Genomic DNA, 111,164 nt, shown 5'->3' with positions numbered 1-111,164 from the left:
CCGCGTGGGCAGCACGCTGGCGCGGCTGTACTCGATCGCCACCGCGCCGCACGCGCGCGGGCGCGGCATCGGCGCACGCCTGCTGGCCGCCGCCGAAGAGGTCGCCCGTGCGAGGGGGTGCCGCGCGGTACGGCTGGAAGTTCGGGTGGACAACACATCCGCCATGGCGCTGTACGAGCGCGTCGGCTATCGGCGGATCGGGCGTTATGCGGCTTACTACGAGGATGGCGCCGACGCCTGGCGCTACGAGAAGAGCGTCGCGATTTCCTGAGCGCTGCTCGTCGTTGCGCGACTCCTCGGCTTCGGCGCTTTGCGCCTACGCTCGGGCCGCATGATCTGGAACGATACCGTCCATGCGGGGCGCAGGCCGGACCACCTCAGAGCGGATGTGCGATCCGATCGGCCGTTTCGTCGTCCGGCCGCGCCACCAGTGCGCCGGTACGCATCAGGCTCACCGTGTAGTGGCCGCCGTCGACCAGCGGCAGGTAGGCGCCGCTGCCGTACACGGTGTCGACCATCGGCAGCCAGTCGGGATGGGCGCGGGCCAGGGTGACCAGGTCGCCATCGCCCGCGTCGCGGAAGTCGACCACCGTGCGCATCTCGCTCATCTCTTCCGCCGGATCGTCATAGCGGCCGGAGAGGCGATCCAGGCGGTACAGCGGCGGCACTCCGGCAAGCACGGCCGGCAATTTCCATTTGAGCACCAGCGCCTCGATCCGCCAGGCATCGCCGGCCAGGGCCACGTCGCGGCGCTGTCCATCGGGCCAGGTCAGCGTGAGCGCCCAGCGTTGCGGCGAGAGGATGCGTGCGTCGACCGTCACCACCGGCGCTTCCTCGCCGAGCAGTCGGTAGCCGCGCAGGCTCCAGCCGGCGCCGGCCAGCAGCAGCGCCAGGCCCAGACCCACCAGCAGGAACAGCGTGCGCAGGATCGCTGCGAACGGACGGCGCGCGCGCAGCCGGCGGCCCAGCGCCGCCAGTTGCACCAGCGCGAACAGCAGCGCCAGCGCGGCGAGGATCCACAGCAAGGTACTTGGCAGCTGCAACAGCGTGGCCCAATCCATCGAAGGCAATCCGCGACGTTATGATGCGCGCATCATAGCCGCCGCCCCGTCGAGGAAGCCCGATGCGCCGATTCATCCTCTGCACCGCCCTGTTGTTCGCCGGGGGCCTGCTCGCCGGTTGCGGCAACAAGGGCCCGCTGGTGCTGCCGCCGGGACAATCCGGCAGCACGGTGGCGCCGAACGCCTCGGTGCCGGCCCCGGCCACGAGCGCACCGCTGCCCGACGGACAGTGATGCGCTTTTCCAAGATGCACGGCATCGGCAACGACTTCGTCGTGGTCGATGCGCGCGATGTCCCGCTCGCGCTCGCACCGGCGCAGATCCGCGCGCTGGCCGATCGCCATACCGGCATCGGCTGCGACCAGTTGCTCAGCGTGGAAGCTGCCCGCGATCCGTCCTGCGCGTTCTACTACGGCATCTGGAACGCCGATGGCAGCCCCTCGGGCCAGTGCGGCAACGGCGTGCGCTGCGTGGCGGCGTGGCTGCATCGCGCCGGTGCGCTGGCGCTGGACACGCCCGTGCGCATCGAGAGCCCCTCCGGTCCGGTTGGCGTGCGCGTGCTGGATGCGCACCGCGTGACGGTGGACATGGGCGAACCGGTGTTCGAGCCCTCGCGCATCCCGTTTGCGGCGGAAGGGTCGGCCGAGTTCTATCCGCTCTCGCTGGGCGAGGACTCCGTGCAGGCTGGTGCCGTATCGATGGGCAATCCGCACGTGGTGGTCGCCGTCGAGGACCTGGCCGATCCCGCGCTCGCGCGGCTGGGTCCGCAGCTCACCGGCCACCCGCGCTTTCCCGCGGGCGCCAACGCCGGCTTCGTGCAGATCCTGGGTCGCGGCCACCTGCGCCTGCGCGTGCACGAGCGCGGCAGCGGCTGGACGCAGGCCTGCGGCACCGGTGCGTGCGCCGCCATGGCGGTGCTGCGGCGGCGTGGGCACGTGGACGAAAGCGTCCAGGTCGACCTGCCCGGCGGACGCCTGCAGATCGACTGGGCCGGTCCCGGCCACACGCTGTGGATGACCGGGCCCGCGGCATTCGCCTTCGAGGGCGAGTGGTCGCCCGGCGCTGCGTAGGCTGGGCTTCAGCCCTCCCCAAGGTGCAGCAACGGCGGGCTGAAGCCCGCCCTGCGCGCAGACGTCCGGCCAAACCTGCATTGACGATTGATGCGCAGGCGCGCGCGTCGCACACTCGGGCCAGGCCGATCCGCTGCCTGACGTTCCCTTAGGTCGTTCCATGCCCGACACCCTGCTCGACGAGATCCCCGGTGCCACTGCGGTCGCCGCGTACCTCAAGCGCCATCCGCACTTCCTGGCCGATTACCCGGACCTTGCCGCGCAGCTGACGCTGCCGCGCAGCGAGGGTCCGGTCGCGTCGCTGGCGATGTACCAGCTGCAGCAGTTGCGCGAGAAGAACGCCGAGCTCGAGCGCCGCCTGGCCGAACTGATCACGATCGCCGCGGAAAACGAGCGGCTGATGCAACGCGTGCACGAGCTCAACGTGACCATGCTGCGCGCGGCCACGCCCTCGCTGGCGGCACGCAGCGTGATCAGCGGGCTGGCCAGCGACTTCCGCATCGAGCAGGTGCGGCTGCTGCTGTTCGGGCAGTCCTATGGCTTGCCGCAGGCCGAATGGCTGGTGGTCGAGCCGGGCGGACGCGCCGCGCTGACCGAGTTCGCCGGCTTCCAGGGCAACCACGAACCGCTGGTCGGCCGACTCTCGGCCGAGCGGCTGTATCGCTTGTTCGGCGACCACGCGCCCGAGGTGCAGTCGGCCGCGGTGATGCCGCTGGGCGAGTTGGGGCTACTGGCCCTGGGCAGCGCCGATCCGAACCATTTCCAGCCGGGCATGGGCACGCTGTTCCTGAAGATGCTCGCCGCCACGGTCAGTGCCGCGCTGGCGCGTTCGCAGGAGCTGGCCTGAGCACCACGCCACGCGCGCAGGTCGAGGCCTGGCTGGGCCGGCTCGCCGGCGAGCGCCAGGCTTCCGCGCACACGGTCGCGGCCTACCGGCGCGACCTGGACAAGCTGCTGGGCTGGATGGACGCGCAAGGCATCGGCGGCTTCGCCGACCTGGGCGCGCACCGCATGCGTGCGTTCGTGGCCACCCAGCACCGCGCCGGCCTGTCGCCGAAGAGCCTGCAGCGCCTGCTCTCCTCCTGTCGCAGCCTGTTCCGCCAGCTGACCCGCGAGGGCCTGCTGGCGCATGACCCGGCCGCCGGCGTGCGTGGTCCGAAAGTGCATCGCAAGCTGCCGCAGGTGCTGGACGTGGACGAAGCCGGCGCGCTGGTGGAGAACCCCGGCGAAGGCGCGCTGGCGCTGCGCGACCGCGCCATGCTGGAGCTGTTCTATTCCTCCGGCCTGCGCCTGTCGGAACTGTGTGGCCTGCGTTGGGGCGACCTCAGCCTGGAGGAAGGCGAAGTGCGCGTGCTCGGCAAGGGCGCCAAGACCCGCATCGTGCCGGTCGGCAGCCATGCCGTGGCCGCGCTGCGCGCGCTGGGTCTCGCCGAGGGCATGCCACCGGGCGCGCCGGTGTTCCGCGGCCGCGCGGGCGCGTCGATCAGCCCGCGCACGGTGCAGTCACGGCTCAAGACGCTGGCATTGGCCCAGGGTTTCGCCAAGCACGTGCATCCGCACCTGCTCAGGCACACCTTCGCCAGCCACATGCTCGAATCCTCCGGCGACCTGCGCGCCGTGCAGGAACTGCTCGGCCACGCCGACATCGCCACCACCCAGATCTACACGCACCTGGATTTCCAGCACCTGGCCAAGGTCTACGACGCGGCCCATCCGCGGGCGCGGCGCAAGGGTTGAGGCGATCTGCTCCTTCTGCCCGGGCACCGCCCTGGAATTGCCGAAGGACGGGTGCCGGGCGAGGCTCGCGAAACGTTTCGATCCTGCGGCCTTCGCCGTGCGCAGGCGGAGGGCACCGGACCTGTTCGGCGACACCGCGGCCATGTTGAAGGCGATTCCAGCGACCCCATGTATGCACGCTCAAGCATTCGCGGAGCCCAGCATGGAATCGTTCCACGCCACCACCATCCTCTCGGTCCGCCGCGGCGGGCGCGTCGTGCTGGGCGGCGACGGCCAGGTCACCCTGGGCAACACGGTGATGAAGTCGAACGCCCGCAAGATCCGCCGCCTCGGCAAGGGCGACGTGCTGGCGGGTTTCGCCGGCGCCACCGCCGACGCCTTCACGCTGTTCGAGCTGTTCGAGCAGAAGCTGGACAAGCACGGCAACAACCTCACCCGCGCGGCGGTAGAGATGGCCAAGGAATGGCGCACCGACCGCCGCTTCGGCAAGCTCGAGGCGATGCTCGCGGTGGCCGACAAGGATGCCTCGCTGCTGATCTCCGGCAACGGCGACGTGCTGGAGCCTGAAAACGGCCTGATCGCGATCGGCTCCGGCGGCCCCTACGCCCAGGCGGCAGCGCTGTCTTTGCTGGAGAACACCGATATGGACGCGCGCCAGATCGTGGAGAAGGCGCTGAAGATCGCCGGCGACATCTGCATCTACACCAACCACAGCACGACCATCGAGGAGCTGGAGGCGGCGAACGGCGGCGCGGAACAGGGGACGTGAGCCTGCCCGTTCACATCACGCCCGACGTTTTCCCTTCCCCATCCCCCGCTCTGCATCCGGCCCGCCCCATGTCTGAACTCACTCCCCGCGAAATCGTCAACGAACTCGACCGTTTCATCATCGGCCAGAACGACGCCAAGCGCGCCGTCGCCATCGCGCTGCGCAACCGCTGGCGCCGCATGCAGCTGGACCCTGAGATGCGCAACGAGGTCACGCCCAAGAACATCCTGATGATCGGCCCCACCGGCGTGGGCAAGACCGAGATCGCGCGCCGCCTGGCCACGCTGGCCAACGCGCCGTTCGTGAAGGTCGAGGCGACCAAATTCACCGAGGTGGGCTACGTCGGCAAGGACGTCGAGTCGATCATCCGCGACCTGGCCGACGTGGCCTACAAGCTCACCCGCGAGCAGGCGACCAAGCGCGTGCGCTCGCACGCCGAGGACCGCGCCGAGGACCGCATCCTCGATGCGCTGCTGCCGCGCCGACAGACCGCCGCCGACTGGTCGCACGACCTCACCGTGTCTTCCGCCGACAGCGACACCCGGCAGAAGCTGCGCAAGCAGCTGCGCGAGGGCGCGCTGGACGACCGCGAGATCGAGCTGGACTTCGCCATGAACGTGGGCGTGGAAATCATGTCCCCGCCGGGCATGGAGGAGATGGGCCAGCAGCTGCGCCAGATGTTCCAGAACCTCGGCGGCGCACGCACGCAGTCGCGCAAGCTGCCGATCAGGGCGGCCCGCCCGCTGCTGGTGGAGGAAGAGGCCGGCAAGCTGGTCAACGAGGAAGAGATCCGCGCGGAGGCGGTCGAGGCCGCCGAGCAGAACGGCATCGTCTTCATCGACGAGATCGACAAGGTTGCGCAGCGCTCCGAGTGGGGCGGCGCAGGCGTCTCGCGCGAGGGCGTGCAGCGCGACCTCTTGCCGCTGGTGGAGGGCTCGACCGTGTCGACCAAATACGGGCCGATCAAGACCGACCACATGCTGTTCATCGCCTCGGGCGCGTTCTCGCTGTCCAAGCCGTCGGACCTGATTCCGGAGCTGCAGGGGCGTCTGCCGATCCGCGTCGAGCTTTCGGCGCTGTCGATCGACGACTTCAAGCGCATCCTTCGCGAGCCGCATAACGCACTCACCAAGCAGTACGTGGCGCTGCTGAGGACCGAAGGCGTGGCGATCGAGTTCACCGAGTCGGGGATCGACCGCCTGGCCGAGGTCGCCTGCCAGGTGAACGAGCGTACCGAGAACATTGGCGCCCGCCGCCTGCACACCGTCATGGAACGCCTGCTGGAGAAAATTTCGTTCGAGGCCGCGGACAAGTCCGGCGAAAAGTACCTGATCGACGCCGAACAGGTGGACAAGAACCTGGGATCTCTCGTGAAGGACCAGGACCTGAGCCGTTACATCCTCTAAACAAGCTGCAGAGACCCGTCTGGTAAAATTCCTGTCATGGGCAAGGTCATTGAACTCAAAACCACCGGCCAGCGCGCGCAACTGCGCGAGGCGCAGCAGAACCAGCACCTGGTCCGGCTGTGGCGTGCCGAACTGGAGCACGGCAGCTTCTGCGGCTACGTGGGCGGCGTCGGCCGCGAGTTCCTGCTGCTGTGGGTGGTCGGCGACGGCATCACCTACGACGGCATGTACGTGATGCGCCATCGCGACATCTCCGAGCTGGAGGCGCCGGACAAGCACCACGACTTCATGGAGAAGGCGCTCAGGCTCAAGCAGCTGCTGCCGCGCACGCCGCGCGGCTTCCCGCTGGACTCGATCCGCGAGGTGGTCCAGGCCGCCGGTCGCGTGGCGCCGGTGATCGGCGTACACGTAGACAGCGAGGACGAGGCCGAGGTTTGCTACATCGGCCGGCTGGTCGGCGTGGAAGAGGACGGCTTCACCCTGCAGGAGATCAGCCCCGACGCCGAGTGGTTGCGCGAGGCCTCGTTCTTCGCCTGGGACGAGGTGTCCACGATCAGCATGGAAGACGGTTACGCGCAATCGCTGCTCGCCGTGGCCGGCACGCCGCCGCCGCTGGAGCAGGGCGACTCGGGCATCGGCCACGCGCACTGATCCGCTCACCCTTCCGTCATCACCGCCGGTGAGCTGAAGCCCACCTCGCGCCGGCTACGCCTGCGCCTGGCGATGTTCACCGCGAGCCGCCTCCCACACTTCGCGCGCGGCGTTCGCGTTCATCGCGGCAATCCCAAGCCCGACGACGACATCCGGCCACACCGAGCCGGTCCACGCCGTCACCCCGCCGGCCAGCACGATCGCCACGTTGGCGAACGCGTCGTTGCGTGCCGACAGGAACGCCGCCCGGGTGAGGCTGCCGGCGTGGTGGCGAAAGCGCGCCAGCAGCAACGCGCAGGCCAGGTTCACGGCCAGTGCGCCCAGGCCCGTGACCGACAGCGGCAGGGGCGCGGGCGGCACCGGCAACTGCAGCTTGCGCCACAGCGCCCACAGCAACGCCAGCGCCGGCACCAGCAGGATCGTCGCCAGCGCCATGCCCACGCGCGCCCGGGCCATGGGCGACCAGCCCAGCGCCAGGAAGATCAGCAGATTGACCGACGCGTCCTCGAGGAAGTCGATGCTGTCGGCGAACAGCGAGACCGAACCGATCGCAAGCGCGACCGCGAACTCGACGCCGAAGTAGGCGAGGTTGAACAGGGCGACCAGTCGGACGACCCGATGCAGCGAGGTGCGTGAGTCCGTGAGCGGTGGCTGCGAGTGATCTGGCAAGGTCATGGAGGCATGCTCGCATGCCGGCGCAGGAGCGGCCGTCAACAGGTGTCGACCTGACCAGCTACGACGGCCGGTCCCAGCCTGGCACCCCGAGACGATGCCGGCGCTATCAGGCGCGCATCGGCCGCTATGCTTCGGACATTGTCCCGGAAGGAAACCGCATGACCCGCCGCATCGTCGTCATCGGCAGCATCAACATGGACCTGGTGACCCAGGCACCGCGGTTCCCGCAACCGGGCGAGACGCTGCTCGGCACGGGCTTCGTGACCGTGCCCGGAGGCAAGGGCGCCAACCAGGCGGTGGCGGCGGCGCGGCTCGGGGCCGCGGTGGCGCTGGTCGGCGCGCTGGGCCGCGACGCCTTCGGCGATCAGCTGCACGCCGGCCTGCGCCAGGAAGGCGTCGACCTTGCGCACGTGCACCGGCTGGCCGATGAGGCCAGCGGCACCGCTTCGATCACGATCGCCGGCGGCGAGAACCAGATCGTGGTGGTGCCGGCGGCCAATGCCGGTGTCACGCCGGCGCACGTCGAGGCCGCGCGCGAAGTCGTCGCACACGCGGACGTCGTGCTGGTGCAGATGGAGATCCCGCTGGATGCCATCGAAGCGACCCTGCGCCTGGGGCACCGGCTGGGCGTGCCCGTGATCCTCAACCCGGCGCCGGCCCGACCGCTGCCGAGCGAGTGGCTTGCCATGGCGCGTTACGTCACGCCCAACCAGCACGAGCTTGCGGTGTTGCTCGGTGCCGATCCGGCGGAAGATTTCCACGCGTTGATGAGCCGTGCGCCATGCCCGGTAGTGCTTACCCGCGGCAGCGAAGGCGCGTGGTACCGCGAGCAGGGCGAGCCGGCCCATCAATCCAGTTTCGAGGTCGAGGTGGTCGACAGCACCGGGGCCGGCGACACCTTCAACGCCGCGTTGGCGGTCTTCCTGCACGAAGGCCTGCCACAGGCCGTGCGCAAGGCCTGTGCCGCAGCCGCCTTGGCGGTGACGCGGCTGGGCGCGCAGCAAGGCATGCCGCGCGGGCGGGAGCTGGACGCCTTCCTCGGTCGATAGCGAACCGTGCGCTCCGGCGCGGCGCGGCGGTCCGGGCTGCCGGCGATGTTCACCGCTGGTGCCGCGCTACTTGCCGATGCAGAAGCTGCCGAAGATCGCGCCGAGGAGATCGTCGCTGGTGTAGCTGCCGGTGATCTCGCCCAGCGCGTGCTGGGCATGGCGCAGGTCCTCGGCGGCGAGTTCGCCGGCGCGATTGGCGGCCAGTGCCGCCGCGGCGTGGTCGAGATGGCCCTGGACGCTTTCGAGCGCCGCCACGTGCCGACGGCGGGCGCTGAAGGCGCCTTCGCCGCCGCCCAGGCCGGCGCGGGTCTTCAGTTCCGCGCGCAGCAGGTCGAGGCCTTCGCCGGTCCGGGCCGAGATCCATAGATGCAACAGACCGGCGCGCGTTTCCGCGCGCGGCGGCAGTGCATCGAGGTCGATCTTGTTGACGACGACCAGGCGCGCGACGGCCGCTGGCAATTCGTCGAGCAGGCCAAGGTCGGCGCTGGCATGCGCCGTGTCGGTGACCAGCAGCACGAGGTCGGCACGGACCAGTTCCGCGCGGGCGCGGCGTACGCCTTCGCGTTCGACCTCGTCCTCGGTGTGGCGCAGGCCGGCCGTGTCGGCCAGTTCCAGCACTGCGCCATCCAGGCTCACGGTCTCGCGCAGCACGTCCCGGGTGGTGCCGGCGATGGGCGTGACAATGGCGCGCTCGCTCTGCGCCAGCGCATTGAGCAAGCTGGACTTGCCCGCGTTGGGCCGGCCGACGATCGCGACGTTGAGACCGTCGGCCAGGCGCACGCCTCGTCGGGTCTCGACCAGCAGTTCAGCCAGCTGTGCGCGCAGCGCTTCGAGCTGGGATGTGATGGCCGGGTCGGCAAGGAAATCGATCTCCTCTTCCGGAAAATCGATCGCGGCCTCCACATGCACGCGCAACGCGACCAGCGCATCGAGCGACGCGTGCACGCGTCGCGAGAACGCGCCATCCAGCGAATGCAAGGCGGCACGCGCGCCGGCTTCGGATCGCGCAGCAATGAGGTCGGCCACCGCCTCGGCCTGGGCGAGATCCAGCTTGCCGTTGAGAAACGCCCGCTCGGTGAACTCACCCGGTCGCGCCAGCCGCGCGCCAAGCGCGCACAGGCGTTTCAGCAACAGATCCAGCAGCACGACACTGCCGTGGCCCTGCAGTTCGAGCACGTGCTCGCCGGTGTAGGAATGCGGCGCCGGGAAGTGCAGCAGCAGGCCCCGGTCGATCAGTGTGCCGTCACCCTCGTGGAACGCGGCCAGGTGCGCGTGGCGCGGGTCGGGAGCACGGCCAAGCAGCGCCTGCGCGATGGCCGGCACGCGCGGGCCCGACACGCGCACCACGCCGATGCCGGCCGCGCCGGGGGCGCTGGCGATCGCGGCGATGGTGTCGGTGTCGGTCATGGCGGGAACCGTAGGGTGGGCTTGAGCTCACCGCAAGCCGCGGGAAGGTGCGAGAGCAAGGCGGGCCGAAGCCCACCATGCATCCAGACCCTGACTCAGGCCTTCGCCTTGACCTCGGCGTTCTCCACCTTGTGCGTGATGTACCACTGCTGGCCCAGGCTGACCATGCCGTTGACCACGTAGTACAGGCACAGGCCGGCGGGGAAGAAGGCGAACAGCACCGCGAAGATCAGCGGCATGAACTTCATCATCTTCGCCTGCGTCGGGTCCATGCCCGTGGCCGGCATCAGGTACTGCTGGCCCAGCATCACCAGCGTGTAGACCGCCGGCAGCACGAAGAACGGATCGGGCGCGGACAGGTCGTGGATCCAGCCGACGAACGGCGCCTGGCGCAGCTCCACGCTCTCGCGCAGCACTTCGTACAGGCCATAGAAGATCGGGATGGTGATCAGCACCGGAAGGCAGCCGGTCATCGGATTGACCTTCTCCTTCTTGTACAGCTCCATCATCGCCATCTGCATCTTCTGCTTGTCGTCGCCGTAGCGCTCCTTCAGCGCGCTTACGCGCGGCTGCAACTTGCGCATCTTGGCGCTGGAGCGGTACTGCGCGGCGGTGAGCTTCCAGGTCAGGCCCTTGATGATCAGCACCAGCAGGATGATCGCCACGCCCCAGTTGCCGCTGACCTTCTCCAGCCACGACAGCAGCGCGTGCATCGGTTGGGCGATCACGGTGAACACGCCGTAGTTGGTGGCCAGCGCCAGGCCCGGGGCCACCGAATCGAGCGTGCCGACCAGCTTCGGACCGATGTACAGGCGCGCGCCGGTGGTCTGGTTCTGGCCCGGCGCCACGGTCAGCGCGGGGCTGACGGCGCGGATCAGGTAAGTCGGATGGTCGCCGCCAGCATTGACCACGTCGGTGCTGTAGGTGGCCTTCTGTTGCGCGGGCGGAATCCACGCAGCGAAGAAATAGTGCTGAAGCATCGCGGCCCAGCCGCCGGCGAAGGACTGCTGCAGCGCGTCTTCCTGGAACTTCTCGAACTTCAGCGACTGGAAGTGATCCTCGGGGCTGTACCAGCCAGCGCCGAAGAAGCTGGCGGCCGAGGGATCGGTCATGTTCTGCAGCCAGCTGGTGTGCTCCTGGCGCGGCGCACGCTGCAGCTGCTCGTAGGCGCTGCCCTGCCAGGGCGTGCTGCCGGTGTTGTCGATGCGCTGGTCGAGTTCGACCACGTACTGGCCACGCTTGAGCGTGTAGGTCTTGGTGACCTTGATGCCATCCTGTTGCCAGGTCAGGTCGACCTTGACCTGCGGCATGCCGTTGGCCAGTTCGGAGTGCGCTTGCGCCGACTGGAACAGCGCACGGTGGTCCGGCGCCGGACCGGTGGCGCTGACCAGGCCGCTCTGGGCGACGAAGTACTTGTCCGGCGTGTCGGCCAGCAGGCGCACCGGCGGCTGCTCGGGATGCTTGCGGGTGACCGGCTCGGCCGGGTAGGCGAGCAGGTCGGCACGTACCACGCTGCCGCCGCGGGTATCGATGGTCAGGCGCAGCACGTCATTGCTGATGGTGATCAGCTGGCCGGCGGCGACGCTGGTCGGGGCGCCGCTGGCGATCGCCGGGGTGGCGGCGCCGGCGCCAGGCACGGTGTTGTCCGCCGGCAGGTTCGTGCTGGCCGCGGCCACTGGGGCGGTCGGCGCCGGGGCCGGTGCGTAGTCCTTCTCCCAGGCCATCCACAAGAGATAGGCCACGGCCATCAGGGCAAACAGGAGAAACGTACGCGTCTGGTTCATCGCGGGGCAATTCCGGTGGCACCGCGAGCTTGAGCCGCGGAGGGACAGGAGAAAAAGGAGGTCAACACGCGATTGTGCCGGTGCCTTCGATGGGCTTCAACGGCGGCAGCCGGCGCCACAGGGCGTCGAGTTCGACCAGCAGTTCGGCGCCGGGCACGGCGGCAGCCGCTTCGCGTGCCATCACGACCAGGTCGATCGGCGGCAGTTCGAGGCGGGCGCGGCGGAACGATTCGCGCACCAGGCGTTTGATCCGGTTGCGCTCGACCGCGCGCTTGGACACACGCTTGGATATGGCCAGGCCGAGTCGGGCGTGGTCGAGCCCGTTCGGACGCCAGCGCACAGAAAAACAGCGGCCGCCGAGGCGGCCGCTGGCTTGACGCAAGGCGGCGAAGTCGCCGGCACGGCGAACCCGCGCGTCGCGCGGCAGGCCGGCGGCAGGCATGACGGTGACGCCGCTTACGGGATCAGGCGCTTGCGACCCTTGGCACGACGGGCGTTGAGGATCTTGCGGCCGTCGGCGGTCGCCATGCGGGCACGGAAGCCGTGGGTGCGGGCGCGCTTGAGCTTGCTCGGCTGGAAGGTCCGCTTCATGGCTTTAGCTCCAGAAGATAAGTCGACAAAAAGGTTGGAAATTATGGAGCCTGTGTGGAGGCGCTGTCAAACCGCCCTGATGCGGCCTGTGGACATCGCTGGGGATATGCTGGGGGTTGGCTGCTAGACTTGCCGGTCCACCCTGCGCTTCCGGGCGCCCCTTCGTCGGTCAAGAATTATCCCAATGAGTGATTTGTGGCGGCGCTGCCTTGAGCGTCTGGAAAGCGAGCTGAGCGCCGAGGAGCTGCATACCTGGCTCATGCCGCTGCAGGCTCGCGAGGATGACGCCGGCGTGCAGCTGTTCGCGCCCAACCCGTACACGCTGGAAACGGTGCGCGAGCGATTCCTTGCGCGGATCGAGACGGTGCTGGGGCAGTTGGCCGGGCGCGATTGCCCGGTGCGCATCGAGGTTGGCTCCAGCTCGCCGCGCCCCGCGCGGCCCGCCGCCGCACCCAAGGTCGCCGCCGTGGAAGCGGCTGCGCCCGCGCCGGTTTTTCCGCACAACCTGGATCCCCACTACACCTTCGAGACCTTCGTCGAGGGCAAGTCGAACCAGCTGGGCAAGGCCGCCGCCATGCAGGTGGCGATGAACCCAGGCCGCGCCTACAACCCGCTGCTGCTCTACGGCGGCACCGGTCTGGGCAAGACCCACCTGATGCATGCGGCAGGCAACCTGATGCGCGAGCGCAACGCCAGCTGCAAGGTGCTGTACCTGCGCTCGGAACAGTTCGTCGGCGCCATGATCGAGGCGCTGCGCACCAAGAACATGGACCAGTTCAAACAGCGCTTCCGTTCGGTCGACGCCTTGCTGATCGATGACATCCAGTTCTTCGCCGGCAAGGACACCACGCAGGAGGAGTTTTTCCATACCTTCAACGCGTTGTTCGAATCCAAGCAGCAGATCATCCTGACCTGCGACCGTTACCCGAAGGAAGTGGACAAGCTCGAGCCGCGACTGAAGTCGCGCCTGGGCTGGGGTCTGTCGGTGGCGATCGAGCCGCCGGACTTCGAGACGCGCGCGGCGATCCTGCTGTCCAAGGCACAGGACAAGGGCGTGGCGGTGAGCGAGAACGTGGCGATGCTGCTGGCCAAGCGCATCCGCTCCAACGTGCGCGACCTGGAAGGCGCACTCAACACGCTCGCCGCGCGCGCGAACTTCTACGGCAAGCCCATCACCACCGATTTTGCCGAGGAAACCCTGCGCGACCTGCTGGCCACCCACGCCCAGGCGGTGACGGTGCCCAACATCCAGAAGATCACCGCCGAGTATTTCAACGTGCGCCTGCAGGATCTGTTGTCCAAGCGACGCGTGCGTTCGCTGGCGCGGCCGCGGCAGATCGCGATGGCGCTGTCCAAGGAGCTCACCGAGCACAGCCTGCCGGAGATCGGCGAGGCGTTCGGCGGGCGCGACCACACCACCGTCCTGCACGCCTGCCGCACCATAAGGAAGCTGTGCGAGACCGACGCACGCATGCGGCAGGACTGGGAGCAGCTCATCCGCGTGCTGACCGGCTAAGCGCTTGAAAACCCATGGGTCAAGCTGTGGATAATAGGTGGATGACTCGGCGCCTGAATTTATCCACAATCGACCCACAACCGGCCAGCACGGTTGGGCACAGGCAAAAAAACGTGCAATCCCTTGAATCATAAGGGAAAGACGGTAAATAAAAGATATCCACCGCGCCAACTACTACTACCGTACTTCTTTTAAAAAAACAGAACAGCAGTTAGGGGAAGCCCACTCATGCAATTCAGCATCCAACGAGAAGCGTTGCTCAAGCCGCTGCAGCAGGTGGTGGGCGTGGTCGAACGGCGGCAGACCTTGCCGGTTCTGGCCAACCTGCTCGTGAAGGTCGGCGATGGTCGCGTGTCGCTGACGGGCACGGACCTCGAAGTAGAGATGGTCGCTACCACGGCCGCGGAACAGCTGGGCGATGGCGAGGTCACCATCCCCGCCCGCAAGCTGTTCGACATCGTGCGCGCATTGCCCGATGGCGTGCGGATCGACCTCAAGCTCAACGGCGACCGCGTCGCCATGACCGCCGGGCGCAGCCGTTTCACCCTGGCCACGCTGCCGGCCAGCGAGTTTCCGACCATCGACGAGATCGAGCTGGTCGAACGCGTCAGCCTGCCCGAAGAGGTGCTGCGCGACCTGATGGAGCGCACGGCCTTCGCAATGGCCAACCAGGACGTTCGCTATTACTTGAACGGCATGCTGTTGGACCTGCAGGAGCACACGCTTCGATGCGTGGCCACCGATGGCCATCGCCTGGCGCTCAAGGAGACCAAGCTCGAGAGCAAGGTCGCAGCGCGGCGTCAGATCATCATTCCGCGCAAGGGCGTGAACGAACTGGTCGGTTTGTTCGAAACCGGCGACGGGCAGGTGGAACTGGAGTTCGGCCGCAATCATCTGCGCGTGCGCCGCGGCGATGTGGTGTTCACGTCCAAGCTGATCGATGGGCGGTTCCCGGATTACGAGGCGGTGATCCCGCTGGGAGCCGACAAGCGCGCGACGCTGGATCGGGAGGTGCTGCGCGGTGCGCTGCAGCGTGCGGCCATCTTGTCAAACGAGAAATACCGCGGCGTGAAGCTCGAGCTTTCCCCTGGCAAGCTGCGGATCGTGGCGCATAACCCGGAGCAGGAAGAAGCGGTCGAGGAAGTCGAAGCCGATACGATGGTTTCGGATCTCGCCGTGGGCTTCAACGTGGGCTACCTGCTCGATGCACTGGCTGCGCTGAAGGGCGAGCGCGCTCGCCTGAATTTGCGTGACGCCCAATCCAGCTGTCTGGTGCAGGAGGACGACAACGACCTTTCGCGCCACGTGATCATGCCTTTGCGGCTCTGACCGCATGACGGTCGGACGACGCAAGGTCGCCCTGCAACGCCGGAGCCGCCGCGAGACGCTCCGGCGTTGTTCGTTGTGGGGTGCCATGTGAAGTTCGAGCGTCTGCGCATCCAGGGCCTGCGCTGCCTGACCGACGTCTCGGTGGAGTTGGGCGAGGGCATCCACCTCTTCGTCGGAGCCAACGGTGCCGGGAAAACCAGCGTGCTCGAGGCGGCCTATCTTTTGTCACATGGTCGCTCGTTCCGTAGCGGCGCCCGCGAGGCGCTGACGCAGCGCGGTTCCTCGTCGCTCGCCGTTTTCGCGGAAGCGCTTGGGTGCGGCGACATCCGGCGGCGCCTGGGGCTGGGGCGGGAAGGCGCACGCTGGGAGGCCCGGCTGGATGGGGAAAGCGTGCCGCTGGGTTTGCTTGTGCAGGCGTGCGCAGTGGTGTGCTTCGAGCCCGGATCCCACGCGCTCATTGCTGGCGCGGCCGAAGAGCGCAGACGCTTCCTCGATTGGGGCGTGTTCCACGTGGAACATGGCTTCCTCGGCGCATGGCGTCGATATCAGCGCGCCCTGAAACAACGCAACGCCCTGCTGCGCGCGGGAGCCTCCGGCCCGGACGAACTCTACGTACCGTGGGAGCGCGAATTGGGCGAAATGGCGGCCGCCATCGATGACTATCGCCAAACGTATTTCGGGCGCTTGTTGCCGATACTTAGAATCAGTGCGGCCTCGCTGCTGCCCGAACTCGGGCCCGTCGATCTGCGGTACCGCAGAGGCTGGACCGAGGACATGGGGCTCGCCGACGTGCTGGCCGAACAGCGGGGAAGGGATCTTGCGCGAGGTCATACGACCGCAGGTGTCCATCGCGCTGACTGGTCGCTCGCGTTCGAACAGGCGCCACTGCGTGAGCACCTCTCACGAGGTCAGGAAAAGCTGACGGCACTCACCTGCCTGTTGGCCCAGGCCGAGCTTCATGCCGAATGCCGCGGCGAATGGCCGGTCGTCTGTCTGGACGACCTTGCCTCGGAACTCGATCTGGCACACCAGGCTGCGGTCGTCGAGCGCCTGGCTGCCGTTGGCGCCCAGGTCCTGGTCACGGGGACCGAATGCCCCGTCTCCCTCCAGTCTCGTTCGCACCGCATGTTCCACGTGGAACAGGGTCAAATCCGCCCTCTGCTATAATTGTTGGATGGCTTTTCCCGCGCCGACGCTCGTCGGATGGCCGGGCAGCGCAGCAACGGGCAGGGCATGAACGCATCCTACGATTCGAGCAACATCAAGGTTCTTAAAGGCCTGGAAGCGGTGCGCAAGCGCCCGGGCATGTACATCGGCGATACGGATGACGGTACCGGCCTGCACCATATGGTGTTCGAGGTGGTCGATAACGCGATCGACGAAGCCCTCGCCGGTTACTGCGACCACGTTATCGTCACCATCCTCGATGACGGCTCGGTCAGCGTCAGCGACAACGGCCGCGGCATCCCGGTGGATATCCACCCGGAGGAGGGTCGCTCCACCGCCGAAGTGGTGATGACCGTGCTGCATGCCGGCGGCAAGTTCGACGCCAACTCGTACAAGGTGTCCGGCGGCCTGCATGGCGTGGGCGTCTCGGTGGTCAATGCGTTGTCCTCGCACCTGTGGCTGACCATCCACCGCGATGGCAAGGAATATCAGCAGGAATACTCGCTGGGCGAACCGCTGTACCCGTTGAAGGAAGTGGGTGACTCCACTCGCCGCGGCACCATCGTGCGCTTCCTGCCCAGCACGGAGACGTTCTCCAACATCGAGTTCCATTACGACGTGCTGGCCAAGCGCCTGCGCGAGCTGGCGTTTCTGAACTCGGGCGTCACCATCGACCTGAAGGACGAGCGAGGCGAAGGTCGCCACGATACCTACGCCTACGAGGGCGGCATCCGCTCCTTCGTGCAGCATCTGGCGCAGTTGAAGACCGCGTTGCATCCGAACGTGATCAGCCTGTCCGCCGAGCAGGACGGGATTACGATCGAACTGGCGATGCAGTGGACCGACTCCTACCAGGAGACGATGTTCTGCTTCACCAACAACATCCCGCAGCGCGACGGTGGCACCCACCTGACCGGCTTCCGCGCGGCGCTGACCCGCTCGCTGCAGAACTACATCGAGAAAGAAGGGCTGGCCAAGAACGCCAAGGTCACGCTGTCAGGCGACGACATGCGCGAGGGCCTGATCGCGGTGTTGTCGGTAAAGGTGCCCGACCCGAAGTTCTCCTCGCAGACCAAGGACAAGCTGGTTTCCTCCGAGGTCAAGACGGCGGTCGAGCAGGCGGTCAACGAGAAGCTGGGCGAATTCCTGCTGGAGCACCCGAACGAAGCCAAGTCGATCGCCTCGAAGGTGGTCGACGCGGCGCGCGCCCGCGAGGCCGCCCGCAAGGCGCGCGAGATGACGCGCCGCAAGGGTGCGCTGGACATCGCCGGCCTGCCCGGAAAGCTGGCCGATTGCCAGGAAAAGGACCCGGCGCTGTGCGAGCTGTTCCTGGTCGAGGGTGACTCGGCCGGTGGCTCGGCCAAGCAGGGCCGCAACCGCAAGACCCAGGCGGTGCTGCCGCTGAAGGGCAAGATCCTCAACGTCGAGAAGGCGCGTTTCGACAAGATGCTGTCCTCGGCCGAGGTCGGCACCCTGATCACCGCGCTGGGCACCGGCATCGGCAAGGAGGAGTACAACCCGGACAAGTTGCGCTACCACCACATCATCATCATGACCGATGCGGACGTGGACGGCTCGCACATCCGCACGCTGCTCCTGACCTTTTTCTACCGCCAGATGCCCGAGCTGATCGAGCGCGGCCACGTCTACATCGGCCTGCCGCCGCTGTACAAGCTCAAGCAGGGCAAGCAGGAGCTTTACCTGAAGGACGATGCGGCGCTCAACGCCTACCTGATTTCCAGCGCCGTGGACGGTGCCGAATTGGTGGCCGATCCGCATGCGCCGGCCATCAACGGCGAGCGGCTGGAAAAGCTGCTGCGCGACTATCAGGCGGCGCTCGACCAGATCCAGCGGCTGGGTCATCGCTTCGACGCGAACGTGCTGTCGGCCATGCTCGAGCATCCGCCGCTCGGCCCGGCATTGTGGACGGACGAGCTGGCGATGCAGGGCTGGCTGGAGGTACTGTCCGGGCGCCTGGCAGCCAGTGGCCTGGGCAAGCCGCGCTACCGGCTGGCCCTGCGCCCGGCGCACGAACAGCAGCCGGCCGCGATCGAGGTGGTGCGCGAGCAGCACGGCCTGTCGCACACGTGGCTGTTGCCGCAACCGTTCTTCGCCAGCGCGGAGTTCCGTCCCATCCTGACCGTCAGCCAGCAGCTGGCCGGCCTGATCCAGCCCGAGGCGGTGGCGCGGCGGGGCAATGCCTCGCGCGGCGTCCTTTCCTTCGCCGAAGCCCGCGCCTGGTTGCTGGACGAGGCCAAAAAGGGCCGCAGCATCCAGCGCTTCAAGGGTCTGGGCGAAATGAATCCGGAACAGCTGTGGGAGACCACCGTCAATCCGGAAACCCGGCGCATGCTGCAGGTAGGCGTCGAGGATGCGATCGCCGCCGACCAGATGTTCTCGATGCTGATGGGGGAGGCGGTCGAACCGCGCCGCGACTTCATCGAGGCGAACGCGCTCAAGGTCGCCAACCTGGACATCTGACCCCGACGCTGCCGCGTTCCGCGCGGCGGCGTTTTCTTCGGCCGCGTCAATTAGCGTGATAATGCGTTGGAACACGCGGGGGGACGCGGGCGCGCTTCGATCGGTAGCGCCGACCCTTTCCCCGTCATGACATGAATTTGCCGGAAATTTTTCATCCGGCATGGCAAGGTAGCCGCAAGCTATTGATTTGCCTAGGGCTTCCATGCGGCAGTGCGACTTGTTATCGCCTGCCTGCTCGCGGTACGCTCAACGATCCCCCGCACTGCTTGTGCGAAAAACCTTACATGAGGACTGCCATGAAGCATGTTCCCTTCCTCAAGCTGTTGAGCGGCACCGCGCTCGCGTTCGCGCTGATCAGCAGCCCGGCGATCGCTCGTGACCGTCATGGCGACCAGGCTTCAAAGGACACCAAGCAGGCGCTCTATCCGAATGCCACCCGCGAGGAGCCCAAGCTCGACCTCAAGAGCGAGAAAGAGCAGAAGACGCTCAACGACGGTCTCGAAGCGGTCAACGCCGGCGACAAGGCCAAGGCGATGCAGTTGCTGCAGCCGCTTGCCCAGGACGCCGACAGCAAGTACGCCAAGTCGCTCGCGCTGCAGGGCATCGCCAACCTCAAGTACAACGACGGCGACCTGAAGGGCGCCATCACCTCGCTCAAGCAGGCGCTGGACATCGGCGTGCTGCCGAACGACACCTTCTTCCAGCTCGAGTACGAACTGGCCCAGTTCTACCTCGCCGACGAGCAGTACCAGCAGTCGATCGACACCGTCGAGAAGTGGCGCACCGAGGGCAGGCGTGAGACCGCCGAGTCCTACGCCCTCGAAGGCAACGCTTACTACCGTCTGGAGAAGTATCCCGAGGCGGTCACCGCGATGAAGAAGGCGATGTCGATGACCGACAAGCCGGAGAGTTCGTGGAACCAGATCCTGATGGCGGCCTACTCCGAGTCGGGCCAGGCCGACCAGGCCGCGCAGCTCGCCCAGCAGCAGCTGGCGGCAAACCCGAACGACGCAACCGCCATGAACAATGCGGTGGCCGTGCTGATGCAGGCGCAGAAATATCCGGAAGCCATCGACCTGATGGAGAAGGTGCGCGCCAGCGGCAACCTGAAGGACGAAAAGCAGTACGTGAACCTGGCCAAGCTCTATTTGATCACCGGCCAGAACAGCGAGGACCCCAAGCCGAGCGCGAAAAAGGCCGAGGCTGCGCTCGAAGACGGCATGGCCAAGGGCGTGGTGTCCTCCAGCTACGACAACCAGAAGTTGCTTGGCGATGCCGCCTATATCGCCGGTGACGAGTCCAAGGCGATCGCCGCATACAAGAAGGCGATCCCGATGGCCAATGACGGCGAGGCTGCGCTGCGCGCCGGCCAGCTGTTGCTGGGCCAGCAGAAATACAGCGACGCCAGGACCCTGATCAAGCAGGCCATCGACAAGGGCGTGCAGCACAAGGGCACGGCCTACATGATGCTGGCCGAGGCCGAGCGCGGGCTCAAGAACAAGCCGGGCGCCATCACCGCCATGAAGCAGGCGGCGCAGGACCCGGAGACCGCCGCCAAGGCAAAGGCCTGGCTGAAGCAGGCAGGAGCCGGCAAGTAAGGGCTCGGGCGAGCGCACCCGCGAGGCCGGATGGACGTCCATTTGGCGGCCTCACGGGTGCTATACAAACGCCATGGCCTGTTGTACCGTTGAGAACCCTTTTCCCGCGCAATGTCCAGTGGCAGATGTCACCCTGTTGGGTCGAGATTTGCCGTTCGGTGCTGCGACCCCGCCTTTCCCGATTGACTAGCTCCAGAAAGTGACAGATGGCCTCGAGTAACGAAGAAACCGGCCGCGCGCCGTTCAGTTGGAGGCGCACCTGGGCGTTGGCTGTTGCCATCGCGCTGCATTCGTTTGCATTCCTGCTGCTGATCGCGCCGCCGGCGCCTCCGAAGCAGGATCAGGCGAAGAAAGAGCGCATCGTCCAGGTGAACTTCATCGAGCCGCCGCCGCCGCCGCCCCCGCCGCCGCCGCCGCCGCCGGAACCGCCGAAGCAGCCGCCGCCGAAAATCATCCAGCAGGTGACGCCGCCGCCGACCCCGCCGCCGCCGGCTCCGCCGCCGGCCGTGGAAGAAGCGACGACCAATCCGATCCCGGCCCCGCCGCCGGCGCCGCCGGCTCCCCCGGCGCCGCCTTCGGATATCACGGCCAGCCAGGACATCAGCTACAACAACCGCATTCAGCCCCGCTATCCGCCGCAGGCGATCCGCCAGCGTCACGAGGGCACGACTACGCTGTTGATCCTGGTGGGCACGGACGGTAGCCCCAAGGACATCAAGGTCGAGACCTCCAGTGGCTATCGCGAGCTGGATCGCGCGGCGATTGAAGCGGCCAGGAAATGGCGCTTCAATCCGGCCATCAAGAATGGTCAGAAGACCGAAGGCTACGTTCGCGTTCCCGTCGCCTGGAATCTCAACCAGCTGTAACCGAAGGTTACAGTCCACCAGTTCACGCCTGACATCTCTAAAGGTAGCGTCATGATGTTCCTACAAACTGCACCGACCCAAGGCGGCACCTCGAACGCCGAAGCCATGAAGCACATGGGCTTCGGGGACCTGATCCACAACTTCGATCCGCTCGGCTGGATCGTGTTCATCACGCTCGTGGTGATGTCCTTCGCATCGTGGTACTTCATCATCGCCAACGCGATCCGCAACGCGATGGTCCGCTCGCGCGCCGAGAAGGTGATCTCCAATTTCTGGAACACCGCCTCGACGCAGGAAGCGATCCGTGAGCTGGAAGCCCAGCCCAAGGGCGAACCCTTCTCGAAGATCGCGCTGGACGCCGCCTCGGCGGTCGCCCATCACCAGCAGGCCACCGCGGCTGCCGTCGGTGGTGGTCGCCTGGCCGAGTCGCTGAGCCGCTCGGAGTTCATCGACCGCGCCCTGCGCCAGGCCGTCGCCCGCGAGAGCCTGCGCCTGGAAGGTGGCATGACGCTGCTCGCGACCGTCGGTTCGTCCGCACCGTTCATCGGTCTGCTCGGTACCGTGTGGGGCATCTACCACGCGCTGATCAAGATCTCCGCGTCGGGCAACGCCTCGATGGAAGCGGTGGCCGGTCCGGTGGGTGAGGCGCTGATCATGACCGCGTTCGGTCTGTTCACCGCGATCCCGGCCGTGCTCGCGTACAACTTCTTCAACCGCTCGAACCGCATGACCTACGCGCAGTTCGACGAGTTTGCGCACGACCTGCACGACTTCTTCGCCACCGGTTCGCGTGTCGAAGGCGTGGCGCCGACCCAGAAGTGAGGCTTGACCCATGGCAATGAGTACCGGAGGCAATTCCGGCGGCCCGATGTCGGAAATCAACGTCACGCCGCTGGTCGACGTGATGCTGGTGCTGCTGATCATCTTCATGATCACCGCGCCGCTGATGTCGCACCGGATCATCGTGCCGTTGCCGAACGCCAATCCCAAGGCGCCCGATACCGGTTACGTTGAACCCATGGATGTGGCCCTGAAGCAGGATGGATCGATGTACCTCAACGACGCCGAGGTGACCGAGGCGGAGTTGAAGGCACAGTTCGCGGTGGCGGCGTCCAAGACGCCGCAGCCGGAAATCCAGCTTCGCGCGGACAAGGACACGGAGTACAAGTACGTCCGCAAGATCCTTACCGACGCGAAGGCAGCAGGCATGGTCCATGTCGGTTTCATGACGACCGGCAAGGAGTAGGACGATGGCTTTCAGTTCCGGAAACACCAGCGGCCCGATGGCCGACATCAACGTCACGCCGCTGGTCGACGTGATGCTGGTGCTCTTGATCATCTTCATGATCACGGCGCCGATGCTCACCCACAAGGTGAAGATCGATCTGCCGCAGCCGAACCCCAACATCGTCCAGCCGGAAAATCCGCTTGAGCCGATCCGGCTCAAGATCGATCGCGCCGGCGCGTTGTACTGGAACGACACGCCGGTCGACGAGCTGGGCCTGAAGGCACAGATGGCGGTCATCGCCCAGCAGACCAACCAGCCGGAAATCCAGATCAATGCGGATGACGGCGTGGCTTACGAGTCGGTCGCCCGGGTGCTGGCCGACGCCAAGAGCTACGGTTTGACCAAGATCGGCTTCACCGAAGGGCAATGATCTCAGGCGGATCAACGCTACCGGCAGACCCCCGCGCAAGCGGGGGTTTTGCTTTTGGAAAAGCGCATGCCCGGCGTGGAGCTGCCGCGAGGACGTAGAGCGGCTGCAGCCATCGCACGCTAACGAATACCGACGGTAGGGCCGAAGCGCGCCCGACGGAAAGCCACGAGCGCTCAGCGCAGGATTTGAAGATACCGTCGCACCGTCGGCGCCAGCCCGTCGTACAACGCCTCGCCGATCAGGGCATGCCCGATCGATACTTCGGCCAGGCCCGGAATGGCTGCCTTGAAGCCGCCCAGATTGGCCTGGTTGAGATCGTGTCCGGCGTTGACCGCCAACCCCGCCTGCTGCGCCCGCCGCGCGGTGTCCGCGCAGGCGGCCAGGGCATTCCGGGCGTCGCCTTCGGCGAACGCTTCGGCATAAGGGCCGGTGTAGATCTCGATGCGCTCGACACCGAGCGCCACCGCCTTTTCGAAGCCTCGAGTTCCCGCGTCCACGAACAGGCTCACCCGGCAACCGATCTCGCGCAGCTCCGCCACCAGTGGCCGCAGCCGTTCGCAGTCGGCGGCGAGGTCGAAACCATGGTCGGAGGTGATCTGGCCGTCGCTGTCGGGCACCAGCGTGACCTGCGCTGGGCGTACCTCGCGGGCCAGCGCGACCAGTCCCGGATACGGGCCCCGGGCGGGCGCGAACGGATTGCCTTCGATGTTGTACTCGACCTTGCCGCGCAGCATCGTGGCCAGTGCGCGCACGTCGTCGGGGCGCACGTGGCGCAGGTCGGGCCGCGGGTGCACGGTGATGCCGCCGCAGCCTGCTTCGATGCAGGTATGCGCGGCGCGCAGGATGTCCGGTTCGGTGCCGCCGCGGGAGTTGCGCAACACGGCGATCTTGTTGAGGTTGACGCTGAGCAGGGTCATGGACGCCGTTAAGGGAACCAGGGACCGGAAACACTGCGCCGATCAACCGGCGTCGGCAAGTACCCATTGCCGGATGCCGCGGGGCGGACCTCGCCACGCGATGGCCGCCCGGTATCCGGGACCTGCGTCCAGCGAATGCAATTGCCAGGCGTCGGCGTCCTCGTCCGCCAGCTGCAGCAGTTCCGGACTGCCGGCGTCCAGGCCGATTCCCAGCCGGTGCAGGCCGAACGCCAGGCCACGTCCGAGCGCCTTCAGCACGGCTTCCTTGGCCGTCCACAGTGCGAGAAATGCTTCATCGCGCTGGTCGACCGGTAGCGCGGCCAGCCACGCAGCCTCGGCCGGTTGGAAATAGCGTCTCGCGAGTTCCAGTGCACGGGGTCGCGGGCGCAGGCGCTCCACGTCGACCCCGGGCGCGACGCGCCGCGCGAGGGCCACCAGGGCGCAGTCGCCGCTATGCGACCAGTTGAAATCCAGCGCGCCCGCCTGCGCGGGCGCGAGGTGCGGTCGCCCGTGGGGTCCTTCGACCAGCTGGACGGCATCGGGGGGCACGCCGAGATAGCTGCCGAGCAGCGCCACCAGGGGCGCGCGGCGGTGGCCGGCATCGTAGGACAGCCGCCACACATGCAGCGAGTCGTCATCCAGCTGGGCCGCAACGGCGGGGACGTCGGTAGGCGGAATCGGCATCCACGGACGGTAGCATCAGCCGGCGGCGCGACGAAGCCACCGACCTATTCAAAAGCCTGGGCGCGACCATGCTCCCGGCGGTCGCGCCAAGGCGCTCCTGCGAACAGCTACCTGACCAACCGCTCGTCCACGAGCTTCTGCACCACGCTCGGGTCGGCCAGGGTGGAAATATCGCCCAGCTGCTCGGGCTGGTTCTCGCCGATCTTGCGCAGGATGCGCCGCATGATCTTGCCCGAGCGCGTCTTGGGCAGCGACGGCGCCCATTGCAGGTGATCGGGCGTTGCGATCGGACCGATCTCCTTGCGCACCCAGGCCACCAGCTCCTTGCGCAGCTCCTCACTGCCCTCCTCGCCGGCGACCAGGGTGACGTAGGCGTAGATGCCCTGGCCCTTGATCTCGTGCGGGCATCCGACGACCGCCGCCTCCGCCACCTTCGGATGCGCCACCAGCGCGCTCTCGACCTCGGCGGTGCCGATGCGGTGGCCCGAGACGTTGATCACGTCGTCCACGCGTCCGGTGATCCAGTAATAGCCATCCGCGTCGCGACGCGCGCCATCGCCGGTGAAGTAGTTCCCCGGGTAGGCGCTGAAGTAGGTGTCGATGAACCGCTGGTGGTCGCCGTAGACCGTGCGCATCTGGCCCGGCCAGGAATCGGTGATCAACAGGTTGCCTTCGGCCGCACCTTCCAGCACCTGTCCGCCGGCATCGACGATCGCTGGTTTGATGCCGAAGAACGGCCGCGTGGCCGAGCCGGGCTTGGCGTCGGTCGCACCCGGCAGCGGGGTGATCAGGATGCCGCCGGTCTCGGTCTGCCACCAAGTGTCCACCACCGGGCAGCGTTCATCGCCGACCACGCGCCAGTACCACTCCCAGGCCTCTGGATTGATCGGTTCGCCGACCGTGCCGAGCAGGCGCAGGCTGGCGCGCGAGGTCGTCTTCACCGGCGCCTCGCCCTCGCGCATCAGCGCCCGGATCGCGGTGGGCGCGGTGTAGAACAACGTCACTTTGTGCTTGTCGATCACCTGCCAGAAGCGGCTGCAATCGGGATAGTTCGGCACGCCGTCGAACATCACGGTGGTCGCGCCATTGGCGAGCGGGCCATACACCACGTAGCTGTGGCCGGTGACCCAGCCCACGTCTGCCGTGCACCAGTAGACGTCGTCCTCGCGCAGGTCGAAGACGCATTCGTGGGTGTAGCTGACGAACACCAGGTATCCGCCGCAGGTATGCAGCACGCCCTTGGGCTTGCCGGTGGAACCGGAGGTGTAGAGGATGAACAGCGGGTGTTCGGCTTCCACCGGTTCGGCCGGACAGTCGGCGCTCTGGCCATCCATCAGCACGTGCCAGTAGCGGTCGCGCGGCGACTGCATCGCCACCGCGGCGCCGGTGCGGCGCACCACCACCACCGTCTCCACGCTGCTGGTGCCGGGGCGCTCCAGCGCCTCGTCGACGTTCGCCTTCAGCGGGATCTTCTTGCCGCCGCGCACGCCTTCGTCGGCCGTCACCACCAGCCGGCACTGCGAGTCGGCGATGCGCCCGGCCAGCGAATCGGGCGAGAAGCCGCCGAACACCACCGAGTGGATCGCGCCGATGCGGGCGCAGGCCAGCATCGCGATGGCCGCCTCCGGGACCATCGGCAGGTAGATCGCAACGCGATCGCCCTTGGCCACGCCCAGGTGCTTCAACGTGTTGGCGAACTTGCACACTTCCGCGTGCAGCTCGCGGTAGCTGATCCGGCGCGATTCGTTCGGATCGTCGCCCTCGAAGATGATCGCGGTCTTGTCGCCGCGCTCGGCCAGGTGACGGTCCAGGCAGTTGGCTGCCACGTTGAGCGTGCCGTCGCCGTACCAGCGGATGTGCAGGTCGGCCGGATCGAAGGACACGTCCTTCACCTGCGTGGGCGCCTTCGCCCAGTCCAGCCGCTGGCCCACCTTCGCCCAGAAGCCCTCGGGGTCGCGCACCGACTCGGCGTACAACCGTTCGTAGTCGGCCTTGCCGATGCGCGCCTTGTCGGCGAAGGCAGCCTGGACCGGATGGAGCGTGGACATGGGAAATCTCCCTGGTGGACGCAAGGTTTGGACGTCCGAGTGTAGCTTCGCCCGCGCACGGCTGCGTGGGGGTCGCGTCGCCTGAGACGCCGGCGCGCTAGATTGGACCGATGTCCGAATTACCGCCGCACGCCATCAAGGGCCGGGGCGCCGCTTCCAATCCGGAAGGGCGGTTCGAGAGCGTACGCCATCATGCCGAGGACGATGGCTGGCAAAGCCTGCTGCTGGATGTCGACGCGCCGCGCCCCCGCACCGAGGTCACCGAGGAACGCGCTCGCAGCGTGATCAGTCGCAACGATTCGCCGGACATCGGTTTCGACCAGGCCATCAACCCCTATCGCGGATGCGAGCACGGCTGCATCTACTGCTACGCGCGGCCCTCGCACAGCTACCTCAATCTTTCGCCCGGTCTCGACTTCGAGACGCGGCTGCGTGCCAAGGGCAACCTCGCCGAAGTGCTGCGCGCGGAGCTGGGCAAACGTGGCTACGTGCCCAGCCCGATCAACATCGGCAGCAACACCGACCCCTACCAGCCGGTGGAAAAGCGCTGGCGGCTGACCCGCGCCGCGCTGGAGCTGCTGGCCGAGTGCCGCCACCCTTGCACCATCGTCACCAAGAACGCATTGATCGAGCGCGACCTGGACGTGCTGGCCGCCATGGCGCGCGACCGGTTGGTACAGGTGTTCATCTCGGTCAATTCGCTGGACAACCACCTGGCCGCCAAGCTGGAGCCTCGCGCCAGCGCGCCGCACCGGCGCATCCAGGCGATCGCGGCGCTGGCCGGCGCCGGCGTGCCGGTCGGCGTGCTGGTCGCGCCGATCATCCCCGCGCTCAACGACCGCGACATGGAAGCGGTGCTGGAACAGGCGCATGCGGCGGGGGCACGCTGTGCCGGCTACACCGTGGTGCGGCTGCCTTACGAGCTGAAGACGCTGTTCCGCGAGTGGCTTGCGCTGCACGCGCCGCAGCGCGCCGAGCACGTGATGAGTCTGGTCCAGCAGATGAATGGCGGGCGCGACTACGACAGCGACTTCCGCACGCGGATGCGCGGGCAAGGCGTGTTCGCACAGCTGCTCAAGCGGCGTTTCGAGGTAGCTTGCCGCCGGCACGGTTTCGGTCGCGCGCGCGAACTCGAGCTGGATAGCTCGCGCTTCGAACCGCCGCGCATGGCCTCGCCGCAGGGCTCGTTGTTTTGACGAGCCCCTCCTGCGCGGGATCCCGCTAGTCCGGCGGCCGGTTGGCGGCCCGCTCCACCTTGCCGTCGCGGCGCAGCGCGCTGATCACCAGGCTCAGCCCCAGCACCGTCGCCACCGCGATGAACAGCACCGCCAGGATCGGTAGCCCGAACAGCATCGGGCCGCTGTGCATGCGCGAGGTCAGCGCGCCGCCGATCACCAGGGCCGCGACGATCACTCCGGTGCTGATCCGGTTGGCGATCTTCTGCAGGCTTTCCATCATGTGCGACTCTTCCAGCCCGTCCACCCGCACGCGCAGGCGATTTTGCGCCAGCGTGCGCAGGATCGCGGCCACATGCTGCGGGGTGTGCCGCGCCAGCTCCTGCAGGTCCAGCCACTCGGTCGCCAGGTTGGCCGGGGACAGCGTCCCCAGCGCCTGTCGCCTGAGCACCTGCTGCAGGTGCTGCTCGACGACGCGACGGGTGTCGATGGTCGGATCGAGCGCGCTGGTGACCGCCTCGAGGTTGAGCAGGGTCTTGCCCAGGATGGAGAGTTCCGCCGGCGGGCGCAGGCCGCAGGAAGCGCCCACGCGGGCCAGCTCCAGCACCAGCCGGCCCTCGGAAAACTGCCGGCTCGAGTTGTGCAGGCCCACGTAGCTGGCGATCAGCTGCTCGACCTGGCGCCGGTAGAGATTGCGGCGGAAGTCCTCCAGCGCGGTGCCCATCGTTTCGCTGATGTCGCCGACCTGATCGCCGTTGCCGGAAATGGCGCCCAGCATCAGCTTGAGCAGCAACTGGCGCGTGCGCGGCACCAGCCGTACCACCATCCCCAGGTCGAACAGCGCCAGGCGCTGGTCCTCCATCAGCAACACGTTGCCCGGATGCGGGTCCGCATGGACCAGGCCGTGCAGGAACACCTGGTCGAGGTAGGCGCGCAGCAGTTCGCGCGCCTGCTCGTGCAGCGGATGCTCGATGCGCCGCAAGGCGGGAATGTGGGTGACCTTGATGCCGCGCACGCGCTGCATGGTCAGGACGCGCGTGGTGGTGAAGTCGGCCAGCGGCAAGGGCACGTAGAGCGTGTCGTAGCCGCGCAGGTTCTCGGCGAAGCGGCGCAGGTTCTCCGCCTCCAGCTCGAAGTTGATCTCGTTGGCCAGGCTGTGGCGCAGTTCGTTGACCAGGCCGACAAACCCATAACGCCGGCCGACGTCGGTCATGCGGTCGGCCGCGCCGGCGAGCTTCTCCAGGATCGCCAGGTCCTCGCGCAGGGTCTGCGCGATGTTCGGACGCTGGACCTTGAGCACCACTTCGCGGCCGTCGCGCAGCGTGGCCGCGTGCACCTGGGCGACCGAGCCGGCGGCCAGCGGCCGGTCGTCGAAGCGGGCGAACAACGTGCCGATGCGCGCGCCCAGTTCGGCCTCGACGATCTTGCGGATCTCGTCCACCGGCACCGGCATGACGTCGTCCTGCATCCGTTCCAGTTCGGCGATGTAAGGCGCGGGCACCATGTCCGGACGCGTGGACAGCGCCTGGCCCACCTTGATGAAGGTCGGCCCTAGCGCTTCCAGGTCGTCGACGAACTGCTTGGGCTGGCCCGGCCTGAACGCATCTTCCTCGTCCGCCAGCGCCGCCTCCTGGATGTCCAGTTCCAGCCCGCTGAACAGGCCGGCCTTGCGATAGCGCAGCAGGAACGCGCCGATGCGGGCGTAGCGGGACAGACGGGTGGTTTCGTTCACGCCTTCGGGCTCCGTTGCTTCCATGCAGCGTGGAGCGGACGGCGGCAACGGCGCGTCAATGGGCCAGGGATCGAGCCGGCGATCACCCGGGGCTACGGCCGCAGCCGGAGCCGATAGGCACCTGGCACGGCTTCACGCGCCGGTGATCGCCCAACCGCTCTGCTTCCGATGGAATCCACGCCACGGAGGCCACGCGATGTCCTCGTTCTCGCTCTACCTCGTCGGCATCATCGTGCTGATCGGCGGCCTGGCCTATGTCGCCTGGCTGATGCACGTGCCGCTGCAATGGATCGGTGCCGGGGTCATCGTGGTGTTCGGGTTGGGGATCCTGGGGGCGGTCAAGCACACGCAGCGGCGCGATCCGCCCAAATAGAGCGCCAGGCCGGGATTCCGGCCCGGCGCAAACCGGTCAGCGGGCCGGAAGGTATTTCACGAACCACTCCAGTGCCCGCTGCAGCACGTCGCGCTGGTGCGCCGGATCGACGAAGTGATGGCCCTCGTCCGGATACACCACCAGCGAGGTCGGCACGCCCTGCGCGCGCAACGCATGCCAGTACTCGAACGACTGCGGCGCTGGGCACTCCGCGTCCCGATCGCCGACCACCACCAGCGTCGGCGTCTTCACCCGCTTGATGAAATTGATCGCCGAGCTCCTGGCGTACACCGCCGGGTCGTCGTACACGGACGCGCCGAAGAACGGGATCATCCACTGGTCGATCAGGTTCTGCCCGTAATAGCTCTGCCAGTTGGCGATGCCCGCGCCGGCCACCACGGCGTGGAAGCGGTCGGTCTGCGTGGGCACGAACATGCTCATGAAGCCGCCGTAGCTCCAACCGGTCAGGCCCAGCCGTTGGTCGTCCACCGGCAGCTTCTTTTCGATTGCATCGATGCCGGCGAGGATGTCCGACAGGTCGCCGTAGCCGAAGTCCTTGCGGTTGGCCTGCACATAGGCCTCGCCCTGGCCGAAGCTGCCGCGCGGGTTGGGCTGGAAGACGAAGTAGCCCAGGGTGGAGAACGGCACGCTGCCGTAGCCGACGCCGGGCCAGCGCGGGATCACGGCGCTGGACGGGCCGCCGTGCACGCTGACGATCATCGGGTAGGTCTTGTTCGGATCGTAGTGCGCCGGGTACAGCAGCCAGCCCTGCACGTGGCGGCCGTCATGCTCCCACTCGACCGATTCGGCCTTGCCCCAGCTCGGAGCGAGCGCGGCGTTGATCGCGGTGACCGCGGGGGGAGCTTCGTGGCCGAGCGGACCGGCGTGTACTTCCGGTGCCGCGGTGTAGGAGCTCTGCACGAACGCGATGCGCTTGTGGTCGGCCGATAGCGACACGCCCATCGAGGCGCTGCCGTCACCGATGCTGGCCGGCAGCGTAAAGTGCACGCGCTGCTGCGTGGCGCGTTGCGCATCGACCGCATAGTCGGCCAGCTGGCTGCGGCCGTTGCTCACCTGGCTTACCAGCAGCGTGCGAGGCGACGTCCAGGCGAACCACGACGGCGTGACGTGGATGCCCGGCGTAAGGTCGACCGTCGCGCCGCCCGCGGCCGGTACCGCGTAGAGATCGCCGCCGGTGGCGCCCTGGTCGCTCATCAGGCCGCCGACGAAGACGATGCGCCGGCTGTCCGGCGACCACCGCGGTAGCGCCATCTGCAGGCGGTGCAACGGGCCGGTGGTGTTCGGGTCGACCAGCATGCGTGGCGCGGCGCCGGCGCGGGCGTCCTGGGCGTACAGCCTGGCGATCCACCAGTTGTTGTCGCCCGGCGCGGGCGCCGCGACGTAGGCCAGCTGCCGGGCGTCCGGCGACCAGCTGAATTCGTAGACGTACCTGTCCGCGGGGCTCACCAGCGCCGGCGTGGCGCCGCTGGCGGGCAGCGTGGCGATGCGCTGGATCTCCAACCCCTCGACGCCGACCTCGCCGACCTGAGGCTTGGCCGCGGCTACCGCGCTGGCGCGGCGGGTGGCGCCTTCGACATAGAGAAAGCCGAGCGTGCGGCCGTCGGCGGACCAGGCCAGGTCATGCGCGTAACCGTGCAGGTCGGCCAGGCGGTGCGGAGTGACCTGGCTGGCGACATCGGCCGCATAGACGTCCATATCGCCGGCCTTGCCGCCGCAGTCGGACAGGAAGGCGAGGTGGCGGGAGTCGGGCGACCAGGCGATCTCTTCCTGCCGGCAGGGCGTATCACCCATCGCCAGCGCCTGCGCGCCGGTGCCATCGGCGCGTGCAAGCTGGATCATCGGCTTGCCATGGCTGTCCACCACCCAGGCCAGCCGCTGGCCATCGGGCGAGAGCTGCACGGCGTGGACCATGCGCACCTTGCCGAGCTGGTCGAGCAGCTGGTCGATGCGTGGGTCGACCTTGCCGGGCGCGGCCCACGCCAGCGGGGCAAGGGCCAGGGTGAACAGGGGCAGGAGGCGCAGGGAAGGGGGCATGGGCCGCTCTCGCGAGGAAAGGGTCCACGCTAGCAGCGCATCGGTGCTTGCTCCAGTGCGGCCGGTCACACCATGGTTCGCGTAGGCTGGGCTTGGGCCGACCGGGATGCGGGGGAAGCGTGCCGGTGGGCTGAAGTCCAGCTAAGGGCGGCTGGGTCGTGCGGCGATCGCCGGCGGCGCCAGCTGCGCCGCGGCCAGCCGTGCGCGGACCAGCGGCATCGCCGCCAGCGCCGCCTTCTCGCCTTCCATGATCGCGCGCTCCTTCTGCGCGAAGTCGGCCGCGCCGATGTCGTTCACCCGGGGACGTATCACCACGTCGGCGCGCGCCAGCTCCTGCGCGCCCAGGTGCTGGCCCATGATCACCACCGAGCGGCCGACGATGCCGAACATGTCCGCCGGCAGCGTGCCGTCGCTGCGGGCGGAGATGTCCACCGCGATGACGAAGTCGGCACCGAGCTCGCGCGCGGCGTCGACCGGCACCGGGCTGACCACGCCGCCATCGACATAATGCCGCCCGCCGATCGCCGCCGGCTCGAACACGCCGGGCACGCTGCACGAGGCGCGCACGGCCTGGCCGGTGTCGCCCTGGCGGAACACTTTGCGCTGGCCCGTCTCCAGCTCGGTGGCGACCGCCGCGAAGGGCAACCTCAACCGTTCGAGCGGTCGCTGGCGCACCAGCCCGTCAACGTAATCCTGCAGTTTCCGACCCTGAACCAGGCCACCGCTGAACAGCCGCACGTCGCGGATCGAGGCTTCGTCCAGCGAGATGGCCGCCTGCTGCATGGCGAAGGCGTCCATGCCGCTGGCATACAGCGCGCCGACCACGCTGCCGGCACTGGTGCCGGCAACGACATCCACGTGGATGCCGCTGGCTTCCAGCATCTTGATCACGCCAATGTGCGCAAAGCCCTTGGCCGCGCCACCACCCAGCGCCAGCCCGACCACCAGCTTGCGCGGCGGTGGGACCGGCGGCGGCTTGCGCACGGGTGCGCAGCCGGCCAGGGCCACGGTCAACAGCAGCAGGAGGCTCAGGCGTCGGGCCATCGTCGATAGGTCGGGAAGTCGGCGGGAAGCGTGCGGCAGGACGATGGCGAAACCGGGGCGGGACCGGGCAGGCGCACGGGCGCCTGCCCGGGGTCCTCAGGCGTAGGCGACGTCCGCCTCGCGGTGGTAGCGGGTGGCCACTTCCACCTCGCCCTTGGACCCCAGGAACACCGGCACGCGCTGGTGCAGGCCGGTCGGCTGCAGCTCCAGGATGCGCTCGCGCCCGGTGGTGGCCGCGCCGCCGGCCTGCTCGACGATGAAGGCCATCGGGTTGGCCTCGTACATCAGGCGCAGCTTGCCGCCCTTGGCCTTGATCTTGGCGTCCAGCGGATAGAAGAACACGCCGCCGCGGGTGATGATGCGATGCACGTCGGCGACCATCGAGGCGACCCAGCGCATGTTGAAGTCCTTGCCGCGCGGGCCTTCCCTGCCGGCCAGCAGCTCACCGACGTAGCGCTGCATCGGCGCCTCCCAGTGGCGCTGGTTGGACATGTTGATGGCGAATTCGGCGGTCTGCTCGGGGATGCGGATGTCGCGCCGGCTCAGGATGAAGCTGCCGACCTCGCGGTCCAGCGTGAACTCGTGCGTGCCGTGGCCGAAGGTCAGCACCAGCAACGTGGCCGGGCCGTACACCACGTAGCCGGCGGCCAGCTGCTGCGTCCCCGGCTGCAGGAAGTCCTCGACCTTCGGCTCGGTCACGTCCTCGGGGCAGCGCAGCACCGAGAAGATCGTGCCCACCGAGATGTTCACGTCGATGTTGGACGAGCCATCCAGCGGATCGAACAGCAGCAGGTGGTTGCCCTTCGGGTACATGTCCGGGATCGGCTGAGGATCCTCCATCTCTTCCGACGCGCAGGCAGCCAGGTGGCCACCCCAGGCGTTGGCTTCCAGCAGGATCTCGTTGGAGATCACGTCCAGTTTCTTCTGCGCCTCGCCCTGCACGTTGTCGCTGCCGGCGTTGCCCAGCACGCCGCCCAGCGCGCCCTTGCTGGTGGCCACGGCAATGCGCTTGCAGGCGCGCGTGACCACTTCGATCAGCAGCGAGAGCTCGGCGTTGATGTGGCCGGCGCGGCGTTCCTCGATCAGGAACTGGATCAGCGAAACAGGCTTCATGTCGGGTCCGTGGCTGGAAGGAACGGGCATTTTACGGGGTGCGCGTGAATGGCGGGGCGCACCTGCCCCCTTCGCGCCAAGCGTAGTGAAGCGGATTCGGCGGTCCTTCGCCTTCGGCCTCAAGCCCCTGAGCTCGTGGTAACGGGGGGTCCGCCTTTTGCCCCACTGCTGACATCACGCTGGCAGCAGCCCCGGCGCATCCTGCCCATCTTGCAAAGGAGGCAACGCGATGCGCGACACGATCCATTTCCTGGTGTTCGACGGTTTTGCGGATTGGCAGGCAGCGCTGGCGCTGTGCGAGGTGCGTCGGCCGGGCGACTGGCAGGTGGCGACGGTGGGCTTCACCCGCGCGCCGGTGCGCTCGATGGGCGGCCTGGCGGTGCAGCCGGAGCTGAGCCTTGCCGAGCTCGACTTCGCGCGTGCCGCGCTCACCATCGTGCCGGGCGGTCACCTGTGGCAGCGCGGCGAAGGCGCCTCGGCGGTGGCCGCGTTGCGCCAGTTGCACGGCGCCGGTTCGGTGGTCGCCGGCATCGACAGCGGCGTGCTGGCGCTGGCTCGCGCCGGCCTGCTCGACCGCTGCCGCCACACCGGCAACTGGGCCGGTCATATCGATGCCCAGGTACCGGGCTACGCCGGCAGCGCGCAGTACGACGCCTCGGTACTGGCGGTCAGCGACGGCGGCACCATCACCGCCAGCCATCTGGGCAGCGTGGAGTTCGCGCGCGAGGTGATCCGCACGCTGGACCTCTACGGCCCGGGCGACCGCGAACACTGGTATCGCCTGTTCAAGCATGCCCAGCTGCCGCCGTGGTGTGTCGGCGAAGCGGCGGCGGCGTGAGGAGGACGACTGTGCATCCGATCCTCGACCGCATCGCCGACGCCTACCGTCCGCTGGCCGGGCGCAACCGGCTGGTCGAAGGGCCGCATCGATTGCCGGCCGAGGCCGCGCGCCAGCCATCCCGGCGGATGACCCTGCTGGCGCTGGTCGCCACGCTGTTTGGACGGCGCCCATGAGCGCCCACGCCGTATTCGAATTGCGCCAGTACACGTTGCGTCCCGGCCAGCGCGAGCGGCTGGTCGAGCTCTTCGAGCGCGAGTTCATCGAGCCGCAGGAAGCGCTCGGCATGGCCATGCCAGGGCAGTTCCGCGACCTCGACGATCCCGATCGCTTCGTCTGGCTGCGGAGTTTTCCGGACATGCCCGCGCGCGCCGCGGCGCTGGCGGCGTTCTACGACGGCCCGGTCTGGCGCGCTCACCGCGAGGCCGCCAACGCGACGATGCTCGATTCGGACGACGTGCTGCTGCTGCGCCCGACCCAGCCTTTCGCAGTGCAGGGAATGCCACGCCCGGGACTTGGCGAACGCTCGCCTGCCGGCCTGCTGAGCGCCACGATCTGCCCCGTGCCACCGTCCGCTGCCGTGCCGCTGGCGCGCAGTTTCGATACGCAGGTGCGGCCCGTGCTGGAGCGCCTCGGCGCACCGGTGCTGGGACAGTTCGTCACCGAGCCGGCGCGCAACACCTTCCCGCGGCTCCCGGTGCGCGAAGGCGAAAGCGTATTCGTCTGGTTCGCCGCCTTCGCCGATGCCGCGGCGCAGGCACGGCACCGCGCCGCCGCGGCCGCCGACCCGATCGTCCAAGCCTGGGTCCATCGCCTGGAGGCGCTGCCCGAAACCCTGCGCCTGGCGCCCACGCCGCGTTCGCTGCTGCGCGGCGCATCATCGTCCATCACCACGGCCGGGGAACACGCATGACCAGGACCTATCACGGCAGCTGCCATTGCGGCGCGGTGCGTTTTGCCGCCGACATCGATCTTTCCGCCGGCACCGGCCGCTGCAACTGCTCGATCTGCAGCAAGACGCGCCGCTGGGGCGCGATCGTCAGCCCGGAGGCCTTTCGCCTTCTGGAAGGCGAAGCGGCGTTGGCGGACTACCAGTTCGGCACCCACAGCATGCACTACCGCTTCTGCCGGCAATGCGGCATCCAGCCCTTCGGCACCGGGCACCTGGAGCAGCTGGGCGGCGACTTCGTCAGCGTGAACCTCGCCTGCCTGGACGACGCCAGTCCCGAGGAACTCGCCCGCGCGCCGGTGCGCTACTTCGACGGTCGCCACGACAACTGGATGAACCCCCCGGCCGTGACCACCTACCTTTAGGAGGGCAAGGCCATGTTCGATCATCTCGGGCTCCCCGTGACCGACCTGGAACACGCGCGCCGCTTCTACGAGCAGGCGCTGCAGCCGTTGGGCATCGCGGTGGTGAAAAGCTTTCCCGACGCCGTGGGCCTGGCCGCCGGTCGGGGTCGAACGGCCGAGCAGGAGCTCTGGCTGACCCGCGCCGACCATGTCCCGGGACCACTGCACATGGCCTTCGCGGCCGCCAGCCGAGCGCAGGTCGACGCCTTCCATCGCGCCGCGCTGGCGGCCGGCGCGCGCGACAACGGCGCGCCCGGGCTGCGCCCGCAATACCACGACAACTACTACGGCGCCTTCGTGATCGGCCCGGATGGACACAACCTGGAAGCGGTCTGCCATCGGCCGCCGGAGAACACGCCATGAACGCACCGGAGATCACCTTCTTCCACGCGCCGCAGTCGCGCTCGCGCGGCACGCTGGCGCTGCTCGAGGAACTGGGCGTCGACTACGACCTGCATCTGCTGGATCTCAAGGCCGGCACGCAGCGCGACCCGGCCTACCTCGCACTCAACCCGCTGGGCAAGGTGCCGGCGATCCGCCACGACGGCGCCATGGTCACCGAGCAGCCGGCGGTGATGATGTACCTCGCCGACCTCCATCCGGACAAGGGGCTGGCGCCGGCGATCGGCGATCCGCTGCGCGGGCCGTACCTGCGCTGGATGGTGTTCTATGGCTCCTGCTTCGAGCCGGCGCTGGTCGATCATTCCATGCAACGCGAGCCGGCGCCCCACGCGACCTCGCCCTATGGCACCTGGCAGGAAGTGCTGGACGCCATCGTCGCCCAGCTCACACCCGGGCCCTGGCTGCTCGGCGAGCGCTTCACCGCCGCGGACGTGCTGTGGGGCACCGCGCTGCACTGGACCACGATGTTCAAACTGGTGCCGGACGTGCCGCCGGTGCGCGACTACATCGCCCGCGTGCGTGCGCGCCCGGCGATGCAGCGAGCGGAAGCGAAGGATGCCGGGTTTCTCGCCAGCCAGTCCTGAGCGACCGCGGGTGCCGGCGCACTGGCCCATGCATCGCGCCTCGGCGATCATGCGCGCATGCGCCGCGCCGACCGCCTGTTCCTCATCATCCACGCCCTGCGCGGCCGCCGCACCGCGCTGCAGGCGCGCTCGCTGGCCGAGACGCTGGGCGTCTCGCTGCGCACGGTCTACCGCGACGTCGCCGACCTGCAGCTCTCGGGCGTGCCGATCGAGGGCGAGGCGGGGGTGGGCTACGTGCTGCGCAAGGGCGCGGACATCCCGCCGCTGATGTTCACCGCCGAGGAGCTCGAATCGCTGGTGGTCGGCACCCGCTTCGTGCGCGCCTTCGCCGGCGAGCGCCTGGCCGAAGGCGCGCAGGCCGCGCTGATGAAGATCGAGGCGGTGCTGCCGCCGGAACTGCGCGAGCGCGCCGCGCGCACGCGCATCTACGCGCCGGTGTGGCGCGATGAATACAGCACCGCGTTCGCTGCGCGCATCGACCGACTGCACGCGGCGATCGAGGCGCAGCTGGTGCTGCGGCTGGTCTATCGCGACGAAGCGGGCCAGGCCAGCACGCGCGACGTCGAGCCGCTGTGCCTGGCGTTCTGGGGCGGCAAGTGGACGCTGGGCACCTGGTGCCGCCTGCGCGGCGCGTTCCGCAACTTCCGCCCTGACCGCATCGACCAGTTCGACGAAACCGGCGAACGCTTCGCGATGGGCGAAGGCCGCAACCTGGACGCCTACCTGGACGCCATGCGCGGGTACTACGCAGGCGTGTAGGCCGCTCTACGCGGCGCGCCCATCGGACGGGCTTCTTTTGCGATCATCACCGCTTCCCTCGCAAGGAGCTTCCCCGATGAACCACCTGCTGGGCGGCCTGCTGGCCGCGGGCCTGCTGCTCGCCCCGGCCGTGCACGCCAACGACGCCGACGACCGCTTCAAGGCGATCTACACCCAGGAGTGGGCGTGGCGCACCGGGCAGGGCGACATCAGCGCCTCGGGCGAACCGCAACCGAACAACGGCCGGCTGGACAACGTCGACGCGGCCAGCCAGCAGCAGCGGCTGGAGCAATGGCAGCAGGTGCTGGCCAGGCTCGATGCGCTCGACGCAAGCCAGCTCTCGCCCGCCAACCAGGTCAACTACGCCATCTACCACGCGCAGATCGCGAACCTGCTGGCGGACCAGCGCTTCAAGACCTGGCAGATGCCGTTCAACAGCGACTCGGCGTTCTGGAGCGACATCGGCTACGAACTGGACGCCGACCACCTGCGCACCACCGACGACTACCGCCGCTACCTCGACCGGCTGGCGCAGATCCCCGCCTACTTCGATCAGCAGATCGCCAACATGCGGCTGGGCCTCAAGCGCGGCTTCTCGGTGCCGCGCGCCGTGCTGGACGGGCGCGACGTGTCGATCGCCGCCGTGGCGGAGCTGAAGGATCCCACCGCCAGCAGCTTCTACAAACCGTTCGAGCAGATGCCGGGCGCGATCCCCGCCGACCAGGCGCAGGCGCTGCAGGGCGAGGCGCTGCGACGCATCCGCGACGAAGTGATCCCGGCCTACGGCAAATTGCTGACCTTCTTCCGCCAGAGCTACGTGCCGGGCGCGCGCACCACGCTGGCGGCCGAGGCACTGCCGGAGGGCAAGGCGTTCTATCGCCAGCAGATCCGCGAATACACCACGCTGGACCTGGACCCCGATGCGATCCACGCGATCGGCCTGGAGCAGGTGGCGAAGATCCACGCGCAGATGCTCCAGACGATGAAGGACAGTGGCTTCAAGGGCGACTTCCCCGCGTTCCTCGACTTCCTGCGCACCGATTCGCAGTTCTACGCCAAAACGCCCGAGGAGCTGCTGCAGCGCACCGCCTGGGTGGCCAAGGAAGTGGACGGCCAGATGGGCCGCTTCTTCGGCCACCTGCCGCGCGCGCGCTTCGCCATCGTGCCGGTACCGGCCGATATCGCGCCGTACTACACCTCCGGCCGCGGCGGCGCGGACGCGTACCTGGTCAACACCTACGACCTGCCGTCGCGGCCGCTTTTCAACATGCCGGCGCTGACCCTGCACGAGTCCTATCCCGGCCACGCGCTGCAGCTGGAACTGGCTGCCGAGCAGAAGGGCCAACCCGAGTTCCGGCGCCAGGGCTACATCTCCGCCTTCGGTGAGGGCTGGGGCCTGTATTCCGAATACCTGGGCAACGAGATGGGCATCTACAAGACGCCCTACCAGCGCTTCGGCTACCTCACCTACCAGATGTGGCGCGCCTGCCGGCTGGTGGTCGATACCGGCATCCACCACCTGGGATGGACGCGTCAGCAGGCGATCGACTACCTCACGCAGAACACCGCGCTATCGGCGCGCGAGATCGCCAATGAGGTGGACCGCTACATCAGCTGGCCAGGGCAGGCGCTGTCCTACGAGCTCGGTTACCTGAAGATCCGCGAGCTGCGCGGCAAGGCCGAGCACGCACTGGGTGCTAGGTTCGACCTGCGGCACTTCCACGACACCGTATTGCAGCTCGGTTCGGTGCCGCTGCCGGTGCTGGAAAAGCGCATCGACCGATTCATTGCCGAGGGAGGCCCGGAACCCGGCTACGGCTGCGACTGCAAGTAACGGCAGGGTGGGCTCCGTCCCACGGTTCCAAACGCCATCGCAGGAGGTAGCCGAGGCCCACCTGCGGACGCACGCGATTTGCGGCAACTGCATATTTGCAGTAAATTGAATGCAAACTCCAAAAGGAGAGTTTCGCATGCTGGCCCATCCCCGTCCCGAACAGGCCCCTGCCGGTGACCTTGGCGGTCCCGCGCTGCGCTCCTTCTTCCGCCTGGCCGAGCACTGGAAACTGCGCATTGTCGAACAGCGCCGCCTGCTTGGCGACCCGGCCGAATCGACCTTCTTCAAATGGAAGCGCGACCAGGACGGCAACCCCGGCCGCGACGTGATCGAGCGGATCAGCTACCTGCTCGGCATCTGGAAGTCGCTGCAGATCCTGTTCCCCGATCCGGCCCAGGCCGACGCCTGGCTGCGCAAGCCGAACCAGGCGCCGCTGTTCGGCGGCCACTCGGCGCTCGAGCGCATGCTTTCGGGCAACGTGGGCGATCTGTACGTGGTGCGCCAATACCTGGACGCGCAACGCGGCTGAGGCGGGCGCGAGACTCCGGTCGCGCCCGGCGAGACCTCGCGCTGCCATGCTTGGTTTCTCCCCGCCCCGGTGACGGGAGGACGCACAACCCGGAGCCTGCATGCCTGCCGACCTGCCGCCCCTGAAACGCATCCGCTGGAGCCATGCCTACCGCATCGTGCCCAGCCGCTTCCCGCCGGTGGGCGTGTTCGACCGCATCGCCGACCCGGCGGACCTGGACGCGCTGTTCGCCATCGAGGCGATGACCAACCCGCGCCTGCGCGAGGAAGCCGGCGCCTTGAAGCTCGTGCCGCGCGGGCGGCGCATCAGCGGCCCGGGCAGCACGCCGGTGATGGCCGCGTTCACCCATCTGAACCCCGAAGGCAGCCGTTTCTCCGACGGCAGCTGGGGCGTGTTCTACGCCGCACACGGCGTGGCCACCGCCGTGGAGGAAACCGTCTACCACCGCGAGCGTTTCCTCGCCGCTACCGCCGAGCCGGCGTGCGAGATCGAGATGCGCTGCTACCGCACCAGCATCGACTGCAAGCTGCACGACCTTCGCGGCGGCTGGCCGGCCGCGCACGATCCGCACGACTACGCGGCCAGCGTGGCGCTGGCGCGCACGCTGCGCGCGGCCGGCGCCAGCGGCATCGTCTACGACAGCGCGCGGCATGCCGGCGGCGAATGCGTGGCGGCGTTCTTCCCGGACGTGGTCGCCCCCTGCGTGCAGGCGCAGCACTTCATCTACCGCTGGGACGGCACGCGCATCGCGCAGGTGCTCGAAGTGAGCGAGCTCAAGCGGCCGTAGCGGCCGGACGGGCATGCGATCCGGCGGTGCGCGCAAACCTGTCCCTGACGCCACGGGTGGTAGGTTGAGCCAATGAGACTCCCATGGTTGTTGCTGATACTCGCGCTGCTGCCCTCGCTGGCGCAGGCCTGTGCCGACCGGCCCGAGCAGTGGCAAACGGACATCGCCGCGTTCGCCGCGGCCGACCGCGCGCAAGCGCCGCCCGCGCATCCCGTCCTGTTCGTGGGCAGTTCGTCGATCCGCATGTGGAGCTCGCTGTCCGCCGACTTCCCTGGCCGCGCCGTCATCAATCGCGGCTTCGGCGGCTCGCGCATTCCCGATGCCACCTACTACGCCGATCGCCTGGTGGGGCCCTATCACCCGCGCGCCATCGTCTTCTATGCCGGCGACAACGACCTGGCCGAGGGCTGCACGCCCGAGCAGGTGCGCGATGCGTTCGGCGCCTTCGTGCGCCGCGCGCGGTCGCTGGACGCGGATGTGCCGGTCGCCTTCATCGCGATCAAGCCCAGCATGGCGCGCAAGAGCCTGCTGCCGCGGATCCGCAGGGCGAACGCGCTGGTGCGTGAGTACGCGCGCGGGCAGAAGGGTATCGGCTATCTGGACGTCTTCACGCCCATGCTGGGGCCGGATGGCCAGCCGCAACCGACATGGTTCGGCCCGGACGGCCTGCACATGAACCGGCAGGGCTACCGCCTGTGGACGGGCCTGGTGCGCAATTGGCTGCATGCGACGCTGGACCTCGCGCATTGAGGCTTCCGCGCGCACCCACGCCGCCTTGATCGCCGATCGCCTAGGCTCGGACAACCAGCGTCCGGCGGAGACGGCATGCTCGACCAGGTTTCTCCTTCCGGCGGCGAGGTCGCCGAGTTCATCGAATGGCAGAGCGAGATCGCGGTGTTCGCGGCGATCGACAGGCTCGCGCCGCCGCCGGTGGACGCGGTGCTGTTCGTGGGCAGCTCATCGATCCGGTTGTGGCATACGCTGGCGGCGGATTTCCCGGACGTGCCCACCATCAATCGCGGCTTCGGTGGGTCGGAAATCGCCGATAGCGTGTACTTCGCCGAACAGCTGGTCGCGCCCTACCGGCCGAGGGCGATCGTGATGTACGCCGGCGGCAACGACCTGGCCGACGGCAAGTCGCCCGAACAGGTGCGCGACGCTTTCCGCGCCTTCGTCGCGCAGGCGCGCCGCTGGGCAGGCGAGGTGCCGTTCGCCTATCTGTCGATCAAACCCAATCTTTCGCGGCGCAGGCAACTGCCGCTGATCCGCCGGGCCAACGCATTGATCCGCGCCTGTGCGGACGAACGAGGGGTGGATTTCCTGGACATCCACGCGCCGATGCTCGGCGCCGACGGCGAGGCCGATCCGCGCTGGTTCGACGACGACGGGCTGCACCTCAATGCCGAGGGCTACGCACTATGGACCGGCGTGGTGCGCGACTGGATGGCAAAGCGTCGGCTGGTGTAGGTGCGCGCGTGGGCGCGACTGCCATGCCGGCCATCGCGTCGTGCGTGGAGATGCCGGTCGCGCCCAGGGTCGGGCGCTCAGGTGTCCGCGTTGGTGGCGAAACCTTCGTGGCTGCCGTAGTGGAATACGCGGTCGGTATCGTCCAGCACATCGGCGGCGGCGTGCGGCGCGTTCTCGCGCAGGCGCGCGTAGATCGGCGTGAAGTCCGGCGACGTCGCCTCGAACAGCTGCTCGAAGCTGTCGATCACGAAGTAGGTCTGCTGGTACGTATCGATGCGGTAGCGCGTGCTCATCACGCGCTCGAGATCGAAGCCGATCCGGTTGGGCGCGTCCGAATCCAGGCTGTACACCGATTCGCCCTTGGAACTGACGATGCCCGCGCCGTAGATGCGCATCCCCTCGCGCGTGTTGATCAGCCCGAACTCCACCGTGTACCAGTACAACCGCGTGAGGTTCATCAGCGCCTCGGGCCCGATCGCGTGCGCCTTCATACCGCCACGGCCGTAGGCCTGCATGTAGTCGGCGAACACCGGGTTGAGCAGCAGCGGCACGTGGCCGAACAGGTCATGGAACAGGTCCGGCTCGGACAGGTAGTCCAGCTGGTCGGGCTTGCGGATCCACCAGCTCACGGGAAAGCGACGGTTGGCCAGGTGGTCGAAGAACACCTCGTCCGGCAGCAATCCCTCGACCGCGACCAGCTCCCAGCCGGTGGCTTTGGAAAGTACCTGGTTGATGTCGGCGAACTTCGGAATGCCGCCGGCGCCAAGGCCGAACTTGGCCACGCCGTCGAGGAACTCCTGGCAGGCACGCCCCGGCAGCATTTCGCACTGGCGCGCGAACAGCGTGTCCCACACCTCGTGGTCCGTGCGGGTATAGCTCGACCAGGGTTGCTCCACCACGCCGGTGGCGTAGACCGGTACGTAACCGCGGTCGGTCTGCTGGTGTTCGACCTTGCGGGGCGTGGCGGTTTCCATGGCGACTCCGGGCGGTTCAGGCGCAAGCCTTCGATCTTTCAAGAATACGCAGTGTGGGCTGCACGAAGGTTGCGTTTGTTGTGAACCACCCGTTAGGTGGCGCAGTATTCTTGCGCCGAGCGCTCGTAAAGTGGAGCAAGCTGCCATGTCCAAGCTCGATCGCACCGACCTGCGCCTGCTCGCCGTGCTGCAGGGGGAAGGGCGCATCACCAACGCGGAGCTGGCCGAACGGGTCAGCCTGTCGGCCTCGGCCTGCCTGCGGCGGCTGCAGCGGCTGGAAGCCGATGGCATCGTCACCGGCTACGCCGCGCAGATCGACCCGCAGTCAGTCGGCCTGGGCCTGCAGGCGTTCGTGCGCGTACAGCTGGCGCGGCATGAGGCGGGCGCAATCGACCGCTTCGTGGAGAAGGTGGAAGGCTGGGAGGAGGTCGTCGCGTGCCACGCATTGACCGGCGACATGGACTACCTGCTGCACGTGTACGTGGCCGACCTGCCGCACTTCTCGCGCTTCCTGCTCGACCGGCTGCTCAACGACGCGGGCGTGGCCGACGCCAATTCGAGCTTCGTGCTGCGCACCGTCAAGCGCTCGCCCTCGTTGCCGCTGGGGCAGTTGGAACCATGACCCCGCAGGGCCGGCTTCGGCGACCTTTCCGCACGGGGGCGGCCACCTGCGCGCCAGGCGATGCGCTGGGGCAGGACGAAAACGATAAACTAACCGGCTCATGGACACCGCCCTGACTCCAGACCGCGACCCCTGGCGCCCTCTGCGCTACCTGTGGCGGGTGCCGCTGCTGCTGCTGCACATCCTGCTGGGCATCCTGCTGTGCGCGGGCATCCTCAGCTGGAACCGCCACCGGGTGATGGTCGATGGCCGCGAGCCGTTCGCGCACCGCATGATCCGCTGGTGGTCGACCATGCTGATGCGCATCTTCGGCCTGCGCTCGGTGCGCGTCGGCAAGCCGCTGCCCGACCCGGTGCTGTTCGTCGCCAACCACACCTCGTGGATCGACATCGAGCTGCTGCATAGCCAGCGCGCCGCCTGCTTCGTGGCCAAGGCCGAGATCGCGCGCTGGCCGCTGGTCGGCTGGATGGCCGCGACCGGCGGCACGATCTTCCACCGGCGCGGCAGCAACCATTCGCTGGCGGCGGTGATGCAGGCGATGGTCGAGCGCCTGCGCGGCCACCGCTCGGTGGCCGTGTTTCCCGAGGGAGGCACCGGCCACAACGGCGTGCTCAAGGTGTTCCACGCGCGCATCTTCCAGGCCGCGCTGGACGCCCAGGTGCCGGTGCAGCCGGTGGCGCTGCGCTTCGCGCGCAACGGCAAGCGGGTGGTCGACGCCGGCTTCCGCGAGGGCGAGAACTTCATGGGCAACCTCCTGCGCATGCTGGGCGAGGCGCCGCTGGACGCCGAAGTGCATTTCCTTGCGCCCGTGCCGGCGATGCCCGAGGCGCGCCGGCGCATGGCCGACCTCTCGCGCGAGCGCATCGGCGCGGCCCTGGAAGACGCGCACGCATGAGCGAGCTGCCCCGCGGAAAGGATTTCCGTCCCCCCTGGCCGCTGACCAGCGGCCATCTGCAGACCATGCTTTCCTCCAGTGGCGTGCGCCGGTTGCTGCTGCCCAAGAGTGCGCGCGAGGTGCTCGAGGGCGCCGAGCCGGTGCTGGTCGATGGCGGCGAGGGCGTGCGCCTGACCGGCGCGTTCACCGCGCAACGCACCGGTGGCGCCTCGCGCGGCCTGGCGGTGCTGTTCCACGGCTGGGAAGGCAGTGTCGATTCGACCTACGTGCTGCAGACCGGCAGCCGCCTGCTGCGCGACGGCTGGGACGTGTTCCGGCTCAACTTCCGCGACCATGGCGCGAGCCACCACCTCAACGAGGCGCTGTTCCATTCCTGCCGCATCGACGAGGTGGCCAACGCGCTCGGCGACATCGTGCGCCGCTGGCCGCGGCCGGTAACCGCGCTGGCCGGCTTCTCGCTGGGCGGCAACTTCGCCCTGCGTGCGGCGCTGCGCGCGCCGGCGGCGGGGATCGCGCTGGACTACGCGCTGGCGGTGTGCCCGATCATCGATCCCGGCGAAGGCCTGTTCTCGCTGGAAGAAAGCGCGCCCTGGTTCTACCAGGCGTACTTCATGCGCAAGTGGCGGCAGTCGCTGAAAGCCAAGCAGCAGGCCTTTCCGCAGCGCCAGTACTTCGAGCTGGCCGAGCTCAAGCAGAGCCTGCGCGGTCTGACCGAGGCGCTGGTGCTGCGGCACACCGACTTCGATTCGCTGCAGGCTTACCTGGACGGCTATTCGGTAGCGCGCGACGCGCTCGCCGGCCTCGCCATCCCGGCAACCATCCTTACCGCGCGCGACGACCCGGTGATTCCGGTCGGGGCCTTCGAGCAACTGCAGCTGCCGCCGAACATCGAGCTCGACATCGCCGAACACGGCGGCCATTGCGGCTTCATTCGCGGCGCCGACATGGTGAGCTTCACCGACGAGTACATCGCCGCGCGGTTCAACGCGTTGCTGGCGTAAGTTGGGCTGCAGCCCACCGGCTTGGCGCCAGTGTGCGATGGGCGGAAACCCACCCTGGGTTATTTCGCGAACAGACGCGCCGGATCGGCGAAGGCCTTGAACTCCAGGGCGTTGCCGCACGGGTCGAGCAGGAACATGGTCGCCTGTTCGCCCGGCTGGCCACGGAAGCGGATGTGCGGCTCGACGACGAATCGCGTACCCGCCGCCCGCAGCCGGTCGGCCAACGATTGCCAGGCATCCATCGCCAGCACCAGCCCGAAGTGGCGCACCGGCACCGCATCGCCGTCGACCTCGTGCGCGGCGACCGCTCGAGCTTCTTCCGGAGCAAGGTGCGCCACGATCTGGTGGCCGTGGAAGTCGAAATCGACCCAGTCCTCGCTGGAGCGCCCCTCGGGGCAACCGAGCAGCCCGCCGTAGAAGGCGCGCGCCTTGGCCAGCGAGGTGACCGGGAAGGCGAGGTGGAAGGGCGGGAGCGTGGACATGGGGATCTCGCGGGAACCGGGGCGGTTCCGCCAGCATGGGCGGCACCGCGCCGCGGATCAACGAATCCGTTCACGCCGCCGGGGCCGCCCGGGCGCCATGCTGGACGCCTGCCCGCTGACCCGTAACCGCATGCCCGCGACGACCCTACCCACGCGCAGGACCGAAGCATGGGCATGACGCCGATCCTCGCGGCCTGCCTGGGTGGCGTCGCGGGCGCGGCCGCCACCGCACTGGGCACGGTGCCTGCGCTGTTCGCGAGGAAAATCGATCAGCGCACGCAGGACACCATGTTCGGTTTCGGCGCGGGCGTGATGCTGGCGGCCAGCGCCTTCTCGCTGGCCCTGCCGGGGATCCAGGAGGCCCAGCGCCAGGGCGAAGGCCCATGGGCGGCGGGCGCGCTGGTCGGCGTGGCGATCCTCATCGGCGCGGCCGCGCTGGTGCTGCTCGAACGCGTGTTGCCCCACGAGCATTTCATCAAGGGACCGGAAGGGCATCCGTCGCTGCGGCTCAAGCGCGCCTGGCTGTTCGTGTTCGCCATCTGCCTGCACAACCTGCCCGAAGGGCTGGCGATCGGCGTGGGCTTCGGGCCGGGCGTGGCGCACGGCGTGGCGCTGGCCACCGGCATCGCCATCCAGGATCTGCCCGAGGGATTGGTGGTGGCGATCGCGCTGATGGCCGCAGGCTACCGCCGGCGCTGGGCGGTATCGGTGGGGATGGCATCGGGCCTGATCGAACCGGTTGGCGCCCTGGTCGGCGCCGGCGTGGTGATCGACTACCCGATGCTGTTGCCCGTCGGGCTGGGCTTCGCGGCCGGGGCGATGCTGTTCGTGGTCAGCCACGAAATCATCCCCGAATCGCACCGGCAGGGACACGAGCACTTCGCCACCGGCGGGCTGATGGTCGGCTTCGTGTTGATGATGCTGCTCGATACCGCCTTCAGCTGACCAGGCAGTACGCAGGGTGGGCCCCAGCCCCTCACCCTTGCGGGCAAGGCGGGCAGAAGCCCGCCCCACGGTTTACTGGAGCTAGTGGCGTGTGCCTCGCGGCTGGCCGCCGCTGCGGCCCAGCTCGGCACCGGTTTCCGGATTGATCGAGGGATCCGAGCGCGTGCGCTTGGCCATCTCCATCAGCACCGAACGCTGCTGGTCGGTCATTGCCACTTCCGGCATTCCGCTGCCGCCATCCATTGCCAGCATCTTTTCGCGGTCGCTGACGAACTGGAAGTTGTCGTCGCTGTTCCACGGACCGCGCATGTCACCCTCGCCCTGGGAGGTGTTGACGTAGACGTTGGCGAACTCCTCCTTGCCCGGCAGCTTGCCCGGCGGGAAGTTGGGCTCGATCGCGTACAACGCCTTCTCGAACGACTGCTGGTGGGCGATCTCGCGGGTCATCAGGAAGCCCAGCGCGTCGCGCACGCCGGCATCGGCGGTCACGTTGATCAGCCGCTCGTAGATGATCTTGGCACGCGCCTCGGCGGCGATGTTCGAGCGCAGGTCGGCCGTGGGCTCGCCGATCGAATCGATGTAGCCGGCGGTCCACAACTGGCCACCGGAATTGGTCAACGCCGGTCCGCCGCCGTAGAGCACCTGGGTCACGTGTGAGTCGTTGCCGGCGCCCTGCAGCTCGCGAAACGCCTGTGCCTGTTCCTGGGCACCTTCGGCGAGCTTGCCCTTGGCACCCTTGTTGAGCATGCCGACGATGGTGCCGATCACCTCCAGGTGGCTCAGTTCCTCGGTGGCGATGTCCAGCAGCATGTCCTTGCGCCCGGGATCGTCCTCGGCCAGCGCCTGGGTGAAGTAGCGCATCGCGGCGGCGAGTTCGCCCTGCGGTCCGCCGAACTGCTCGAGCATGAGATTGGCCAGCGCGGGATTGCATTCGGAGACCCGCACCGTGTACTGCAGCCGTTTGTTGTGAGCGAACATGGGAAGCGTCCTTCTGTCGTCTGCGGAGGGAGACGACCGGCACGGGGCACCGGCCGCGGGGGTTTCCCCAGGCGGCAAGAAGCGTGCCCTTTCGCGCGACGCGGTTTGCGGGTGTTTCCGGCCGGTAAGCGCGCAACATTTGCGTCGGGCTGCAAGTTTTGCAGCCCTCGTGATTGGCTCCGTCACCCTCCGCCGAGCAGCCCGGGATGAGGATCCGGATGCGGGAGAGGGGGAGGAGACGAAGCGGGAATCAGTCGGCCGGCACGCAGCGTTCGCGTGCCCAGTCGCGCAGCGCCTGCACCTGCTCGCGCATCAGCACCGACAGCGGACGGGTCTGCTCCAGCGCGCGGCACAGCGCGGCCTGGTCCGGCGGCGCGCCGCTGCCGGCAGTGTCGTAGAGAGCGCTGACGATGGCCTGTTCGATCTCGGCGCCGGAGAAGCCGTCGCTCGCGGCGGCAAGAGCCGGCAGGTCGAAGCCCGCCGGATCGAGCTTGCGGCGTTCGAGATGCAGCGCGAACACCGCCGCGCGCGCGGCCGGCGTGGGCAGGTCGACGAAGAAGATCTCGTCGAAGCGACCCTTGCGCAGCAGTTCGGCCGGCAGCTGGTCGACCGCATTGGCGGTGGCGACCACGAACACCTTGGCCTTGCGTTCGGCCATCCAGGTCAGCAGGTAACCGAGTACGCGGCGCGACACGCCGCCGTCTTCGCCGCCACCGCTGGCCAGGCCTTTCTCGATCTCGTCGATCCACAGCACGCAGGGCGCGAGCAGTTCCACGCTGGCCAGCGCCTCGCGCAGGTTCTTCTCGGTCTCGCCCTGGTACTTGTCGTACAGCGTGCCGAAATCCAGCCGCACCAGCGGCACGCCGAACCCACCGGCGGTGGCCTTCGCCGCCAGGCTCTTGCCGCAGCCCTGCACGCCCAGAAGCAGCACGCCCCTGGGCGGATCGAGCGCCGGCTGGGGATCGAGGAATACCGCGCGCCGACGCTGCACCCAGGCGTTGAGCCGCGCCACGCCGGCGACGTCGGCGAAGCTCGCGGTGGCGTATTCGTAGTGCAGCAGGCCGGATCGGTTGAGCAGGTCGAACTTCGAGCGCATCAGCTCCGGCAGGTCGGCGGTGCCGAGCGCGCCGTCGTTGTAGATCAGCTTGCGCACGATGCGTCGCGCGTCGGGGCCGGACAGGCCGACCAGGTTGCGCACCATCGTGCGCGCCGCGTCGCCGTCGACTTCCAGCCGGCGCCCCTGCTCGCGCTGCCAGGCGGCGGCCTCGCCGCGCAGGATGGCGGCCAGTTCCTTCAGATCCGGCAGCGCCAGCGGCACGCGCGTGGCGAGCGCTTCGAGTTCTTCGGGCAGCTCGATCCTGGCGCCGACCAGCACCAGCGTGTGCATCGCGCTCCGGTGGCGCTGCACGATCTCGCGCATCTGGCGCAGGCTCATCGCGTAGCGCAGGAACGGATGAAAATCGAACAGCAGGTAGACGCCGCGTTCGTCGGCGGCGCGGATCGCCTCCAGCGTGGCGCTGGCGTCCGGCGCAACGGCCTCGCCGGTGGGCTGGACGAAATCCAGGCGATCCAGGCCGTCGGTCAGCGTCCAGCGCCATAACGGACGCAGCGACTGCGCGATGACGTGGCGGAAGCACTCGATCACGCGCTGCTCGTCCACCGTCTCGATCACCAGCAACGGCGTGGCCGCGCGGACCAGGGTGGCCAGGTCGTCCAGTTCGCTCATGCATCCCCCTCGTGAGGCGCGTACGGTAGCAGCAGGCGTCCGGGCGGGCCCATCCTTTCCGGCTTCACGGCGCGAGCGCTACGCTGGCCTTTCCGCCCGCAAGGAGAGTCGTCATGCGTCTGCCCTTCCTGCTCTTGCTGGCCCTGTCCGCCGCACCCGCCTGGGCCGCCCCGGCACTGGACCGGCTGACCCTGCCCAAGGGCTTCCATATCGCCGTCTATTCCGACCAGGTTCCGCAGGCGCGCGAGCTGGCGGTGGGCGCCAAGGGCACCGTGTTCGTCGGTTCGATGGACGCCGGCAAGGTCTATGCGCTGACCGATGCCGACCACGACGGTCGCGCGGAAAAGGTGCGCGTCGTCGCCAGCGGATTGCAGCTGCCGGTCGGCGTGGCCTTCCACAGGGGCGACCTGTACGTCTCGGCGGTAAGCCGCATCCTGGTGTTGCGCGACATCGAAAACCACCTGGACCACCCACTCGCGCCCGAACTGGTCTACGGCAAGTTCCCTACCGAAACGCACCACGGCTGGAAGTTCATCGCCTTCGGTCCCGACGGCAAGCTGTACGTGCCGATCGGCGCGCCCTGCAACCTGTGCGACAAGGACAAGGCCTACGCCAAGCTCACCCGCATGAATCCGGACGGCAGCGGCCTCACCGACGTCGCCTACGGCATCCGCAACACGGTCGGCTTCGACTGGCGGCCGTCCACCGGCAAGCTGTGGTTCACCGACAACGGTCGCGACCTGCTCGGCGACGACGTGCCCAGCGACGAGCTCAATCGCGTCGACCACCTCGGCCAGCATTTCGGTTATCCGTACTGCCACCAGGGGGACATTGCCGATCCGGAATTCGGCAGGGGCCATCCCTGCAAGGACTACGCGCCGCCGGTGCTCAAGCTGGGCGCGCACGTGGCCTCGCTGGGGCTGCGCTTCTACACCGGCACGCAGTTCCCGGCGCGTTACCAGGGGGCGATCTTCGTCGCCGAGCATGGTTCGTGGAACCGCACGAAGAAGTCGGGCTATCGCGTGATGAGCGTGCGGCTGGATGGCGGCAAGATCGCGTCCTACGAACCCTTCATCACCGGGTTCGAGCAGGACGAGCAGGCGTGGGGCCGGCCGGTGGATGTGCAGCCGTTGCCCGATGGCAGTTTGCTGGTGAGCGACGACCTGGCCGGAGCGGTGTACCGCGTGACGTACCGGCGCTGACTTGCGCCCTCTCCCGGGAGGAGAGGGGGAGCTGGATTTCGACGACAGGAGAGTTTCCATGCAACTACGCAGCAACGACTTCCAGGATGGCGAGCCGATTCCGCCCGCGTGCGCCTTCGGCAAGCCGGGCGACCCGATCGCCCTGTCCGACAACCGCAACCCGCACCTGGCCTGGCGCGACGCCCCGCCCGGCACGCGCTCGTTCGTGCTCACCTGCATCGATGGCGACGCGCCCAGCCGCGGCGACGACGTCAACAAGGAAGGCCGCACGGTCAGTGCCGACCTGCCGCGCACCGATTTCGTGCACTGGCTGATGGCCGACATCCCGGCCGAATGCGGCGAGCTGGGAAACGGTTCGTGCAGCGACGGCGTCACCCCGCGCGGCAAGCGCACGCCCGCCGGCCCGCCCGGCAGCGTCCAGGGCGCGAACGACTACGGCGGCTGGTTCGCCTCCGATCCGGACATGGCCGGAACCTACCTTGGCTACGATGGCCCATGCCCGCCCTGGAACGACGCGCGCGTGCACCGCTACCGCTTCGAACTGCATGCGCTGGACATTCCGGGCCTTGGCCTGTCTCCGGGCTTCGGCGTCGGGCAGCTGCGCCAGGCGATGGACGGCCACGTGCTCGCCCGCGCCGAGCTGACCGGCACTTACGCGATCAACCCGCACGCGAAGTGAACGGAGGCGCACTGGCACGCGCCTCTTCACGTGCAGATGGCAGCCCCTGTGGATGAATGAGCCACGTCGGGCCTTGCAGGCCGGCCCATGAAGGGGGTCAACTCTCACCCATGAGGAAGCCGTCATGCTGCATTACGCCATCGTCTTTCTGGTCATCGCGATCATCGCTGCCATCCTCGGTTTCGGCGGCATCGCCGGCGCCGCCGCGGGCATCGCGAAAATCCTGTTCGTCATCTTCCTGATCCTCGCGATCATTGCCTTCTTCCGCCGCGCCAGTTGAGCGGCGGTGTCCTCACCATCCACCGGGAGAACGCCATGAACCCGATCCAAAGCTCGTCCACCCCGCGCGATCCCGGTCTGAACCCGGCCGTGCCGAATCCTTCCATGGCCGCCTCCGACGCGACCGATCCGCTGCTGGCGGACACGGGCACCTCGAAGGGGCACGCCCGCATCGACCAGGGTGCCGAGCGCGTCAAGCAGGCCACCTCCGATGCGGTGGCGCGCACCAAGCAGGCGGTCGACACCACCGCCGACAAGGTCGAGGCGGGCGTGCATCGGGCGACCGACAAGGCCGCCAGCGCTGCCCACCGGGCCAACGACAAGGCGGCGGATCTCAGCGAGCGTGGCCGCCAGCTCCGTGACGAAACCATGGACAGGGCCGAGCTCTGGATGGAGCAGGCGCGCGAGTACGTGCGCGAGAAGCCGATGCAGTCGGTCGCCATCGCGGTCGGCGCCGGCTGGCTGCTCGGCCGCCTCCTGCGGCGCTGACGAAAACGCCGACGAGTGCCAGGGATGCCACAGGCCGAACAAACCACCACCACCGATGACGGTGCCGCCGAGGCGGCACCGCCCTCGGGCGTGCTCGCCGAACTGGGCGGGCTCGGCCGCGCCATCAAGGAGCTGTTCGGCGCCCAGCTGGAACTGCTGTCGGCCGAAGTCGGACTGGCGCGCAGCGCGCTTTCATGGATGTTGCTGGCTGGCCTGGCCGCGACCGTCGCCGGCGTCGGCCTGGGCCTGACCCTGCTGGCGCTGGTCGGCGTGCTGCTGGCCAAGTGGTTTGCGTCCTGGATCTGGGCGCTGGTCGCGCTCGCGGTGCTGCAACTGGTATTCGTGCTGGCCGCGATCCTGTTCTTCCGTCGCTGCATGCACTGGATGAGCCTGCCCGCCACGCGCACCGAATGGGGTGCGATGATGCGTGAGACGCGGGCCCGGGCCCGCCACCGGGTGGAACGGGAGGACGCGGCATGAGCATGTTCGGCGAGCACGCGCGGGTACGCGCCGCGCAACAGCGGATGCGCGAGGCTCGCCTTGCGGCCGCGATACCCGCCTCCGCCCTTCTGGCGCGTGGCGAGCGGCATCCGTTCGTGATCCTCGGGGCGGCCGCCGCGGGTGGCTTCCTGCTCGGGCGTTCCGACGCCAAGCCGCTGCATCTTCCCGGCGTGAGCCATCTGTTCGGTGCGCTGGTCAGCGAGGCCACCACCATCGGTGCCAGCTTCCTTGCCGCCCACACCGCCGCGCAGAACGTCGCCGAGGACGTATGAACCACCCCGACCCAGCCACCGCGCCGGCCGTGGTCGACGCGGCGCCGGTGACCGTGCCGCCGCCGGTCGCCGGGTCGCCGCAACTGCGTTTCGCACGCAGCCTGCGCCGGCACCTTCTGGCGGTGCGGGTGGTCCTGAACACGCTGCTGGTGATGGCGTTGCTGTACACCGTGACGGTTGCGCGGGTGCTGCTGATCCCGCTGGTGCTGGCCGCGTTCATCGGCCTGGCGCTCAATCCGATCGTGGCATCGGGCGCACGCCATAGGCTGCCCCGCTGGCTTACCGCCAGCGTGCTGGTCGTCGTGTTGCTGACCGGACTGGGCGCCGGCATCGGCGCGCTGACGCAGCCGGCGCTCGGGTGGTTCCACGGCGCACCTGCGGCAATCCGCAGCTTCGTGCCCAAGTTGCGCAGCGTCACCAAACCGCTGGAGGCGGCCAACCGCGCTACCCAGACGCTGGTCGGCGGACCGTTGCGGGCGGCGCCCGCGCAACCCTCGACCGTGGCGATCTCGGCCTGGGACATCGTCTCCACCGCACCCAAGGTGCTGGCCGCCGTGCTCACCGTGGTGCTGCTGGTGTTCTTCTTCCTGGTGTACGGCGACTCGCTCCTGCGACGGTTGGTGGAAATCTCGCCGGGCTTTGCCTACAAGCGGCACGCGGTCGAAATCGTGCGCAGCATCCAGATCGAGGTGTCGCGCTACCTGCTCACCGCGTTGGCGATCAACGCCAGCCTCGGTGCGCTGACGACCCTGATGCTGTGGCTCTACGACATGCCCGACCCGCTGTTGTGGGGCGTGGTGGCGATGACCGCCAACTTCATTCCCTACGTGGGCGCGATCACCACCACGATCGTGCTGGCCCTGGTCGGGATGATCCATGCGCACGACCTCGGTACCGCGCTGCTGCCGGCGCTCACCTTCGCCGGCATTACCGCGGTCGAGGGCAACCTGATCACGCCGATGATCCAGGGCCACCGCATGCGCCTGTCGCCGATCGCCATCCTGATCTGGCTGCTGGTGTGGGGCTGGCTGTGGGGCATCCCCGGCGCACTGCTGGCGGTACCGATGCTCACCAGCGCCAAGCTGATCACCGAACGCGTGCGCGGCTGGGGCTGGTTCGCGGTGATGGTGCAGCGCTGAGCCGCGGCATCAATCGGGCTTCCCGGCCTTGTGCCGGTCCAGCCACGGGGCCAGCGAGAGTTGCGCGATGCCCGATCGTCCCGTGACGTAGAGGGTGAGCCCATCGGGCGCGAGGTGCGCGCCCCAGGGCAGGTCCCGGTTGATCGCGTCGCCCAGGTCGATCGGGCGGCTCCAGTGGTCGCCCTCGCGGAAGGCGATGCACAGGCGCCCGAGCCCGCCCTTGACCTTGCCGTAGTCGAACACGATGAAGGACTGGTCCGGCGCCACCGCCGGATCGTGCGTCGATACCTGCGGATCGCCGAGGCCGGCGCGCTCCGGTGGCAGATAGCCGCCGTCGTGGTGGCGCGAGCGCCAGGTGTGCATGACCCTGGCCTTCGGGTCGAAGCGCATGAAATAGAGCGTGCCATCGGCGGCGAGGCTGGCAAAATCGATGAAGACGTCGTCGTTGATCACCGGTCCGAGCCAGACCGGCTCGCCCCAGCCGTCGCCCTTGCGATCGACCCGCCAGAGGTTGGAGCCGGGTGCGCGGCCGCCGACGAAATAGTCCTGCACCAGCGGCTTCCCGCCCGGCCGCACCGGCCGATCCGAGTTGAACAGCAGGTAGCTGCCGTCCGGCGCCACCAGCGGGTCCTGGTCGAACCAGTGGCCGGAGAAGCTCGCCACCTGCGGTGCGGCCCACCGGCCGTCCACCCGGCGGGACACCATGATGGTCTTGTGCGTGCCTTCGCTGCGGTCGAAGAAGACGGTGGCCCCATCGGGTGTGAAGGCCAGTGTGTCGTCGCTGTCGGCATGAAGGATTCCGCCCAGCGTCACGGGCTGCAGCGTCGCGGGCGCCGGCACGACGGGGCGTACGGCGGCGGTGGCGAGCAGGCCGGCCGTCAGGCAGAGGGCGGCGCGGATGCCGGCGCTGTACATCAGTGCGTCGTCCCGCGCGGCGGCGTGGCATTGAGCAGGATGTACTGGCGCTCCACGCCTTCGATCCGCCCCAGCTGCGGCGACGTGAGAACGACCGCCCGCTCGCTCATCAGCTCGTCGCTGAGCACGATGCCGTCGCGGAAGGTGGCGAGGCCATGCCAGTGCGCGCGACCGGGCTGCCGCGTCAGCGGATACGAGCGCTCGCCGCGGGTCAGCGTGACCTGCGGCGCGTCGCCCAGCCACGGTCCCGTGCCGCTGCCCTCGCGCTCCAGAGACACGGTATGGCTGGCCGGATCGAACGCCACCACGGTGACCGTTTGCCGGCCGGCGGGCCCCAGTTCCCACGGCGCGCCGATGTCCACCGTCCAGCGCTGGCCCACCCGCAACGTCGCCGGTGCGTGGCCCCAAAGCAGCGGGTTGTAGGCCAGCCCGCTGGCATCGGTGTTGGGCATGCATTTGCCGTCGAAGCAATTGCCGGCACCGCCATCGGGCAGCATCACCGTGCCGCTGCCCGCGGGGCGGCCGTCATAGAGATAGTCGATGTGCAGGCGCGGCGGGTTGGCGGCAGCGTCGAGCACCGTGTAGGTGGCGGTCCCGCTGACGCGCCGCACCGCGTCGTCAAAGCCGGTCGCCTGCAACGCGATCGTGCGCGAGAAGACGTTGCCGAACGTCGCGCCGGCGCGCAGCGCCAGGGTCAGCGCCGGCGCAGTGGCCGGCGGCGCGGCGGCAGCGCCGGAGGCGGGCAGGAACAGCAGGGCCAGCAGGGTGGGAAGGCAGCGGGGTCGGCTCATGCGGATCTCCACGGGTCAGGGCGAGATGCCGTGCGCGCGCAGCACGCCGGAAATGTCCACGCGCCACAGGTTGCGCGAGCCGTTGAGCGGTCCGGACAGGCGCTTGCCCAGCGACGAGGCGTCGTCGCGCGACTTCGGAAAGTCGACGGCGGGCTGCCGGTTGCTCGAGACGTACAGCTCGCCGAACCGGCGGCCGAGCGACGGTGCGTTTTCCAGGGCATCGCTGTTGACCTCGCCATCCAGGTGCTCAGGCTTGCCCCAGCGGCCATCGGCCTGGCGGAAGGCGATGTAGATGTCGGCGCGGCCCAGCGCATCGCCCTCGTCGCCGGCGAACAGGATGAAGCGTTGCTGCGGATCGATGGCCGGGTCCATGCGGTTGCGCGCGACGTCGCCCAGGTCGACACGCTCCGGCGGCGCATGGCCATCGGCCGTATGCCGCGCCACATACACCTGGTAGGCCTTGCCCGAGTCGGCGCGGTGCGCGGAGAAGTAGACGTCGCCGTTCGCGGCTACCGACGGGTTGTAGATCATCGCGCCGTCGTTGAGCGCGCCGTCCACGTGCACCGGCGCGCTCCAGCGGCCGTCGGCCTGGCGCTCGACGTACCACAGGTGGGTGCCGGCGAAGCGGTGGCCGCCCATCTCCGCCATCACCGGAGGCGCACCCGGGCTCGGCGGGCGGTTGGAAACGAAGTACAGACGCTCGCCATCCGGCGAGAGGGTCGGCTCGGAGTCATGCCATTGCCCCGAGAAGCTCGCCACCTGCGGCGCGGACCACTGGCCGTCGCGGCGGTGCGAGACCAGGATGGTGTCGTCCTTCTCGCCGAAGTCCGAACGCATGAAATAGACCGTGTCGCCGTCGGGCGAGAACGTCGCGGAGGTTTCCTGCAGCCCCGTGGAGATGACGCCGGGGCCGAGCAGATCGGCGGCCGTCGTGGTGGTGCAGGCCAGGGCAAGCACCAGGGTCAGGGCGATGCGATGCGATGTCATGTGGCGGTCCGGTTCGGCGACGACCGCCAGCGTGGCGTGACGGCGCCGGGCGCGCCGCTGGTTTGTGACCAGCGGTCGTTGGGCGGGGTCGAATGGCAGGTTGCCCGAGGCCTTTGCCCAATTCCCCCGCAAAAGGGGTACGAAGGGCGGGCGAGGGTTCCAGTGAACGAGGCGCTTGGGCGATACCGCTTCCGACCCCCTGTCCCGGGGGGGAAGAGCGGCTACTGGATCAGGCGATCCCCAGCGCGCCCCGCGCATGCGCGCGGAAGCGCCGGCTAAGGCCCAGCCGGGTGCCATCGTGCAGCACCACCTCGGCGTTGCCCTGGAACAGCGGATGGATCTCGCGGATGCGCTCGACGTTCACCAGCGTGCCGCGATGGATGCGCAGGAAGCACGCCGGATCGAGCGTGGCCACCAGGCCCGCCAGGGTCTCGCGATGCAGGTACGCCTGCTTGCCCACGTGGATGTGCACGTAGTTGCCGTCGGCCTCGATCCAGTCGATCGTGTCGACCGCGATCACACGCATGTGCTCGCCCACGCGCACGCTGATCCGCTGGGTCGCGCCGGCCGGCGGCGCGGGCGGCGCGGTCCGTGCGGACAGCCCGCGCCAGTGCCGGCGAACACGCGCGATGGCCTGGTCGAAGCGGGCCTGGTCGATGGGCTTGAGCACGTAATCCAGCGCGTTCGCGTCGAACGCGCGCAGCGCGTGCTGGGCGTAGGCGGTGGTGAACACCACCATCGGCAATGCATCGGGCTTGAGCTCCTGCAGGAGCTGGAAGCCATCCAGGCCGGGCATGCGGATGTCCAGGAACAGCAGGTCCGGCGCGAGCGCGGCGGACGCCTGCATGGCGTCGGCCGCGTTGCCGCATTCGCCCACGATCTCGACATCCGGATGCGCGGCGAGCGCCTGGCGCAGGGCCAGCCGCGCGAGCACCTCGTCGTCGACCAGCAGGGTACGGATCGTGCTCATGCGACGTGCTCGCGGAAGGGAAAACGCAGTTCGACCCGCGTGCCGCCCTCGCGGCGACCGCTCAGCCGGAGGCTCGCCGCCGCACCGAACAGCACCTGGAGCCGGGCCCGCGTGTTGCCCAGGCCGACGCCTTCCAGCGGGCCGTCCGGCGGCAGGCCCAGGCCGTCGTCATCCACGCACAGGTGCAGCAGGTCGCCGTCGCGGCGGCTGGCGATGTGCAGGCAGCCGGGCTGGGCCGTGGCCAGCAGGCCGTGGCGCAATGCGTTTTCCACCAGCGGCTGCAGGATCATGCTCGGCACCGCCGCGCGCAGCGTGTCCTCGGCCAGGTCCAGCCGGGTCGACAGGCGGTCCTGGAAGCGCACCTGCTGGATGTCCAGGTAGCAGCGCAGGAATTCCATCTCCCGCGCCAGCGGCACCTGCTGCGCGTGGCGCTGATCGAGCGTCATGCGCAGGAAGTCGCTGAGCCGCGCGATCATCAGCCGCGCGCGCAGCGGCTCGGCCAGCGCCAGCGCCGAAATCGCGTTCAAGGTGTTGAACAGGAAATGCGGCTGCAGCTGCATGCGCAGCGCCTGCAGCTGCGACTGCGCGAGCTGGGTTTCGAGCCGCGCGTTGCGCAGGCGTTCGTCGCGCAGGTGCCGGCGCGATTCGAGCCCGCGCAATACCACCAGCATCACCCAGTAGGTGAGCAGCGCCAGGTGATAGGTATAGGCGAACTGCATGCGCACGAAGGCGGCCAGCGTGGCGACGGGCATGCGACCTGGACCGCAGGCGTACCAGAACACGACAAGGTGCAGCAGCGTCTGCGCCAGCGCGATCGCCAGGCCGGCCGGTATGTGCAGCGCGAGGAAGCGGTTCCAGCCGGGGCCCGCACTGCGCCGGCCCAGCCAGCCGACCAGCGGCACCAGCGCCATCCACGGATAGAAGTTGGCGGCGTTCCAGACCAGCGCGCGCGTCCAGTCCGGGTCGTTGCCTTCGCTGATCGAGGACAGGCCGCCGCTGAGCGCATAGGACAAGGCCAGCAACGTCCAGAACCCGAACGCGAGCAGACCCGCGTGGCGCGCAGGCGGTGGGATTTCGAGGGTGTCCTCGGGCGTCGCCGGAAGGGGGCTCATCGCACGCAGTGTACGCAGCCGCCGCGCCGGCGGATGTGCCAGAAGCGCCACGGCCCGGCGTGCCTGATGCCCGGCATGCCGCGTACCGCGGCAGGGATGCCGCCCGTCACCGTCGCCGGCGTCTTCGTCACAAATCCCGTGGCTTGGCGCGGCGCCCGACGCAGGTTTCCTCGACGGCAATCGCGCCGACCCCGAGGAAAAGACGCATGCGACACCCACTCGCCCTTGCCATCGCCATCCTTGCCTTCGCAGGCGTTGCGCGCGCCGCGCCGGTCGATGAGACCGCGCGCACCGCCGCGGCGGTGAAGGCGGTCGACCAGCACTGGCTCAATGCCGAGCTGGACGGCGACACGGCCTACCTCGAAACGCTGCTGCTGCCCGCCTACCGTTCGGTCGGCGCGGACGGTGTGGTGCATCCGCGCCAGGCGATTCTCGCGCACGCGGCACAGAACCGCGGCTCCGACCGGAAGCGCCGCGAGGTCGAGGCGTGGATCAAGGCGCACCCCTCGGCCCAAAGCGTGCTGCTGCAGGGGGACACCGCGATCCTTTCCTTCTACGACCCGAAACTCGGACCGGACCGCGGCGTGCGCTCGGCGGACATCTTCGTCCACGTCGGCGGGCGCTGGCATGCGCTCTACTCCCAGCACGCCCGACCCGGCGGCAACTAGACGCCGCCGGACACCGCACGGTCGTGCCGGCCGGCATGGCCCGCTCTCTGTTCGCCGGCACCGAATTCCGGATGGCGCGAGGCCGCGATGCGACCGCTGGTATCCGGCGGAAGCATGGCGAGGTCCTCCGCTTGGGGTCAGGGCGTGGCGGCGAGCGCCGTGCAGTGTTCGTCGGCGCAGGCCTGCCAACCGCCGCCCAGCGCCTTGTACAGCGCGATGGCCCGCAGGTTGATGCCGGCCTCGGCTTCGGCCAGCTGGTCTTCGGCGGCAAGCTGCGTGCGCTGCGCGTCGAGCAGTTCGAGGTAGTCGATGGCGCCGGCGTCGTAGCGGATCTTCGCCAGCTTCGCGGCACGCTCGCTCTGGTCGGCCTGCTCGAAGAGGTGTTGCACGCGCACACGCTGCTGGTTGTAGCCGACCAGCGCGTTGTCCACGTCCTCCAGCGCGCGCAGCACGGTGCGCTGGTAGTTGGCCAGTGCACCGTCCGCGCGGGCTTCGCTCGCCTTCACGCCCGAGCGCACGCGCTGCACGTTCAGGCCCGACCAGCTGATGCTGGGCGCAAGCGACCAGGCGCGCGTGTCCGGGCTGCCGAAGTCGTTGCTGCGTCCCGCCAGGAAACCGAGGAAGCCGCCCAGCCGGATGTGCGGGAACCAGTCCGCCTTGGCCACGCCGATGCGTGCGTTGGCCGCGGCCAGGTCACGCTCGGCGATGCGGATGTCCGGGCGGCGCTTGAACACGTCGTCGGCGTTGCCGATCGGCAGGGTGGTGTCGATCGGGGTGAAGTGCGCGCTCGAGAGGTCGATGTCCAGTGCGCCGGGTCGTTCGCCCAGCAGCACGGCAAGGCGGAAGCTGTCGGCCTGTGCCTGCGTGGTGAGCACCGGCAGCGTGGCCTCGACGCCGGCCAGGCGCGCGCGGGCGCTGGCCACGTCCTGCTCCGAGCCGGTGCCGAGCGCGGCGCGGCTTTCGATCAGCTCCAGTGCCTCGCGCTGGTTGGCGATGTCGCGCTGGGCCACCTCGATGCGCAACTGGGTGCCGCGCAGGTCGAAGTAGTTGCGCGCGACCTCGGCGAACAGCGTGACCTGGGCATCCTGCAACGAGGCGGCCGCGGCCTCGCTGTCGGCACGCGCGGCTTCCACCTGGCGACGCACGCCGCCGAACAGGTCGAGCTCCCAGCTGGCGTCGAAGCCGGCCTGGTAGGCGGTCGTGGTGGTGCGCTGTTCGCTGAAGCCTGGCGTCTGGCCGCGGCTGCGCGTGTAGCTGGCGCCGGTTTCGATGTCGGGCCACTGCTCGGAGTGCGCGGTGCCGAGCAGGGCGCGTGCCTCCTTCAGGCGGGCCAGGGCGACCTTCAGGTCAGGCGCGTTCTTTGCCGCGCGGGTGATCAAGGTGTCGAGCGTCGGGTCGTTGAACTGCTTCCACCAGTCGGCCTGGAAGTCGGCGGTCGACTGGCGTGCGGTGTCCACGCCCTGCAGCGCGACCGGCTTCTCCACCGGGTGGTGGTAGTCGGGGCCGACGTTGATGCAGCCGGCGAGCAGTGCGGCCATGGCCACAGCCAGGATGCGGAGCGCAGTTTTTGCTCCCTCTCCCCTGCGGGGAGAGGGTTGCGGTGAGGGGGCGCGGCTCGCAGGGGAGTTGATCAGAGCCAGCTCTGATGCAGGGCCGAGGTCAGAGCGGCCCCTCACCCCAGCCCTCTCCCCCATATCTGGATGGGGGAGAGGGCGCAGGTTGGTCGTAACGTTAGACATCTCAATGCTCCTCGATCGCGACGGGCAGCGCCGCGTGGCGCGCGGCACGCCGCGCCGCCGCACGCTCGCTCCAGCCGCGCACGATCACGTAGAACAGGGGGGTGAACAGCAGACCGAAGAAGGTCACGCCGAGCATGCCGGAGAACACCGCCACGCCCATCGCGTGGCGCATCTCCGCACCGGCGCCGTGCGAGGTGACCAGCGGCACCACGCCCATGATGAAGGCGAAGCTCGTCATCAGGATCGGACGCAGTCGCAGCCGCGCCGCTTCCAGCACTGCGGTGCGACGATCGAGCCCTTCATGGATCTGCGCCTCGCGGGCGAATTCCACGATCAGGATGGCGTTCTTGCAGGCCAGGCCCACCAGCACGATCAAACCGATCTGGGTAAAGATGTTGTTGTCGCCACCCGAGAGCCACACGCCCGCGATCGCGGACAACAGCACCATCGGCACGATCAGGATCACCGCCAGCGGCAACGTCAGGCTCTCGTACAGCGAGGCCAGCACCAGGAACACCAGCAGCACGCACAGCGGGAACACCAGCACGGCGGTGTTGCCGGCGAGGATCTGCTGGTAGGTGAGCTCGGTCCATTCGAAGCTCATGCCGTTGGGCAGGTTGTCCTTCGCCAGCTTCTCCATCGCCGCCTGGGCCTGGCCCGAGCTGTAGCCGGGCGCCGGGCCGCCGTTGATCTCGGCGGTCGGGTAGCCGTTGTAGTGCTGCACGCGGTCCGGGCCCACGCCCTGGTGCACCTGCACGAACGAACCCAGCGGCACCGCTTCGCCCGCGGCATTGCGCGTCTTCAGGCGAAGGATGTCCTCCGGCTCGCGGCGGAAGCCCGGCTCGGCCGAGACGTTGACCTGGTAAGTGCGCCCGAAGCGGTTGAAGTCGTTGACGTAGAGCGAACCCATGTAGGCCTGCATCGTCTGGTAGACGTCGGCCAGGTTGACGCCCTCGGCCTTGGCCTTCTCGCGATCCACCTCGGCGTCGATCTGCGGCACGCTCACCTGGTAGCTGGAGAACAGCCCGGCCAGCGCCGGCGTCTTCTGGCTCTGCGCGATCAGGTTCTGGGTCTGCTTGAACAGTTCCTCGAAGCCCTGGTCGGAGCGGTCCTCGATCTGGATGCGGAAGCCGCCGATCGTGCCCAGGCCCATCACCGGCGGTGGCGGGAACACCGCGATGTAGGCGTCCTGGATCGACGCGTACTTCTGGTTCAACGCACCGGCAATGGCCCCGGCCGACAGCGCCGGATCGGTGCGCTCCTCGAACGGCTTCAGCGTCACGAACACGATGCCGCTGTTGGGCGAGTTGGTGAAGCCGTTGATCGAAAGGCCCGGGAACGCCACGGCGCTTTCCACGCCCGGTGTTTTGAGCGCGATCTCGCTCATGCGGCGGATCACGTCCTCGCTGCGGTCGAGCGAGGCGGCATCCGGCAACTGCGCGAACGACACTAGGTACTGCTTGTCCTGCGAGGGCACGAAGCCGGCCGGCACGTGGATGAAGCCGAACACGCCCAGCGCCACCAGCGCGCCGTAGATCACCAGCGCCGGCGCGCCCTTGCCGAGCACGCGACGCACGCCGCCGACGTAGCGGTTCGCGCCGCTGACGAACATCCGGTTGAACGGCCGGAACAGCCAGCCGAAACCACGCTCGAGCAGGACGCTGAAGCGATCCTTCGGCGCGCCGCGCTCCTTCAGCAGCAGCGCGGACAGCGCCGGGCTCAGGGTCAGCGAGTTGAATGCCGAGATCACGGTGGAGATGGCGATGGTCAGCGCGAACTGGCGATAGAACTCGCCCGTCAGGCCGCTGATGAACGCCGCCGGGATGAACACCGCGCACAGCACCAGGGCGGTGGCCACGATCGGCCCGGTCACCTCGGTCATCGCGCGGCGCGTGGCTTCCTTCGGTTTCAGTCCGTGTTCGATGTGCCGCTCGACGTTCTCCACCACCACGATCGCGTCATCGACCACGATGCCGATCGCCAGCACCAGGCCGAACAGGCTCAAGGCGTTGAGCGAGAAGCCGGCCAGGTACATCACCGCGAAGGTGCCCACCAGCGATACCGGCACCGCCACCAGCGGGATGATCGACGCGCGCCAGGTCTGCAGGAACAGGATCACCACCAGCACGACCAGCAGGATCGCCTCGAACAACGTGTGCACCACCGCCTCAATCGAGCCGCGCACGAACACGGTCGGGTCGTAGACGATCTTGTAGTCGACGCCCTGCGGGAACTCGGCCTTCAGCTGCGCCATGGTGGCGCGCACTTCGTCGGAGATCTGGATCGCGTTGGAGCCGGGACGGGCGAAGATCGGCAGCGCAACCGCCGGCTTGTTGTCGAGCAGGCTGCGCAGCGCGTAGTTGTTCGAGCCCAGCTCGACGCGGGCCACGTCACGCAGGTGCGTGACCGCGCCGTCCTTCGTCGTGCGCAGCACGATGTTGGCGAAGTCGTCCTCGGTGACCAGTCGGCCGCGGGTGTTGATGTTGAGCTGGAAGGCCGCCCCGTTGGGCGCCGGCGGCGCATTGAGCGAGCCGGCGGCTACGTCCACGTTCTGCTCGCGGATCGCGTTGACCACGTCGCCGGTGGTCAGCCCGCGCATCGCCAGGCGCTCCGGGTCGAGCCACACGCGCATCGAGTACTCGCCGGCACCGAACAGTTGCACGTCGCCCACGCCATCGAGGCGCGCGAGCTGGTCCTTGATGTGCAGCCGCGCGTAGTTGGACAGGTACAGCATGTCGTAGCGCTGGTCGGGCGAGATCAGGTGCACGACCATGGTCAGGTCCGGCGAGCTCTTCTGCGTGGTCACGCCGAGCCGCTGCACTTCCTCGGGCAACCGGGGCAGCGCCTGCGCCACGCGGTTCTGCACCTGCACCTGGGCGTTGTCCAGGTCCGTGCCGAGCGCGAAGGTCACCGTCAGCGTCATCGCGCCGTCGCTGGTGGCCTGCGAGGAGGTGTAAAGCATGCCTTCGACGCCGTTGATCTGTTCTTCCAGCGGCGTGGCGACGGTGGCGGCGATGACCTTGGGGTTGGCGCCGGGATAGGTCGCGCGCACGACGACCGTCGGCGGCACCACTTCGGGGTATTCGCCGATCGGCAGCTTGAACAGCGAGATCGCGCCGGCGATCACGATCAGCACCGACAGTACGCCGGCAAGGATCGGACGCTCCACGAAATATTGGGCGAGTTTCATCTGGTTTCCTGGATCTATCGTTGTAGGAGCGTTTTTGGCGCGACCACCATTTCGGTCGCGCCCAAGGGCGCTCCTACAGGGGGTGCTTTCAGTTGCGCGAAGCGACCTTGCCGTTGCTGCCGCCGGCGCCAGCCAACTGGCTGCCGGCGTCCAGGCTGCGGCTCTCCATCGCCACCAGCGTGGGGCTGACTTCCATGCCGGGCCGGACGTGCTGAAGCCCGTTGACCACGACCACGTCCTTGGCGGTGAGGCCCTGCGTGACCACGCGCAAGCCGTCGGCCAGCGGTCCCAGCGTGACCTTGCGGTAGGCCACCTTGTGGTCGGGTTCCAGCACGTAGACGAACTTGTTGCCCAGGTCCGTGCCGACGGCGCGCTCGTCGATCAGCGCGCGCGGCTGGCGGCTGGGCGTGCGCAGTTCAAGGCGCACGTAGAGGCCCGGCGTGTAGCGGCCATCGTCGTTGTCGAACACCGCGCGCAGGCGCATGGTGCCGCTGGTGGCGTCGAGCTGGTTGTCGACGAAGTCGATGCGTCCGGCGTGCGGGTAGCCCTCTTCATCCACCAGCCCCATCGCCACTTGGGGCGCGACGCCGCGATCGCGGCGCAGCTGGTCGAGCTTGAGATAGGCGTGCTCGTCGATGGTGAAGTAGGCATAGACCGGGTCGACGCTCACCACGCTGGTCAGCACGTCGGCGGGCGTCACCAGGTTGCCGGCGGTAATACGCGCGTTGCTGACGCGACCGTCGATCGGCGCGCGTACCTCGGTGAAGCCGCGATCCAGCCGGGCCGCTTCCAGCGCCGCGCCGGTGGCCGATGCCTGTGCCTTGGCGCTGGCCGCGGCGGTGGCCAGGCGGTCGGCCTCCTGCGTGGAAATCGCATGCTGCGCCAGCAGCTTCGTCGCGCGCTCGGCGTTGGAGGCGGCCAGCTTCTGCTCGGCGCGGGCCTGGTCGAGCGTGGCGGCCAGCCGGTCGACCTCGGCCTGGTACGGCCGCGGATCGATGGTGAACAAGAGCTCACCCTTGCGCACGCGCGCGCCTTCGGTGAAATGCACGGCAGTGACGTAGCCGCTCACGCGCGGATGCACCTCGACGGTGTCCACGGCCTGCAGGCGACCGGTGAAGGCATCGGTATCGCTGACCGGACGCACCAGCGTCTGCGCCACGGTGACCGCGGGCGGCGGCGGTGTGCCGGCTTCCTGCGCGTGGCTCTCGCCGTGGCTGCCGAGCACCGCCCAGCTGCCGGCCGCTACTGCCACGGCCAGGCTCAAGAGGATCCATCGCTTTTTCATACTGCGCTCCCGGGTCTAAATTAGTGCACCGGTCGGTACAGAACCGGCGAAGGCCCGGGAGAATAGGTACACTTACCGGTATAGAAAACCCGGGCTTGGTGCAATGCAATAGTGACACCGAGTCACGAATCACCCTGGAGTAGGCTCGATGGAAGACTTCGCAGCAATTTCAGCCTTCGTCCGCGTGGTCGAGGCCAAGAGCTTCGCCGCTGCCGCCGCGCAACTGGGCATGACACCCTCGGGCGTCAGCCGTGCCGTGTCCCGGCTGGAGGAGCGCCTGGGCGCGCGCCTGCTGTTCCGCTCGACCCGGTCCTTGCGCCTGACCGACGACGGCGCCGTATTCCACGCGCGCTGCAAGGACATTCTGGCCGACCTGGCCGAGGCTACCGAAGCGCTGGGCTACGCCAACCGCAAACCGGTCGGGAAGTTGCGCGTGGCGGTGTCGCTGGCGGTGGGGCGCGCCGCGCTGATTCCGCGCCTGGCCGAGTTCGAGCAGCGCTATCCGGACATCCGGCTGGAGCTGTCGATGAGCGACCTGCCGGCGGACATGAATGGTGAAGGCATCGACTGCGCCATCCGCGTGGGCGAGCTGGAAGACTCCAGCCTGATCGCGCGCAAGATCGGTTACCTGCGCAACGTGGTCTGCGCCTCGCCGGCGTACCTGGCGCGCTATGGCGCACCGCAGTCCATCGACGACCTCAAGCAACACCGCTGCATCAACTACGTCTACCCCAACGGCCGCCCGCGGCAGTGGATGTTCGACGGCGCCAATGGCCCGGTCGCGGTGGACGTCGAGGGCCACCTGCTGATCAACGACGCCGAGTCGGTGATCCAGGCGGTGGCGGCGGGCTTGGGGATCACCCAGGCCCCGCACATGATGGTCGCCTGCATGCTCGACTGGGGAAAGCTGCAACTGGTGATGACCGATACCCGCTCCACCGGCAAGCCGGTGTGGATCGTCTATCCGCAGAAGAAGCACCTGTCCGCGCGCGTGCAGGCGTTCATCGAATGGGTGCGCGAACTGTTCGAGCGGACCAACGAGCCGCAGTTTCAGGCACCGGTGCCGGCCGGGACGGCCAAGCGGAGCTTGCCCGCGGCCGCCGCCTGACGGCAGCCGTCACGGAGCCGGCCCGGTGGCTGGCGGCAGGCTTGGGCCTTCCGACAGCAAGGCGTGCACGCGGTGGGCCAGCTCCTCCAGCGTAAAGGGTTTACGCAGCAGGCCGGCGCCGGGGATGCGTTCGCCGACACGCTCGGTCGCCTCCCGCGTGAAGCCGGTCATCAGCAGGACCTTCAGCCCCGGCCGCAACTGCCGGGCGATGTCGGCCAGCTCCCACCCGGTGATCTGCGCCATCTCCACGTCGGTCAGCAACAGGTCGATCTGCGGATGCGCATCGAGCACGGCCAGCCCATCGTGGCCACCGGATGCGGTCAGAACGCGGTACCCCAGTTCGGTCAGCGCCTCGGCCGCAAACACGCGCACCCCGACATCGTCATCGACCAGCAGGATCAGCGTGGTCCCGTCGCCACGCGGCACACCGTGCCGCGTGCGGTCGGGACGGACGGCGTCGACCGCGGCGGGCTCGCCGTCGGCACGCGGCAGATAGATGCGGACCGTGGTGCCCTTGCCAACCTCGCTCTCGATGTCCACGTGGCCGCCGGACTGCTTGATGAAGCCGTACACCTGGCTGAGTCCCAGGCCGGTGCCCTTGCCCGCCGCCTTGGTAGTGAAGAACGGCTCGAATGCCTTGCGCCGGACCTCGGCCGTCATGCCTTGCCCGGTATCGGTCATCGCGATCATCACGTAGGCGCCGCTGGTCACCTCGGCGTGGCCGCTTGCGTAGTCCTCGTCGAGGAAAACGTTGGCTGTCTGTACCGTCAGCCGGCCGCCTTCGGGCATGGCATCGCGCGCGTTGACCGCCAGGTTGATCAGCGTGCTTTCCAGCTGGTTGACGTCGACCCGCGCCTTCCAGAGGTCGGGCGCCTGTTCCAGCTCGATGCTGTAGATGCCGCCGAGCGTGCGGCGGATGATCTCGATGGTGCTGGCCACCACCTCGTCCGGCGCCACCAGCACCGCGTGCAGCGGCTGCTTGCGGGCAAAGGCCAGCAGGCGCTGGGTCAGTTCGCCGGCACGGCGCGTCGCCTCCAGCGCATAGCCGACGTAGCGGCCGACATCGTGGTTGCCGCGGGCCAGGCGCGCCTTGAGCAGCTCCAGGTTGCCCATCACCACCGCGAGCATGTTGTTGAAGTCATGCGCCATGCCGCCGGTCAGCGCGCCCAGCGCCTCCATCTTGCGCGACTGGCGCACCGCCTCTTCCAGCATCGCCTGGCGCTCGGTACTTCGCCGCAGCGCCTCGCTCGAGGCCAGCAGTTCGTCGCGCGTGCGCATCATGATGCGGTGACGACGGGACATCTCGCGCAGGGTCAGCACCGCCAGCCCCAGGATCGCCAGCGCGGACGCCGAGGCGCCGGTCAGCACCCAGCGCGATAACACGCGTTCCTTGCGTTGCTCGGCGGCGATGTTGCGATCGCAATCGGCCAGCATCGCGGACACCAGCGCGCGGATACGCTCCATCAGCCGCATGCCCAGATTGGACCGGACCAGTCTCGCCGCCGTCGCGTGGTCGCCACGGTCGTAGTAGGACAGCGTCTGCGCCAGCTCGGTCTGCTTGCCCGAGATCAACGCACGCAACTCGGGGAGGTTCCGGCGCAGCTGCGGATCCTCCACCTCGCGATCGAGCGTCCGCAGCAATGCCGCCAGGTTGCTGCGGGCGCGGGTGTACGGCGCGAGATACGCTTTTTCGCCGGTCAGCAGGTAACCGCGCTGGCCCGTTTCGGCACCCTGGATCGTCAACATCGTGCGCCGCAGCGACGCACGCACCGCCTGGATGTGCTGTTGCTGCTCCATGCCTTCCTCGCGCGCCGCCGCCAGCACGTAGGCACCGGCCAGCAGCGAGGTCAGCAAGACGAAACCCGCCGCCAGCATGATTCGCGACCAGAGCAGGCTTGGTGGTTTCTCTGCCGCCATCGGGACGCCGTCCTATGCGGCCGGGCCGGACTGGCCAGCGCGCGCGATCATCCTAGGCACACCGGGCGTGCGCGGAGCGTGGGGGCCAGTGCGGAAGGCCCGTCGTGACACGGCCACTTCCCGCGCCCCGCCTTCGCCGGTGTAGGCTGCCGTCGCGTGCATGTGCCGGGGAGGGTGCAGGGATGAGGATTGGGCTGGCAAGCGGAGCCGTGCTGTGGGCCGCACTCATGCTGTCCGCAGGGACGGCACGCGCGGTCGATGGACAGGTGGTGCAGACGTATCACCTGCAGGCCGGATTGGACGTCGATACGGCCGGACAGGTGGCCCGGGTCGAGTTGCCCGGGGAGATTCCGGCCGTACTGAACGCGCCCGCCCAGGAGGCGATCAAGCACTGGCGCTTCAAGCCGCCCGTGCGGGCGGGCCATGCGGTCACGGCCCGTACCTATGCCTGGGTCGACCTGGTCTTGGTCAAGCGTCCGGACGGCAATTACGGCGTGGCCGTGCGCTACGTCAAGAATGGCCCGGCACTTGCGCTTCGGGCGCCCCGATGGCCGATGGAGCAGGGCGACGGGCGACTGACGATGGCGGCCACGGTGCAACCGGACGGGAGCCTGACCGACATCAAGCTGGTCGACTCCGAGTTCAGCAGTCCGCTCGCACGAAAACAGTTCGCGCTGGCGGTGCAAGAGGCGATACGCCACAGCCGCGCGCTGCCCGAGCTTGTCGACGGCAAACCCGTCGCCACTCGCATGCAGATCCCGGTCACCTTCAGGACGCGGAATCCGCCGGGCGTCGCCGAGGCCGAGGCCAACCGGCCGAAAGACCCTGCCGCAGACGCCCGCGAAACACCTGATCTCTCCGGGCAGGCCATCGCGCTGGACAGTCCGGTCCAATGGGTCGCTGGCCCGCCGGGTTGACCGGGCCGGCGGGAGGCTTCAGCCGCCCGAGGGCAACCACAGCAGCAGCGCCACGCCAAGCGCGATGCGATAGATCGCGAACGGGGTGAAGCGGTGCGTGCGGATGTAGCCGAGCAACCACTTCACCGCGGCGAAGGCGACGATCGCGGATACCACGAAGCCGACGATCAGCGCGCTCCAGTCCTCGTGCGCCGCGCCGCCGTTCTTCACGACCTTGAGCAGTTCGTAGCCGGTCGCCGCATACATCGTCGGGATGCCGACCAGGAAGGCGAACTCGGTGGCCGCGGCGCGGTTGCTGGTGCCGGCCAGCAGCGCGGCGAAAATGGTGGCGGCCGAGCGCGAGGTGCCGGGGAAGATGCCGGCGAGCATCTGCGCGATGCCGACCAGCACCGCGACCGTCCACGTCACCTCGCGCCGGTCCGGCTTGCGCGCGGCGACCGCTTCGGCGCCCAGCATCCAGAAGCCGCCGATGACCAGTGCCCAGGCGATCGGCGTGACCGTGTCGGGCAGGGTGAAGCCGAGCTTGACCGCGATGAAGCCCAGCACCGCGGTGATCAGGAACGCCACCGTGAGCTTGGCCAGGTAATCGCGGTTGGCCGGGTCGCGCCACTGCGTCAGCAATTGCCACAGGCGCTTCCAGTAGATCAGCGTCACCGCCAGGATCGCGCCGGCCTGGATGCCGATGTTGAACAGGTCCGAGCGCTGGCCCAGGCCCAGTTGCTCGGCGATCAGCAGGTGCCCGGTCGAGGAGATCGGCAGGAACTCGGTGATGCCCTCGATGATGCCGAGCAGGATGACGCGGATCAGGTCGCTCACTAAGGGCTCTCCGGCGAACGGTAAAGCGGCATAGCTTACGGGGAAGCGGGCACGGCGGCGTGAGGCCGAATTGACTCATCATGGTGCAATAAGTCGTGCCAAAGAGGTGCAACATGCCCGTGGGAGTGCACCTTGTGCGCGAGCGCGATCCCGCTCCGAAGCGCCATGGTGGTGGTGCACATAGTGCGCTCCCGCAGGGCGTCCGGCTGGCACGGGCATTGCAGTAACGCCCGCATCCTTTCCCGCTCCGAGGCTCGCCCATGACCGCCCAGAAAGTGCTCGACCTGATCGCCGAACACGACGTCGAGTTCGTCGACCTGCGCTTCGCCGACATGCTCGGCAAGCACCACCACGTCACCTTCCCGGCGCACGCCATCGACGAGTCGACCTTCGAGGACGGCAAGATGTTCGACGGCTCCTCGATCCCGGGCTGGAAGGGCATCAACGAGTCGGACATGGTGCTGTTGCCCGATCCGGACACCGCGCACCTGGATCCGTTCTCCGCGCACACGCAGCTGATCCTGCACTGCGACGTGCTCGAGCCCTCGACCATGCAGGCCTACGGCCGCGATCCGCGCTCGATCGCCAAGCGCGGCGAGGCGTTCCTGAAGTCCACCGGCATCGCCGACACCGCGTTCTTCGGCCCCGAACCGGAATTCTTCATCTTCGACTCGGTGCGCTGGCAGAACGACATGGGCCGCGTGTTCTACGAGATCGGCTCCGAAGAGGCGGCGTGGTCCTCGCGCTACAAGTACGACGGCCAGAACACCGGCCACCGCCCGGGCGTGAAGGGCGGCTACTTCCCCGTGTCGCCGGTCGATTCGCTGGGCGATCTGCGCGCGGACATGTGCAAGGTGCTCGAGTCGCTCGGCCAGGTGGTCGAGGTGCATCACCATGAAGTGGCCAACGCGGGCCAGTGCGAGATCGGCGTCAAGTTCAACACGCTGGTGAAGAAGGCCGACGAGCTGATGACGATGAAGTACGTCATCAAGAACGTGGCGCACCAGAACGGCAAGACCGTCACCTTCATGCCCAAGCCGATCGTCGGCGACAACGGCTCGGGCATGCACGTGCACCAGTCACTGGCCAAGGACGGGCAGAACCTGTTCGCCGGCGAGCTCTATGGCGGCCTGTCGCAGATGGCGCTGTGGTACATCGGCGGCATCTTCAAGCATGCCAAGGCGATCAACGCCTTCGCCAACTCCACCACCAACAGTTACAAGCGCCTGGTGCCGGGCTTCGAGGCGCCGGTGATGCTGGCCTATTCGGCGCGCAACCGCTCGGCGAGCTGCCGCATCCCGTACGTGTCCAGCCCGAAGGGCCGCCGCATCGAGGTGCGCTTCCCCGATCCGATGAACTCCGGCTACCTGGTATTCACCGCGCTGATGATGGCCGGCCTCGACGGCATCATCAACAAGATCGACCCGGGCGCGCCGGCCGACAAGGACCTCTACGACCTGCCGCCGGAAGAGGAGAAGAACATCCCGCAGGTCTGCGCCAGCCTGGACGAGGCGCTCGCCGCGCTGGACAAGGACCGCGAGTTCCTCAAGGCCGGCGGCGTGTTCACCGACGACTTCATCGATGCCTACATCGAGGTGAAGATGAAGGAAGTCACCGCCTACCGCGCCAGCACGCATCCGCTGGAATTCCAGATGTATTACGCGATCTGAGCGTGGCGAGATGGTTCGGCGGGACGGGCGCTTCGGCGCCCGTCTTTTTTTTGCAGGCTCCGCGAAGAGGTCAGGGTCGCTCGATCGCCAGCGCCACGCTGCCGTGGTTGTTGGCGTAGGCCTGCCAGGCGTCGTTGGCGTAGGCGTAGAGGTAGCCGCTGGCGGTCGGGGTGAAGCGGCAGCCCTCGCCGATGACGAAGGTCTCGCCGCGGTCGTCGCCTTCGCCATTGGCGACGAAGCCGATCAGTGCGCACCAGGGCGCCGACTCCACGCGGCGGGTGAACCAGAAGTCGCTGTCGCCGTGGCTGGCCATGTTGAAGACGTGCTCCATCGAGCCGAGGGCGGAGGCCGCCAGGCGCGCGATGTCGGAGGCATGGTGGCCATCCACTTCGCCGCCGGCGGGGGAAAACTTCGCGCTTGCATCGAGCCATTCGCCGGAGGCGCCGAAGCGGTAGGTGACACCGGCCTCCAGATACAGCCCGGTGGCGTTCCAGTGGGTGGAGGCGAACACGTCCATGCTCACGCGCGTGCCCGCGGCGAGCGTGCGGGTAGGCCAGTAGTCGCCCTGCGCAAGGGGTGGGTCGGCCTGTCGCGCGAGGGCGCTCGGGTGCAGGAGGCCGGCCAGCACACTGGTCCTGTCCATCTGCGCCACCGCCCGCGGCTGGTTGCGGCCGAGCTTGAACATCCCCTGCCGCGAATCGTGCAGCACGCCCTGCGGATCGGGCCGCAGCTGCGCGCGCGTGTTGTCCCGCAGCCGCAGGCCGCAGCCTGCCGCCTCGTCGAGCATCCACGCCAGCGCGACGTCGGGCAGCCCGGCCTGCGCGTAGCCGCCGCCGACGTCGCCGTGCACGCCGGGGAACCACACCTGGTGCACCCGGTCGGGGCGGCGAATATGGGTCCACAGCGTCGGCATGAAATCCGCGCGGCGCTCGTCCATCGCCACCGCATGGCGGGCGTTGGCGATCATCAGGCTGATTTTCGTGTCGTGGAACTGGTAGCGGCGCGGGTCGCCAATGAAGCGCAGCACCGACAGCTCCAGCGGGATACCCAGCGCGCCGACGGTGTCCCACACGCCCATGAAGTGCACGCCGATGGTGCCCGCCGTGGGCTGCCCGGGCGGTACGCCGTGGAAAGCCCATCCGTCCGGGTTGGCAAACGGCTTGCCGGAACGGTAGGCCTCGAACACCTGCTCCACGCGCGACCACACCTCGGCCGGGGCGAGCGTGGCGTCGGAAAGGTCCAGCAGGCCGCCATGGGCGAGCAGGCCGCCCAGGCTGCGCACGGTATAGGCGCCGCGGCTGAAGCCGAACAGGAAAATGCGGTCGCCCTCGTGGTAGCGCACCGCCAGCCACTGGTAGGCGCTCATGATGTTGCGCTCCAGTCCGGCGCCGGTGCCGCCGCCGACCATGCGGTCGAGCCAGCCGCCGTTGGTGCCCACGCCAGGGTGGTAGTAGGCCAGCTGTTGGTCGTCCTTCACCGCGGCGTTGTAGAGCTTGGCCACGTTGGTGGGCGCGGGCAGGCCCTGGTCGGTGTGTTCGAGGGTGTTCCAGGTGCCGTCGCAACAGACGATGAGTTGGGTCATGGCCGTGTCCTCCCCGGATCGCGCAGGACCGACCGTACGCCCGGCCGGGTGGCCGAACCGTCGTCGCCGTCGCACGCCGGCGTGCCCGGCGATCGACACCGCTGCATCCGATCGTGGGACGCGTCCGTAATTCCTCCGACGGCGCGCTCGCGTGCCACGGACGGGGAGACACCATGCAATACCAACGTGGGAGCCGCGCCCGCCTGCTCGGCGCACTTCTCGTCGCGGCGGCCGCACCGGGCCTGGCGATGGCGGACGATGCCGGCAGCAGCGGCAAGCTGTTGCTTACCGGTGGCGTGAGCCAGGTCGAGGGCGCCGCCGGCGGTGGCCTGACGCCGTGGGCGGTGATCGGCGGCTATGGCACGCGCGACCAGATCGGCGCGAATGCCTTCTACACGCGGGTGACCCTGCCCGACTACCACCTGGACGACGCCGGCGTGATGGTCGGCCTGTACAACCGCGTCGAGCTTTCCTACGCACAGCAGCGCTTCGATACCGAGGAAGTCGGCGCGGCGCTCGGCCTTGGCCGCGGCTTCACTTTCAGGCAGAACGTGGTGGGCGTGAAAGTGCGCCTGTTCGGCGACGCAGTGCTGGAGCAGGACAGCTGGCTGCCGCAGGTCTCCGTCGGCGCGCAGCACAAGAAGAACAACCAGGACGCGATCGTGAAGTTCGTCGGCGCCACGCGCTCGCAGGGCACCGACTACTACATCGATGCGACCAAGCTGTTCCTGGCGCAGAGCCTGCTGGTGAACGCCACGGTGCGTTTCACCAAGGCCAATCAGATCGGCATCCTGGGTTTCGGCGGCGACAGGCACGACGGGTACCAGGCCGAGCTGGAAACCTCGGCGGCCTACCTGCTCAGTCGGCAGTGGGCGATCGGCGCCGAATACCGCAGGAAGCCGGACAACCTCGGCATCGCCAAGGAAGACGACTGGTACGACGCCTTCGTCGCCTGGGCGCCGACCAAGCACGTGTCGCTCACGTTGGCCTATGCCGACCTCGGCCACATCGTGACCGGGGATCGTCAGCGCGGCCTCTACGCCTCCGTCCAGCTCGGCTTCTGACAAGGAACAGCCCCATGCTCAAGCAGACACTTCTTCCGTTGTTCCTTGCCGCCGTCCTCGCCGCCGGGGCGGCCCAGGCGCAGAGCGCCATGCCGGTCTCCCACCCGGTGGCCGATCCGGCCCCGCGCGACCCGGCGCTCAAGCCGGTGTTCGACCAGTTCGGCGGCAAGGCCGGCCTGGTCGCGCTGATGGACGACTTCATGGCCAACCTGATGGCCGACCCACGCACGCGGCCGTTCTTCGAGCCGGTCGACCGCGAGCACGTCAAAGCCGAACTGGTCGACCAGTTCTGCGTGATCCTCGATGGGCCGTGCACCTACACCGGCAAGAACATGGAGCGGATCCACCGCGGGCTGGACATCCATCGGAGCCAGTTCAACGCGCTGGTGGAAGACCTGCAGAAGGCGATGGACAAGCACGGCATTCCGTTCCGCGCCCAGAACAAGCTGCTGGCCACGCTGGCGCCCATGCATCGTGAGGTGGTGACGAAGTAAGCCCGGAGGCAACGCATGGGCGTTGGCAGGAGATCCTCCCATTCGAAAACCATGCTTGCCGGCAGCTGTGGCCCCAGCGCGCGACGCCCGCTGTGGCTCGTCGCGATAGCGCCAGCGTAGGTCGTCTCTCAGCCGCCTGTTCCAGGACCGGCTGGAGGACCGCGCGCCATTGCACCAACAAGGCGCAACACCCATCATGGTGCAATGAACGAGGCCGACTGGCGCGCATGGGCGGAGCAGGCGACGACCGGGCTGGGCCTGGTCGATGCGCAGTTGCGCCTGGCCTGGCTCAACCCCGCGCTCGCCGACGCGCTGGATCTGGGGCCGCGCCGCGCCATCGGCCAGTCGCTGGCGGCGTTGCTGGGTGAGCCGACGGTGGCGACCCTGGCGGCGCGCGCGCGCGACGAGCAGCGCGTCGTGCAATGGCGGGACCTGCGCCTGGGCGACCCGGAGCGGCGTGCGGACATCTCGTTGCAGCCGCTCGATGCCGAACGCCTGTTGCTGGAAGTGCACGTGCTCGCCCCACCCGCCGCCGAGAATTCCCCGGTGTCGGCCAGCCTGCGCGGCCTCGCGCACGAGGTGAAGAACCCACTGGCCGGCCTGCGCGGTGCGGCGCAGCTGTTGCAGCGGCGCGTCGCCGAGGCCGACCTGAAGGCGCTGGCCGGCATGGTGATCGCCGAAGCCGACCGGCTGGCCGCGCTGACCGACCGCCTGCTGCGTCCCGCCGGCGCGCCGCCGCGCGAGGGGCTCAACCTTCATGCGGTGCTGGAGCGGGTGGTGGCGTTGCTGGAGGCCGAGCCGTCGCCGCTGGCCGTCCGCCAGGACTACGACCCCAGCCTGCCGGAGCTGCGCGGCGACGCCGACCGGCTGCAGCAACTGCTGCTCAACCTGGCGCGCAACGCACGCGAAGCGGGCGCGCGAACCCTGACCTTGCGCACGCGCGCGGAGCATGGCGTTCGCGTGGGCGAACGGGTGCTGCGCACCGCGCTGCGGCTGGACGTAATCGACGATGGCACCGGCGTACCGGCCACCTTGCGCGACACGTTGTTCGAGCCGCTGGTGTCCGGTCGCGCGGAAGGCACCGGCCTCGGCCTCGCGCTGGCGCGCGAGATCGCGCACGCGCATGGCGGCGAGCTGCGCCACGCAGGCGCGCCGGGCGCCACCACCTTCACCCTGTGGCTGCCGCTGGAGCACGGATGAGCGGCGCGATCTGCCATTTCTCTTTTGCAGGAGCCCATGTGCGTGCTCCTGCCGTTGCGCGGGGTAGCCCATGACTTCCGAGGTCTGGATCGTCGATGACGACCGCAGCATCCGTTACGTGCTGGCCGAAGCGCTGCGTGAGGTGGGCCTGGGGGTGCGCGAATTCGGCGATGCGGCGGCGGTGCGAGCGGCATTGCGCGAGGCGCGGCCCGCGTTGCTGCTGACCGACGTGCGCATGCCGGGCGAGGACGGCCTGGGACTGCTTGCCGGCCTCCGCGCCGAGGGCATCGGCCCGGTGATCGTGATGAGCGCCTACACCGATGTCGCCACCACCGCGGCCGCCTACCGCGCGGGCGCGGTCGACTACCTGGCCAAGCCGTTCGACCTGGACCACGCGGTGGAAGTGGTGCGCCGCGCGCTGGCCGAACAGCCAGCGGCCCCGGCGGCCTCACTCGCCACGCCCATGCATGCGCTGCTCGGCGAAAGCGCGCCGATGCGCGAGGTGTTCCGCCTGATCGGTCGCGTCGCGGCGAGCGACCTCAACGTACTGGTTACCGGCGAGACCGGCACCGGCAAGGAACTGGTGGCGCGCGCGCTGCACGAGGAGAGCGCGCGGCGCGGCAAGCCGTTCGTCGCGCTCAACACCGCAGCGATCCCGAGCGAGTTGCTGGAGAGCGAACTGTTCGGCCACGAGGCGGGCGCGTTCACCGGCGCAGCGCGGCGCGTGGCCGGCCGCTTCGAGCAGGCCGAGGGCGGCACGCTGTTCCTGGACGAGATCGGCGACATGCCGCTGGCGCTGCAGACGCGCCTGTTGCGCGTGCTGGCCGGCGGCGAGTTCTACCGCGTGGGCGGGCGCGAGCTGATCCGCGGCAACGTGCGCATCGTCGCCGCCACGCACCAGGACCTGGATGCGCGCGTGGCGGCGGGTCAGTTCCGCGCGGACCTCAAACATCGGCTGGACGTGGTGCGCATCGAACTGCCACCGCTGCGCGCGCGCCGCGCGGACATTCCGGTGCTGGCCCGGCACTTCCTCGCCGCCGCGGCGCAGGAGCTCAAACTGCCGCCCAAACGGTTCGCGCGCGCGGCGCTCAAGGCACTGGAACAGCGCGACTTCCCGGGCAACGTGCGCGAACTGGAAAATCTGTGCCGCCGTCTGGCGGTAATCGCGCCCGGCGCCGAGATCCAGGCGGCCGAACTGGGCACGGCCGCCGCGCCGATCGCGGCCGGCGACTGGACCGGCGCCTTGCACGCGTGGGCGAGTGAAGCGCTTGCGCGCGGCGAAGCGGACATCCACGCGCGTGCCCGCGAGGCGCTCGATCGCACATTGCTGGAGGCGGCATTGGCGGCGCATGGCGGACATCGGCAGCACGCGGCGGCGGCGCTGGGAGTCGGGCGCAATACACTGACGCGGAAGCTGGGTGCATCGCGCAAGCGTTCCCGATGACAGGTCCGAGGCCAGCGTGCCCCACCCCAGCCCGCTCCCCGGAGGGAAGAGGGAGCAGGCTTGAGGGGGAGGGTGGAGCTGCGTGATCTGGAGCCCTTTTCCTTCAGGAGAACGGGCCGGGTGAGGGGCGGGGCTCGCGGGAACGCCGGCCTGCGCCTCGTGGTTGGCCGATAATGCCCGCCAGCACCGGAGGACCCATGCCCACACCCCCCACCATCCGCCCCGCCACCCGCGCCGATATCCCCAACCTGGTCGACTGGAACGCCGCCATGGCGCAGGAGACCGAAGCCAAGACGCTCGACCGTGCGGTGCTCGCGCGTGGTGTCGAGGGCGTGTTCGACGAACCGCGCCGCGGCTTCTACCTGCTCGCCGAGCGCAACGGCATGCCGGTCGGCAGCCTGCTGGTCACCTACGAGTGGAGCGACTGGCGCTGCGGCGACTTCTGGTGGATCCAGAGCGTTTACGTGGTGCCCGCCGCGCGCCGCGGCGGCGTGTTCCGCGCGCTGTACGCGGCGGTGCGCGACAAGGCGGAGGCCGCCGGCGCGGTCGGCCTGCGGTTGTACGTGGAAACGGAAAACGAGCGTGCCCAGCGCACCTACGCCGATCTCGGCATGGAACCCTGCCATTACTTCATGTACGAGGAAGCCCTGCCGCGCTCCTAGGCCGTAGCCCACCCGCGGTCACGGGGAATCCGACGCCCAGCGACGCAGGTGCTGTTCGGCCAGCAGCTTGCCGAAGGCTGTCGCGGTCATCGGCGCGCCGAACAAAAAGCCCTGCAGCTGTTCGCAGCCGGCGGTCCGCAGGTAGTCGGCCTGCGCCTCGGTCTCCACGCCCTCGGCGACCACGGTCTTGGCCAGGCTGCTCGCCATCGCGATGATCGCCTGGGTAATCGCCGCGGTGTCCGGATCGCTCTCCACGTCGCGCACGAAGGCGCGGTCGATCTTCAGCGCGTCGACCGGGAAGTGCTTGAGGTAGGACAGGCTGCAGTAGCCGGTGCCGAAGTCGTCCAGCGAAAGACGCACGCCGCAACGCTTGATGCGCTGGAGCAGCGCGATGGTGGCATCGCCGCCGGCCATCACGGTGCGTTCGGTCAGTTCCAGTTCGAGCAGGGCCGGGTCGAGCGCACAGTTGGCCAGCACCGCCTGCAGTTCGGCGAGGAAGGTGGCGTGCTGGAACTGCAGCGACGAGACGTTGACTGCGATCGGCACGCCCATGCCCTCGCGGTGCCATACATCGGCCTGGCTGCAGGCCTCATGCAATACCCAGGCACCGATCGGCACGATCAGCCCCACGTCCTCGGCCACCGCCACGAACTGCTCGGGCGGATAGCGCTCGCTGCCGTCGGCGTCGTACCAGCGCAACAACGCCTCGGCGCCGACGATGCGGCCGTCGATGGCATCCACCTTGGGCTGGTAGTGCAGCGACAGCTGCTCGCGCGCGATCGCCAGGCGCAGCTCGGCTTCGATGCGCCGGCGCAGCGACGCGCGTTCGTTCATCGAGGCGGTGAAGAAGCGATAGCTGTGCCGGCCGCCGACCTTGACCTCGTACATGGCGCTGTCGGCATTGCGCAGCAGTTCGTCGGCGTCGGCCGCGTCGTCGGGGCACAGGCTGATGCCCACGGACATGTGCAGCACCAGCTCGGGCAGGCCGGCCACCGTGGTGCGCTCGCCATGGGCGATCAACCGCTGTGCGACGCTGGCGGCCTGGCCGGGCGCTTCCACCTGCGGCAGCAGCACCACGAATTCGTCGCCGTGGTGGCGGCACAGGAGGTCGTCGTCGTGCAGCGCCTGGCGCAGCTGCTGGGCAAAAGCGCGCAGCACGCGATCGCCGTTGGCCGGGCCGTGCTGGTCATTGATCTGCTTGAAATGGTCGATGTCGATGTAGAGCAGGGCGCAGCGCTGCTGGCGGCGTCGCGCGGTCGCCACCGCCTGTTCGATCGGTCCCTGCATCTGGCTGCGGTTGGGCAGGCCGGTCAGCGTGTCGAGCTGGGTCAGGTGGATCATCTTCAACGCCAGCGCGCGGGTCTCGCTGACATCGCGGAACACCAGCACGCCGCCGATGGCGTGGCCGGCGTGGTCGTGGATCGGCGCGGAGGAATCCTCGATCGGCGTTTCGAAACCGTTGCGATGCAGCAGCACCGCCTTGCCCTCCAGGTCGACGATGGCGTTGCGCTCGATCGCCGCCCGCAGCGGGTTCTCCAGCGCGGTGCCGGTGCGTGCGTCGCGCAGGCGGAATACCTCGTCCATCAGTCGACCGCGCGCCTCGGCCGCGGTCCATCCGGTGAGGCCCTCGGCGATCGGATTGAGCGAGGTCACGCGCAGTTCCAGGTCGGCTGCGATCACCGCGTCGCCGATCGAGTTGAGCGTCACCTCGGCCAGCTCGCGTTCGCGGAACAGCGCTTCCTCGTATTGCTTGCGCTGGCTGATGTCCTCCACCTGCGAGACGAAGTAGAGCGGCTTGCCATGTTCGTCGCGCACCAGCGAGGTGCTGAGCTGGAAGTGCACGACATGGCCGTCCTTGTGCAGGTTGCGCTTCTCCATCTGGTAGGCATCGGTGCGGCCCTCGAGCATCTGCTCGATCTGCGCCAGGTCGTTGCCATAGTCGTCCGGGTGGGTGACGTCGGCGATGCTCAGGGTGAGGAATTCCTCCTCGCTGTAGCCGAGCATGCGGCAGACCGCCTCGTTAACGCGCAGGAAGCGGCCATCCGGGCGCACCAGCGCCATGCCGACGGCGGCGTGCTGGAAGGCGCCGAAGAAGCGCTGCTCGCTCTCGCGCAATTTCAGTTCCAGCGCGTGTCGTTCGGTGATGTCGATGAAGACGGCGAACACGCCGTGCACGCGACCCTGCGCATCCGCGTCGGGCTGGAAACTGGCGTGCATGTAGCGGTGCGCGCGGCCGGCGAACAGCACCCCGTCGACCGTACGGGGCTGGCCGCCCAGCGCCGCCTGCAGGGCCTCGATCGCGCGCGCTGCGCTGGCCTCGTCGAGCAGCTCGGCTACCGCGCGGCCGGCCAGGCCCTCGGGCGCCACGCCCAGCCAGCGCCGCGGCGGCTCGTTCGCGTAGCGCACGTTCAGGTCCGGATCGAAGTAGGCGATCAGCGCGGGCACGCCACGCAGTACGTACTCGGGCCAGTTCCTGACGGACTGGCCGGCATCGTCGGGCGGGTCGGCCAATGACTCGTCCGGTGAACGGGGTTGGTTCATGGACTCCCCCGAGCGCGCACCCCTGCTCTGGAGTCCATCATGCGCCTGCCGCCGGGTGGATGCCACAACCGGCCGGCCCCCGGTTTTTCCTGCCGGACGCACCTGTGCGCGCCCCCTGCGCGTCGCGGTCGCGCACGCGCGTTCCTGCACGCGGGACCAGGTCAGCGCCTCGACGGCGACGGTGCGGTGAGCCCGTTAGCGTCCAGTGCCACGTGACCCATCGCCTGCAGCGCGGGCTCGATGCCGTAGCGCGCAGCAAGGACCGCCACCAGCGGACCCAATGCCTGCGGCGCCAGTGGATAACCGTGCACGAGCAGGTGCGCGTGGCCATCGGCGCCGGCCTGGGCGGCGGTGATGGCCACGATGCCCAGGCCCGGCGCCTCGTGCGCGAACAGGGCCGGCGGTGCCAGTGCCGGGTCCGGTACGGCCATCGTTTCGAGCAACCAGCCCGCGTCCGCCTCGCCCTGTTCGAGCTTCAGCGGCAGGTGATGCGCCTGGAGCAGGGCGGCGTACTGGCGCAGCTCGAACACGAGCCCCGCGAAGCCGTGCGCACGATCCGCCGTCTCGCCAGGCTGGCGCGCCAGCCATGCCGAGGGTGCGCCCGCATGCACCGCACCCTCGGCATAGCGCAGCGGCAGCCCGCGCGCGCTGAGCGTGGCTTCGGGCTGGTACGGGGTGAGCAACGCGGCCTCCAGCAGGGTCCACAGCGGCGCGAGGTTGACGTGCTCGTATTGCACGCAGGTCAGCGCGAGCAGGTCGTTGCGGCTGAGGTAACGGGCGTGCTCGAGCTGCACGCCGAGCGTGCGCATCAACCAGTCGGCGGTGCGCGCGCCGGCTTCGCCGCGGCCGACGAGTTGCACTTCCATGTCCTGGGCCAGGTCCCGGGCAAGCGCCTCGGGCGCCAGCACCGACAGCGGCAGCAGGCGCAAGGCACCACCGGCGTGCCCCGGCTCGGGCACCAGCGTCGGCGCCGGCATCTGCTCCTCGTGGCTGCCGAAGGCCACGACGTTCTCCAGATGGCCGCGCGGGACGCGGCGGGCCAGGTCGTCCAGCGTGGCCCACACCGGGAAGCCCGGACGCAGCAGTTCGACCGGATCGAACAGCGCGCCGGCCAGCGCCAGCCGTGCCTCGCCAATGCGCGGCACCAGCGCGTGCAGGTCCTCGGCAATCAGCGCAGCCAGGGCATCGGCCTGGTCGCGGCTGAGCGTCATGGCCGCGGGCGAGGAACCGGGCGAACATTCCAGCGCGAGTACCGCAGGCAGGGCGATCAGCGGCTGCGCATCCATCGGACATTCCAGACAGCGGGGAACCGTCGATTATACGGAGCGCCCCCCGTTCACGCTTTTGGGCTTCCGCCGCATGGGCCTGCGGGTTAGCCTTTGGAGATTCCAGACCCCAGGACCGCCCTCGACATGGAAACAACCACGAAGCGCGTCGGTGTAATCGGCGGTGTGCGCATCCCGTTCTGCCGCAACAACACCGCCTACGCCGACGTCGGCAACTTCGGCATGTCGGTCAAGGTGCTCGGCGCGCTGGTGGAACGCTACGGACTGCACGGCGTGGAGCTTGGCGAGGTGGCGCTGGGCGCGGTGATCAAGCATTCCTCGGACTGGAACCTCGCGCGCGAGGCGCTGCTGAGCTCGGGCCTGGCGCCGACCACCCCGGGCATCACCACCGCGCGCGCCTGCGGCACGTCGCTGGACAACGCCATCATCGTCGCCAACAAGATCGCGGTGGGGCAGATCGAGGCCGGCATCGCGGCCGGGGCCGACACCACGTCCGACGTGCCGATCGTCTACGGCGAGCGCCTGCGCAAGCGGCTGCTCTCGATCAACCGCGCCAAGGGCTGGCAGGACAAGCTTGCCGCCGCCACGCGGGGCTTCTCGCTGGGGGAGCTGAAACCCTCGTTCCCGGGCGTGGCCGAGCCGCGCACCGGCATGTCGATGGGCGATCACTGCGAGAAGATGGCGCGCGAGTGGCACATCGGCCGCGAGGCGCAGGACCGGATCGCACTGGAGAGCCACAAGAAGCTCGCCGCCGCCTACGACGCGGGTTTCATGGACGACCTGGTGGTGCCTTTCCGCGGGGTCAAGCGCGACAACATCCTCCGGCCCGACACCAGCATGGAGAAGCTGGCGACGCTCAAGCCCGCGTTCGACCGCAGCTCCGGCCACGGCACGCTGACCGCCGGCAACTCCACCGCGCTGTCCGACGGCGCCGCCGCGGTGTTGCTGGCTGGGGAGGACTGGGCGGCCAAACGGGGCCTGCCGGTGCAGGCGTGGGTGCGCGATGCGGAGGTGGCCGCGGTCGACTTCGTCCATGGCGAGGGCCTGCTGATGGCGCCGACCGTGGCGGTGGCGCGGCTGCTCGCGCGCAACGGCCTCACGCTGCAGGACTTCGATTTCTACGAGATCCATGAGGCCTTCGCCGCGCAGGTGCTGTGCACGCTGCGCGCCTGGGAGAACGCCGACTACTGCCGCAACCGGCTCGGCCTGGATGCGCCGCTGGGCGGCATCGATCCGGCCAAGCTCAACGTGCACGGTTCCAGCCTGGCTACCGGCCACCCGTTCGCCGCCACCGGCGCGCGGCTGGTCGCCACGCTGGCCAAGGAACTGGCGCAGAAGGGCAGCGGCCGCGGCCTGATCTCGGTGTGCACCGCCGGCGGCATGGGCGTGGTCGCGATCCTGGAGCGCTGAGGTCCAGCGTGTCGCCATGCCGCGCCTGCGCGTCACCACGATCCTCAGCGTGCTTGGGTTGTTCATCGGCATCCTGGGCACCGACTGGTTGAGCGGTTTCACCGACGACTGGACCGGACCGCCGCCGCGCGCGGCGGCAAGCGTCGTCGCGCCGCGCCGTCACACGCCGCTTCGTCATCGCGCGCACACCGCGCCGCGCGTGATCGGCGCGCAACCGGAATCGGAAACCGTGGCGCATCCGGCGCCGACGCTGCCCGTGGAACTGGTGCCGCTCGATACGCCGCCGGGCCCTTCCTCGTGGGCCGAACTGCGTGGCCACCTGGACGGCCGCGTGGTGCTCGAGATCGACACCGACGGCGGCGGTCGGGTCAAGGCCGCCGGCATCGCACGCTCCAGCGGCGACCCGGTGCTCGATGCGCACGCACTGGCCACGGTCAGGCGCTGGCGCTTTGCAGTACCGGCCGGCGCCACCGGCGTACAGGGCGAACTGCCGATGCGCTTCGACAGCACGGCGCCGGCCACGCCACCTTGACTCGATCCCCTTCGCCGCTCCCGTGAGTGGGTCGGGCTCAAGGAGTGGCTCTCGTGTCATAACGCCGTGCGGGATCGCACCTTTACCTCCGCCCCCTTCGCGGCGAGGGAATCGAGACGTCGCTACAGAATTCCGCTTGCGCTCGACCCGAACGCGGTGATCAGCCGCGTGTAGATCAGCTTCGGCGAGAGCGCCACGTCCGGGAAATCACCGACCGGCTCGTAACAGCTGTAGAACGCCGGGTCGCTGGGTCGCATCGGTGTGCAGCCGGCCTTGAGCTGGTAGCTGGTGGCGTAGCGGTAGGGCCAGAAGTCGAACAACGGCAGGCTTTCGGAAAGATCGCCGATGGCCTGGTTGAGCTTGGTCAGCACCGGCACTACCGGCCGTCGGGGCGCGATCACCCAGGCGTTCTGTGGCTGGGTGTCGCGCAGGATCGCGTGGCGCAGCTGTTGGGCGAAGCGCTGGTCGTAGACGATCACGCCGGCCTCGGTGTTGTAGTGGTCCGAGCGTGGGTCGAAGTTGTGCGAGCCGACCATCGCGAATCGATCGTCGACCACGATCGACTTGGCGTGCAGGGCGAAGCGGCGCCCCTCGCTGACCAGCGGCGCCGGGCGCTGACTGCTGCCGTGGCTGCCGAGCAGGCCGCGGCTTTCGGTGCCGACGTAGCGCTGCGAGGCATCGCGCGCGGGATCGCCACTGGCGTGCTCGCCGTCGCCGACCCATTCCAGGCTGGCAAACGCGTTCGCGGCCGCGGCATCGGCGGCATGCGGCTTGAGCTCGTAGATCTCGAAGCCGTAGTCCTTGAGGTAGCGCTTGCGGTGCTTGTAGGACACCGCGTAGACCGCGAAGGCATCGGTGGACGCGAGCGAGTTGGTCGACACCACGATGCGCGGCGGGGGGGTTGCCTCGTGCAGGCGCTCGAACAGGCGGCGCGCGCGGCGGCTCAGTACCAAGTAGGGCGTCTGCAGCACCACCTCCTGGCGCGCCGCACCGACCATCTGCATGACGTGCGCGGTGAACTGGCGAGCCTGCCGCTTGAGCGGCTGGTCGGTCTTGGCAGGCAGGTCGCTGAAGAACTCCACCGCGTCGGTCTGCAAGCTATCGGCCAGCACGTGCGCGCGCAGCCAGGCATCGTCGCTGGCCTCCTGCTCCACCCGATAGACGCGCTGCGGATGGTCGTAGTTCGGCGCCGGCCAACCGGGGGCGGCCGGGTGGGCCAGGATGTAGTGGTTGACGTCGCGCAGATGGGTCAAGGGCACGGCACGCTTGTGCCGCCAGAACAGTGCAAAGCTCCTGGCCATCGCCTGCGCGGCGGGACCGCCGACCAGCACGTCGCGGTCGACGTAGTCGAAATCGTCGTCCCAGTCGAAGTAGCGGTTCTGGTAATTGCGCCCGCCGGTGATGCCGGCCGTGTCGTCCACCACCAGTACCTTGTTGTGCATGCGCTGGTTGAACTTGAAGAAGCAGCAGGCGATGCCGGCGGCCCACTCCAGCGGCGAGGTGGTCGCTTCGTGGAAGGTCGGGTTGTACAGCCGCACCTGGAGGTTCGGGCTGGCGCGGGCGAGGCGGTCGAGCAGCGCCAGGTCGCCGAAGGAGGACAGCTGGTCGGCCAGGATGCGCACCTGCACGCCGCGGCGGGCTGCCTGGACCAGTTCGTCCAGCACCAGCTGGCCGGCGTCGTCCCGATCCCAGATGTAGGTCTGCACGTCGATCGTGCGGCGTGCGCCACGGATCAGATCCAGCCGCGCCACCATCGCCGGCTCGCTGTCGCCGAGCAGCGCGACCAGATGGCGCGGATGGCCGGGCGTGGAGGCGGCCAGGGCCTGCCGCGCCCCCTCGAGCAGGGGCGAGGGCCTGGCGCAATGGTCGGCGCGGTCGCAACTGGAGGTGGTCGGCGTGGTCGCCGCGACCACCGCGTCGGCGCGGCGGATCTGCGCGCGCGACAGCGTGCAACCCTCCAGCAGTGCGGTGGCGACGAACAGGATGATCAGGGTGAAATGGCGCAGCGGCATGCCGCGCATGATACGGGGGCGGCCGCGCACGTCGAGGCATGCGCGACCCGGTTCAGCCGCGACGCGGCGCGCGCCTTTAGTCCGGTGCGCGCGTGATCGCAATCGCAAGCGCGAGCTGCACGTGGTCCGAGAGCACGGTGCGATGGCCGCGCATGCCGAACGCGCTGCGCTCGAGCTCCCCGCGCGCCTCGATCATGCAGGCGTCGGCGGTGCAGCGCGCCGGCAACAGTTCGAAGCGCACCGGACGGGTCACGCCGCGCATCGTCAGCTGCCCCTCCAGCGCACCGCCGTCGTCAAGCGCACGGCGTGGCACCGGCTCGGAGACGAAATGCAGGGTCGGGTACTGCGCGGCGTCGAAGAACTCCTCGTCGAGCACCCAGTGGCGCAATCGCTGCGAGTCCATCGCAAGACTGTCCACCGCGACGCTGGCGTCGACCACCACACGGTCGTCTCCACGGGGCTCGACGGTGCCGGCGACCGATTCGAAACGGCCGTGGATCGTGTGCAGCCAGAGCAGGCGCACGCCGAAATCGACGTGCGAGGGTGGGCTCTGGAGGTGCCACACACGCTTGGGCGCGGCATGGACGGCGAAGGCGAGGACCAGCAGAACGGCCGCGACAGGCAGGCGCATCAGGGCGACCAGAATGCATCCAGCCGCGCGTTGCCCGGCTCCAGCGCGCCCTGCAGGTGCAGCACCGCCAGTCCCGCCGGGGGCATGCCGCGGAACTCGTCCGAGCGGCCTTCCACCAGCAGCGCGACCAGCCGTTCGATACCCGGGTTGTGTCCCACCAGCAGCACGCAGCGCGCGTCGGCGTGCTGGTCGAGCAGGGCCAGCAACTCGCCCGGGGTGGCCTCGTAGACCTCCTCAGCGAGGCCGACCGCGGCGTCCGGCACCAGCGCGCGCATCGCCAGTTCGGCCGTGCGGCGGGTGCGCAGGGAAGGCGAGCACAGGACCCGGTCGGGCCGCGCGCCGTGGGAGGCGAGCCAGCGGCCGGCCGCGAGCGCCTCCTGTTCGCCGCGTGGGCTGAGCGAGCGGTCGTGGTCGTCGTCGCCGGTTGCCGGTTGGGCCTCGGCATGTCGCAAAAGAATCAGTTCCTGCATGGCATTCCTCAATGTTGGCGCTTGAGCCAGCGCAGCAGCGGCAGCCAGTCCTGTTGCTGGCTGCGCACCTGTTCGGAGTGATAGTCGAAGATGCCCTTGCCCAGCGCGGTGAGCAGGACGTAGGCCTGGCTGTCGCGCAGTTCGGCAACGACCGGGAAGGAAGAGGACTCGGCCAGTTGCGCCAGTGCATCCTGGCTGGCGTGGGTCCAGGGCTTGAGGCGGTTGCCGACCAGCGCCACCGGCAGTTTGCCGCGCTTGATCCGCGGGACGGCCGCGAGCAGATCGAGGAAGCCGAGTGTCGCGTGCAGGTCGAACGAGGAAGGCAGCACCGGCACCAGCACCGCGTCGGCGACCTCCAGCAGCGGTTCGAGTTCGCGCTCGCCACTGCCGGCAGGCGTGTCGATCAGTACCCGTTCGGTATCCGGCGGCAGCCTGTGCAGGCCGCGACGTCCTTCCAGGCCCAGCACCCCTGGCATGCCGTCGGGTCGAAGCGCGGCCCAGCGGAAGCTCGAGCCCTGGCGGTCGGTGTCGACGATCGCGGTGTGCTTGCCCTCCTGCGCCCAGTGCGAGGCCAGCTGGGTGACCAGCGTGCTCTTGCCGCAACCGCCTTTGCTGCATGCCACCAGCACGGTCAGCATCGGATCGCCCCTTTTCGCCAAAGGTGAGGCAAGCGTAGCTGGTGGGCAGGGGAACCGCGAGTAGCGCGGAGCCGGGCAAATTCCGGAGGGACGCGATGCGTTGGATGCCCTCGCGTTGAGAGAGCCGGGTCAGTGCGCGTCGTCTTCCGCCTTGTGCGGCTTCCAGTCGGCCGGCGCCGTCGTCGGCATCCCGGCATCGCGCAGTGCGGCCAGGATCAGGCTCATCTCGGTGCCGCCGTGGCGGGCCAGCGACAGGAGATGCTGTGCCTGCGCCTTGTCGGCCTGCGCCCGAGCGGCCAGCTGGGTGAACTGCTGCACCTGCCAGATGAGGTCGCGGCGCTCGCGCTGGGCCTGCGCGCGTTCGTCCCCGTCGCTGGCGAGCACCTCGCGCAGGTGCAGGCCGAGCGAGCGGGCCAGCGGACTGGAACCCCATTCCAGGGTCTTGCCGAGCTGGCGGCAATCGGCGGTCAGCGCCTGGTCCTCGCCGGCCGCCTGGCACAGTTCCGCGGCGGCGCGCAGGCCCGGCTGCGGCTGCGTGCCCGCGACGCCGAAAACGATCATGGCCTGCACGCCGGCCGCGCCGGCGCCGGCGTGCGGGTCGAGCGTGGCATCCGGGGGCGGCAGCACGCTTACGCCGCTGGCGAGCGCCTGCAGGCTGGTACCGGTGTAGTCGTCATAGAGCTTGGCTTGCGCGGCGTGGGCCAGATCCGCGCGAGCGTCGTCGCGCTTGTCGTTGCGCAGGTCCTGGCCGAGCTTGAGCAGCCACACGGCCGCGTTGTCCGGCGCTTGCCCGACCAGTGCCGAGAGCGCGTCGGCATTGGGGCAGGCATCGGCCTTGGCGTCGCAGTCGGCCAGCTGGACCCAGCGTTGGGCCGGACCGTGGCCCGGTGCGGCCACCGCGCGGGCGATCAGGCTGTGGAAGTCGTTCCACTTCGGCTGGTCGGGCAACGGTCGCGCGAGCAATGCCGCGCCAAGCAGCGGCAACGCATCGGCACGCGGCGCCAGCACGCTGACCAGGTCGCGCTGGAAGGCGACCAGCGCCTTGGTGCGCGCTTCCTGCGCGGAGGCGTGGGCCTTCTTCGCCAGTGCGGGCGACGGCGCGATGCCGACGCCGACCGTGCAGACTAGGGCAAGGGCGAGTTGACGCAGTCCCGGCATCGCGTTCTCCTTGGGGCGAAATGAAGCGGCAGCATAGCCGGCATGGATTAAGCCAGCCTGATCCGCCGGCCGGCGCGACGCGCACGGGCGGGTGGGGATGGTTAGCATGGTCGCTTCCCCGACGCGCGCTTGCGTGCACCCCGCAACGACCGGAGAGATGCCGTGAATTCGTTTAGCAGTTTGGCCGATGCCCAGGCCGCGCCGTGGTTCGTCGGCTGGGGCACGCTGGCGCTGATCAACGCGGGTTTGGCCCAGGGCAAGAACCGCAGCGGCCTGCTGTGGTTTCTGCTGTCGCTGGTGCTCGGACCGATCGCCACGCTGGTGCTCGTGCTGGTGCCGAAGGTGCGCCAGAAGATGTTCTGACCCGATCCCGCAGGGCGGGCTTCAGCCCACCGTTGCGGTAGTGCGGGATGGTGGGCTCAAGCCCACCCTGCGGCCACTATTCGCCCAGGGACTCGCGCATGAATTCGGGCTGGGCCAGCGCCGCGCGATGCGTATCGGCGTTGTAGTAGCGGGTCGGGAAACCCTTACTGATCGCGCCGCGCTCGCGGAAGCCGGACAGGTCCGCGCCCTTGCGCGCCATCGTGCAGCTCCACCAGCCGGTCGGGTAGCACGGCTGCGGGAAGGTCAGCGTCTTGACCGCGCCGAAGCCGGAGGTGCGCATGGCCGAGCGCATCGACTTGATCAGCTCCAGGTGCGCCAGCGGCGATTCGCTCTGTTGCACCAGGATGCCGCCGTGGCGCAGTGCCTTGTGGCAGCTGGCGTAGAAGGCGGCGTTGAACAGGCCCTCGGCCGGGCCGACCGGATCGGTCGAGTCGACGATGATCAGGTCCAGCGAATCGGGCTCGGCCTCGGCCATGTACTTGATGCCGTCGATGAACAGCAGCTCCGCGCGCGGGTCGCCGTTGGATTCGCACAGCTCGGGGAAATACTGCTCGGCCAGGCGCGTCACGCGCTCGTCGATCTCCACCTGCGCGGCGTGCTCGACTTCCTCGTGCTTGAGCACCTCGCGCAGCGTGCCGCAGTCGCCGCCGCCGATGATCACCACGCGCTTGGCGCGCGCATGGGTGAACAGCGCCGGGTGGGTCATCATCTCGTGGTAGAGGAAGTTGTCGCGGCTGGTCAGCATCACGCAACCGTCGATCACCATCAGGTTGCCCCAGTCGGTGGTCTGGTAGACCTCGATGGTCTGGAACGGGGTCTTCTCCGCATGCAGCAGTTTTTCCACCCGGAAGCCGATGGAAGAGCCGGAGGCCTGGTGGGCCTCGGTGAACCAGCTGAGTTGCGACATGGTGCTGTCCTGCATGGGGAGACGAGAAAAGAGCGGCATTGTAGCGGCAACCGTGCGCACGCAATGTGCGCGTTGACCACCTGTTGCCACCGACCGCCGCTACAATGCGCCCGGGCCGGCCACGAGCCGCCCTCGAGAGCCTGACCGGCCCCGCGGCGTGCGAGGCTTCCGGCCGGTGGGCCTTCTGCTCGATCGAGCAATGCGTCAAGGCTCGCCGCTGCGACGTGCATGGATCCCGTTTGCCTTGAAGGAGACCCTTGCCATGTCCACGTCCTGGACCGTCGACGACGCCCGTCAACTGTATGCCGTGCCCTACTGGAGCGACGGCTACGTCGACATCGATGCCCAAGGCGGCATCGTGATGCGCCCGCGCGGCGCCAACGGCCCCTCGCTGTCGCTGCCGCAGATCGTCGAGCAGGCCCGCGCCCAAGGGCTGCGCCTGCCGCTGCTGGTGCGTTTTCCCGACATCCTGGCCGATCGCCTCAAGCGCATGCAGGGCGCCTTCGCCCGGGCGATCGGGGAGACCGGCTACGCCGGCGGCTACACCGCGATCTTCCCGATCAAGGTCAACCAGCAACGCGGCGTGGTGCAGGAACTGGTTGCCGCGGGGAGCGAAGGCTTCGGCCTGGAGGCCGGCTCCAAGCCCGAGCTGATGGCGGTGCTGGCGCTGGCGCGGCCGAACTCGATCGTGATCTGCAACGGCTACAAGGACCGCCAGTACATCCGCCTGGCGCTGATCGGGCGCAAGCTCGGCCTGCGCGTGTTCATCGTGATCGAGAAGCTCTCCGAGCTCGGGCACGTCATTGCCGAAGCGAAGGCGCTGGACGTCGAGCCGCTGCTGGGCGTGCGCGTGCGCCTGGCCTCGATCGGTGCCGGCAAATGGCAGAACACCGGCGGCGACAAGGGCAAGTTCGGGCTTTCGCCGGTGCAGGTGCTTCAGCTGGTGGCCGCGCTGGACACGGCGGGCCTGAAACACACGCTCAGGCTGCAGCACTTCCACATGGGTTCGCAGATCTCCAACGTGCGCGACATCGCCAACGGCATGCGCGAGGCGACGCGCTATTTCGTCGAGCTCTCGCGCAAGGGCGTGCCGCTGGACATCGTCGACGTCGGCGGTGGCCTGGGCGTGGACTACGAGGGCTCGCGCTCGCGCAGCCACAACTCGATCAACTATTCGATGGAGCAGTACGCGCTGACCATCGTGCAGTCACTGGCCGACGCGGTGGCCGCCGAAGGCCTGCCCGCGCCGCATATCCTCACCGAGGCCGGTCGCGCGATGACCGCGCACCACGCCGTGCTGGTGTCCGATGTGACCGAGGTGGAGGAGGTGCCGACCGGCGCGCTGCCGCCGCCACGCGAGGGCGAGCCGACCGTGCTGCGCCACCTGCGCGAAGTGCATGCCGCGCTGGGCAACCGCCCGCCGCTGGAGCTCTACCACGAGGCGCAGCACCACCTGGCCGAGGGGCAGTCGCTTTTCGCGCTGGGCCAGCTCGGCCTGTCCGATCGCGCGCGGCTGGACGAGCTGTTCTACCTGGTCGCCAACGCGGTGCGCGGGCGCTTGTCGCCTGCCGACCGCGCGCATCGCGCCTTGCTGGACGAGCTGGACGAGAAGCTCGTGGACAAGTATTTCCTCAACTTCTCGGTGTTCGAGTCGGTGCCGGACATCTGGGCCATCGACCAGATCTTCCCGATCGTGCCGGTCACGCGCCTGGGCGAAGCCCCCACCCGACGTGGCGTGATCGTGGATCTCACCTGCGATTCGGACGGCCGCATCGACCACTACGTGGACGCCGAGGGCGTGGACGTGAGCCTGCCGCTGCATCGCCCTCGCCCGGGCGAGGACTACTGCCTGGGCCTATTCATGGTGGGCGCCTACCAGGAGACGCTGGGCGACATCCACAACCTGTTCGGCGACACCGACGCGGTGAACGTGCGCGCCAACGGCGAAGGCTACGTGTTCGACCATGTGCGCCGCGGCGATACCACCGACGTGATGCTCGACTACGTCGGGTACGACCTGGCCGCGCTGCGGCACAGCTACCGGGAGCGCATCGCGGCGGCGGGGATCGAGGGCGAGCCGGGCGACGCGCTGTACCGGGACCTGGATGCAGGGCTCACCGCGTACACCTACCTCGCCGACTGAGCTCCAGGTGGGGCAGCGCGCGGCCGTGGACTCCCGGTCGCGCGCAGCTGCGCGCCGCAGAGAGACCGCCTTGCACGAAGGTCCGATGGCGACTGCGCGCGAGCAGCCTACAATCCCGGACTCCCCCCTGCGGAGCACAAGCCATGGCCAGTCTCGACGGCAAGGTCGCCCTCATCACCGGCGCCGCCAGCGGCATCGGCAAGGCGATCGCCGAGCTCTACGCACGCGAAGGCGCGATGGTGGCGATCGCCGACATCAACCAGCAGGCGGCCGAAGCCGCGGCGTCGCAGATCCACGCATCCGGCGGCCGTGCGATGGGTGTGGCGATGGACGTCACCGACGAGCACGCCGTGGATGCCGGTACCGAAGCGGTGGTACGGGCGTTTGGCCATCTGGACGTCCTCATTTCCAATGCCGGCGTGCAGATCGTCAACCCGATCGAAAGCTTCGCCTTCGCCGACTGGAAGAAGATGCTGGCGATCCACCTGGACGGCGCCTTCCTCACCACCCGCGCGGCGCTGAAACACATGTACCGGGGCGACCGCGGCGGCGTGGTGATCTACATGGGTTCGGTGCACTCGCACGAGGCCTCCGTGCTCAAGGCCCCCTATGTCACCGCCAAGCACGGTTTGCTGGGCCTGGCCCGCACGCTTGCCAAGGAAGGCGCGCCGCACAACGTGCGCTCGCACGTGATCTGTCCGGGTTTCGTGCGCACGCCGCTGGTGGAGAAGCAGATCCCGGAACAGGCGAAGGAGCTCGGAATCAGCGAAGAGGACGTGATCCGCAACGTGATGCTCAAGCACACGGTCGATGGCGTGTTCACCACGCTGGAAGACGTGGCGCAGACCGCCCTGTTCCTGGCTACCTTCCCCAGCGCGGCGCTGACCGGCCAGAGCTTCGTGGTCAGCCACGGCTGGCATATGCAGTGACGGGCTTTCGCAGGGTGGGCTGAAAAGCCCACCTTGCGGCTATTCGCGGTGAACCTGGAAGCCGCCGAACGCCTGGCTGGTGGGCATCAGTTCGATGCGGTTGACGTTGAGATGCGCTGGCAGGTTGGCGATCCACCACAGCGTCTCGGCGATGTCGCCCGCGGTGATCGGCTGCGCGCCGGCATAGAGCTTGTCCGAGGCAGCCTGGTCGCCGCCGGTGCGCACGAGGGTGAACTCGGTCTCGGCCATGCCCGGTTCCACCGAGGTCACGCGCACGCCGGTGCCGTGCAGGTCCGCGCGCAGCCCCAGCGAGAACTGCGAGACGAAGGCCTTGGTGCCGCCGTACACGTTGCCGCCCGGATAGGGATAGGTGCTCGCGGTGGAGCTGATGTTGACGATCGCGCCGCGCCGCTCGATCAGCGTGGGCAACAGCAGGCGCGTCAGCGTCACCAGCGCGGTGACGTTGGTGTCGATCATCTGCTTCCATTGCTGGAGATCCGCCTGCTGCGCCGGTACGGTGCCCAGCGCCAGGCCGGCGTTGTTCACCAGCAGGTCGATGGCCGCGAAGTCGGCGGGCAGGCCCGCGAATGCGGCTCGCATGGCCGCTTCGTCGCGAATGTCGAAAGCCAGCGTGTGCACGCGATCGGCGCCGTGCCGGTCGACCAGCTGCTGCAGCCGCTCGGCGCGGCGGCCGCTGGCCACCACGCGCCAGCCGCCCGCGATGAAGCGGTCCACGGTCGCGGCACCGAAGCCGGAGGTGGCGCCGGTGATCCAGGCGACCCTGGCACTCATGTCAGCGGCCTTCCTTCAGCGCGATCGCCTTGTAGCCCGCGCCGGCCAGGCGGTTCTGCACCGACTCCAGCTCCGTGGCCGAGCGGTACGGCCCCAGGCGCACGCGGTGGAAGGTCTGGCTGCCGACCTGCACGGTCTGCACGTTGGCGACGAAACCCTGCAGCGCCAGCTTGGCCTTCAGCGCCTCGGCATCGGCGGCGGCGGGGAAGGCGCCGACCTGCAGCAGGTAGCCGCTACCAGCGGCCGGCGGCGGCACCGCGGAGGCGGGTGCCGCCTGGATGTTTTCGGTGACCGCGGCCGGCGCGTTGGCGTTGGCCGCCTGTTGCTGCTGCGCCGCGGCTGCCGCGGCCTGCTGCGCGGCCTGCTGCTTCTGCTGCTGCTCGGCACGCGCCTGGGCGCTGATCTGCTCGTCCGGGATGCGCACTTCCTTCTCCGACAGCACCGAGTAGAAGTCGTACTGCGGCTTCTTCGGCGCGCTCTCGGCCGGCGCCAGGCCCTTGTCGCCGTCGCCCTGCGCGGTGGCCTGCGGGTTCGGCTGCGGGCCGTTCGGCGCCATCGGCAACATCGAACGGCGGGTCAGCGCCACCATCGCGATCACACCCACGACGATGCCGATCACGGCCCAGCCCCAGGCGGGGAAGCCGCCCTTGCGGTTGCGTACGGCCTGCCGGCCCTTGCCCTTGCGTGCTGCCATTACATGCTCTCCGGGGCGGAAAGGCCCAGCAGGCCCAGCCCGTTCTTCAATACTTGTCGCGTGGCCACTACCAGCGCCAAGCGCGCGTTGCGCAGGGCGGCGTCCTCGACCAGGAACTGGTGCGAGTTGTAGTAGGTGTGGAAGGCATTGGCCAGTTCGCGCAGCCAGCCGGCGAGCAGGTGCGGCTCGAGGTTGGCGGCGGCGGCGTCGACGATTTCGGGGTACTTGGACAGTTCGGTGAGCAGGATCTGCTCGTGCTCGTTGTCCAGCCGTGCCAGCTCGGCCTGGCCTTGCTCGAGGTCGACGGCAAAGCCCTTCTCGCCGGCCTGGCGCAGCACCGAGCAGACCCGCGCGTGAGCGTACTGGATGTAGTAGACCGGGTTGTCGTTGCTCTGCGAGCGGGCCAGGTCGATGTCGAACACCAGCTGCGAGTCGGCCTTGCGCGAGATCAGGAAGTAGCGCGTGGCGTCGCGGCCGGCCTCGTCGATGAGGTCGCGCAGGGTCACGTAGCTGCCGGCGCGCTTGGAGATCTTCACCTCCTCGCCGCCGCGCATCACGGTGACCATCTGGTGCAGCACGTACTCAGGCCAGCCCTTCGGGATGCCGCAGTCGAGCGCCTGCAGGCCGGCCTTCACGCGCGCCAGCGAGCCATGGTGGTCCGAGCCCAGCTCGGTGATCGCGCGGGTGTAGCCGCGCTGCCACTTGGAGCGGTGGTAGGCGACGTCCGGCACGAAGTAGGTGTAGGTGCCGTCGGACTTGCGCATCACGCGGTCCTTGTCGTCGCCGTAGTCGGTGGTGCGCAGCCACAGCGCGCCGCCGTCCTCGTAGGTGTGGCCATGGGCGACCAGCTCGCGCACGGTCTCGTCCACCTTGCCGTCGGTGTAGAGCGAAGATTCCAGGAAGTAGGTGTCGAAGCCGACGCCGAAAGCCTTCAGGTCCAGGTCCTGTTCGCGGCGCAGCGAGGCGACGGCGAAGTGGCGGATGGCTTCGAGGTCTTCCGGGTCCTTGGCGCCGGTAACGGTGTGGCCGTCGGCCACCACCGATTCGCCGGCGAGGTACGCCCGCGCCACGTCGGCGATGTAGTCGCCGCGGTAGCCGTCCTCCGGCCAGCCTTCGTCACCCGGGGCCAACCCGCGGGCGCGCGCCTGTACCGAGATCGCGAGGTTCTGGATCTGCACACCGGCGTCGTTGTAGTAGAACTCGCGCTTGATGCTCCAGCCGGTCGCTTCCAGCAGGCGAGCCAGGCAGTCGCCGATCGCCGCGGCGCGGCCATGGCCCACATGCAGCGGGCCGGTCGGGTTGGCTGAGACGAATTCCACGCCCGCGGTGGTGCCCGAGCCAGCGGCGTTGCGGCCATAGGCTTCGCCTTCGGCGAAGATGCGCCGCACTTCGGCGTGGTAGGCGCCCGCGCTCAGGAAAAAGTTGATGAAGCCAGGGCCTGCGATTTCGGTTTTTTCCACCAGCGCGCTGGGGGGCAGGGCGGCGACGAGCTTCTCGGCCAGCTCGCGCGGCTTGGCGCGCGCGGGCTTCGCCAGCAGCATCGCCGCATTGGTGGCGAAATCGCCATGCTCGCGGCTGCGCGCGCGCTCCACCACGAACGGCGGAAGCTCGAGGTCGGCGGGCAGGACGGCTTGGTCCTGCAGGGTCCGGATGGCCTGCAGCAGCAGGTCGCGCAGCGCTTGTTTCACGGCGTGGGATCGGTAGGCGATGGGAACCGCCAATCCTAGCAGAGCCGGTCAGCCGTCGACCTTCGCTGCCGGGGCAGCGAACCGGGCAGTGGCGGACAAAGCGAGGGCATTGTCTTGTCGGCCGTGCGCCTTGCCCGAGCCGGGACAAGTCTGTGGATAAGTCTGTGGGGAAAGCGGCGTCAAGGTGCCGCGACCGGGCGGTGCGGCGAGGGGTAAACGGCTTGTAAAGATCACAAGCCTTTAAAAACAACGGATTGCGAACGCTGTCTTATGCGGATCGGCAACTGTTGGCCGGCAAGGCCGATCCAGTCGTGCTGTGCATAACTGGTTTCGCATGATTTCGCGACTGTCAAGGCCTTTGGTCGTCATCGACCTGTCATGGACGGATGCCACGCTGAGTCCCGTACCCCGCCTTCTCCCCGGCAGGTACGCTCCCCGGCGGCGCGCCTTTCCCTAGCGCGCCGCCTTTTTTGTGGGCGGACGACGGACTAAAGCAGGCCGCGTTCGGCCATCGAGACCGGGGCGCCGGCGCCGATCACCAGGTGGTCGAGCACGCGTACGCCGACCAGTTGCAGCGCCTCGCGCAGTTCCCGGGTGATCGCGCGGTCGGCGGCGCTGGGCTCGGCCACGCCACTCGGATGGTTGTGCGCGAAAATTACCGCGCAGGCGTTGTGCTTCAGGCACGCACGTACCACCTCGCGCGGATGCACACTGGCGCCGTCCACGGTGCCGCGGAACAACTCTTCGAAGGCAAGCACGCGATGGCGGTTGTCCAGGTAGAGGCAACCAAACACCTCGTATGGCAAATGGCGCAGGCGGGCGGAGAGGTAGTCGCCGCTGTCGCGCGGGCTGCCCAGGCTGGGCAGCGCCTGCAGTTGCTCGGCTAGGCTGCGGCGGGCCAGTTCCAGCGCCGCGGCGATGCGCGCACGCTTGGCCGGTCCCAGGCCGGGCGTGGGACCGGGACCATCGGCGCGACCGAGCAGCGCGCCCAGTCCGCCGGCCTCGGTGAGCAGTTCGCGACCCAGCGCGATCGCGTCCTTGCCGGGCACGCCGCTGCCCAGCAGCACCGCCAGCAGTTCGGCGTCGGAGAGGGTGGCGCTGCCGTGCTCCAGCAGCTTTTCGCGCGGACGTTCGCCGCTGGGCCAGTGTCGGATGCTCATCCGGTCGATCCTGCCTGTCGGAGTGCGACCGGTGGCAGCAGTGGCCTTTGATGAATCCGGTAAGCTAGCGCATCGCCCGGTTGTCAGGCCCGTCCTACATGAGTCTTGCCCAACGTCGCATCCTGCTCGGCGTCTCGGCGGGTATCGCCGCCTACAAGTCCTGCGAACTGGTGCGCCGGCTGCGCGAGCAGGGCGCCGAGGTGCGCGTGGTGATGACCGAGGGAGCGACGCACTTCGTCGGCACGACCACGTTCCAGGCACTGTCCGGCCAGCCGGTGCGGGTATCGCTGTGGGACGAGGGCGCGGAAGCGGCGATGGGCCACATCGAACTGGCGCGCTGGGCCGAACGGGTGCTGATCGCTCCGGCCAGCGCCGACCTTCTGGCCCGCCTGGCGCATGGCCACGCCGACGACCTGCTCACCACGCTGTGCCTGGCCAGCAATGCGCCGCTGTACGTGGCGCCGGCGATGAATCAGCAGATGTGGGCACACCCGGCGGTGCAGGCCAACCTGGCCGTGCTGCGATCGCGCGGGGTAACCGTGCTGGGTCCGGCCGCGGGCGAACAGGCCTGCGGCGACATCGGTTCGGGCCGCATGCTGGAACCTGCCGAACTGCGCGACGCATTGTCTGTCTCCTTCGGCAATGGCGCGCTTGCCGGCCTGCAGGTTGTGGTGAGCGCCGGCCCCACCTACGAAGACATCGATCCGGTGCGTTTCATCGGCAACCGCAGTTCCGGCCGCATGGGTTTCGCGGTGGCCGAGGCGGCGGCTGCCGCCGGCGCGCAGGTGACGCTGGTCGCCGGCCCGGTCAGCCTGCCGACGCCCCCCGGCGTGGCGCGCCGCGTGGACGTGCGCAGCGCCGCGCAGATGCGCGAGGCGGTGCTCGGCGCCGCCATCTCGGCGGACGTATACGTCGGTGCCGCCGCGGTAGGCGACTATCGTCCCGCGCAGGTGGCCGAACGCAAGCTCAAGAAACACGACGGCGCCCCGCTGGTGCTCGACCTGGCCGAGAATCCGGACATCCTCAAGGATCTCGCCGCCATGCAGCCGCACCCGTTCCTGGTCGGCTTCGCCGCCGAGACGCACGACGTGGCCACGTATGCGCAGGACAAACTCACCCGCAAGGGCCTGGACATGATCGCCGCCAATCGCGTTGGCGCAGGCCTGGGCTTCGAGGCCGACGACAACGCCTTGAGTGTCTTCTGGCCCGGTGGCGGCGAGGATCTGCCGCGCGCGTCCAAGCGCGAACTGGCGGCGCGATTGGTCGAATGCATCGCGACGCGCCACCGGGCCGCGCGCGCATGATCGACGTCGAACTGAAGGTCCTGGACCCGCGCCTGGGCGATACCATTCCGCTGCCCGAGGCGGCCACCGCCGGCAGCGCCGGCATGGACCTGCGCGCGGCGATCGAGTCGCCAGTCACCCTGGCGCCCGGCGAGAGCGTGCTGGTGCCCAGCGGCATCGCCATCCACATCGGCGACCCGAACTGGTGCGCGCTGATCGTGCCGCGCTCGGGACTGGGCCACAAACACGGGCTGGTGATGGGCAACCTGGTCGGCGTGATCGATGCGGACTACCAGGGTCCGCTGATGATTTCCTGCTGGAATCGGTCCAACGCGCCGTACACCATCGGCGTGGGCGACCGCATCGCCCAGCTGCTGCTGGTGCCGGTGGCGCAGGCGCGGCTTCAAGTGGTGAAGGAATTCGCGCCTTCCGGGCGTGGCGTCGGCGGGTTCGGCTCGACCGGCATCAAGTGAAGCCAGGCATCAACTGAGTTGCGATCGGCGGGGGCGAGATGGCGAGAAACATCGCAAGGGGACGGGGCGCCGACAGCGCCGAGGCATGGCGGCGCCTGCTGCCGCTGGCCGGCGGCACCGTGCTGCTGCTGCTGGGCCTGTTCTGCGCCTGGCAGACCTGGCTGATCGCCAGCGAAAGCGGTGACGTGGCGCGCGTGCACGCCGCCCAGGACGAGGCCGTGCGCGTGCTGGCGTCGGAGATCGCGGGTGAGCGCAAGCAGGTCGCCCAGGCGGTCGCGGCGCTCGATCCGGCGATCGTGCAGGGCGACCGCGCGCAGCTGGCCGAGGCATTGCGCGCGCGGCTGCCGCAAGCGCTGGATGTCGAGGTCTACAGCGCAGGCCTGGACGAGGTGTTGCACGCCAACTATCGCGAGTTCGGTTACGCCAAGGCGGCGCAACTGATGGGTGCGCAGGCCGATGACAGCCTGCCCATGCAGACCGTATCGGAAAAAGGCGTGCGCCGGCTGAGCCTGGTCCAACCGCTGGGCCCGGCGCAGCGCCCCCAGGCCTGGATCTGGGTGGAATTGCCGTTCACGCCACTGCAACGCCGTTTCGAGTCCATTGCGCCCGGTGGCGGCCGCATCGACCTGCGCCAGGGTGACGATCGCGGCGAGCTCAGCCTTCTTTCGCGTGGCGCCTCATCGGCCGAAGCGGAGGACGAGGCCACGCCGGTACCGGGCAGCGCTTTCAGCGTAAGGGCGGCGTTGCCGGCGGCCTTCATCCTGCTGCCGCGCGCCTGGCCGCTGGCGGCATTGCTGGCGCTGCTGGGCATCGGCGGCGGCCTTTACCTGTTCTGGCTGCGGGGTCGACTGGCCCCGCGCCAGGAAGTCCAACCCAAGGAGATGATGGTGTCCGATGTAGTTCCCGCCAAGCATGAGCCCGCGCCGCCGGTGGTACGCCCTGGCGCGATGCCGCCCGCAGAGAGCACGGCCGACGCCGTCGACCCGAGCATCTTCCGCGCGTATGACGTGCGCGGGGTGGTTGGCAAGACCCTGACGGCGCGGGTGGCGCGGCTGCTCGGCCAATCGATCGGCACGCTCATGCGCGAGAAGGGGCTGTCGGAAATCGTCGTCGGCCGCGACGGCCGCCTGTCCGGGCCGGAGCTCGCCGGCGCGCTGTCCGACGGCCTGCGCGAGGCAGGCATCGACGTGATCGACATCGGCGCCGTGCCCACGCCGGTGGTGTACTTCGCGGCCTACCGCTTCAATACCGGCAGCGGCGTGGCGGTAACCGGAAGCCACAATCCGCCGGACTACAACGGCTTCAAGATCGTGGTCGGCGGCGAGACCCTGTCCGAGGGCGCGATCCAGGACCTCTACCAGCGCATCGCCAGCGGCGCGCTGGAGGCAGGCGGCCAGGGCGGCCTGCGCCACGTCGACGTCGTGCCCGATTACATCGAGCGGATCATTTCCGACGTGCAGGCCGAGCGGCGCCTGAAGGTCGTGGTCGACTGCGGCAACGGCATCCCAGGCGCGCTGGCGCCGCAGGTGATCGAGGGCATCGGCTGCGAAGTGGTGCCGCTGTACTGCGAGGTGGACGGCACCTTCCCGAACCATCATCCGGATCCATCCGATCCGCACAACCTGGAAGACCTCATCCATGCCGTGCGCCAGACCGGCGCGGACCTGGGTATTGCCTTCGACGGCGACGGCGATCGCCTGGGCGTGGTCACGAAGGAGGGCGAGATCATCTACCCCGACCGCCTGTTGATGCTGTTCGCGCGCGACGTGCTGTCGCGCCAGCCGGGCGCCACGATCATCTACGACGTCAAGTGCACGGGTCATCTGAAGGGCCAGGTGCTCGAGGCTGGCGGCAGCCCGCTGATGTGGCGTACCGGCCATTCGCTCATCAAGGCCAAGATGCGCGAGACGCAGGCGGAACTGGCCGGCGAAATGAGCGGCCACTTCTTCTTCAAGGAGCGCTGGTTCGGCTTCGACGACGGCATCTACGCCGGCGCGCGGCTGCTGGAGATCCTCGCCGGCGACATCGAGGGGCGCACGCCGGAACAGGTCTTCGCCACCTGCCCCAAGGGCGTCTCCACGCCGGAGCTGAAGATTCCGCTCGAAGAGGGTGAGCACTACCGCTTCATCGAGAAATTCAAGGACAAGGCCACCTTCGGCGACGCCACGCTGACCACCATCGACGGCGTGCGCGCCGACTGGCCGGACGGCTGGGGCCTGGTGCGCGCCTCCAACACCACGCCGGTGCTGGTGTTGCGCTTCGATGCGGATAACCCGGCGGCGCTCAAGCGCATCCAGCAGGCGTTCCGCGAACAGCTGTTCCTGATCGATCCGGGCCTGAAGCTGCCGTTCTGACGACGGCAGCGGTGGGCTGCCCACCGCTCGCCGAAAACCGTTGCTTCCGCGCATCTGTGCGCGACCGTGGGACTACCGGTCGCGCACAGTGCGCGCCTGCATGGAAGATTCTCCTGCGCCGCGGAGGCTGCATGTCCTGACGGCACCATGCGCTTCGTAAAGGCGCTTCGCGAGCAGATGTTTTCGATCGATCCGCCTGCAACTGCCGTTCCGGCGGCACGCGGAGGGCACCCCGCGAAAGGCCTGCATGGCGCGGCAGCAGCTAGTGCCGCTGCTCGTCCTGCGACTTCTTCAACGCGCGGTAATGCTCCAGCTGTTGTTCGGCATCCTTTTCGGCCTTGTCCCGCCGATCCTGCAGCCGCTCCAGCGTACCGCGCTGGCTGGAAACCACATTGCGCTGGTCGGCGATGCTGTCGACCAGGAACTTGGGCACCTTCTCCTTGGCGCGCTCGATATCCGCTGCGCGTCCGAGCAGGTCGGCCAGGGTCTTTTCCTGGCTGTGCAGGTTCAGGCGCGTGGTGTTGATCTGCTGGTCGATGCTGTCCAGCTCCTCCTGCTGCGCCTGCTTGAGCGAGGCCTCGTCGCCATAGGCGTTGAGCATCTGCAGGTCGGCGCGGCGGCGCGCTTCCTCCGCGCGGCGCTGGGCGGCCTGTTCGGCGGCGACCTTGTCCGCGGCGGCGCGTTCCTCGGGGCTCAGCTGGCGCTCGACGTGGCGCACCACGTAGCCCTGGTCGTTGACCAGGTCGTACCCGTATTTCATGGCCTCGGCGGTGAGACTGTCGCTGTAATGCGACAGGCCCTTGGCGTCGCGCCAGTGGTAGCGGATGCCGGCGGCCTTCTGGGCGTGGGCGGTCAGGACCGTCGTCGCCAGGGCGATGGCAACGGCGTAAACGAGCTTGCGCATGGATACCCCCTCCTGGCGGGCAGTATAGCCACCGTGTGGCAACCGCCTAAAGCGTGGACGAAGGGCGCGGTCGGGCGTGTGACGTCGTTCGCCACTTAGGTCATGCGGACACGCCGTAGCGACCGCGATAGTCGAGCAGGCGCGCGTGTTCGGCGGCCAGCTCCGGGCGCTCGCCGGCATATGCGAGCACCTCGTCCAGGCCGGTGATGGCAATCACCGGGATGCCATGGTCGCGAGCCACTTCCTGAGCGGCGGAAAGCTCGCCCTGGCCACGCTCCTGCCGGTCCAGCGCTATCAGCACGCCGGCCGGGGTCGCGCCATGCGCGCGGATCAGCGCCAGCGACTCGCGGACCGCGGTGCCGGCAGTCATCACGTCATCGACGATCAGCACGCGTCCTGCCAGCGGTGCGCCGACCAGCAGCCCGCCTTCGCCGTGGTCCTTGGCTTCCTTGCGGTTGTACGCCCAGGGCAGGTCGCGGCCGTGGCTGGTGGCCAGCGCGATGGCGGTGGCGGCGGCCAGGGCGATGCCCTTGTAGGCCGGCCCGAACAGCATGTCCACCGGCAGCCCTGCACGCACCAGCGCGGCGGCGTAGGCCTCGCCCAGCCGCGCCAGCGCGGCGCCGGAATCGATCCGGCCAAGGTTGAAGAAGTACGGGCTCTGGCGGCCGGACTTGAGTGTGAAGTCGCCGAAGCGCAGCACATCGCGTGCGAGCGCCAGTTCGATGAAGTCGCGTTGGTAGGGTTGCATGGGTTGTCGGCATGGAGATTCGGGAATCGACGGCTATTATCCATGGGTTCCCCAAGCCGAAGAGTCCGCCCCGCATGAGAATCGTCACGCTCAACGCCAACGGCATCCGCTCGGCCGCCAGCAAGGGCGTGTTCGATTGGCTGCGCACGCAGCAGGCCGACGTGGTCTGCCTGCAGGAAACCAAGGCGCAGGAAGGCCAGCTCACCGATGCGATGTTCCGCCCGAATGGCCACCATTGCTTCTATCGCGACGCGACCTGCAAGAAGGGCTACAGCGGCGTGGCGATCTACGCGCGGCGCGAGCCCGACGCGGTGCTCACCGAGCTCGGCTGGGAGCCGTTCGATTGCGAGGGACGCTACATCGAGGCGCGCTTCGGCAACCTGTCGGTGGTCTCGCTGTACGTGCCTTCGGGTTCCTCGGGGGAGGAACGCCAGCAGTTCAAGTTCAAGGCGATGGATTTCCTGGCACCCATCTTCGATGAGTGGCTCAACAGCGGCCGCGACTACGTGATCTGTGGCGACTGGAACATCGTCCACACGAAGAACGACATCAAGAACTGGACGTCCAACCAGAAGAATTCCGGTTGCCTGCCTGCCGAACGCGCCTGGCTGGACCTGCTGTTCCATACCCGCGGTTGGGTCGACAGCTTCCGGGCGATCAAGCCGGATGCGGTCGAATACACCTGGTGGTCCAACCGTGGCCGGGCGCGCGAGAACAACGTCGGATGGCGCATCGACTACCAGGTCTGCACGCCGGGCCTGCGCGAACGCATGCGCGCCTGCTCCATCTACCGCGAACAGCGCTTCTCCGACCATGCGCCGTACACGGTCGACTATGCCGACTGAGCCGGTCGCCGCTGCACCATCCAAGCCGTCGATCTGGCGCGCCTTCGCGCAACCGGCGGCGGGCACGATGGCGCTGCTGGGATTCTCGTCGGGCCTGCCGTTCCTGCTGGTGGCCGGCACGCTGGCGTACTGGCTGAAGGAAAACGGGATCAAGCTGGAGGAGATCACGATGATCGCCAGCGCGGGTCTGACCTACGCGTTCAAGTTTGTGTGGGCGCCACTGCTCGACCACTGGCGGATCCCCGGCTTCGCGCGGCTGGGCCAGCGCCGCGGCTGGCTGCTGTTCGCGCAGTTGTGCGTAACCGCCGGGCTGCTGGCAATGGCGCTGCTGACGCCCAGCCAGTTGTGGCCTTTCGTGGCGGCCACGCTGCTGGTGGCGTTCTTCGGCGCGACGCAGGACATCGCGGTGGACGCCTACCGCATCGAGATCGCGCCATCGCACGTGCAGGGCGCGCTGGTGGCGACCTACGCGCTGGGCTACCGCATCGGGTTACTGTTGGCCGGTGCGGTGGCACTGATCATGGCCGACCATGTGCCCTGGTCCGTGGTCTACCTCGTGATGGCCGCCTCGATGGCGATTCCGATCGCCACCACCTTGCTGGCGCGCGAGCCGGACGTGCTGCGCACGCGCCCGGAGAGCTGGCGCATGGCCATGCGCGAGAGCGTGGTCGATCCGTTTGCCGATTTCTTCCGGCGCTATGGCTGGCAGGCGGCGGGCCTGGTTCTGCTGTTCATCCTGCTGTTCAAGGTTCCCGAGCAGGCGACCATCGGCGGCATCATGAGCCCGTTCTATCGGGACATGCAGTTCTCCAAGACCGAGATCGGAGCGATCACCAAGATCTACGGCGTCTGGATCGGCATCGTCGGCGTGTTCCTTGGCGGCGCGGCGGTAGCGCGCTGGGGTGCGTGGCGTTCGCTGGGCGTGACGATCGTGCTCTGCGGCTGCAGCAACCTGTTCTACCTCGTGCTGATCGGCCACCCGGGCAACCTGGTGGCGCTCACCCTGGTGATCTCCGCCGAGAACCTCACGCTCGGGATGCTGGGCCCGCCGACGGTGGCGTTCCTGTCGATGCTGGTCAACCGCCAGCACACCGCGACCCAGTACGCCCTGCTCAGCTCGCTGGTAAACCTGCCGGGCAAGCTGTTGGGCTTTTTCGCCGGCGGCATCGCCACGGCCGCGGGCTATGGCGGTTACTTCGTGCTCACGGTGGTGGCACTGATCCCGGCGATGTTGCTGTATGTCCTGCTGTGGCGCCGCTTTCGCGCCGCCGAACAGGCCGAAGGCTAGCTTCGGCGACCGGCCCCGGGGCCGCCCGGGTAGGGGTGCCGGGCGTGCCGGGAGGCCTGCTGCAAACCCCACCGGTCTGTGCCACCATGCGCTGCCAGCTGGGCATGCGTGACACGGAGCGACGCACGTGCCGGACCTCGTCATACGACACATCGACAGCTTGATGGCCGAGCGGATCAAGATGCTCGCGAAGGACCGCCATTGGTCCATCAACGATGTCGTGCTGCATGCCTTGCGGCACGGCCTGGGCCTGAGCGCCGCCGGTCAGATCTCCAGCGAGGCCATGCTCGACCCGGGCAGCCTGGTGTTGGGTGGGCATTGGGATCTGACCGAGAAGGCGGCCTTCCAGGAAGCCATCCAGGCGCTTTCGCTGACTCGACCGACGCAGCTGGCGCCCGCCCGCGTTGCGAAGCTGAGCTAAACCGCCGCGATCATTCCCGCGGAGCCAGGTACAGCGCGCCGAGCACCCGCTGGCCGTGCGCGCCGGTAACCGCCGGCAGGTTGCCGGGCAGCCCGAGCACCCGTTGGCGCGCCAGCCAGGCGAACGCCGCCGCTTCCAGATAGTCCGGATCGATGCCGTGCTCGGCGGTGCTTGCCACGCGTCGAGGCGCCAACCACTCGGCCAGTCGCGCCATCAATCGAGAGTTGTGTACGCCCCCGCCGCACACCAGTACGTCCGTCGCCGCGGGCGCGTGGGCCTCGATCGCGTCGGCCACCGTATGCGCCGTCAATTCCAGCAAGGTGGCCTGCACGTCGGCCGGCGACAACAGCGCCACGCGCGGCTGGCGCAACAACCAGGCGAGGTGGAAATGCTCGCGGCCGGTGCTCTTGGGCGGTGGCAGCGCGAAGTAGGCATCGGCCAGCAGGGCCTCGAGCAGCGGCGCGTCCACCTTGCCCGCAGCGGCGAACGCGCCGTCGCGGTCGAACGGCTCGCCGCGTTGTTCCAGGCACCAGGCATCCAGCAGGCCATTGGCGGGGCCGGTATCGAAGCCGAGCACCTGCCCTTCAGGCCCAAGCACGGTGATATTGGCGATGCCGCCCAGGTTGAGCACCACGCGGGTGGCCCCCGGCTGGCCGAGCAACATGGCGTGTACCGCCGGCAACAGCGGCGCGCCCTGGCCGCCGGCCGCGACATCGGCGCGGCGGAAATCGGCGACCACGTCGATGCCACAGGTCTCGGCGATGACCGTGGGATCGCCGATCTGCAGCGTGAAGGGCGCCTCGCCGCCTGGGCGATGGCGCACCGTCTGGCCGTGCGAGCCGATCGCGCGTACGGCGGACCGGGCGATCGCGTTGGTCTCCAGTAGCGCCTGTGCGGCATCGGCGAAGTGGCGCCCCACGGCGACATCCAGCCGCCCGTAGGTGTCCAGATTGAAAGCGGTCAGGTCCTGCGCCAACGCCAGCACGCGCTCGCGCAAGGCAGCGGGCCACGGGTGGGTGAGGGCCGCGCGCAGTCGCGGCAGGCCTTGTTCGAAAGACACCAGCGCGACGTCGATGCCGTCGGCGCTGGTGCCGGAGATCAGCCCCAGGTAGAGGGCCGATGCGTCATCCGCGGTAGCCAAGGGCCGGCGTCAGTCGTCGTTGCGCGTGGCCGAGTGCAGCTGGGCGAGCTTGACGTTGGCGTCCATTGCCTTCAGGCGCGCCAGCTGCGGACGCACGACCTGGCTCTCGAAGCGAGCCAATTGTGCAGCCGGCAGCGGCTGCGGCTTGGGCAGGGTCACCGTCTGCGGATCGCGCTGCACGCCATTGACGCGGAATTCGTAGTGCAGATGGGGGCCGGTCGCCAGGCCGGTCATGCCCACGTAGCCGATCACCTGGCCCTGGCTGACGTGCTGGCCCACGCGCTCCTTGGCGAAGCGCGACATGTGGCCGTAGGCCGTGCTGATGTTCGTGTTGTGCTGGACCACCACGAAATTGCCGTAGCCGCGCATCCAGCCCTTGAACTTGATTACGCCATCGCCGGCGGCATGGATCGGCGTGCCGCTGGGGGCCGCGTAGTCCACGCCCTTGTGCGCGCGCATGCGACCCAGGATCGGGTGCATGCGGCCGGCGCTGAAGCGCGAGGAAATGCGCGTGAAGTCCACCGGGATGCGCAGAAACGACTTCTGGATCGGGCGGCCGTCCTCGCTGAACCAGCCGTAGCGGCCGTCGGCCTTCTTGAAGCGGTACGCCGTGTAGCGATGGCCCTGATTGACGAACTCGGCGGCGACGATATCGCCCTCGGCGAAGTAGCTGCCGTCGCGGTAGACGTCATCGTAGATGACCGTGAAGCTGTCGCCGTCGCGCAAGTCCTGCACGAAGTCGATGTCGTACTTGAACAGGTCCGCCAGCTTGCCGACCATGCCCTGGCTCATGCCCGCCCTGGCCGCGGCGGCGTACAGCGAACTGGTGATGGTGCCGTGGGAAACGTGTTCGCGAGTCTCCATCGCGCGCGGCTGGATGTTCAGCGTGGCCTGATCGCCGTCGAAGCGGACCACCGCGCGGTTGGCTTCATCCTTGTCGAAGCGGATGCCCTTCAGGCTGCCGTCGCCGCTGAGCAGGAAGTCGAATTCCTGATGCGGGCGGATGTTGTGGAACGCGCCCTTGGCGGCGCCGGCCGCATCCATCACGCGCTGCAGGTCGGCCAGCGTCAGGCCCTGGTCCTGGAAGATGTCCGACAGTGTCTGGCCGGGCTGTACCTGCACCACGTGCCAGTCTTCCATCGCGCGGGTGGACGCGACCACCGGCGAAACCTTCGGCAGCGTGAGCGGCAACAGGGTGTGGGCGGCGGGCTGCGGATCGGGCCGCATCGCGCTGGCCCAGGCGGGCAGGAAAAAACCGGAAAGGGCAGTCAGCAGCAGCGCGGTACCGGCAAGGATCCAGCGCTCGCGATGCCAGCGCAGGGGTTCGGACTCGCCCAGGCGGCTGAAGGACCAGTGCGCGCAACGCTCGTAGAAATGCATGTGCCGGCGTTGCGCCTTGCGGCGGATAGCCTGCTTGCGCGCCGCCCGCGCGATCCGGTCACCCTCACCCATGCTCTTCGCCCCGCGTTACAAAGTACTCAGGCGGGGTACCTTAGCCGCCCCGTATAAAGGGCGTCAACGCCTTTCCTTTCAAGGATTTGCGCTAGTTTTCTTATTAACGCACAATTAACGTCATTTTGTGAACGGCGGCCCCTTGTGGCTGTCGACCGATCGGCATAGAGGACAACCATGAACGAGCTTGAGCAGGCGCTGGCGACGATCGCCCGTGGCGCCGACGAGGTCATCAAGCAGGAAGAACTCATCGAGCGCCTGAAGAGCGGTCGCCCGCTGCGGATCAAGGCCGGCTTCGATCCCACCGCGCCGGACCTGCACCTGGGCCACACGGTGCTACTCAACAAGATGCGCCAGTTCCAGGACCTCGGCCACCAGGTGATCTTCCTGATCGGTGACTTCACCGGGATGATCGGGGATCCCACCGGAAAGAATGTCACCCGCAAGCCGCTCAGCCGCGAGGATGTGCTCAAGAACGCCGAGACCTACGCCTCGCAGGTGTACAAGGTGCTCGACCGCGAGCGCACCGAGGTGCGTTTCAACTCCGAATGGTTCGGCAAGATGTCGGCGGCCGACATGATCAAGCTGGCGGCGCAGCACACCGTGGCGCGCATGCTCGAGCGCGACGACTTCGCCAAGCGCTTTGCCAGCCAGCAGCCGATCGCCCTCCACGAATTCCTCTATCCGCTGGTGCAGGGATATGACTCGGTGGCGCTGAAGGCCGACGTCGAGCTCGGCGGCACCGACCAGAAATTCAACTTGCTGATGGGACGGGCGCTGCAGGAACACCACGCCCAACCGCCGCAGATCGTGCTGACCATGCCGTTGCTGGAGGGCCTGGACGGCGTTCACAAGATGTCCAAGTCCCTTGGCAACTACATCGGTATCGATGAACCGGCGATCGACATCGTCACCAAGACCATGAAGATCGACGACGCGCTGATGTGGCGCTGGTTCGAGCTGCTCAGCTTCGAGGTGTCGCTGGACGAGCTGGCGCGACTGAAGGGCGAAGTGGAGAGTGGCACCCTGAATCCGCGCGATGCGAAGCTGCGGCTGGCGCGCGAGCTGACCGCGCGTTTCCACGATGCCGCTGCGGCCGAGCAGGCGATTGCCGGCTGGCACGCGGTGGTGCGTGGCGAGGGCGACACTTCACTATTGCCGCTCAGCGAAATCGCCGTGCCCGCCGAAGGCTGGCGCCTTCCGGCGCTACTCACGGCTGCGGGGCTTACCGCCAGCAACTCGGAGGCCAACCGCAAGCTCAAGGAGCGTGCGGTGCGCATCGATGCGGCCGTCGTGGAGGACGCGCAGCGCGTATTCGGTGTTGGATTCGAGGGTGTGCTGCAGGTAGGCAAGCGCAACTTTGCGCGAGTGAAGCTCGTCGCGGGTTAGGCGCCAGGCCGGTTTGCGTGGTGGCCGCGGCATAAAAATGGCCGCGCCCGCTTGCCAACTTCGTGCGCGGTCCCTACTATTCGCGGCCCGTCGCCCAACTCCCCTTGGTCGGCAACTCCCCCAAGCAAAATTCTTCGCAAAAGGGTGTTGACGGACCGAGAAAGGAATGTAGAATGGGCGGCTCACCCGGGACGAAACGTCTCGGGGCGATTCTGAAGAAAGAGTCGCAAGTGATTGATCTTTGACAGTGTGCGCAGGTGACTTGTGT

108 protein-coding genes (1 of these 108 running past the window's edge) are annotated in these 111,164 nt (G+C 68.6%); 64 read left to right on the top strand and 44 right to left on the bottom strand.

The annotated features are described in order from the left end of the window. Positions 1–271, top strand: the 3' portion of a protein-coding gene (locus tag ACFWZ1_RS00540; RefSeq protein ID WP_439665054.1) for a GNAT family N-acetyltransferase. It extends 164 nt beyond the left edge of the window; the window shows 271 of its 435 coding nt (coding positions 165–435); the start codon falls outside the window, past its left edge; it ends in the stop codon at positions 269–271. Positions 272–377: 106 nt separating this feature from the next. On the opposite strand, the gene ACFWZ1_RS00535 is transcribed toward ACFWZ1_RS00540, so the two are convergent. Beyond that, entirely contained in the window at positions 378–1,061 is a 684-nt protein-coding gene (locus ACFWZ1_RS00535) for a hypothetical protein (RefSeq protein ID WP_231322622.1), read from the bottom strand. 62 nt (positions 1,062–1,123) lie between these two features. On the opposite strand from ACFWZ1_RS00535, the gene lptM reads away from it, so the two are divergent. The 7 genes from lptM (at position 1,124) to ACFWZ1_RS00500 (ending at position 6,693) form a co-directional block, all read left to right on the top strand. Further along, entirely contained in the window at positions 1,124–1,294 is a 171-nt protein-coding gene (gene lptM / locus ACFWZ1_RS00530) for an LPS translocon maturation chaperone LptM (RefSeq protein WP_439665053.1), read from the top strand. Continuing rightward, positions 1,294–2,130 (top strand): diaminopimelate epimerase, encoded by an 837-nt coding sequence (gene dapF / locus ACFWZ1_RS00525; RefSeq protein ID WP_439665052.1) that lies wholly within the window; start codon positions 1,294–1,296, stop codon positions 2,128–2,130. The genes lptM and dapF overlap by 1 nt, the downstream gene beginning before the upstream one ends. A 160-nt stretch (positions 2,131–2,290) precedes the next feature. Further along, positions 2,291–2,977 carry a DUF484 family protein gene (locus ACFWZ1_RS00520; RefSeq protein WP_231322614.1) on the top strand — a complete coding sequence of 229 codons (687 nt, stop codon included), beginning with the start codon at positions 2,291–2,293 and terminating at the stop codon, positions 2,975–2,977. Next, positions 2,974–3,867, top strand: a complete 894-nt coding sequence (gene xerC / locus ACFWZ1_RS00515; RefSeq protein WP_439666854.1) for a tyrosine recombinase XerC — start codon at positions 2,974–2,976, stop codon at positions 3,865–3,867. The genes ACFWZ1_RS00520 and xerC overlap by 4 nt, the downstream gene beginning before the upstream one ends. A gap of 202 nt (positions 3,868–4,069) precedes the next feature. After that, the gene (hslV, locus tag ACFWZ1_RS00510) at positions 4,070–4,636 is read left to right on the top strand and encodes an ATP-dependent protease subunit HslV (protein ID WP_439665051.1); all 567 of its coding nucleotides are present in this window, start codon (positions 4,070–4,072) and stop codon (positions 4,634–4,636) included. Between the two features lie 68 nt (positions 4,637–4,704). After that, complete coding sequence (gene hslU, locus ACFWZ1_RS00505; protein WP_231322609.1) at positions 4,705–6,042, top strand: ATP-dependent protease ATPase subunit HslU; 1,338 nt, start codon at positions 4,705–4,707, stop codon at positions 6,040–6,042. 36 nt (positions 6,043–6,078) lie between these two features. Continuing rightward, positions 6,079–6,693: a hypothetical protein gene (locus ACFWZ1_RS00500; RefSeq protein WP_231322606.1), complete on the top strand. Its 615-nt coding sequence runs from the start codon at positions 6,079–6,081 to the stop codon at positions 6,691–6,693. 54 nt (positions 6,694–6,747) lie between these two features. On the opposite strand, the gene ACFWZ1_RS00495 is transcribed toward ACFWZ1_RS00500, so the two are convergent. Next, a complete protein-coding gene (locus ACFWZ1_RS00495) occupies positions 6,748–7,368 on the bottom strand; it encodes a cation transporter (RefSeq protein ID WP_439665050.1) in 621 nt (206 codons plus the stop codon). A 158-nt stretch (positions 7,369–7,526) separates the two neighbouring features. On the opposite strand from ACFWZ1_RS00495, the gene rbsK reads away from it, so the two are divergent. Further along, a complete protein-coding gene (rbsK, locus tag ACFWZ1_RS00490; RefSeq protein WP_439665049.1) occupies positions 7,527–8,417 on the top strand; it encodes a ribokinase in 891 nt (296 codons plus the stop codon). A 66-nt stretch (positions 8,418–8,483) separates the two neighbouring features. Here rbsK and mnmE read toward each other — a convergent pair whose 3' ends face one another. The 4 genes from mnmE to rpmH form a co-directional block, all read right to left on the bottom strand. Continuing rightward, positions 8,484–9,824 carry a tRNA uridine-5-carboxymethylaminomethyl(34) synthesis GTPase MnmE gene (gene mnmE, locus ACFWZ1_RS00485; RefSeq protein ID WP_439665048.1) on the bottom strand — a complete coding sequence of 447 codons (1,341 nt, stop codon included), beginning with the start codon at positions 9,822–9,824 and terminating at the stop codon, positions 8,484–8,486. Positions 9,825–9,919: 95 nt separating this feature from the next. Beyond that, a complete protein-coding gene (gene yidC / locus ACFWZ1_RS00480) occupies positions 9,920–11,608 on the bottom strand; it encodes a membrane protein insertase YidC (protein WP_439665047.1) in 1,689 nt (562 codons plus the stop codon). 61 nt (positions 11,609–11,669) lie between these two features. Beyond that, positions 11,670–12,050 (bottom strand): ribonuclease P protein component, encoded by a 381-nt coding sequence (rnpA, locus tag ACFWZ1_RS00475; RefSeq protein ID WP_231322595.1) that lies wholly within the window; start codon positions 12,048–12,050, stop codon positions 11,670–11,672. A 14-nt stretch (positions 12,051–12,064) separates the two neighbouring features. Then, on the bottom strand, positions 12,065–12,199 hold the full coding sequence (gene rpmH, locus ACFWZ1_RS00470) for a 50S ribosomal protein L34 (RefSeq protein ID WP_008211413.1): 135 nt from the start codon (positions 12,197–12,199) through the stop codon (positions 12,065–12,067). 184 nt (positions 12,200–12,383) lie between these two features. Here rpmH and dnaA point away from each other — a divergent pair, with 184 nt between their 5' ends. The 9 genes from dnaA (at position 12,384) to ACFWZ1_RS00425 (ending at position 22,814) form a co-directional block, all read left to right on the top strand. After that, positions 12,384–13,715, top strand: coding sequence for a chromosomal replication initiator protein DnaA (dnaA, locus tag ACFWZ1_RS00465; RefSeq protein WP_439665046.1), 1,332 nt, complete (start codon positions 12,384–12,386; stop codon positions 13,713–13,715). 228 nt (positions 13,716–13,943) lie between these two features. Then, positions 13,944–15,044, top strand: coding sequence for a DNA polymerase III subunit beta (gene dnaN, locus ACFWZ1_RS00460; RefSeq protein ID WP_439665045.1), 1,101 nt, complete (start codon positions 13,944–13,946; stop codon positions 15,042–15,044). Positions 15,045–15,131: 87 nt separating this feature from the next. Beyond that, on the top strand, positions 15,132–16,211 hold the full coding sequence (recF, locus tag ACFWZ1_RS00455) for a DNA replication/repair protein RecF (RefSeq protein ID WP_439665044.1): 1,080 nt from the start codon (positions 15,132–15,134) through the stop codon (positions 16,209–16,211). A gap of 66 nt (positions 16,212–16,277) precedes the next feature. Continuing rightward, entirely contained in the window at positions 16,278–18,692 is a 2,415-nt protein-coding gene (gene gyrB, locus ACFWZ1_RS00450) for a DNA topoisomerase (ATP-hydrolyzing) subunit B (protein WP_231322588.1), read from the top strand. A gap of 296 nt (positions 18,693–18,988) precedes the next feature. Next, a complete protein-coding gene (locus tag ACFWZ1_RS00445; protein WP_439665043.1) occupies positions 18,989–20,290 on the top strand; it encodes a tetratricopeptide repeat protein in 1,302 nt (433 codons plus the stop codon). 206 nt (positions 20,291–20,496) lie between these two features. Then, a complete protein-coding gene (locus tag ACFWZ1_RS00440; protein ID WP_231322583.1) occupies positions 20,497–21,156 on the top strand; it encodes an energy transducer TonB in 660 nt (219 codons plus the stop codon). Positions 21,157–21,210: 54 nt separating this feature from the next. Beyond that, entirely contained in the window at positions 21,211–21,978 is a 768-nt protein-coding gene (locus tag ACFWZ1_RS00435; RefSeq protein ID WP_231326085.1) for a MotA/TolQ/ExbB proton channel family protein, read from the top strand. 10 nt (positions 21,979–21,988) lie between these two features. Beyond that, complete coding sequence (locus ACFWZ1_RS00430; RefSeq protein ID WP_231322580.1) at positions 21,989–22,402, top strand: ExbD/TolR family protein; 414 nt, start codon at positions 21,989–21,991, stop codon at positions 22,400–22,402. Between the two features lie 4 nt (positions 22,403–22,406). Beyond that, positions 22,407–22,814 (top strand): ExbD/TolR family protein, encoded by a 408-nt coding sequence (locus ACFWZ1_RS00425; protein WP_231322578.1) that lies wholly within the window; start codon positions 22,407–22,409, stop codon positions 22,812–22,814. 173 nt (positions 22,815–22,987) lie between these two features. On the opposite strand, the gene ACFWZ1_RS00420 is transcribed toward ACFWZ1_RS00425, so the two are convergent. The 3 genes from ACFWZ1_RS00420 to acs form a co-directional block, all read right to left on the bottom strand. Further along, positions 22,988–23,731 (bottom strand): pyridoxine 5'-phosphate synthase, encoded by a 744-nt coding sequence (locus ACFWZ1_RS00420; RefSeq protein WP_439665042.1) that lies wholly within the window; start codon positions 23,729–23,731, stop codon positions 22,988–22,990. Between the two features lie 42 nt (positions 23,732–23,773). Further along, positions 23,774–24,415 carry a 4'-phosphopantetheinyl transferase family protein gene (locus tag ACFWZ1_RS00415; RefSeq protein WP_439665041.1) on the bottom strand — a complete coding sequence of 214 codons (642 nt, stop codon included), beginning with the start codon at positions 24,413–24,415 and terminating at the stop codon, positions 23,774–23,776. 107 nt (positions 24,416–24,522) lie between these two features. After that, a complete protein-coding gene (gene acs, locus ACFWZ1_RS00410) occupies positions 24,523–26,463 on the bottom strand; it encodes an acetate--CoA ligase (RefSeq protein ID WP_439665040.1) in 1,941 nt (646 codons plus the stop codon). A gap of 110 nt (positions 26,464–26,573) precedes the next feature. On the opposite strand from acs, the gene ACFWZ1_RS00405 reads away from it, so the two are divergent. Next, on the top strand, positions 26,574–27,659 hold the full coding sequence (locus tag ACFWZ1_RS00405) for a PA0069 family radical SAM protein (RefSeq protein WP_439665039.1): 1,086 nt from the start codon (positions 26,574–26,576) through the stop codon (positions 27,657–27,659). A 25-nt stretch (positions 27,660–27,684) separates the two neighbouring features. On the opposite strand, the gene ACFWZ1_RS00400 is transcribed toward ACFWZ1_RS00405, so the two are convergent. After that, positions 27,685–29,370 carry an ABC1 kinase family protein gene (locus tag ACFWZ1_RS00400; RefSeq protein WP_231322568.1) on the bottom strand — a complete coding sequence of 562 codons (1,686 nt, stop codon included), beginning with the start codon at positions 29,368–29,370 and terminating at the stop codon, positions 27,685–27,687. Positions 29,371–29,566: 196 nt separating this feature from the next. On the opposite strand from ACFWZ1_RS00400, the gene ACFWZ1_RS00395 reads away from it, so the two are divergent. Further along, positions 29,567–29,743 carry a hypothetical protein gene (locus ACFWZ1_RS00395; protein ID WP_231322566.1) on the top strand — a complete coding sequence of 59 codons (177 nt, stop codon included), beginning with the start codon at positions 29,567–29,569 and terminating at the stop codon, positions 29,741–29,743. A gap of 36 nt (positions 29,744–29,779) precedes the next feature. Here ACFWZ1_RS00395 and ACFWZ1_RS00390 read toward each other — a convergent pair whose 3' ends face one another. From ACFWZ1_RS00390 to ACFWZ1_RS00380, 3 genes are all read right to left on the bottom strand, one after another. After that, entirely contained in the window at positions 29,780–31,798 is a 2,019-nt protein-coding gene (locus ACFWZ1_RS00390; RefSeq protein WP_439665038.1) for a S9 family peptidase, read from the bottom strand. Positions 31,799–31,939: 141 nt separating this feature from the next. Next, positions 31,940–32,887 carry a patatin-like phospholipase family protein gene (locus ACFWZ1_RS00385; protein WP_439666853.1) on the bottom strand — a complete coding sequence of 316 codons (948 nt, stop codon included), beginning with the start codon at positions 32,885–32,887 and terminating at the stop codon, positions 31,940–31,942. Between the two features lie 51 nt (positions 32,888–32,938). Further along, a complete protein-coding gene (locus ACFWZ1_RS00380) occupies positions 32,939–33,955 on the bottom strand; it encodes a class 1 fructose-bisphosphatase (RefSeq protein WP_231322560.1) in 1,017 nt (338 codons plus the stop codon). Positions 33,956–34,184: 229 nt separating this feature from the next. On the opposite strand from ACFWZ1_RS00380, the gene ACFWZ1_RS00375 reads away from it, so the two are divergent. The 12 genes from ACFWZ1_RS00375 to ACFWZ1_RS00320 all read left to right on the top strand — a co-directional run bounded on the left by ACFWZ1_RS00375 (position 34,185) and on the right by ACFWZ1_RS00320 (position 42,508). Further along, positions 34,185–34,793, top strand: a complete 609-nt coding sequence (locus ACFWZ1_RS00375; RefSeq protein WP_439665037.1) for a DJ-1/PfpI family protein — start codon at positions 34,185–34,187, stop codon at positions 34,791–34,793. 11 nt (positions 34,794–34,804) lie between these two features. After that, entirely contained in the window at positions 34,805–34,969 is a 165-nt protein-coding gene (locus tag ACFWZ1_RS00370; protein ID WP_231322556.1) for a hypothetical protein, read from the top strand. After that, positions 34,966–35,706 carry an NIPSNAP family protein gene (locus ACFWZ1_RS00365; RefSeq protein WP_439665036.1) on the top strand — a complete coding sequence of 247 codons (741 nt, stop codon included), beginning with the start codon at positions 34,966–34,968 and terminating at the stop codon, positions 35,704–35,706. The genes ACFWZ1_RS00370 and ACFWZ1_RS00365 overlap by 4 nt, the downstream gene beginning before the upstream one ends. Continuing rightward, the gene (locus tag ACFWZ1_RS00360; protein ID WP_439665035.1) at positions 35,703–36,107 is read left to right on the top strand and encodes a GFA family protein; all 405 of its coding nucleotides are present in this window, start codon (positions 35,703–35,705) and stop codon (positions 36,105–36,107) included. Before ACFWZ1_RS00365 ends, ACFWZ1_RS00360 begins: the two co-directional genes overlap by 4 nt. A 12-nt stretch (positions 36,108–36,119) precedes the next feature. Next, a complete protein-coding gene (locus ACFWZ1_RS00355; RefSeq protein ID WP_439665034.1) occupies positions 36,120–36,509 on the top strand; it encodes a VOC family protein in 390 nt (129 codons plus the stop codon). Beyond that, positions 36,506–37,132, top strand: a complete 627-nt coding sequence (locus tag ACFWZ1_RS00350) for a glutathione S-transferase family protein (RefSeq protein ID WP_439665033.1) — start codon at positions 36,506–36,508, stop codon at positions 37,130–37,132. The genes ACFWZ1_RS00355 and ACFWZ1_RS00350 overlap by 4 nt, the downstream gene beginning before the upstream one ends. Positions 37,133–37,189: 57 nt before the next feature. Continuing rightward, entirely contained in the window at positions 37,190–37,891 is a 702-nt protein-coding gene (locus tag ACFWZ1_RS00345; protein WP_231322547.1) for a helix-turn-helix transcriptional regulator, read from the top strand. Positions 37,892–37,967: 76 nt separating this feature from the next. After that, positions 37,968–39,725 carry a DUF885 domain-containing protein gene (locus ACFWZ1_RS00340; protein ID WP_439665032.1) on the top strand — a complete coding sequence of 586 codons (1,758 nt, stop codon included), beginning with the start codon at positions 37,968–37,970 and terminating at the stop codon, positions 39,723–39,725. Between the two features lie 136 nt (positions 39,726–39,861). Continuing rightward, positions 39,862–40,254, top strand: a complete 393-nt coding sequence (locus tag ACFWZ1_RS00335; RefSeq protein WP_439665031.1) for an MbcA/ParS/Xre antitoxin family protein — start codon at positions 39,862–39,864, stop codon at positions 40,252–40,254. Positions 40,255–40,354: 100 nt separating this feature from the next. Next, complete coding sequence (locus tag ACFWZ1_RS00330; protein WP_231322542.1) at positions 40,355–41,041, top strand: RES family NAD+ phosphorylase; 687 nt, start codon at positions 40,355–40,357, stop codon at positions 41,039–41,041. Between the two features lie 72 nt (positions 41,042–41,113). Continuing rightward, positions 41,114–41,791: an SGNH/GDSL hydrolase family protein gene (locus tag ACFWZ1_RS00325; protein WP_439665030.1), complete on the top strand. Its 678-nt coding sequence runs from the start codon at positions 41,114–41,116 to the stop codon at positions 41,789–41,791. A 75-nt stretch (positions 41,792–41,866) separates the two neighbouring features. Continuing rightward, positions 41,867–42,508 carry a GDSL-type esterase/lipase family protein gene (locus ACFWZ1_RS00320; RefSeq protein ID WP_439665029.1) on the top strand — a complete coding sequence of 214 codons (642 nt, stop codon included), beginning with the start codon at positions 41,867–41,869 and terminating at the stop codon, positions 42,506–42,508. 77 nt (positions 42,509–42,585) lie between these two features. On the opposite strand, the gene phhA is transcribed toward ACFWZ1_RS00320, so the two are convergent. After that, positions 42,586–43,482 (bottom strand): phenylalanine 4-monooxygenase, encoded by an 897-nt coding sequence (gene phhA / locus ACFWZ1_RS00315; RefSeq protein ID WP_231322537.1) that lies wholly within the window; start codon positions 43,480–43,482, stop codon positions 42,586–42,588. A gap of 145 nt (positions 43,483–43,627) precedes the next feature. On the opposite strand from phhA, the gene ACFWZ1_RS00310 reads away from it, so the two are divergent. The 3 genes from ACFWZ1_RS00310 to ACFWZ1_RS00300 all read left to right on the top strand — a co-directional run bounded on the left by ACFWZ1_RS00310 (position 43,628) and on the right by ACFWZ1_RS00300 (position 46,000). Beyond that, positions 43,628–44,104, top strand: a complete 477-nt coding sequence (locus ACFWZ1_RS00310) for an Lrp/AsnC family transcriptional regulator (RefSeq protein WP_231322535.1) — start codon at positions 43,628–43,630, stop codon at positions 44,102–44,104. A 100-nt stretch (positions 44,105–44,204) separates the two neighbouring features. Next, a complete protein-coding gene (locus ACFWZ1_RS00305) occupies positions 44,205–44,999 on the top strand; it encodes a lysophospholipid acyltransferase family protein (protein WP_439665028.1) in 795 nt (264 codons plus the stop codon). Continuing rightward, complete coding sequence (locus ACFWZ1_RS00300) at positions 44,996–46,000, top strand: YheT family hydrolase (protein WP_439665027.1); 1,005 nt, start codon at positions 44,996–44,998, stop codon at positions 45,998–46,000. Before ACFWZ1_RS00305 ends, ACFWZ1_RS00300 begins: the two co-directional genes overlap by 4 nt. Before the next feature lie 59 nt (positions 46,001–46,059). Here ACFWZ1_RS00300 and ACFWZ1_RS00295 read toward each other — a convergent pair whose 3' ends face one another. After that, complete coding sequence (locus ACFWZ1_RS00295; protein WP_231322530.1) at positions 46,060–46,482, bottom strand: VOC family protein; 423 nt, start codon at positions 46,480–46,482, stop codon at positions 46,060–46,062. 174 nt (positions 46,483–46,656) lie between these two features. Between ACFWZ1_RS00295 and ACFWZ1_RS00290 the strand changes: the two genes are divergently transcribed. Further along, positions 46,657–47,427 carry a ZIP family metal transporter gene (locus ACFWZ1_RS00290; RefSeq protein ID WP_439665026.1) on the top strand — a complete coding sequence of 257 codons (771 nt, stop codon included), beginning with the start codon at positions 46,657–46,659 and terminating at the stop codon, positions 47,425–47,427. An 81-nt stretch (positions 47,428–47,508) separates the two neighbouring features. Here the strand turns inward: ACFWZ1_RS00290 and ACFWZ1_RS00285 are convergent, their stop codons facing one another. Both ACFWZ1_RS00285 and ACFWZ1_RS00280 read right to left on the bottom strand, forming a co-directional pair. After that, positions 47,509–48,405 carry a manganese catalase family protein gene (locus ACFWZ1_RS00285; protein ID WP_231322526.1) on the bottom strand — a complete coding sequence of 299 codons (897 nt, stop codon included), beginning with the start codon at positions 48,403–48,405 and terminating at the stop codon, positions 47,509–47,511. Between the two features lie 250 nt (positions 48,406–48,655). Further along, positions 48,656–50,131, bottom strand: coding sequence for an AAA family ATPase (locus ACFWZ1_RS00280; protein ID WP_439665025.1), 1,476 nt, complete (start codon positions 50,129–50,131; stop codon positions 48,656–48,658). A 113-nt stretch (positions 50,132–50,244) separates the two neighbouring features. Between ACFWZ1_RS00280 and ACFWZ1_RS00275 the strand changes: the two genes are divergently transcribed. From ACFWZ1_RS00275 to ACFWZ1_RS00245, 7 genes are all read left to right on the top strand, one after another. After that, positions 50,245–51,333 carry a PQQ-dependent sugar dehydrogenase gene (locus ACFWZ1_RS00275; RefSeq protein ID WP_439665024.1) on the top strand — a complete coding sequence of 363 codons (1,089 nt, stop codon included), beginning with the start codon at positions 50,245–50,247 and terminating at the stop codon, positions 51,331–51,333. Positions 51,334–51,391: 58 nt separating this feature from the next. After that, on the top strand, positions 51,392–52,012 hold the full coding sequence (locus ACFWZ1_RS00270; RefSeq protein ID WP_439665023.1) for a YbhB/YbcL family Raf kinase inhibitor-like protein: 621 nt from the start codon (positions 51,392–51,394) through the stop codon (positions 52,010–52,012). A gap of 124 nt (positions 52,013–52,136) precedes the next feature. After that, positions 52,137–52,292, top strand: coding sequence for a DUF1328 domain-containing protein (locus ACFWZ1_RS00265; RefSeq protein WP_091335435.1), 156 nt, complete (start codon positions 52,137–52,139; stop codon positions 52,290–52,292). 35 nt (positions 52,293–52,327) lie between these two features. Beyond that, entirely contained in the window at positions 52,328–52,780 is a 453-nt protein-coding gene (locus ACFWZ1_RS00260; protein ID WP_231322519.1) for a DUF883 family protein, read from the top strand. A gap of 24 nt (positions 52,781–52,804) precedes the next feature. Then, a complete protein-coding gene (locus tag ACFWZ1_RS00255; protein ID WP_439665022.1) occupies positions 52,805–53,260 on the top strand; it encodes an ABC transporter ATP-binding protein in 456 nt (151 codons plus the stop codon). After that, on the top strand, positions 53,257–53,553 hold the full coding sequence (locus tag ACFWZ1_RS00250; RefSeq protein WP_439665021.1) for a hypothetical protein: 297 nt from the start codon (positions 53,257–53,259) through the stop codon (positions 53,551–53,553). The genes ACFWZ1_RS00255 and ACFWZ1_RS00250 overlap by 4 nt, the downstream gene beginning before the upstream one ends. Continuing rightward, complete coding sequence (locus tag ACFWZ1_RS00245) at positions 53,550–54,692, top strand: AI-2E family transporter (protein ID WP_231322513.1); 1,143 nt, start codon at positions 53,550–53,552, stop codon at positions 54,690–54,692. The genes ACFWZ1_RS00250 and ACFWZ1_RS00245 overlap by 4 nt, the downstream gene beginning before the upstream one ends. A 9-nt stretch (positions 54,693–54,701) precedes the next feature. Here ACFWZ1_RS00245 and ACFWZ1_RS00240 read toward each other — a convergent pair whose 3' ends face one another. The 5 genes from ACFWZ1_RS00240 to ACFWZ1_RS00220 form a co-directional block, all read right to left on the bottom strand. Next, the gene (locus tag ACFWZ1_RS00240) at positions 54,702–55,607 is read right to left on the bottom strand and encodes a hypothetical protein (protein ID WP_439665020.1); all 906 of its coding nucleotides are present in this window, start codon (positions 55,605–55,607) and stop codon (positions 54,702–54,704) included. Then, positions 55,607–56,398: a hypothetical protein gene (locus ACFWZ1_RS00235; RefSeq protein WP_439665019.1), complete on the bottom strand. Its 792-nt coding sequence runs from the start codon at positions 56,396–56,398 to the stop codon at positions 55,607–55,609. Before ACFWZ1_RS00235 ends, ACFWZ1_RS00240 begins: the two co-directional genes overlap by 1 nt. A gap of 15 nt (positions 56,399–56,413) precedes the next feature. Next, a complete protein-coding gene (locus tag ACFWZ1_RS00230) occupies positions 56,414–57,385 on the bottom strand; it encodes a hypothetical protein (protein ID WP_439665018.1) in 972 nt (323 codons plus the stop codon). A 229-nt stretch (positions 57,386–57,614) separates the two neighbouring features. After that, on the bottom strand, positions 57,615–58,355 hold the full coding sequence (locus ACFWZ1_RS00225) for a LytR/AlgR family response regulator transcription factor (protein ID WP_439665017.1): 741 nt from the start codon (positions 58,353–58,355) through the stop codon (positions 57,615–57,617). Continuing rightward, positions 58,352–59,467: a sensor histidine kinase gene (locus tag ACFWZ1_RS00220; protein WP_439665016.1), complete on the bottom strand. Its 1,116-nt coding sequence runs from the start codon at positions 59,465–59,467 to the stop codon at positions 58,352–58,354. Before ACFWZ1_RS00220 ends, ACFWZ1_RS00225 begins: the two co-directional genes overlap by 4 nt. 206 nt (positions 59,468–59,673) lie before the next feature. On the opposite strand from ACFWZ1_RS00220, the gene ACFWZ1_RS00215 reads away from it, so the two are divergent. After that, positions 59,674–60,135, top strand: coding sequence for a nuclear transport factor 2 family protein (locus ACFWZ1_RS00215; RefSeq protein ID WP_439665015.1), 462 nt, complete (start codon positions 59,674–59,676; stop codon positions 60,133–60,135). 137 nt (positions 60,136–60,272) lie between these two features. On the opposite strand, the gene ACFWZ1_RS00210 is transcribed toward ACFWZ1_RS00215, so the two are convergent. From ACFWZ1_RS00210 to ACFWZ1_RS00200, 3 genes are all read right to left on the bottom strand, one after another. Beyond that, on the bottom strand, positions 60,273–61,673 hold the full coding sequence (locus ACFWZ1_RS00210; RefSeq protein ID WP_439665014.1) for an efflux transporter outer membrane subunit: 1,401 nt from the start codon (positions 61,671–61,673) through the stop codon (positions 60,273–60,275). A gap of 202 nt (positions 61,674–61,875) precedes the next feature. Beyond that, positions 61,876–65,064, bottom strand: coding sequence for an efflux RND transporter permease subunit (locus tag ACFWZ1_RS00205; protein ID WP_439665013.1), 3,189 nt, complete (start codon positions 65,062–65,064; stop codon positions 61,876–61,878). 88 nt (positions 65,065–65,152) lie between these two features. Beyond that, positions 65,153–66,349: an efflux RND transporter periplasmic adaptor subunit gene (locus tag ACFWZ1_RS00200; RefSeq protein ID WP_439665012.1), complete on the bottom strand. Its 1,197-nt coding sequence runs from the start codon at positions 66,347–66,349 to the stop codon at positions 65,153–65,155. Between the two features lie 148 nt (positions 66,350–66,497). Here ACFWZ1_RS00200 and ACFWZ1_RS00195 point away from each other — a divergent pair, with 148 nt between their 5' ends. Next, positions 66,498–67,457 (top strand): LysR family transcriptional regulator, encoded by a 960-nt coding sequence (locus tag ACFWZ1_RS00195; protein WP_231322488.1) that lies wholly within the window; start codon positions 66,498–66,500, stop codon positions 67,455–67,457. Positions 67,458–67,466: 9 nt separating this feature from the next. Here the strand turns inward: ACFWZ1_RS00195 and ACFWZ1_RS00190 are convergent, their stop codons facing one another. Beyond that, the gene (locus ACFWZ1_RS00190; RefSeq protein WP_439665011.1) at positions 67,467–69,374 is read right to left on the bottom strand and encodes a CHASE3 domain-containing protein; all 1,908 of its coding nucleotides are present in this window, start codon (positions 69,372–69,374) and stop codon (positions 67,467–67,469) included. A gap of 209 nt (positions 69,375–69,583) precedes the next feature. Between ACFWZ1_RS00190 and ACFWZ1_RS00185 the strand changes: the two genes are divergently transcribed. Next, positions 69,584–70,291, top strand: a complete 708-nt coding sequence (locus ACFWZ1_RS00185) for an energy transducer TonB (protein WP_439665010.1) — start codon at positions 69,584–69,586, stop codon at positions 70,289–70,291. Between the two features lie 18 nt (positions 70,292–70,309). Here ACFWZ1_RS00185 and ACFWZ1_RS00180 read toward each other — a convergent pair whose 3' ends face one another. After that, positions 70,310–71,107 (bottom strand): undecaprenyl-diphosphate phosphatase, encoded by a 798-nt coding sequence (locus ACFWZ1_RS00180; protein ID WP_439665009.1) that lies wholly within the window; start codon positions 71,105–71,107, stop codon positions 70,310–70,312. 260 nt (positions 71,108–71,367) lie between these two features. Here ACFWZ1_RS00180 and glnA point away from each other — a divergent pair, with 260 nt between their 5' ends. Continuing rightward, complete coding sequence (gene glnA / locus ACFWZ1_RS00175) at positions 71,368–72,777, top strand: type I glutamate--ammonia ligase (RefSeq protein ID WP_439665008.1); 1,410 nt, start codon at positions 71,368–71,370, stop codon at positions 72,775–72,777. A 70-nt stretch (positions 72,778–72,847) separates the two neighbouring features. On the opposite strand, the gene ACFWZ1_RS00170 is transcribed toward glnA, so the two are convergent. Next, positions 72,848–74,359 carry a DUF2235 domain-containing protein gene (locus ACFWZ1_RS00170; RefSeq protein ID WP_439665007.1) on the bottom strand — a complete coding sequence of 504 codons (1,512 nt, stop codon included), beginning with the start codon at positions 74,357–74,359 and terminating at the stop codon, positions 72,848–72,850. Between the two features lie 173 nt (positions 74,360–74,532). Here ACFWZ1_RS00170 and ACFWZ1_RS00165 point away from each other — a divergent pair, with 173 nt between their 5' ends. The 5 genes from ACFWZ1_RS00165 (at position 74,533) to ACFWZ1_RS00145 (ending at position 79,223) form a co-directional block, all read left to right on the top strand. Continuing rightward, positions 74,533–75,423, top strand: a complete 891-nt coding sequence (locus ACFWZ1_RS00165; protein ID WP_439665006.1) for a DUF3034 family protein — start codon at positions 74,533–74,535, stop codon at positions 75,421–75,423. A gap of 14 nt (positions 75,424–75,437) precedes the next feature. Further along, entirely contained in the window at positions 75,438–75,917 is a 480-nt protein-coding gene (locus ACFWZ1_RS00160) for a group I truncated hemoglobin (RefSeq protein WP_439665005.1), read from the top strand. Positions 75,918–76,121: 204 nt separating this feature from the next. Then, positions 76,122–77,117 carry a two-component system sensor histidine kinase NtrB gene (locus ACFWZ1_RS00155; protein WP_439665004.1) on the top strand — a complete coding sequence of 332 codons (996 nt, stop codon included), beginning with the start codon at positions 76,122–76,124 and terminating at the stop codon, positions 77,115–77,117. Between the two features lie 70 nt (positions 77,118–77,187). Next, positions 77,188–78,561, top strand: a complete 1,374-nt coding sequence (gene ntrC / locus ACFWZ1_RS00150) for a nitrogen regulation protein NR(I) (protein WP_439665003.1) — start codon at positions 77,188–77,190, stop codon at positions 78,559–78,561. Positions 78,562–78,758: 197 nt separating this feature from the next. Continuing rightward, positions 78,759–79,223 carry a GNAT family N-acetyltransferase gene (locus ACFWZ1_RS00145; protein ID WP_439665002.1) on the top strand — a complete coding sequence of 155 codons (465 nt, stop codon included), beginning with the start codon at positions 78,759–78,761 and terminating at the stop codon, positions 79,221–79,223. Between the two features lie 18 nt (positions 79,224–79,241). Here ACFWZ1_RS00145 and ACFWZ1_RS00140 read toward each other — a convergent pair whose 3' ends face one another. Together ACFWZ1_RS00140 and ACFWZ1_RS00135 are read right to left on the bottom strand one after the other, a co-directional pair. Next, positions 79,242–81,764, bottom strand: a complete 2,523-nt coding sequence (locus ACFWZ1_RS00140; protein WP_439665001.1) for a sensor domain-containing protein — start codon at positions 81,762–81,764, stop codon at positions 79,242–79,244. A gap of 161 nt (positions 81,765–81,925) precedes the next feature. Continuing rightward, on the bottom strand, positions 81,926–83,050 hold the full coding sequence (locus ACFWZ1_RS00135; protein ID WP_231322463.1) for a hypothetical protein: 1,125 nt from the start codon (positions 83,048–83,050) through the stop codon (positions 81,926–81,928). Between the two features lie 126 nt (positions 83,051–83,176). Between ACFWZ1_RS00135 and ACFWZ1_RS00130 the strand changes: the two genes are divergently transcribed. Both ACFWZ1_RS00130 and ACFWZ1_RS00125 read left to right on the top strand, forming a co-directional pair. Then, positions 83,177–84,460, top strand: coding sequence for an acetyl-CoA C-acetyltransferase (locus ACFWZ1_RS00130; protein ID WP_439665000.1), 1,284 nt, complete (start codon positions 83,177–83,179; stop codon positions 84,458–84,460). 16 nt (positions 84,461–84,476) lie between these two features. Next, on the top strand, positions 84,477–84,992 hold the full coding sequence (locus ACFWZ1_RS00125; RefSeq protein ID WP_439664999.1) for an energy transducer TonB family protein: 516 nt from the start codon (positions 84,477–84,479) through the stop codon (positions 84,990–84,992). A gap of 122 nt (positions 84,993–85,114) precedes the next feature. Here ACFWZ1_RS00125 and ACFWZ1_RS00120 read toward each other — a convergent pair whose 3' ends face one another. The 5 genes from ACFWZ1_RS00120 to ACFWZ1_RS00100 all read right to left on the bottom strand — a co-directional run bounded on the left by ACFWZ1_RS00120 (position 85,115) and on the right by ACFWZ1_RS00100 (position 89,901). Beyond that, the gene (locus tag ACFWZ1_RS00120) at positions 85,115–87,004 is read right to left on the bottom strand and encodes a phospholipase D-like domain-containing protein (protein ID WP_439664998.1); all 1,890 of its coding nucleotides are present in this window, start codon (positions 87,002–87,004) and stop codon (positions 85,115–85,117) included. A gap of 76 nt (positions 87,005–87,080) precedes the next feature. Beyond that, the gene (locus ACFWZ1_RS00115) at positions 87,081–87,635 is read right to left on the bottom strand and encodes a YceI family protein (RefSeq protein WP_439664997.1); all 555 of its coding nucleotides are present in this window, start codon (positions 87,633–87,635) and stop codon (positions 87,081–87,083) included. After that, on the bottom strand, positions 87,635–88,105 hold the full coding sequence (locus ACFWZ1_RS00110; protein WP_231322452.1) for a SixA phosphatase family protein: 471 nt from the start codon (positions 88,103–88,105) through the stop codon (positions 87,635–87,637). The genes ACFWZ1_RS00115 and ACFWZ1_RS00110 overlap by 1 nt, the downstream gene beginning before the upstream one ends. Before the next feature lie 8 nt (positions 88,106–88,113). Then, a complete protein-coding gene (locus ACFWZ1_RS00105) occupies positions 88,114–88,743 on the bottom strand; it encodes a ParA family protein (RefSeq protein ID WP_231322450.1) in 630 nt (209 codons plus the stop codon). Positions 88,744–88,872: 129 nt separating this feature from the next. After that, positions 88,873–89,901: a hypothetical protein gene (locus ACFWZ1_RS00100; protein ID WP_231322448.1), complete on the bottom strand. Its 1,029-nt coding sequence runs from the start codon at positions 89,899–89,901 to the stop codon at positions 88,873–88,875. Positions 89,902–90,063: 162 nt separating this feature from the next. On the opposite strand from ACFWZ1_RS00100, the gene ACFWZ1_RS00095 reads away from it, so the two are divergent. Then, positions 90,064–90,264 carry an antitermination protein NusB gene (locus tag ACFWZ1_RS00095; protein WP_231322447.1) on the top strand — a complete coding sequence of 67 codons (201 nt, stop codon included), beginning with the start codon at positions 90,064–90,066 and terminating at the stop codon, positions 90,262–90,264. 76 nt (positions 90,265–90,340) lie between these two features. Here the strand turns inward: ACFWZ1_RS00095 and speE are convergent, their stop codons facing one another. Then, positions 90,341–91,192 (bottom strand): polyamine aminopropyltransferase, encoded by an 852-nt coding sequence (speE, locus tag ACFWZ1_RS00090; protein WP_231322446.1) that lies wholly within the window; start codon positions 91,190–91,192, stop codon positions 90,341–90,343. 262 nt (positions 91,193–91,454) lie between these two features. On the opposite strand from speE, the gene speA reads away from it, so the two are divergent. Both speA and ACFWZ1_RS00080 read left to right on the top strand, forming a co-directional pair. After that, a complete protein-coding gene (gene speA, locus ACFWZ1_RS00085; protein WP_439664996.1) occupies positions 91,455–93,335 on the top strand; it encodes a biosynthetic arginine decarboxylase in 1,881 nt (626 codons plus the stop codon). 143 nt (positions 93,336–93,478) lie between these two features. Then, positions 93,479–94,264, top strand: coding sequence for a 3-hydroxybutyrate dehydrogenase (locus ACFWZ1_RS00080; RefSeq protein ID WP_231322443.1), 786 nt, complete (start codon positions 93,479–93,481; stop codon positions 94,262–94,264). Positions 94,265–94,303: 39 nt separating this feature from the next. Here the strand turns inward: ACFWZ1_RS00080 and ACFWZ1_RS00075 are convergent, their stop codons facing one another. The 4 genes from ACFWZ1_RS00075 to radC form a co-directional block, all read right to left on the bottom strand. Continuing rightward, positions 94,304–95,056: an SDR family NAD(P)-dependent oxidoreductase gene (locus ACFWZ1_RS00075; RefSeq protein ID WP_439664995.1), complete on the bottom strand. Its 753-nt coding sequence runs from the start codon at positions 95,054–95,056 to the stop codon at positions 94,304–94,306. Between the two features lies 1 nt (position 95,057). After that, positions 95,058–95,750: an SPOR domain-containing protein gene (locus ACFWZ1_RS00070; RefSeq protein WP_439664994.1), complete on the bottom strand. Its 693-nt coding sequence runs from the start codon at positions 95,748–95,750 to the stop codon at positions 95,058–95,060. Further along, entirely contained in the window at positions 95,750–97,438 is a 1,689-nt protein-coding gene (gene argS / locus ACFWZ1_RS00065) for an arginine--tRNA ligase (RefSeq protein ID WP_439664993.1), read from the bottom strand. The genes ACFWZ1_RS00070 and argS overlap by 1 nt, the downstream gene beginning before the upstream one ends. 488 nt (positions 97,439–97,926) lie before the next feature. Beyond that, on the bottom strand, positions 97,927–98,598 hold the full coding sequence (gene radC, locus ACFWZ1_RS00060; RefSeq protein ID WP_439664992.1) for a RadC family protein: 672 nt from the start codon (positions 98,596–98,598) through the stop codon (positions 97,927–97,929). A 98-nt stretch (positions 98,599–98,696) separates the two neighbouring features. Here radC and coaBC point away from each other — a divergent pair, with 98 nt between their 5' ends. Genes coaBC through ACFWZ1_RS00045 form a run of 3 tightly spaced genes read left to right on the top strand, consistent with a single transcriptional unit; the run spans position 98,697 to position 102,708 of the window. Further along, a complete protein-coding gene (gene coaBC, locus ACFWZ1_RS00055) occupies positions 98,697–99,902 on the top strand; it encodes a bifunctional phosphopantothenoylcysteine decarboxylase/phosphopantothenate--cysteine ligase CoaBC (protein WP_439664991.1) in 1,206 nt (401 codons plus the stop codon). After that, a complete protein-coding gene (dut, locus tag ACFWZ1_RS00050; RefSeq protein ID WP_231322433.1) occupies positions 99,899–100,354 on the top strand; it encodes a dUTP diphosphatase in 456 nt (151 codons plus the stop codon). Before coaBC ends, dut begins: the two co-directional genes overlap by 4 nt. Before the next feature lie 38 nt (positions 100,355–100,392). Continuing rightward, complete coding sequence (locus ACFWZ1_RS00045; protein WP_439664990.1) at positions 100,393–102,708, top strand: phosphomannomutase/phosphoglucomutase; 2,316 nt, start codon at positions 100,393–100,395, stop codon at positions 102,706–102,708. 262 nt (positions 102,709–102,970) lie between these two features. Here the strand turns inward: ACFWZ1_RS00045 and ACFWZ1_RS00040 are convergent, their stop codons facing one another. Next, on the bottom strand, positions 102,971–103,612 hold the full coding sequence (locus tag ACFWZ1_RS00040) for a DUF4124 domain-containing protein (protein WP_439664989.1): 642 nt from the start codon (positions 103,610–103,612) through the stop codon (positions 102,971–102,973). 100 nt (positions 103,613–103,712) lie between these two features. Next, the gene (pyrE, locus tag ACFWZ1_RS00035; protein WP_231322428.1) at positions 103,713–104,360 is read right to left on the bottom strand and encodes an orotate phosphoribosyltransferase; all 648 of its coding nucleotides are present in this window, start codon (positions 104,358–104,360) and stop codon (positions 103,713–103,715) included. Positions 104,361–104,434: 74 nt separating this feature from the next. On the opposite strand from pyrE, the gene ACFWZ1_RS00030 reads away from it, so the two are divergent. The 3 genes from ACFWZ1_RS00030 to ACFWZ1_RS00020 all read left to right on the top strand — a co-directional run bounded on the left by ACFWZ1_RS00030 (position 104,435) and on the right by ACFWZ1_RS00020 (position 106,914). Continuing rightward, a complete protein-coding gene (locus ACFWZ1_RS00030) occupies positions 104,435–105,205 on the top strand; it encodes an exodeoxyribonuclease III (RefSeq protein ID WP_439664988.1) in 771 nt (256 codons plus the stop codon). Continuing rightward, positions 105,195–106,493, top strand: coding sequence for an AmpG family muropeptide MFS transporter (locus ACFWZ1_RS00025; RefSeq protein ID WP_439664987.1), 1,299 nt, complete (start codon positions 105,195–105,197; stop codon positions 106,491–106,493). Before ACFWZ1_RS00030 ends, ACFWZ1_RS00025 begins: the two co-directional genes overlap by 11 nt. A 127-nt stretch (positions 106,494–106,620) precedes the next feature. Beyond that, on the top strand, positions 106,621–106,914 hold the full coding sequence (locus ACFWZ1_RS00020) for a hypothetical protein (protein WP_439664986.1): 294 nt from the start codon (positions 106,621–106,623) through the stop codon (positions 106,912–106,914). A gap of 10 nt (positions 106,915–106,924) precedes the next feature. Here ACFWZ1_RS00020 and ACFWZ1_RS00015 read toward each other — a convergent pair whose 3' ends face one another. Together ACFWZ1_RS00015 and ACFWZ1_RS00010 are read right to left on the bottom strand one after the other, a co-directional pair. Continuing rightward, entirely contained in the window at positions 106,925–108,055 is a 1,131-nt protein-coding gene (locus ACFWZ1_RS00015) for an anhydro-N-acetylmuramic acid kinase (protein ID WP_439664985.1), read from the bottom strand. A 9-nt stretch (positions 108,056–108,064) separates the two neighbouring features. Beyond that, a complete protein-coding gene (locus ACFWZ1_RS00010; RefSeq protein ID WP_439664984.1) occupies positions 108,065–109,507 on the bottom strand; it encodes an OapA family protein in 1,443 nt (480 codons plus the stop codon). A gap of 177 nt (positions 109,508–109,684) precedes the next feature. On the opposite strand from ACFWZ1_RS00010, the gene tyrS reads away from it, so the two are divergent. Further along, positions 109,685–110,896: a tyrosine--tRNA ligase gene (tyrS, locus tag ACFWZ1_RS00005; RefSeq protein ID WP_439664983.1), complete on the top strand. Its 1,212-nt coding sequence runs from the start codon at positions 109,685–109,687 to the stop codon at positions 110,894–110,896. The last annotated feature ends 268 nt before the right edge of the window (positions 110,897–111,164 follow it).

It is taken from the genome of Frateuria sp. GZRe14, from assembly GCF_051900395.1.
Taxonomy (GTDB): Bacteria; Pseudomonadota; Gammaproteobacteria; order Xanthomonadales; family Rhodanobacteraceae; genus Frateuria_A; species Frateuria_A edaphi.
This window is presented reverse-complemented; position numbering and strand designations above follow the sequence as displayed.

Coding starts and splice junctions, on each gene's coding strand:
- ACFWZ1_RS00365 (WP_439665036.1), top strand. CDS start 34,966: ATGAGCGCCCACGCCGTATTCGAATTGCGCCAGTACACGTTGCGTCCC.
- ACFWZ1_RS00420 (WP_439665042.1), bottom strand. CDS start 23,731: ATGACCCTGCTCAGCGTCAACCTCAACAAGATCGCCGTGTTGCGCAAC.
- ACFWZ1_RS00325 (WP_439665030.1), top strand. CDS start 41,114: ATGAGACTCCCATGGTTGTTGCTGATACTCGCGCTGCTGCCCTCGCTG.
- ACFWZ1_RS00140 (WP_439665001.1), bottom strand. CDS start 81,764: ATGAACCAACCCCGTTCACCGGACGAGTCATTGGCCGACCCGCCCGAC.
- ACFWZ1_RS00265 (WP_091335435.1), top strand. CDS start 52,137: ATGCTGCATTACGCCATCGTCTTTCTGGTCATCGCGATCATCGCTGCC.
- ACFWZ1_RS00395 (WP_231322566.1), top strand. CDS start 29,567: ATGTCCTCGTTCTCGCTCTACCTCGTCGGCATCATCGTGCTGATCGGC.
- mnmE (WP_439665048.1), bottom strand. CDS start 9,824: ATGACCGACACCGACACCATCGCCGCGATCGCCAGCGCCCCCGGCGCG.
- ACFWZ1_RS00200 (WP_439665012.1), bottom strand. CDS start 66,349: ATGAAAAAGCGATGGATCCTCTTGAGCCTGGCCGTGGCAGTAGCGGCC.
- dapF (WP_439665052.1), top strand. CDS start 1,294: ATGCGCTTTTCCAAGATGCACGGCATCGGCAACGACTTCGTCGTGGTC.
- ACFWZ1_RS00310 (WP_231322535.1), top strand. CDS start 43,628: ATGTCCAAGCTCGATCGCACCGACCTGCGCCTGCTCGCCGTGCTGCAG.
- ACFWZ1_RS00240 (WP_439665020.1), bottom strand. CDS start 55,607: ATGTACAGCGCCGGCATCCGCGCCGCCCTCTGCCTGACGGCCGGCCTG.
- ACFWZ1_RS00405 (WP_439665039.1), top strand. CDS start 26,574: ATGTCCGAATTACCGCCGCACGCCATCAAGGGCCGGGGCGCCGCTTCC.
- ACFWZ1_RS00130 (WP_439665000.1), top strand. CDS start 83,177: ATGGAAACAACCACGAAGCGCGTCGGTGTAATCGGCGGTGTGCGCATC.
- dnaN (WP_439665045.1), top strand. CDS start 13,944: ATGCAATTCAGCATCCAACGAGAAGCGTTGCTCAAGCCGCTGCAGCAG.
- ACFWZ1_RS00355 (WP_439665034.1), top strand. CDS start 36,120: ATGTTCGATCATCTCGGGCTCCCCGTGACCGACCTGGAACACGCGCGC.
- ACFWZ1_RS00415 (WP_439665041.1), bottom strand. CDS start 24,415: ATGCCGATTCCGCCTACCGACGTCCCCGCCGTTGCGGCCCAGCTGGAT.
- speA (WP_439664996.1), top strand. CDS start 91,455: ATGTCCACGTCCTGGACCGTCGACGACGCCCGTCAACTGTATGCCGTG.
- ACFWZ1_RS00520 (WP_231322614.1), top strand. CDS start 2,291: ATGCCCGACACCCTGCTCGACGAGATCCCCGGTGCCACTGCGGTCGCC.
- ACFWZ1_RS00160 (WP_439665005.1), top strand. CDS start 75,438: ATGCTCAAGCAGACACTTCTTCCGTTGTTCCTTGCCGCCGTCCTCGCC.
- ACFWZ1_RS00430 (WP_231322580.1), top strand. CDS start 21,989: ATGGCAATGAGTACCGGAGGCAATTCCGGCGGCCCGATGTCGGAAATC.
- hslV (WP_439665051.1), top strand. CDS start 4,070: ATGGAATCGTTCCACGCCACCACCATCCTCTCGGTCCGCCGCGGCGGG.
- rnpA (WP_231322595.1), bottom strand. CDS start 12,050: ATGCCTGCCGCCGGCCTGCCGCGCGACGCGCGGGTTCGCCGTGCCGGC.
- rpmH (WP_008211413.1), bottom strand. CDS start 12,199: ATGAAGCGGACCTTCCAGCCGAGCAAGCTCAAGCGCGCCCGCACCCAC.
- ACFWZ1_RS00100 (WP_231322448.1), bottom strand. CDS start 89,901: ATGCCGGGACTGCGTCAACTCGCCCTTGCCCTAGTCTGCACGGTCGGC.
- ACFWZ1_RS00215 (WP_439665015.1), top strand. CDS start 59,674: ATGCGACACCCACTCGCCCTTGCCATCGCCATCCTTGCCTTCGCAGGC.
- ACFWZ1_RS00285 (WP_231322526.1), bottom strand. CDS start 48,405: ATGTTCGCTCACAACAAACGGCTGCAGTACACGGTGCGGGTCTCCGAA.
- pyrE (WP_231322428.1), bottom strand. CDS start 104,360: ATGCAACCCTACCAACGCGACTTCATCGAACTGGCGCTCGCACGCGAT.
- ACFWZ1_RS00025 (WP_439664987.1), top strand. CDS start 105,195: ATGCCGACTGAGCCGGTCGCCGCTGCACCATCCAAGCCGTCGATCTGG.
- ACFWZ1_RS00155 (WP_439665004.1), top strand. CDS start 76,122: ATGAACGAGGCCGACTGGCGCGCATGGGCGGAGCAGGCGACGACCGGG.
- acs (WP_439665040.1), bottom strand. CDS start 26,463: ATGTCCACGCTCCATCCGGTCCAGGCTGCCTTCGCCGACAAGGCGCGC.
- phhA (WP_231322537.1), bottom strand. CDS start 43,482: ATGGAAACCGCCACGCCCCGCAAGGTCGAACACCAGCAGACCGACCGC.
- dnaA (WP_439665046.1), top strand. CDS start 12,384: ATGAGTGATTTGTGGCGGCGCTGCCTTGAGCGTCTGGAAAGCGAGCTG.
- ACFWZ1_RS00045 (WP_439664990.1), top strand. CDS start 100,393: ATGGCGAGAAACATCGCAAGGGGACGGGGCGCCGACAGCGCCGAGGCA.
- ACFWZ1_RS00425 (WP_231322578.1), top strand. CDS start 22,407: ATGGCTTTCAGTTCCGGAAACACCAGCGGCCCGATGGCCGACATCAAC.
- ACFWZ1_RS00165 (WP_439665006.1), top strand. CDS start 74,533: ATGCAATACCAACGTGGGAGCCGCGCCCGCCTGCTCGGCGCACTTCTC.
- ACFWZ1_RS00195 (WP_231322488.1), top strand. CDS start 66,498: ATGGAAGACTTCGCAGCAATTTCAGCCTTCGTCCGCGTGGTCGAGGCC.
- ACFWZ1_RS00340 (WP_439665032.1), top strand. CDS start 37,968: ATGAACCACCTGCTGGGCGGCCTGCTGGCCGCGGGCCTGCTGCTCGCC.
- ACFWZ1_RS00330 (WP_231322542.1), top strand. CDS start 40,355: ATGCCTGCCGACCTGCCGCCCCTGAAACGCATCCGCTGGAGCCATGCC.
- ACFWZ1_RS00115 (WP_439664997.1), bottom strand. CDS start 87,635: ATGCGCCTGCCTGTCGCGGCCGTTCTGCTGGTCCTCGCCTTCGCCGTC.
- ACFWZ1_RS00145 (WP_439665002.1), top strand. CDS start 78,759: ATGCCCACACCCCCCACCATCCGCCCCGCCACCCGCGCCGATATCCCC.
- ACFWZ1_RS00190 (WP_439665011.1), bottom strand. CDS start 69,374: ATGGCGGCAGAGAAACCACCAAGCCTGCTCTGGTCGCGAATCATGCTG.
- ACFWZ1_RS00260 (WP_231322519.1), top strand. CDS start 52,328: ATGAACCCGATCCAAAGCTCGTCCACCCCGCGCGATCCCGGTCTGAAC.
- glnA (WP_439665008.1), top strand. CDS start 71,368: ATGACCGCCCAGAAAGTGCTCGACCTGATCGCCGAACACGACGTCGAG.
- ACFWZ1_RS00375 (WP_439665037.1), top strand. CDS start 34,185: ATGCGCGACACGATCCATTTCCTGGTGTTCGACGGTTTTGCGGATTGG.
- rbsK (WP_439665049.1), top strand. CDS start 7,527: ATGACCCGCCGCATCGTCGTCATCGGCAGCATCAACATGGACCTGGTG.
- ACFWZ1_RS00220 (WP_439665016.1), bottom strand. CDS start 59,467: ATGAGCCCCCTTCCGGCGACGCCCGAGGACACCCTCGAAATCCCACCG.
- ACFWZ1_RS00080 (WP_231322443.1), top strand. CDS start 93,479: ATGGCCAGTCTCGACGGCAAGGTCGCCCTCATCACCGGCGCCGCCAGC.
- ACFWZ1_RS00070 (WP_439664994.1), bottom strand. CDS start 95,750: ATGGCAGCACGCAAGGGCAAGGGCCGGCAGGCCGTACGCAACCGCAAG.
- ACFWZ1_RS00440 (WP_231322583.1), top strand. CDS start 20,497: ATGGCCTCGAGTAACGAAGAAACCGGCCGCGCGCCGTTCAGTTGGAGG.
- ACFWZ1_RS00495 (WP_439665050.1), bottom strand. CDS start 7,368: ATGACCTTGCCAGATCACTCGCAGCCACCGCTCACGGACTCACGCACC.
- ACFWZ1_RS00300 (WP_439665027.1), top strand. CDS start 44,996: ATGAGCGAGCTGCCCCGCGGAAAGGATTTCCGTCCCCCCTGGCCGCTG.
- ACFWZ1_RS00320 (WP_439665029.1), top strand. CDS start 41,867: ATGCTCGACCAGGTTTCTCCTTCCGGCGGCGAGGTCGCCGAGTTCATC.
- coaBC (WP_439664991.1), top strand. CDS start 98,697: ATGAGTCTTGCCCAACGTCGCATCCTGCTCGGCGTCTCGGCGGGTATC.
- ACFWZ1_RS00360 (WP_439665035.1), top strand. CDS start 35,703: ATGACCAGGACCTATCACGGCAGCTGCCATTGCGGCGCGGTGCGTTTT.
- ACFWZ1_RS00435 (WP_231326085.1), top strand. CDS start 21,211: ATGTTCCTACAAACTGCACCGACCCAAGGCGGCACCTCGAACGCCGAA.
- tyrS (WP_439664983.1), top strand. CDS start 109,685: ATGAACGAGCTTGAGCAGGCGCTGGCGACGATCGCCCGTGGCGCCGAC.
- ACFWZ1_RS00230 (WP_439665018.1), bottom strand. CDS start 57,385: ATGACATCGCATCGCATCGCCCTGACCCTGGTGCTTGCCCTGGCCTGC.
- ACFWZ1_RS00380 (WP_231322560.1), bottom strand. CDS start 33,955: ATGAAGCCTGTTTCGCTGATCCAGTTCCTGATCGAGGAACGCCGCGCC.
- ACFWZ1_RS00290 (WP_439665026.1), top strand. CDS start 46,657: ATGACGCCGATCCTCGCGGCCTGCCTGGGTGGCGTCGCGGGCGCGGCC.
- ACFWZ1_RS00170 (WP_439665007.1), bottom strand. CDS start 74,359: ATGACCCAACTCATCGTCTGTTGCGACGGCACCTGGAACACCCTCGAA.
- hslU (WP_231322609.1), top strand. CDS start 4,705: ATGTCTGAACTCACTCCCCGCGAAATCGTCAACGAACTCGACCGTTTC.
- ACFWZ1_RS00135 (WP_231322463.1), bottom strand. CDS start 83,050: ATGGATGCGCAGCCGCTGATCGCCCTGCCTGCGGTACTCGCGCTGGAA.
- lptM (WP_439665053.1), top strand. CDS start 1,124: ATGCGCCGATTCATCCTCTGCACCGCCCTGTTGTTCGCCGGGGGCCTG.
- ACFWZ1_RS00245 (WP_231322513.1), top strand. CDS start 53,550: ATGAACCACCCCGACCCAGCCACCGCGCCGGCCGTGGTCGACGCGGCG.
- ACFWZ1_RS00040 (WP_439664989.1), bottom strand. CDS start 103,612: ATGCGCAAGCTCGTTTACGCCGTTGCCATCGCCCTGGCGACGACGGTC.
- ACFWZ1_RS00110 (WP_231322452.1), bottom strand. CDS start 88,105: ATGCAGGAACTGATTCTTTTGCGACATGCCGAGGCCCAACCGGCAACC.
- speE (WP_231322446.1), bottom strand. CDS start 91,192: ATGTCGCAACTCAGCTGGTTCACCGAGGCCCACCAGGCCTCCGGCTCT.
- ACFWZ1_RS00500 (WP_231322606.1), top strand. CDS start 6,079: ATGGGCAAGGTCATTGAACTCAAAACCACCGGCCAGCGCGCGCAACTG.
- ACFWZ1_RS00125 (WP_439664999.1), top strand. CDS start 84,477: ATGCCGCGCCTGCGCGTCACCACGATCCTCAGCGTGCTTGGGTTGTTC.
- ACFWZ1_RS00350 (WP_439665033.1), top strand. CDS start 36,506: ATGAACGCACCGGAGATCACCTTCTTCCACGCGCCGCAGTCGCGCTCG.
- ACFWZ1_RS00010 (WP_439664984.1), bottom strand. CDS start 109,507: ATGGGTGAGGGTGACCGGATCGCGCGGGCGGCGCGCAAGCAGGCTATC.
- ACFWZ1_RS00280 (WP_439665025.1), bottom strand. CDS start 50,131: ATGAGCGAACTGGACGACCTGGCCACCCTGGTCCGCGCGGCCACGCCG.
- ACFWZ1_RS00255 (WP_439665022.1), top strand. CDS start 52,805: ATGCCACAGGCCGAACAAACCACCACCACCGATGACGGTGCCGCCGAG.
- ACFWZ1_RS00295 (WP_231322530.1), bottom strand. CDS start 46,482: ATGTCCACGCTCCCGCCCTTCCACCTCGCCTTCCCGGTCACCTCGCTG.
- yidC (WP_439665047.1), bottom strand. CDS start 11,608: ATGAACCAGACGCGTACGTTTCTCCTGTTTGCCCTGATGGCCGTGGCC.
- gyrB (WP_231322588.1), top strand. CDS start 16,278: ATGAACGCATCCTACGATTCGAGCAACATCAAGGTTCTTAAAGGCCTG.
- ACFWZ1_RS00345 (WP_231322547.1), top strand. CDS start 37,190: ATGCGCCGCGCCGACCGCCTGTTCCTCATCATCCACGCCCTGCGCGGC.
- ACFWZ1_RS00335 (WP_439665031.1), top strand. CDS start 39,862: ATGCTGGCCCATCCCCGTCCCGAACAGGCCCCTGCCGGTGACCTTGGC.
- ACFWZ1_RS00105 (WP_231322450.1), bottom strand. CDS start 88,743: ATGCTGACCGTGCTGGTGGCATGCAGCAAAGGCGGTTGCGGCAAGAGC.
- ACFWZ1_RS00075 (WP_439664995.1), bottom strand. CDS start 95,056: ATGAGTGCCAGGGTCGCCTGGATCACCGGCGCCACCTCCGGCTTCGGT.
- ACFWZ1_RS00235 (WP_439665019.1), bottom strand. CDS start 56,398: ATGAGCCGACCCCGCTGCCTTCCCACCCTGCTGGCCCTGCTGTTCCTG.
- ACFWZ1_RS00210 (WP_439665014.1), bottom strand. CDS start 61,673: ATGGCCGCACTGCTCGCCGGCTGCATCAACGTCGGCCCCGACTACCAC.
- dut (WP_231322433.1), top strand. CDS start 99,899: ATGATCGACGTCGAACTGAAGGTCCTGGACCCGCGCCTGGGCGATACC.
- ACFWZ1_RS00225 (WP_439665017.1), bottom strand. CDS start 58,355: ATGAGCACGATCCGTACCCTGCTGGTCGACGACGAGGTGCTCGCGCGG.
- ACFWZ1_RS00205 (WP_439665013.1), bottom strand. CDS start 65,064: ATGAAACTCGCCCAATATTTCGTGGAGCGTCCGATCCTTGCCGGCGTA.
- ACFWZ1_RS00250 (WP_439665021.1), top strand. CDS start 53,257: ATGAGCATGTTCGGCGAGCACGCGCGGGTACGCGCCGCGCAACAGCGG.
- ACFWZ1_RS00030 (WP_439664988.1), top strand. CDS start 104,435: ATGAGAATCGTCACGCTCAACGCCAACGGCATCCGCTCGGCCGCCAGC.
- ACFWZ1_RS00535 (WP_231322622.1), bottom strand. CDS start 1,061: ATGGATTGGGCCACGCTGTTGCAGCTGCCAAGTACCTTGCTGTGGATC.
- ACFWZ1_RS00390 (WP_439665038.1), bottom strand. CDS start 31,798: ATGCCCCCTTCCCTGCGCCTCCTGCCCCTGTTCACCCTGGCCCTTGCC.
- ACFWZ1_RS00305 (WP_439665028.1), top strand. CDS start 44,205: ATGGACACCGCCCTGACTCCAGACCGCGACCCCTGGCGCCCTCTGCGC.
- ntrC (WP_439665003.1), top strand. CDS start 77,188: ATGACTTCCGAGGTCTGGATCGTCGATGACGACCGCAGCATCCGTTAC.
- ACFWZ1_RS00275 (WP_439665024.1), top strand. CDS start 50,245: ATGCGTCTGCCCTTCCTGCTCTTGCTGGCCCTGTCCGCCGCACCCGCC.
- ACFWZ1_RS00270 (WP_439665023.1), top strand. CDS start 51,392: ATGCAACTACGCAGCAACGACTTCCAGGATGGCGAGCCGATTCCGCCC.
- radC (WP_439664992.1), bottom strand. CDS start 98,598: ATGAGCATCCGACACTGGCCCAGCGGCGAACGTCCGCGCGAAAAGCTG.
- ACFWZ1_RS00445 (WP_439665043.1), top strand. CDS start 18,989: ATGAAGCATGTTCCCTTCCTCAAGCTGTTGAGCGGCACCGCGCTCGCG.
- ACFWZ1_RS00120 (WP_439664998.1), bottom strand. CDS start 87,004: ATGCCGCTGCGCCATTTCACCCTGATCATCCTGTTCGTCGCCACCGCA.